The organism is Flavobacterium sp. N1994 (assembly GCF_025947145.1).
Taxonomy (GTDB): domain Bacteria; phylum Bacteroidota; class Bacteroidia; order Flavobacteriales; family Flavobacteriaceae; genus Flavobacterium.
The window spans coordinates 1-115,343 of the sequence record NZ_CP109999.1 but is presented as its reverse complement, the minus strand read 5'-3'; the positions used below and the strand labels follow the sequence as shown (position 1 = coordinate 115,343).

General features: G+C 34.7%; 93 protein-coding genes, 2 other RNA genes and 1 pseudogene (1 of these 96 running past the window's edge). 49 read left to right on the top strand and 47 right to left on the bottom strand.

Annotated elements, in window-relative coordinates; all coding sequences use genetic code 11:
• The 12 genes from OLM53_RS00480 to ssrA all read left to right on the top strand — a co-directional run.
• Positions 1-726: the final stretch of a bifunctional salicylyl-CoA 5-hydroxylase/oxidoreductase gene (locus OLM53_RS00480; RefSeq protein WP_264521092.1), read on the top strand. Its footprint begins 1,548 nt before the window's first position; only the last 726 of its 2,274 coding nucleotides appear in the window; the start codon falls outside the window, past its left edge; its stop codon occupies positions 724-726.
• 14 nt (positions 727-740) lie between these two features.
• Positions 741-2,327: an AMP-binding protein gene (locus OLM53_RS00475; RefSeq protein WP_264521091.1), complete on the top strand. Its 1,587-nt coding sequence runs from the start codon at positions 741-743 to the stop codon at positions 2,325-2,327.
• The gene (locus OLM53_RS00470; RefSeq protein ID WP_264521090.1) at positions 2,324-3,904 is read left to right on the top strand and encodes an FMN-binding glutamate synthase family protein; all 1,581 of its coding nucleotides are present in this window, start codon (positions 2,324-2,326) and stop codon (positions 3,902-3,904) included. The genes OLM53_RS00475 and OLM53_RS00470 overlap by 4 nt, the downstream gene beginning before the upstream one ends.
• A 10-nt stretch (positions 3,905-3,914) precedes the next feature.
• Positions 3,915-5,435 carry a T9SS type A sorting domain-containing protein gene (locus tag OLM53_RS00465; protein ID WP_264521089.1) on the top strand — a complete coding sequence of 507 codons (1,521 nt, stop codon included), beginning with the start codon at positions 3,915-3,917 and terminating at the stop codon, positions 5,433-5,435.
• 1 nt (position 5,436) lies between these two features.
• Positions 5,437-5,868, top strand: coding sequence for an acyl-CoA thioesterase (locus tag OLM53_RS00460; protein WP_264521088.1), 432 nt, complete (start codon positions 5,437-5,439; stop codon positions 5,866-5,868).
• 6 nt (positions 5,869-5,874) lie between these two features.
• On the top strand, positions 5,875-6,855 hold the full coding sequence (locus OLM53_RS00455; RefSeq protein WP_264521087.1) for a carbon-nitrogen hydrolase family protein: 981 nt from the start codon (positions 5,875-5,877) through the stop codon (positions 6,853-6,855).
• A 1-nt stretch (position 6,856) separates the two neighbouring features.
• A complete protein-coding gene (locus OLM53_RS00450) occupies positions 6,857-7,966 on the top strand; it encodes a cupin domain-containing protein (RefSeq protein WP_264521086.1) in 1,110 nt (369 codons plus the stop codon).
• A 5-nt stretch (positions 7,967-7,971) separates the two neighbouring features.
• Positions 7,972-8,151: a hypothetical protein gene (locus OLM53_RS00445; protein ID WP_264521085.1), complete on the top strand. Its 180-nt coding sequence runs from the start codon at positions 7,972-7,974 to the stop codon at positions 8,149-8,151.
• On the top strand, positions 8,148-9,062 hold the full coding sequence (locus tag OLM53_RS00440) for a fumarylacetoacetate hydrolase family protein (protein WP_264521084.1): 915 nt from the start codon (positions 8,148-8,150) through the stop codon (positions 9,060-9,062). The genes OLM53_RS00445 and OLM53_RS00440 overlap by 4 nt, the downstream gene beginning before the upstream one ends.
• Positions 9,063-9,064: 2 nt before the next feature.
• The gene (locus OLM53_RS00435) at positions 9,065-9,691 is read left to right on the top strand and encodes a class I SAM-dependent DNA methyltransferase (RefSeq protein ID WP_264521083.1); all 627 of its coding nucleotides are present in this window, start codon (positions 9,065-9,067) and stop codon (positions 9,689-9,691) included.
• 37 nt (positions 9,692-9,728) lie between these two features.
• On the top strand, positions 9,729-10,478 hold the full coding sequence (locus OLM53_RS00430; protein WP_319799853.1) for an Asp/Glu racemase: 750 nt from the start codon (positions 9,729-9,731) through the stop codon (positions 10,476-10,478).
• 266 nt (positions 10,479-10,744) lie between these two features.
• Positions 10,745-11,142, top strand: a transfer-messenger RNA (tmRNA) gene (gene ssrA / locus OLM53_RS00425).
• A 387-nt stretch (positions 11,143-11,529) separates the two neighbouring features.
• Here ssrA and OLM53_RS00420 read toward each other — a convergent pair.
• From OLM53_RS00420 to OLM53_RS00315, 22 genes are all read right to left on the bottom strand, one after another.
• Entirely contained in the window at positions 11,530-11,676 is a 147-nt protein-coding gene (locus OLM53_RS00420) for a hypothetical protein (RefSeq protein ID WP_264521082.1), read from the bottom strand.
• A gap of 234 nt (positions 11,677-11,910) precedes the next feature.
• The gene (locus OLM53_RS00415; protein ID WP_264521081.1) at positions 11,911-12,927 is read right to left on the bottom strand and encodes a LacI family DNA-binding transcriptional regulator; all 1,017 of its coding nucleotides are present in this window, start codon (positions 12,925-12,927) and stop codon (positions 11,911-11,913) included.
• 24 nt (positions 12,928-12,951) lie between these two features.
• A complete protein-coding gene (locus OLM53_RS00410) occupies positions 12,952-13,527 on the bottom strand; it encodes a malonyl-CoA decarboxylase domain-containing protein (RefSeq protein ID WP_264521080.1) in 576 nt (191 codons plus the stop codon).
• A 19-nt stretch (positions 13,528-13,546) separates the two neighbouring features.
• Positions 13,547-14,989, bottom strand: a complete 1,443-nt coding sequence (locus OLM53_RS00405) for a class I adenylate-forming enzyme family protein (protein ID WP_264521079.1) — start codon at positions 14,987-14,989, stop codon at positions 13,547-13,549.
• A gap of 21 nt (positions 14,990-15,010) precedes the next feature.
• Positions 15,011-16,201: an MFS transporter gene (locus OLM53_RS00400; RefSeq protein ID WP_264521078.1), complete on the bottom strand. Its 1,191-nt coding sequence runs from the start codon at positions 16,199-16,201 to the stop codon at positions 15,011-15,013.
• A 13-nt stretch (positions 16,202-16,214) separates the two neighbouring features.
• Positions 16,215-18,923 carry a glycoside hydrolase family 2 TIM barrel-domain containing protein gene (locus OLM53_RS00395; protein WP_264521077.1) on the bottom strand — a complete coding sequence of 903 codons (2,709 nt, stop codon included), beginning with the start codon at positions 18,921-18,923 and terminating at the stop codon, positions 16,215-16,217.
• Positions 18,924-18,928: 5 nt separating this feature from the next.
• Positions 18,929-20,416 (bottom strand): sialate O-acetylesterase, encoded by a 1,488-nt coding sequence (locus OLM53_RS00390; protein WP_264521076.1) that lies wholly within the window; start codon positions 20,414-20,416, stop codon positions 18,929-18,931.
• A gap of 29 nt (positions 20,417-20,445) precedes the next feature.
• Positions 20,446-22,611, bottom strand: coding sequence for a sialate O-acetylesterase (locus OLM53_RS00385; protein ID WP_264521075.1), 2,166 nt, complete (start codon positions 22,609-22,611; stop codon positions 20,446-20,448).
• Positions 22,612-22,625: 14 nt separating this feature from the next.
• Positions 22,626-24,560: a RagB/SusD family nutrient uptake outer membrane protein gene (locus tag OLM53_RS00380; RefSeq protein ID WP_264521074.1), complete on the bottom strand. Its 1,935-nt coding sequence runs from the start codon at positions 24,558-24,560 to the stop codon at positions 22,626-22,628.
• A 15-nt stretch (positions 24,561-24,575) separates the two neighbouring features.
• Positions 24,576-27,602, bottom strand: coding sequence for a SusC/RagA family TonB-linked outer membrane protein (locus OLM53_RS00375; protein WP_264521073.1), 3,027 nt, complete (start codon positions 27,600-27,602; stop codon positions 24,576-24,578).
• 20 nt (positions 27,603-27,622) lie between these two features.
• The gene (locus OLM53_RS00370; RefSeq protein ID WP_264521072.1) at positions 27,623-28,975 is read right to left on the bottom strand and encodes an MFS transporter; all 1,353 of its coding nucleotides are present in this window, start codon (positions 28,973-28,975) and stop codon (positions 27,623-27,625) included.
• Complete coding sequence (uxaC, locus tag OLM53_RS00365) at positions 28,959-30,386, bottom strand: glucuronate isomerase (RefSeq protein WP_264521071.1); 1,428 nt, start codon at positions 30,384-30,386, stop codon at positions 28,959-28,961. The genes OLM53_RS00370 and uxaC overlap by 17 nt, the downstream gene beginning before the upstream one ends.
• Positions 30,387-30,396: 10 nt before the next feature.
• Positions 30,397-31,557 (bottom strand): mannonate dehydratase, encoded by a 1,161-nt coding sequence (gene uxuA, locus OLM53_RS00360; RefSeq protein WP_264521070.1) that lies wholly within the window; start codon positions 31,555-31,557, stop codon positions 30,397-30,399.
• Positions 31,558-31,589: 32 nt separating this feature from the next.
• Complete coding sequence (locus tag OLM53_RS00355; RefSeq protein WP_264521069.1) at positions 31,590-32,414, bottom strand: SDR family oxidoreductase; 825 nt, start codon at positions 32,412-32,414, stop codon at positions 31,590-31,592.
• On the bottom strand, positions 32,415-33,080 hold the full coding sequence (locus OLM53_RS00350; protein WP_264521068.1) for a bifunctional 4-hydroxy-2-oxoglutarate aldolase/2-dehydro-3-deoxy-phosphogluconate aldolase: 666 nt from the start codon (positions 33,078-33,080) through the stop codon (positions 32,415-32,417).
• A gap of 4 nt (positions 33,081-33,084) precedes the next feature.
• A complete protein-coding gene (locus tag OLM53_RS00345) occupies positions 33,085-33,534 on the bottom strand; it encodes a YhcH/YjgK/YiaL family protein (RefSeq protein WP_264521067.1) in 450 nt (149 codons plus the stop codon).
• Between the two features lie 12 nt (positions 33,535-33,546).
• Entirely contained in the window at positions 33,547-34,572 is a 1,026-nt protein-coding gene (locus OLM53_RS00340; RefSeq protein WP_264521066.1) for a sugar kinase, read from the bottom strand.
• A gap of 99 nt (positions 34,573-34,671) precedes the next feature.
• Positions 34,672-41,802, bottom strand: a complete 7,131-nt coding sequence (locus tag OLM53_RS00335) for an MBG domain-containing protein (RefSeq protein WP_264521065.1) — start codon at positions 41,800-41,802, stop codon at positions 34,672-34,674.
• 255 nt (positions 41,803-42,057) lie between these two features.
• The gene (locus OLM53_RS00330) at positions 42,058-45,993 is read right to left on the bottom strand and encodes a beta strand repeat-containing protein (RefSeq protein ID WP_264521064.1); all 3,936 of its coding nucleotides are present in this window, start codon (positions 45,991-45,993) and stop codon (positions 42,058-42,060) included.
• Positions 45,994-46,070: 77 nt separating this feature from the next.
• Entirely contained in the window at positions 46,071-48,062 is a 1,992-nt protein-coding gene (locus OLM53_RS00325) for a T9SS type A sorting domain-containing protein (RefSeq protein WP_264521063.1), read from the bottom strand.
• A gap of 183 nt (positions 48,063-48,245) precedes the next feature.
• Entirely contained in the window at positions 48,246-50,444 is a 2,199-nt protein-coding gene (locus OLM53_RS00320; RefSeq protein WP_264521062.1) for a T9SS type A sorting domain-containing protein, read from the bottom strand.
• Between the two features lie 95 nt (positions 50,445-50,539).
• On the bottom strand, positions 50,540-52,912 hold the full coding sequence (locus OLM53_RS00315) for a T9SS type A sorting domain-containing protein (RefSeq protein ID WP_264521061.1): 2,373 nt from the start codon (positions 52,910-52,912) through the stop codon (positions 50,540-50,542).
• 427 nt (positions 52,913-53,339) lie between these two features.
• Here OLM53_RS00315 and OLM53_RS00310 point away from each other — a divergent pair, with 427 nt between their 5' ends.
• Complete coding sequence (locus tag OLM53_RS00310) at positions 53,340-53,495, top strand: hypothetical protein (RefSeq protein WP_264521060.1); 156 nt, start codon at positions 53,340-53,342, stop codon at positions 53,493-53,495.
• A gap of 196 nt (positions 53,496-53,691) precedes the next feature.
• Here OLM53_RS00310 and OLM53_RS00305 read toward each other — a convergent pair whose 3' ends face one another.
• From OLM53_RS00305 to OLM53_RS00255, 11 genes are all read right to left on the bottom strand, one after another.
• Positions 53,692-54,705 carry a substrate-binding domain-containing protein gene (locus OLM53_RS00305; protein ID WP_264521059.1) on the bottom strand — a complete coding sequence of 338 codons (1,014 nt, stop codon included), beginning with the start codon at positions 54,703-54,705 and terminating at the stop codon, positions 53,692-53,694.
• A 696-nt stretch (positions 54,706-55,401) separates the two neighbouring features.
• Positions 55,402-63,999, bottom strand: a complete 8,598-nt coding sequence (locus tag OLM53_RS00300) for a T9SS type B sorting domain-containing protein (RefSeq protein ID WP_264521058.1) — start codon at positions 63,997-63,999, stop codon at positions 55,402-55,404.
• 140 nt (positions 64,000-64,139) lie between these two features.
• Positions 64,140-65,309, bottom strand: a complete 1,170-nt coding sequence (locus OLM53_RS00295; RefSeq protein WP_264521057.1) for a proline dehydrogenase family protein — start codon at positions 65,307-65,309, stop codon at positions 64,140-64,142.
• A 123-nt stretch (positions 65,310-65,432) separates the two neighbouring features.
• Positions 65,433-66,734, bottom strand: coding sequence for a DASH family cryptochrome (locus tag OLM53_RS00290; protein ID WP_264521056.1), 1,302 nt, complete (start codon positions 66,732-66,734; stop codon positions 65,433-65,435).
• Entirely contained in the window at positions 66,731-68,272 is a 1,542-nt protein-coding gene (locus tag OLM53_RS00285; RefSeq protein ID WP_264521055.1) for a cryptochrome/photolyase family protein, read from the bottom strand. The genes OLM53_RS00290 and OLM53_RS00285 overlap by 4 nt, the downstream gene beginning before the upstream one ends.
• Positions 68,262-68,408: a DUF2256 domain-containing protein gene (locus OLM53_RS00280; protein WP_264521054.1), complete on the bottom strand. Its 147-nt coding sequence runs from the start codon at positions 68,406-68,408 to the stop codon at positions 68,262-68,264. The genes OLM53_RS00285 and OLM53_RS00280 overlap by 11 nt, the downstream gene beginning before the upstream one ends.
• Positions 68,401-69,129 (bottom strand): YqjF family protein, encoded by a 729-nt coding sequence (locus OLM53_RS00275; protein ID WP_264521053.1) that lies wholly within the window; start codon positions 69,127-69,129, stop codon positions 68,401-68,403. The genes OLM53_RS00280 and OLM53_RS00275 overlap by 8 nt, the downstream gene beginning before the upstream one ends.
• Entirely contained in the window at positions 69,126-70,619 is a 1,494-nt protein-coding gene (locus OLM53_RS00270) for a cryptochrome/deoxyribodipyrimidine photo-lyase family protein (RefSeq protein WP_264521052.1), read from the bottom strand. Before OLM53_RS00270 ends, OLM53_RS00275 begins: the two co-directional genes overlap by 4 nt.
• On the bottom strand, positions 70,612-71,265 hold the full coding sequence (locus tag OLM53_RS00265; protein WP_264521051.1) for a flavin reductase family protein: 654 nt from the start codon (positions 71,263-71,265) through the stop codon (positions 70,612-70,614). Before OLM53_RS00265 ends, OLM53_RS00270 begins: the two co-directional genes overlap by 8 nt.
• Before the next feature lie 13 nt (positions 71,266-71,278).
• Positions 71,279-71,698 (bottom strand): DUF2452 domain-containing protein, encoded by a 420-nt coding sequence (locus OLM53_RS00260; protein WP_264521050.1) that lies wholly within the window; start codon positions 71,696-71,698, stop codon positions 71,279-71,281.
• A 1-nt stretch (position 71,699) separates the two neighbouring features.
• A complete protein-coding gene (locus OLM53_RS00255) occupies positions 71,700-71,999 on the bottom strand; it encodes a TIGR03643 family protein (RefSeq protein ID WP_264521049.1) in 300 nt (99 codons plus the stop codon).
• Positions 72,000-72,125: 126 nt separating this feature from the next.
• On the opposite strand from OLM53_RS00255, the gene aroB reads away from it, so the two are divergent.
• The 4 genes from aroB to OLM53_RS00235 all read left to right on the top strand — a co-directional run bounded on the left by aroB (position 72,126) and on the right by OLM53_RS00235 (position 76,404).
• On the top strand, positions 72,126-73,193 hold the full coding sequence (aroB, locus tag OLM53_RS00250) for a 3-dehydroquinate synthase (protein ID WP_264522401.1): 1,068 nt from the start codon (positions 72,126-72,128) through the stop codon (positions 73,191-73,193).
• A gap of 294 nt (positions 73,194-73,487) precedes the next feature.
• Positions 73,488-74,888 carry an arginine decarboxylase gene (locus OLM53_RS00245; protein WP_264521048.1) on the top strand — a complete coding sequence of 467 codons (1,401 nt, stop codon included), beginning with the start codon at positions 73,488-73,490 and terminating at the stop codon, positions 74,886-74,888.
• A 110-nt stretch (positions 74,889-74,998) separates the two neighbouring features.
• Entirely contained in the window at positions 74,999-75,973 is a 975-nt protein-coding gene (locus tag OLM53_RS00240) for a deoxyhypusine synthase family protein (RefSeq protein ID WP_264521047.1), read from the top strand.
• A gap of 11 nt (positions 75,974-75,984) precedes the next feature.
• Positions 75,985-76,404 carry a DNA primase gene (locus OLM53_RS00235; protein WP_264521046.1) on the top strand — a complete coding sequence of 140 codons (420 nt, stop codon included), beginning with the start codon at positions 75,985-75,987 and terminating at the stop codon, positions 76,402-76,404.
• A gap of 142 nt (positions 76,405-76,546) precedes the next feature.
• Here OLM53_RS00235 and OLM53_RS00230 read toward each other — a convergent pair whose 3' ends face one another.
• The 5 genes from OLM53_RS00230 to OLM53_RS00210 form a co-directional block, all read right to left on the bottom strand.
• Positions 76,547-77,065 (bottom strand): DinB family protein, encoded by a 519-nt coding sequence (locus OLM53_RS00230; protein ID WP_264521045.1) that lies wholly within the window; start codon positions 77,063-77,065, stop codon positions 76,547-76,549.
• Between the two features lie 35 nt (positions 77,066-77,100).
• On the bottom strand, positions 77,101-79,686 hold the full coding sequence (locus tag OLM53_RS00225) for a phosphoenolpyruvate carboxylase (RefSeq protein WP_264521044.1): 2,586 nt from the start codon (positions 79,684-79,686) through the stop codon (positions 77,101-77,103).
• Positions 79,687-79,764: 78 nt separating this feature from the next.
• Positions 79,765-80,247, bottom strand: coding sequence for an Lrp/AsnC family transcriptional regulator (locus OLM53_RS00220; protein ID WP_264521043.1), 483 nt, complete (start codon positions 80,245-80,247; stop codon positions 79,765-79,767).
• A gap of 54 nt (positions 80,248-80,301) precedes the next feature.
• Positions 80,302-81,441: a M14 metallopeptidase family protein gene (locus OLM53_RS00215; RefSeq protein WP_264521042.1), complete on the bottom strand. Its 1,140-nt coding sequence runs from the start codon at positions 81,439-81,441 to the stop codon at positions 80,302-80,304.
• Between the two features lie 9 nt (positions 81,442-81,450).
• Positions 81,451-82,002 carry a 1-acyl-sn-glycerol-3-phosphate acyltransferase gene (locus OLM53_RS00210; RefSeq protein WP_264521041.1) on the bottom strand — a complete coding sequence of 184 codons (552 nt, stop codon included), beginning with the start codon at positions 82,000-82,002 and terminating at the stop codon, positions 81,451-81,453.
• A 151-nt stretch (positions 82,003-82,153) separates the two neighbouring features.
• Between OLM53_RS00210 and OLM53_RS00205 the strand changes: the two genes are divergently transcribed.
• Together OLM53_RS00205 and OLM53_RS00200 are read left to right on the top strand one after the other, a co-directional pair.
• Positions 82,154-82,816, top strand: coding sequence for a spermidine synthase (locus OLM53_RS00205; protein ID WP_264521040.1), 663 nt, complete (start codon positions 82,154-82,156; stop codon positions 82,814-82,816).
• Complete coding sequence (locus tag OLM53_RS00200; RefSeq protein ID WP_264521039.1) at positions 82,816-83,526, top strand: potassium channel family protein; 711 nt, start codon at positions 82,816-82,818, stop codon at positions 83,524-83,526. The genes OLM53_RS00205 and OLM53_RS00200 overlap by 1 nt, the downstream gene beginning before the upstream one ends.
• Here the strand turns inward: OLM53_RS00200 and kdsB are convergent.
• Positions 83,523-84,248: a 3-deoxy-manno-octulosonate cytidylyltransferase gene (kdsB, locus tag OLM53_RS00195; protein ID WP_264521038.1), complete on the bottom strand. Its 726-nt coding sequence runs from the start codon at positions 84,246-84,248 to the stop codon at positions 83,523-83,525. The two genes, OLM53_RS00200 and kdsB, sit on opposite strands and share 4 nt — an antisense overlap.
• Positions 84,249-84,372: 124 nt before the next feature.
• Between kdsB and OLM53_RS00190 the strand changes: the two genes are divergently transcribed.
• Entirely contained in the window at positions 84,373-85,005 is a 633-nt protein-coding gene (locus tag OLM53_RS00190) for a hypothetical protein (protein ID WP_264521037.1), read from the top strand.
• Positions 85,006-85,010: 5 nt separating this feature from the next.
• Here the strand turns inward: OLM53_RS00190 and OLM53_RS00185 are convergent, their stop codons facing one another.
• On the bottom strand, positions 85,011-85,433 hold the full coding sequence (locus tag OLM53_RS00185; protein WP_264521036.1) for an EamA family transporter: 423 nt from the start codon (positions 85,431-85,433) through the stop codon (positions 85,011-85,013).
• Positions 85,434-85,485: 52 nt separating this feature from the next.
• Positions 85,486-86,907: an ATP-dependent DNA helicase gene (locus tag OLM53_RS00180; RefSeq protein ID WP_264521035.1), complete on the bottom strand. Its 1,422-nt coding sequence runs from the start codon at positions 86,905-86,907 to the stop codon at positions 85,486-85,488.
• Positions 86,908-87,070: 163 nt separating this feature from the next.
• Here OLM53_RS00180 and OLM53_RS00175 point away from each other — a divergent pair, with 163 nt between their 5' ends.
• Positions 87,071-87,853 carry a DUF3822 family protein gene (locus OLM53_RS00175; protein ID WP_264521034.1) on the top strand — a complete coding sequence of 261 codons (783 nt, stop codon included), beginning with the start codon at positions 87,071-87,073 and terminating at the stop codon, positions 87,851-87,853.
• Entirely contained in the window at positions 87,850-88,437 is a 588-nt protein-coding gene (locus tag OLM53_RS00170; protein ID WP_264521033.1) for an RsmD family RNA methyltransferase, read from the top strand. The genes OLM53_RS00175 and OLM53_RS00170 overlap by 4 nt, the downstream gene beginning before the upstream one ends.
• 1 nt (position 88,438) lies before the next feature.
• Here OLM53_RS00170 and OLM53_RS00165 read toward each other — a convergent pair whose 3' ends face one another.
• The gene (locus OLM53_RS00165; protein ID WP_264521032.1) at positions 88,439-90,571 is read right to left on the bottom strand and encodes an outer membrane beta-barrel protein; all 2,133 of its coding nucleotides are present in this window, start codon (positions 90,569-90,571) and stop codon (positions 88,439-88,441) included.
• A gap of 131 nt (positions 90,572-90,702) precedes the next feature.
• Between OLM53_RS00165 and OLM53_RS00160 the strand changes: the two genes are divergently transcribed.
• Both OLM53_RS00160 and OLM53_RS00155 read left to right on the top strand, forming a co-directional pair.
• On the top strand, positions 90,703-92,061 hold the full coding sequence (locus OLM53_RS00160; protein ID WP_264521031.1) for a sensor histidine kinase: 1,359 nt from the start codon (positions 90,703-90,705) through the stop codon (positions 92,059-92,061).
• Positions 92,062-92,065: 4 nt separating this feature from the next.
• Complete coding sequence (locus OLM53_RS00155; protein ID WP_264521030.1) at positions 92,066-92,752, top strand: response regulator transcription factor; 687 nt, start codon at positions 92,066-92,068, stop codon at positions 92,750-92,752.
• Here the strand turns inward: OLM53_RS00155 and rnpB are convergent.
• Positions 92,751-93,060: RNase P RNA component class A (gene rnpB, locus OLM53_RS00150), an RNA gene on the bottom strand. The genes OLM53_RS00155 and rnpB overlap by 2 nt on opposite strands.
• Positions 93,061-93,185: 125 nt before the next feature.
• Here rnpB and dnaX point away from each other — a divergent pair.
• Positions 93,186-94,268, top strand: coding sequence for a DNA polymerase III subunit gamma/tau (gene dnaX, locus OLM53_RS00145; protein WP_264521029.1), 1,083 nt, complete (start codon positions 93,186-93,188; stop codon positions 94,266-94,268).
• Between the two features lie 215 nt (positions 94,269-94,483).
• On the top strand, positions 94,484-94,927 hold the full coding sequence (locus OLM53_RS00140; protein ID WP_264521028.1) for a DNA polymerase III subunit gamma/tau: 444 nt from the start codon (positions 94,484-94,486) through the stop codon (positions 94,925-94,927).
• A 1-nt stretch (position 94,928) separates the two neighbouring features.
• Here OLM53_RS00140 and OLM53_RS00135 read toward each other — a convergent pair whose 3' ends face one another.
• The 4 genes from OLM53_RS00135 to OLM53_RS00120 are packed head-to-tail and all read right to left on the bottom strand — an operon-like array spanning position 94,929 to position 98,651.
• Positions 94,929-95,114 carry a hypothetical protein gene (locus OLM53_RS00135; RefSeq protein ID WP_264521027.1) on the bottom strand — a complete coding sequence of 62 codons (186 nt, stop codon included), beginning with the start codon at positions 95,112-95,114 and terminating at the stop codon, positions 94,929-94,931.
• A gap of 2 nt (positions 95,115-95,116) precedes the next feature.
• Positions 95,117-96,007 carry an exopolyphosphatase gene (locus OLM53_RS00130; RefSeq protein ID WP_264521026.1) on the bottom strand — a complete coding sequence of 297 codons (891 nt, stop codon included), beginning with the start codon at positions 96,005-96,007 and terminating at the stop codon, positions 95,117-95,119.
• 32 nt (positions 96,008-96,039) lie between these two features.
• The gene (ppk1, locus tag OLM53_RS00125) at positions 96,040-98,163 is read right to left on the bottom strand and encodes a polyphosphate kinase 1 (RefSeq protein ID WP_264521025.1); all 2,124 of its coding nucleotides are present in this window, start codon (positions 98,161-98,163) and stop codon (positions 96,040-96,042) included.
• A 2-nt stretch (positions 98,164-98,165) separates the two neighbouring features.
• Positions 98,166-98,651: a SixA phosphatase family protein gene (locus tag OLM53_RS00120; RefSeq protein WP_264521004.1), complete on the bottom strand. Its 486-nt coding sequence runs from the start codon at positions 98,649-98,651 to the stop codon at positions 98,166-98,168.
• A 641-nt stretch (positions 98,652-99,292) separates the two neighbouring features.
• On the opposite strand from OLM53_RS00120, the gene OLM53_RS00115 reads away from it, so the two are divergent.
• The 23 genes and pseudogenes from OLM53_RS00115 to OLM53_RS00010 all read left to right on the top strand — a co-directional run bounded on the left by OLM53_RS00115 (position 99,293) and on the right by OLM53_RS00010 (position 115,343).
• Positions 99,293-99,910, top strand: a complete 618-nt coding sequence (locus OLM53_RS00115) for a hypothetical protein (RefSeq protein WP_264521003.1) — start codon at positions 99,293-99,295, stop codon at positions 99,908-99,910.
• Between the two features lie 22 nt (positions 99,911-99,932).
• On the top strand, positions 99,933-105,566 hold the full coding sequence (locus OLM53_RS00110; RefSeq protein ID WP_264521024.1) for a beta strand repeat-containing protein: 5,634 nt from the start codon (positions 99,933-99,935) through the stop codon (positions 105,564-105,566).
• A 76-nt stretch (positions 105,567-105,642) separates the two neighbouring features.
• On the top strand, positions 105,643-105,819 hold the full coding sequence (locus OLM53_RS00105; RefSeq protein ID WP_264521023.1) for a hypothetical protein: 177 nt from the start codon (positions 105,643-105,645) through the stop codon (positions 105,817-105,819).
• A gap of 71 nt (positions 105,820-105,890) precedes the next feature.
• On the top strand, positions 105,891-106,136 hold the full coding sequence (locus OLM53_RS00100) for a hypothetical protein (protein ID WP_264521022.1): 246 nt from the start codon (positions 105,891-105,893) through the stop codon (positions 106,134-106,136).
• A gap of 159 nt (positions 106,137-106,295) precedes the next feature.
• Positions 106,296-106,484, top strand: a complete 189-nt coding sequence (locus OLM53_RS00095) for a hypothetical protein (protein WP_264521021.1) — start codon at positions 106,296-106,298, stop codon at positions 106,482-106,484.
• A 189-nt stretch (positions 106,485-106,673) separates the two neighbouring features.
• The gene (locus OLM53_RS00090) at positions 106,674-108,080 is read left to right on the top strand and encodes a hypothetical protein (RefSeq protein WP_264521020.1); all 1,407 of its coding nucleotides are present in this window, start codon (positions 106,674-106,676) and stop codon (positions 108,078-108,080) included.
• Positions 108,029-108,685 carry a hypothetical protein gene (locus OLM53_RS00085; RefSeq protein ID WP_264521019.1) on the top strand — a complete coding sequence of 219 codons (657 nt, stop codon included), beginning with the start codon at positions 108,029-108,031 and terminating at the stop codon, positions 108,683-108,685. The genes OLM53_RS00090 and OLM53_RS00085 overlap by 52 nt, the downstream gene beginning before the upstream one ends.
• A gap of 21 nt (positions 108,686-108,706) precedes the next feature.
• The gene (locus OLM53_RS00080; protein ID WP_264521018.1) at positions 108,707-108,946 is read left to right on the top strand and encodes a hypothetical protein; all 240 of its coding nucleotides are present in this window, start codon (positions 108,707-108,709) and stop codon (positions 108,944-108,946) included.
• Positions 108,947-109,181: 235 nt separating this feature from the next.
• Positions 109,182-109,307, top strand: a complete 126-nt coding sequence (locus tag OLM53_RS00075; protein ID WP_264521017.1) for a hypothetical protein — start codon at positions 109,182-109,184, stop codon at positions 109,305-109,307.
• Entirely contained in the window at positions 109,289-109,420 is a 132-nt protein-coding gene (locus OLM53_RS00070) for a hypothetical protein (RefSeq protein ID WP_264521016.1), read from the top strand. Before OLM53_RS00075 ends, OLM53_RS00070 begins: the two co-directional genes overlap by 19 nt.
• A gap of 365 nt (positions 109,421-109,785) precedes the next feature.
• Positions 109,786-109,947 (top strand): hypothetical protein, encoded by a 162-nt coding sequence (locus OLM53_RS00065; protein WP_264521015.1) that lies wholly within the window; start codon positions 109,786-109,788, stop codon positions 109,945-109,947.
• A 94-nt stretch (positions 109,948-110,041) separates the two neighbouring features.
• Positions 110,042-110,560 (top strand): hypothetical protein, encoded by a 519-nt coding sequence (locus OLM53_RS00060; RefSeq protein WP_264521014.1) that lies wholly within the window; start codon positions 110,042-110,044, stop codon positions 110,558-110,560.
• Positions 110,557-110,931, top strand: a complete 375-nt coding sequence (locus OLM53_RS00055) for a hypothetical protein (RefSeq protein ID WP_264521013.1) — start codon at positions 110,557-110,559, stop codon at positions 110,929-110,931. Before OLM53_RS00060 ends, OLM53_RS00055 begins: the two co-directional genes overlap by 4 nt.
• On the top strand, positions 110,888-111,373 hold the full coding sequence (locus OLM53_RS00050; RefSeq protein ID WP_264521012.1) for a hypothetical protein: 486 nt from the start codon (positions 110,888-110,890) through the stop codon (positions 111,371-111,373). Before OLM53_RS00055 ends, OLM53_RS00050 begins: the two co-directional genes overlap by 44 nt.
• Positions 111,340-111,783, top strand: a complete 444-nt coding sequence (locus OLM53_RS00045; RefSeq protein WP_264521011.1) for a hypothetical protein — start codon at positions 111,340-111,342, stop codon at positions 111,781-111,783. Before OLM53_RS00050 ends, OLM53_RS00045 begins: the two co-directional genes overlap by 34 nt.
• Before the next feature lie 25 nt (positions 111,784-111,808).
• A complete protein-coding gene (locus OLM53_RS00040; RefSeq protein ID WP_264521010.1) occupies positions 111,809-112,015 on the top strand; it encodes a hypothetical protein in 207 nt (68 codons plus the stop codon).
• A 76-nt stretch (positions 112,016-112,091) separates the two neighbouring features.
• Positions 112,092-112,250, top strand: coding sequence for a hypothetical protein (locus tag OLM53_RS00035; RefSeq protein WP_264521009.1), 159 nt, complete (start codon positions 112,092-112,094; stop codon positions 112,248-112,250).
• A gap of 154 nt (positions 112,251-112,404) precedes the next feature.
• Positions 112,405-112,569: a gliding motility-associated C-terminal domain-containing protein gene (locus OLM53_RS14835; protein WP_413614264.1), complete on the top strand. Its 165-nt coding sequence runs from the start codon at positions 112,405-112,407 to the stop codon at positions 112,567-112,569.
• A gap of 4 nt (positions 112,570-112,573) precedes the next feature.
• A complete protein-coding gene (locus OLM53_RS00030) occupies positions 112,574-112,732 on the top strand; it encodes a hypothetical protein (RefSeq protein ID WP_264521008.1) in 159 nt (52 codons plus the stop codon).
• A 115-nt stretch (positions 112,733-112,847) separates the two neighbouring features.
• Positions 112,848-113,740: pseudogene (locus tag OLM53_RS00025) on the top strand (type IX secretion system membrane protein PorP/SprF).
• A gap of 330 nt (positions 113,741-114,070) precedes the next feature.
• Complete coding sequence (locus OLM53_RS00020) at positions 114,071-114,244, top strand: hypothetical protein (RefSeq protein WP_264521007.1); 174 nt, start codon at positions 114,071-114,073, stop codon at positions 114,242-114,244.
• Between the two features lie 88 nt (positions 114,245-114,332).
• Positions 114,333-114,614, top strand: a complete 282-nt coding sequence (locus OLM53_RS00015) for a hypothetical protein (protein ID WP_264521006.1) — start codon at positions 114,333-114,335, stop codon at positions 114,612-114,614.
• A gap of 558 nt (positions 114,615-115,172) precedes the next feature.
• Positions 115,173-115,343, top strand: a complete 171-nt coding sequence (locus OLM53_RS00010) for a hypothetical protein (protein ID WP_264521005.1) — start codon at positions 115,173-115,175, stop codon at positions 115,341-115,343.

Sequence of the window (115,343 nt, the reverse complement as noted above, 5' to 3'; positions counted from 1 at the left end):
ACACCAAAAGAAATGACTCTAGCTGATATGGATTTGGTCACTACTCAATTTGTTCAGGCTACCAAAAATGCAGACGAAGCCGGATTTGACTTAATCGAATTGCAAGCGCATCACGGATTCCTATTAGCCTCTTTCCTATCGCCATTGACGAACATCAGAACAGATGAATTTGGCGGAAGCATTGAAAACCGATTGAAATTTCCTCTGAGGGTTTTTACAGAAATGCGAAATGTATTCCCAAAACAAAAACCAATGTCTGTCAGAATCTCAGCAACCGACTGGGCTGATAACGGAATTTCAGAAGAAGATGTTCTAACCATTGCAACCGCATTCAAAAATGCAGGAGCCGATATCATCAACGTTTCTACCGGAAATACTGTGGCGAATCAAAATCCCCAAACGGGAAGAATGTGGCAAACGCCGTTTTCAGACTTGCTTCGGAACACTGTTCATATTCCAACTATTACTGCAGGTTACATCCAAGACATAGACCAAATCAACACTATCATTTTAAACGGAAGAGCCGATTTAGTAGCTTTGGGAAGACCTTTATTAGCCGATGCTAACTTTGTTAGAAATGCTCAAGCTTACGAACAGTTTGAAACGAATGAGATTCCAAATCCCTACAAAGCGGGAAGTTCTCATTTGTATCCGTTGAAAGGAACTGAAAGAAAGCAAATAGAAGGCATGAAAAAGGCATTAAAACCAAAAAGCAATAAGAAATAATTCGAAATTTTAGGATGAAACATTACGCTGACAATTTCTCCCACGAACATTTACCTGGTTTAGACTTGCAGCCGGATTATATTTTTACTGATTTACTTCAGTTCCAACATCCGGAAATGTTGAATTGTGTGGACAAATTATTAGACCATCATATCAAAGAGGGTCGAGGAAATAATCCTTGTATCCGAACTTTTGAAACTACTTGGACTTACCAGGATTTATTCGAAAAAGCCAATCAAATTGCGCATGTTTTAGTGGATGAATTAGGATTAGAATCGGGAAATCGTGTGTTGATTCGCTCCTCCAATAACCCAATGATGGTGGCGTGTTGGTTTGCGATTATAAAAGCGGGGGGAATTGTTGTTGCCACAATGCCATTGCTTCGTGCTAAAGAATTAACTACCATTATAGATTGTGCCGAAATCTCACATGCTTTATGTGAAAAGAGTTTACATGACGAAATGAATTTGGTCAAATCGAATTTTCTCAAGAGAACTTGTTTCTACGATGAGTTAGAAATAATGATGTCATCCAAACCTAAAACATTTACCAATTATCATTCAAAATCAGATGCAATAGCCCTTATCGGATTCACCTCAGGAACTACTGGTCTTCCCAAAATGACATCGCATTATCACAAAGATATTCTCAATATTTGCGAAGCGTTTCCAAACTATTCACTGCAACCCACCATCAACGATATTTTTACTGGTAGCCCGCCACTAGGATTCACCTTTGGTTTAGGCGGATTGGTTTTGTTCCCATTGTATTTTGGTGCATCAACATTTTTGATAGAAAAACCAACACCCGATATGCTGTTACAAGCTATTCAGGAACATAAAATAACCATTTGCTTCACAGCTCCCACAGCTTGGCGAGTCATCACTTCTAAAGTAAAGGAGTTTGATGTTTCCAGCTTACGCAAATGTGTTTCAGCTGGAGAAACCCTTCCGTTAAAAGTTTGGCAAGATTGGTATGATGCTACTGGATTGAAAATCATAGACGGAATTGGCTCTACTGAAATGCTGCATATTTTTATTTCCTCAAATGAAGAGAATATGAAACCTGGCGCGACTGGTGTTGCCATTACAGGTTACGAAGCCAAAATCATTGACAAAAACGGAAATAAAGTTGATACCAACGAACCCGGAAGATTAGCAGTTCGAGGCATCACAGGCTGTAAATATTTAAATAGAATCGATAAACAAAAAGAATACGTAGAAAATGGTTGGAATATCACCGGAGATATTTTCCGCCAAGAGGAAGACGGTTATTTTTGGTTTGTGGCTCGAGGCGATGATATGATTATATCTTCAGGGTATAACATTGCTGCCATTGAAGTGGAAAGTGTACTTCTGACGCACGAGGATATCTTAGAATGCGCCGTAGTGGGTTTGCAAGATGAAGAACGTGGTATGCTAGTTTGTGCCCACATTGTTTTAAAAGAAAAACACAAAGCTACCGACAACATGAAAAACCATATTCAACGCTGGTTCAAAGAAGTAGCAGCGCCTTATAAGTATCCAAGAGTAATTTATTTTACCGAAGCTTTACCCAAAACTGAAACTGGAAAAATCCAACGATTTAAATTAAAATCATGAGAAAAGTATTTATACTATTTGCTATAACATCGCTATCCATAATTGGTCTATTGACTTATATCAATTGGAAATTCAGTTTCTTATTATTGATATTTATCCCGCTTATTTTAATGGGATTATACGATATGTACCAATCCATTCATACCATTCGCCGTAACTTTCCGCTACTAGGAAGAATGCGTTATTTGTTAGAATCACTTGGACCTGAAATGCGTCAATATTTCATAGAAACAGATTTGGAAGGAAAACCATTCAACCGTTTACAACGAAATTTAGTATACGAACGTAGCAAAAAAGCTATCGATTCACAACCATTTGGAACCCAACTCAATGTTTATGACGAAGGCTACGAATGGATAAATCACAGCATTAGAGCCATTTCATTTTCAAATGTAAACGAAAATCCTCGTGTCAGAATTGGGTCAACTCAATGTGAAAGACCATATGAAGCGAGTTTGTTTAATATTAGTGCAATGAGTTTTGGAGCATTAAGTAAAAATGCCATTTTAGCCTTAAATAATGGTGCCAAACAAGGTGGTTTTTATCACAATACAGGTGAAGGTGGCTTGTCTCCTTATCATTTACAAGGTGGTGATGTCGTTTGGAACATAGGAACCGGATATTTCAGTTGTCGAACTGATGATGGCAAGTTCTCTTATGATGAATATGTAAAAAGAGCAACATTGAGCAGTGTCAAAATGATTGAAATCAAATTTTCACAAGGAGCCAAACCCGGTCATGGTGGAATTCTTCCCAAAGAAAAAGTTACCGATGAAATTGCCAATATCCGTCTAGTTTCAAAAGGTCACGACATTGTTTCTCCACCAACTCATTCCGCTTTCACTACTCCATTGGAATTAATGGATTTCATCCAATTATTGCGAAAAGGCTCAGGCGGAAAACCTATCGGAATGAAAATTTGTATCGGAAACAAATCAGAATTCCTATCTATTTGCAAAGCGATGGTTGAAACTCAAACCTATCTTGATTTCATTACAGTAGACGGTGGCGAAGGAGGAACTGGCGCGGCTCCACAAGAATATTCAGATCATGTTGGAATGCCTTTACGTGAAGCACTCGCTTTTGTTTACGATGCCTTAAATGGTTTCGGAATCAAAGATCAAATCAAAATTATCTGTAGCGGAAAAGTAATTACTGGTTTTGACATCATAAAAAATCTTTCGATTGGTGCCGATTTATGTAACTCTGCTCGCGGAATGATGTTCGCTTTAGGTTGCATACAAGCCCTAGAATGTCACGCCAATACTTGCCCAACGGGAGTAGCCACACAAGATGAAAAACTAATGAAAGGATTAGTTCCCGAAGAAAAAAGTATTCGAGTAGCCCGTTTCCAAAAAGAAACTGTGAAAAGCGCTATGGATTTAATGGCCTCAGCAGGAATAGAACATCCCGACGATGTAGACAGAACCGTGGTCAGCACGCGAATCGATAGAACGCAAGTAAAAACGTTCTACGAAATATATCCAGAATTAGACAATGGATGTTTGTTAAATGAAGGAACAGTTCCTTTGGATTTTTTGTACTTTTGGAGGAATGCCTCTGCAGAGAAATTTTAATAATCGATTTATGAAAAAACTAATATTCTTATTTTTTGCAATAAATTGCTTTTCTCAAGCTCCTACTATTCAATGGCAAAAAACCTATGGTGGCAGTGAATATGACATGGCCTATACAATTAAGCCAACTTTTGACGGGGGCTACATTGCCGCAGGAGTCACCTCTTCAATTGATGGTGATGTTGTCAGTTTGCACGGAAATGGTGAAGGTTGGATTGTAAAGGTAAATAATGTCGGTGCAATCGAATGGCAAAAAGCCATTGGAGGAACAAACATGGATGAAGTTAATAGTATTTGGCAAACCACAGACGGTGGTTATATTGCCACGGGATATAGCTCTTCAAACAATGGTGACATTACACTTAATCAGGGATATGAAGATCTTTTTGTAGCTCGGCTTTCTGCAACCGGAAGTTTACTTTGGATGAAAACCTATGGTGGTTCGGGTTGGGATGAAGGTACCGGCATTCAACAATGTACCGACGGAGGATTTATAGTCTGCGGCACAACCACCTCTTCTAATGGAAATGTTTCTTTTAATCATGGCTCTGATGACTTTTGGTTGCTAAAATTAAATACGGACGGAAACATTCAATGGGAAAAAACCTATGGAGGCACAAACAGTGATAATGCCTTTAGTCTCGTACAAACCAAAGACGGTGGTTATGCCATTACCGGCTATACCTATTCAATGAATGGCGATGTAACAGGAAATCTTAATTGTGCTTTCTGGATTGTAAAAACAAACGGGGCTGGCACTTTACAATGGCAAAAAGCAGTAGGAAGCTACAGCAGTATTTCATCATATTGTATCAAACAAACTATAGATGACGGATTTATTATTGCAGGTGATTCTTCCGGTGTTGGTGGTGCTGTCACGGTAAGTTATGGCAATGATGACTATTGGGTTGTAAAACTTTCAGCAGCTGGAACTTTACAATGGCAAAAATCGCTTGGTGGCACCTACAGGGATATTGCCTACGGTATTGATCAAACTTCCGATGGTGGCTATATAGTCTCTGGGCGTTCAGAATCAACTGATTATGATGTGTTAGGAAATCACGGTTACGATGATTATTGGATAGTAAAACTAAATCCAACAGGTGCTATCTTGTGGCAAAAATCGTTGGGCGGCACTTCTAATGATGAAGGACGTGAAATACATCAAACCCTAGATGGTGGTTTTATCATCGCAGGACGAACATCAACAGCAACCGGCGATGTAACCAGCGTAAATGGAGGAGGTGATTTTTGGATTGTGAAACTAAATCCTGATCCACTAAACACAATAAATTTCGAAAAAAGAAACTTGACAGTATATCCAAACCCTACTTCAAGCCATATTCAATTACAGTTACCAGAGGAGGTAGAAATTATTAAAATAAGCGTTACCGACGTTTTAGGAAAGAAAGTCTTAGAACAATTTGGAAATATGACAAATCTCAACATTGACAGTCTATCTTCGGGAACCTATATCATTCAAGTATTTTCAAGCGAAACAACATACCATTGTAAATTCATAAAAGAATAATATGAACCAACCTTTCACAAAACAAGAAAAAATCCGTTTTAAACATATTGATTACGCTGGTATAGTGTTCTATCCGCGTTTTCTGGAAATGCTAAACGATTTGGTCGAAGATTGGTTTGAAGAAGCCTTAGACAGACCTTTCTCAAAAATCCATGAAACCAACGGAATTCCAACAGTAGATTTGAAAGTGCAATTCAAAAAAGCAGCGCGTTTAGGAGAAGTTTTAACCAAAAAACTTTGGGTTATCACTCTTGGCGGAGCTTCTGTAACTTGTGGTTTTCGCTTTGAAGATGAACAAGGAAAAACCTGTTTAGAAGGGGAAGTAACCTTGGTTAACGTTGCTATTGCTGAAGACAGAAATACTATTAAATCTCAAGCTTTCAATGAGGATATGAAAGAAAAAATAGCAAAATTCGTAATTCATAATTCATAATTATTTATGGAATTCAAAAAATTCAAAGCTGCGGCAGTCCAAACTTCTCCTGTTTTTCTAAATGTAGAAAAGACAATAGAAAAAGCCATTTCTTTTGTAAAAGAAGCCACTGCTAACGGAGCCCGTTTAGTAGCTTTTCCAGAAGTATTTGTAGCAGGTTATCCTTATTGGAACTGGATTATGACGCCAGTTCAAGGAAGTAAATGGTATGAGCAATTATACAAATCATCCGTAAAAGTAGATGACGAAGTGATGCAACCTCTTTTTCAGGCAGCGAAGAACTACAATTGCCATATTGTTATCGGAATCAACGAACGCGGTGATAGTTATGGCGAAATTTACAACACTAATCTAATCATTGACAATAACGGAAAACTAATCGGCAAACACCGAAAATTGGTGCCAACTTGGGCTGAAAAACTCACATGGACTTCAGGTGATGGTTCTTCGTTAAAAGTGTACAACACAGAAATTGGTCCAATCGGAACTTTAGCTTGTGGCGAAAACACTAATACTTTAGCTCGTTTTACATTATTATCTCAAGGCGAATTAATTCATATTGCCAATTATATTTCGTTACCTGTCGCTCCACCAGATTATGATATGGCCGAAGCAATAAAAATCAGAGCAGCCGCACATTCCTTTGAAGGAAAACTGTTTACCATCGTTTCGTGCTCAACAATATCCAAAGAAATAATGGAAGCTTTAAAACCAGATGTTCCTAATGTAGAAGAATTGCTTACTCGAAAAAACTCTGCTTTCTCTGGAATTATTGGCCCTAATGGTGCTGTAGTGGGTAAACCCCTAATTGACGACGAAGGAATTGTTTATGCTGATATCGATTTAGAAAAATGCATCCAACCCAAACAAATGCACGACATCCTTGGACATTACAACCGTTTTGATATTTTTGATTTGAGAGTAAATACTGCTCCAACTAGAAAGATTACTTTTATAGACAATCACGAAGAATTTAATAAAAAATAAAATGAACGAAAATCATTCTGACGACCAAATTGGAAGAGCAAGAGTTCAGGACACACCGGAACTAGAGGCATATTATAAAGAACTAGAAGTACTTGGTGCTGGTGCATTATGGACAGTAGCCAATGACATCGAACCATGGGAACCCAGAAGTAATTCTGTTCCGATGTTATGGAAATATGATGACTTGCGTAAATTGGTCTTAAAATCATCCGAATTAGTAACACCAGAACAAGCCGGAAGAAGAGTAGTGTATTTGGTAAACGATAAACGAAAAGACGTTTCTGCGGCTGTGGGTTGGTTATATACCGGAATTCAAGTTACACGTCCTGGAGAAAGCACTTCTGCCCACCGTCATAGAGCTTCGGCATTACGTTTCATCATGGAAGGAGACAAAGGTTATACTGTTGTAGACGGTAATAAAATTATGCTCGAAGTCAATGACTTTGTAATCACTCCAAATTCTACTTGGCACGAACACGGTGTAGAAGAAGGCGGAAAAAACTGTATTTGGCAAGACGGATTAGACATTCCCTTGGTCAATGCTTTAGAAGCCAATGATTATGCGGTTTATGATGGCAAGCAACCTCTTATCGCTCCAATCAATCATTTACCTTTATCCTTTGACGGAAACGGTTTAGTTCCAGCCGATATAGTTTGGGATAAACCGTATTCTCCTTTATTTAAATACTCGTGGAAAAAAGTCTATCCTGCTTTGTTAGAGTCGGCCAAAGTCAATCAACCTAACCCATTTGACGGAATTTTGATGAAGTACACCAACCCAATGACTGGAGGCCACGTAATGCAAACCATGGGCGCCTCAATACAATTACTACCAGCCGGATTCAAAGGAAAAGCGCATAAACACACTGGTTCTTTTGTGTATCAATGTGCCAAAGGAAAAGGCTATTCTATAATCAACGGAAAACGTTTTGATTGGAAAGAACGTGATATTTTCTGCGTTCCATCTTGGGCTTGGCACGAACATCACAATGCTTCTGAAACAGAAGATGCTTGCTTATTTAACTTCAATGACTTGCCAGTAATTGAAGGTTTAGGCTTATTTCAAGGAAGAGAATATACAGAGAATAACGGACACCAAACTATCGGTTAAAAGGAATGAAGGACAAATTAAATCTCTTTGCTGCTTTTGTAACTCCAATAAGTTTAATTCTTCTCGGATTCAACTTAATCAAAAAAGAAGACAAAATTGCTACCATAATAGGTTTTGCCAATATTTTCTTTTGGTCGGCATTACTCCTATTTACAATTTATAAAAAAGTAATAAAAAAACAATGAAACTACTTACCTATACTTTAAAGGAAAACTTCGAACCACGTCTAGGGTTTATCCATAATAATCAGGTCATTGACATGGAAGATTTTGGCGAGATATCCAACTTCCCATTACCTTCATCGATGCTGGAATTAATCGATATGGGGTTTGAATTAGTGGAAGAATTAAATGATATGGTGGCCGATACGGAACAAGTTTATTTTGATGAAATTGGATATCAAATGGATGAAATTACCTTCCTTGCTCCTATTCCAAAACCAAGAAAAAATATCATAGGCATTGGATTAAATTACACAGAACATGTTTCAGAAAGTGCCCGTACATTAGATACAACTGGGAAACTGCCTCAAAAACCCATTATCTTTTCAAAACCACCAACAACCGTTACAGCTACAAACACTGATATCATTAAAAATACCAAACTAACGTCACAATTAGATTGGGAAGTAGAATTAGCAGTAGTTATTGGCAAAAAAGGAAAATATGTTCCCAAAGCCGATGCTATGGAATATGTTTTTGGTTATACCGTAATCAATGATGTTTCAGCAAGAGATTGCCGTCGTGAAGGCCAATGGATAGTGTCTAAAGGTCAGGATACTTTTGCTCCCATGGGACCCATTTTGGTTACCAAAGACGAAATCGAAAATCCACACAACCTAAACTTATCGCTAAAAGTAAATGGAGTTGAAAAGCAAAACTCCAATACCAAATTTCTATTGTTCAATATTAATGAGTTAATCGAGGATTTGAGTATCGTTTTTACTTTGGAACCTGGCGATATCATAGCAACTGGAACTCCAGCTGGTGTTGGTGCGGGTAGAGATCCTCAAGAATGGCTTTACGATGGCGATGTTATTGAAGCCACTGTAGAAGGAATTGGAACCATTGTAAATACTGTTAAAGATTTAAAATAAGAATGGATCAAACCAAAATTGCAGTAGAAGTATTCAATAAACTTGCCAATGCCTATCAAGACAAGTTTATGGATGTATCATTATATCATGATTCATTTGATATCTTTTGCAATAACATTGTAGGTGAAAAAGCTACTGTTTTAGAATTGGCTTGTGGACCAGGAAATATTACCAAATATCTACTAGAAAAACGCCCCGATATTAAAATCCTTGGAACAGATTTAGCTCCAAATATGATTAGCTTAGCGAAAAAAAATAATCCAAGTGCCAATTTTGAGTTGCTCGATGTCAAGAAAATAAAAAATCTAAATAAAAAATTTGATGCCATAATGTGCGGATTCGGATTACCCTATCTTTCAAAAAAGGAAGCCATTCAATTTATCACTGATTCCAGTCAAGTTTTAAATGCAAACGGAGTGCTTTACATTAGTACTATGGAAGATGACAATAGTAAGTCCGGTTTTAAAAAAGGAAGTTCAGGCGATGAAATTTTTATGAATTACCACCAAGAAGATTACCTAACAGAAGCACTAGAAAATACCGGTTTTAAAATTATCGAATTGCAGCGTAAAAACTATTTACACAACCAACAAGACACCACTGATTTAATTATAATTGCAACCAAATGAAACCGCAAGGTTCACGAACACTAAAAAATATAAGATTGTGAGTAAATACAGAATAGGCCAAATCGTCCCTTCCTCAAACGTTACCATGGAAACCGAAATTCCTGCTATTTTCAGAGCAAGAGAAAGTATATTACCAGAACGCTTTACTTTTCACAGCAGCCGTATGCGTATGAAAAAAGTAACCAAAGAAGAACTAGAAGCGATGGATGCCATGAGTTTAAAATGCGCTCAAGAATTATCCGATGCTCATGTAGATGTAATGGGATACGCTTGCCTAGTAGCCATCATGAGTATGGGAAGAGGCTATCACTGTGTTTCCGAAGTCAATTTACATCAAGAAACTATTGCCAATGATTTCCCAACGCCTATTGTAACTTCAGCTGGTGCTTTGATAAATGGCTTAAAAGTCTTAGGAGCTAAGCAAGTTTCCATTATAACCCCTTACATGCGACCGTTAACTGATATGGTGGTGGATTATATCGAAAATCAAGGCATCAAAGTAAAAGAAAGTATCGCACTCGAAATCCCTGATAACTTAGAAGTTGCCGCGCAAAACCCAATGAACTTATTGGAAATCTACAAACAATTAGACTTAACCGATGTAGATGTTTTAGTAGTATCAGCTTGTGTCCAAATGCCTTCCTTAGAAGCCATCGATTTAATTCAGGCTGAATGTGGTATTCCAGTAACATCAGCAGCTGTCTGTACAACCTATGAAATGATGAAGAAATTAGGCATAAAACCTATGTCCATCATCGGCGGAGAGTTACTAAATGGGAAGTATTAAATCTAGCAATTATATAATATTATAAAAAGATTTCATAAAATAAATAATAATAGTTTTTAGAATTTTGTAACTACATTAACCCTAAAACTTCATTAGTATGAACGGAATCTTTAAAACGCTAATAGCTGGAATTACTGCCAAAAAACTTGGCGGTGGTTGCCTATCAACCATTATAATTTTTATAATTATTTATTGGTTACTTGGTAAATTTTAATCTAATAGACTACTTTTGCGGTACAATTTTTGATAACTCAAAAAACAAATTTGGGGTCGACTGGTTTTGACAGCAAGTCGAATTGAATTGTAAGCACGTCGAGCATTGTGTTTTTTGCTCGTAAATCCAAATTCACAAAAACATAAACGGCGAAGGAAACTACGCTCTTGCTGCATAATCTGAATTAAAGTAAGATTAGCCTCGTCCTACAAGGTAGGAAAGCAGGATTCACCTCGATAGCTTTGGTTTGTGGCGGTCGGCACAGGTGAATCGTAAAAATAAACCTAAGAACAGTGAAGCTTCGGGGCTGTTACGAAAAACAAAGAAGATAAGTATCGTGTGGCTGTTCCTGGCCTATCACGATATCGAAAATTCAATCAGGAAATAAGCGTGTAGAAAACTCTTTAGTTGCTTGTTTGGACCCGAGTTCGATTCTCGGCGACTCCACTAAAGTGGACAACTCGATTTTTTTCGATAATTGTCCACTTTTTTTTATTGGAAACTACTATGGGTATCTTTTTAAAACTACAAGAAAAACTAAACCTTTTCTAGGCAAACATTGAAAAAGCTATAGTTGAAAGTTTCTATATCCAATTTATCTCTCTAAAGAAGCTCAGAAAATCTCAGACCATAATCTGATATGTGGATAATTGTGATTAAGTAGTTAAATCATAACAATAAACTAATTATAAAAAAAGGCACTTTAAAGAAAGTGCCCTCTGAAATGTCATTTTACTTTTGTGTAAACTAACGTACCTTCAACTTCCCATATTAATTCACACATTAATATTTTTTTGTCAATAGCTGTATAAACAATTTAGAAGCATAATTTGTAGGTTAAAAAGTTCTCATGAAAATTGAATCGTTATCTATTCTAAAGGCTGTAATGTCTGATGATTTTCCTGATGTGCTTGACACTTCATGCAACAGTAATTTACCATTTACATCATTCCAGAAGAATAATTTTCTAGCTTCTTCATCCAAACATCTCCAATAACCAATAAAATCATTGGTATTTATAGCTTGACAAAAACCAGCATTATGAGTACCGAATGGAATAATAAGTTGGACGCAATAATCACCTTTTTAAAACTGATTTTCTTTCTTGAGTTCTGTTACATCATCATTTGTAACTTCTCTTGTATTTTCTGCTGATATTCTTAATTTAAAAAGCTTTTGAAAACTCTTTAATTACTATTATTTATATTCAAAACAAAATCATTTTTTTGTTGTTTCTCGTTTTCTTAATTCGGTATTGATTACAATAGTTTTGAATAATTTTTCTTCTTTGGATTCTAATTTTTCAATTAATAATTGTGCCACAACTTGTCCCATTTCTTCTCCATGTTGGCTCATTGTTGATAAACTTGGATTCATACGGTTAGACCAAATACCATCTGCAAAACCAATAATTTCTATATCTAAGGGAATATTATACCCTTTTTTCAATGATAATTTTAAAGCCTTAAAGGAAGAGTATTCATCTATTGCTACTATACCATCCACTTTATTCGTTTTGAAAAACTTCTCGATATTGAGGTCAAATTCTGTTTTACTATCATTTAAAACTACTAACTCCTCTTTAAAAATAATTCCATTATTGTTTAGTGCTTCAATATACCCTTTCAATCTTAATTTACCCACGCTTAAATTATTAATGGTAGAGAATAATGCTATTTCTTTTCGTCCAGCATCTATGAGATTTTGCACCGCAAAAATTACAGACTCCATATCGTCAACAATTACTTTGTCACAAGCTACTTCATTGGCCACTCTATCATACATTACCAATGGTATTCCTTGCTCTACGACATCACTAATATGATTAAACTCATTTTGTTTTTGAGCTTCTGCTGATATTGATAAAATAATTCCATCTACAATTCCATTGCTTAGCATATGCAATATCTGCTTTTCTTTAGTTAATGATTCATTGGATATACAAGTAATAATGCTATATCCTTTTTCATCTGCTATTTTTTCAATACCGCTAAATACTTTAACAAAAAAAGAGTTTTTTACACTCGGTATTATTAATCCAATTGTTTTTGTGCTTTTGGTTTTAAGATTTAACCCAAAAAAGTTTGGTTTATAATTAATGCTTTTAGCATATTCTTGGACTCTTATTCTAGTGCTACCACTTATTTCGGGACTGTTATTTAGTGATTTTGAAACTGTAGCTACAGAAACGTCTAATGCTTTAGCAATTTGCTTCAATGTAAATTGTGCTTTCATTTCTATAGTTTTATTTTAAACTGTTTATAAAAAATTATAGTCGTAATTAACCATAATTCCCCAACTTTCATTTAATCGAATCTCGCTAGAATCAGCATTAAAATTGACACTTTGAATTTTGGCTCCATTACTTAAATGAAATTTTGAAACGGGTCCTTCAAATGATTCTAAATAGGCTCTTATCTGAGATTCGTTTGGGATTTCTTTGAAAGAATTTTTCAAAGAGGGTATCGGACTTAACGTAAAGAAACGGTTTACCTCTTTTTTTCTACATATTTCTAATATTTCTGTAATAGCCATTTTGCCTGCCCCCTTTAGGGTAGCATTTGGCAATCTGAAAATGGAATAAAAAATAGCATAAGTGACATCAAATTTACTTGAATATCCATCATCAGATAATACGTCTTTCATGTTATGGGTTAACTTATTTCCTATTCTAGCACAAACCATAAATTGTGGGATATTGTTATCAGTAAAAACGAAAATAGTCCTATTTCCAGTAATTCTCTTTTCAAAAGGAATTAAAGGGTGTACGGGATCATACTTTACAAGTTCTAACCAATGGTTGTCAAAACCTTCCTGCCCATGCTGAAGTATCATTTTTTATATTATTAAGAAGTTAAGATTTAAGTAATAAATGTTTTTGTATTTTTCCCAAAGCAGTTCTTGGTAGATGATCAACTAAGATGAAGTCTCTAGGAATCTTGAAAGAAGCAAATGTTTTTTTACAAATTTCTTCTATGTATTTTGCATCATAATTTTCATTTGCAACGATATAAGCTACAGGCATTTCCCCCCTAGTTTCGTGGGGAATTCCAATTACAGCCACTTCAACTATTCCGGGTTGTTCTAATAGAAACTCCTCAATTTCTCTAGGATAGATATTAAACCCACCGCTAATAATTAAATCACTTTTACGTCCTTTAAGCGTAATGTAACCATCAACAGATGAAATACCCATATCACCTGTTTTGAAATAGCCATCTACAAATGAATCTATCGTTGCCTGTTCTCTTTTCCAATAACCGGCACATACATTGGGTCCTTTAATATAAACTTCACCTTCTTCATCAATACCTGCCGGTGTCCCGTCGGGCAACATGATTTTTACTGAAATTCCGGGTAAAGCAAAACCAATGGTCCCTGGTCTTCGTTCTCCTATGTATGGATTACTAATATTCATTAAAGTTTCGGTCATACCATATCGTTCTAAAATATCGTGACCAAATTTTTCTTTAAAATCCGTCATGGTTTGAGATGATAAAGGTGCAGATCCACAAACAAAAAGGCGCATAAATTGACCTATTTTATAGGCTGAATCTGAAGGTAAATCAAGTAATCTAATATACATTGTTGGTACTCCAAAAAATAAGGACGGTTGGAATGTCATAAACTCATTTTCTGCTTTTTGATGTTCAAATCGTGTTAGCAATTTCATAGTGCAACCGCTTATTAACCAACAATTAATGCCGTTGGCTAAAGCATGAACATGAAATAATGGTAGTGATAATAAAAAACGATCCTCTTCCGTAATTTTCCAGCAAGTAACCAAATTAATTCCATTAGAAATAAAGTTATTATGTGTTAATATAGCCCCTTTGGACAAACCTGTTGTACCACTGGTATAAACCAAAGCAGCTGGAGTATCTCCATTGGTTAAGACCGGAACAAAATCGGTAGTAAAAGAACTCACTTGAGCAATTAAATCAGTTAATTTGATAGAATCGAAACCACCAGGTAATTCTCCGTCACTAATCACTAATTTTGGTTCTGCATCAGCTATGATATGGGAAACCTCTCTTTCTTTATATAAAATATTAATTGGAATAAAAATGACTCCTGTTTTGGCTGCTGCTAAAAACAAATCTATCATTTCGACACAATTTTCGAGATAAACACAGATACGATCACCAACTTCTAGTTCCTTACTAACTAGAAAATTTGCCATTTGATTACTACGACAATCAATATCGCCAAAAGTGAAAGTTTTGCTATTAAATTCTATAGCTACTTTGTCTTTTCTTCCTTTTAAAGACAAATCGAATAGATTAATTAAATTCATTTAAATAAGATTTTGTTTTTTTTAATATTCGTTTTTAATTCTAACTGAAATTAGACAAGCTACAAAAGCAAATAAACCTAGCGTTAGAAAAGCAGCAGAAAAACTTCCGCTCAAATCAGCTATTTTACCTACTAATGGCGCGCCAATTAAAATAAAAATTATTCCTAACATATTTACCAATCCCATAGCAGCTCCTGCTCTTCCCGGAAACATAGCAGCGGCTCTGTTAAATAAACCGGCATAAGGCAATCCACAGCCAACCCCTAACATTAAAATAGCAATGCAATCTAATGCTAATACTTTGCTGAAATAAGCAAGGATAAAACAGGCAGTCGCATTTAATATTAAGCTAAAAAGCAAAAGTTTTCTAACGCCTATTTTCAAGACTAACTTCCCTCCCATAGGTCTTGTGAAAATGCCCAAAAGAAGTATCAATGATGCTATAAAAGGGATTACCAATTTATTTTCAAATTCAAAGTTTTCCTTTAACATTTCGGTTATCCATGAGCCAATAACAATTACCAAACCAAAAGATGCCATTTGAACAATTCCTAATAAATACAATTGACTATTAGAAAGCATTTTCAGTAATGAACTATGGGGATGTTCTTTAACAAATGGTGTTGGTGCTATAAATAAAACTACCATAAAAGCAATGTATGCAATAATAGCAGTAGATATAAAAGCCTGAGACCAACCATTGAATAAATTTGCAATTTGAGGAACTGCAAAAATTACAAAACCAGAACCCAACAAAACACTTGCACCATAATAACCTTGATATAGTGCTAATTTTTCAGTTGAAGCAGTTTGGTAGATATAACGCGCTCCTGAAACAAAACTAGAGCCTGTTCCAAATCCGATTAAAAATTTCCATAACAATAATTGATCGTAACTAGTGGCAAAGGACATTCCTAAATTACCTATAGATACTATACTCAAAGCAAAAAACAACACCTTTTTGGGTCCAAATTTATCTGCAAAATGACCAGCCGGAATTTGCATAAAAGCATGGGTTAAAAAAATTGCTGTAGTTAAAAATCCAAACATTGCTTTGGTGAATGGCAGTTCGGGGGTATCGAAGCTTTTCATTAGCCAATCTTTAAGTGGTGCATGATTGGTATAGTTTGCCGAAAATGAAAAGCCTACTAAACAAGCACAATAAAGTGCCAGCTTTTGTTCTTTACTTGTCAATGATTGATTGTTTTCCATAATTATAATTTGTTTAATTTACCTTTTCAATTCGTATTGCATTTAAAATAGATTTATTCTCTCCTTTTGTATTAAAACTCACTGTAAGTCCTTTGCCTTCTGAAATACTTACAATGCTTTTCTTAATTACTGAACGTTCGCTTCCAATTTGATTTAAAATGTCAAAATCTTTAATCCAGAGTTGCCCATTTATAAGAATATCAAAAACAAAATTTTGACTGTTTTGTGCGACTTTAACGTTATCTAAATTATTGGCTAAAGTTTGTTTTTCATTTATTGGAAAAAGATGGGTAAAATATAAATACACATAATAATTGCCATCGGGCAAATCGGCTTTAAATTCTTTGATATTTATTCGTTGTGTTTGAAAAATCGGATCATTTTCTGTGTTTAAAATGTTTAAATCAGAAGCAGGAACAGTACCGTTTTTAGTTTTAACTTTTAAGGCTTCTCCACCAACATAACCCCAGCTTCCTGCTTTGGTATATTCTTGTTCCGGAATCCAACAAACAGCAGCATCTTTGTCTTCAAAATAACGGTTAGAACCCAACATAATATTGAGATCAGTAACATTCTTATCTGTATAATATGCCGGAACAACTTGACAGTCGAAGCTGTAAAAATCCTGAGTTTGATTATTATTTTTGTCAAAAGCCCATAGTTTATTTTCACCTGATTTACAAAAAACATTCGTTCGAACTATGCCGTTTTCTGCAGTAAAATCTCCAAGTTCTTTTCCGTTACAAGTCAAAGTTATTTTTGGCAAATTAGTATACACAGTTATTGGCTGTTTGAGTAAAGTATCATTGGAAACACCGGCTCTGATTATCCATGATTTTGATCCAAAAGCTATAAATGGTGACTTCAGCAAATGTGCTTGATACAGTAAATAAGTATCTTTTAATTCTCTTGTTTGGCTGACAATCCCTTTTTTGTTGACGTGCGGAACAGCTGCACCTCGGTATTCAGAGTGAAAATCATTTAAATTCCATAGCGTTGCACCGGAAATAAAATCTCTGTCCAGTATGGTTTTCAAATAATGTTCCTGATAGACAGCACCATATTCAACGGTATAATCAAAGCGTTCCGGAGTATAGGAATGTAATCTTTCGTCTACATCTGCCCCATATTCGGTAATTAAAAAAGGCGTTTTTGGATATTCTTTATGGAAATCATCTACAAATTCTTCAAAGCCTTCCAATTTTGGGCTATACCAACCCTGGTACAAATTCCAGCCAATGATTTTTGGTATTCCTAACAATCCAGCCTCTTTATACAATTTAAGAGCTCCATGACACGGAATAATGGTATAACGTTTTGGGTCTAATTCTCTTAGTCTTTTTTCTATTACAGTTGCCTGACGATTAACTTCTTTACAATAGGCTATATTTTTTTCAGGAATATCTTTGAATGGCAATCTTAGCAATACTTCATTCATATATCCCCAACAAACTACGGAAGGATGATTATAGTTTTGGTAAACCATCTCATCTATCATTTTTAATGAATTGTTTAAAAAGGCATCCGATGTTGTGATGGCATTTACAATTGGTATTTCTACCATAGTAACTATTCCTAATTTGTCGCAAAGAGAGAGAACCAAAGGGTCTTGAGGATAATGAGAAACTCTTAAAAAATTAGCTCCCATATTTTTAATTAACATTATATCTCGTACATGTATTTCATCAGGCAAAGCATTGCCAATGCCTTTATAACATTGGTGTCTGTTGGTTCCAATTAATTTAAGCGGTTTACCATTTAGAAAAAAACCTTTATCTGCCGTAAATTCATACCAGCGAACCCCAAATGACGTGTCTTTTTGGTCAAGAATTATCTTTGTTTTAGCATCAGACAAAGTTGTTTTAACGCTGTACAAAAAAGGAGCATCAGGAGACCACAATTTTGGTTTTTCGATCTTAAATGGGCTGGTTACAATGATAGTATTCGCATTTGCAACAATCTCAATACTTTTTGAAACCACAGACAAAATAATGCCATCTGGTGAAATTAGCTCGTGCTTAATTATATATTTTCTCTTTTCGGCAGAAAAATTATTTACATTAGTTTTTACTTCAACCGATGCTTCTTTATCTGAAACTATAGGTGTTGAAATTAAAACTCCAGATGAAGCAAATTCAGTGTAGGAGATGCAACTCTTATTGGAAATTAGTAATGATATTCCTCTGTAAATTCCCCCAAAAAAAGTAAAATCTGCTGATAATGGTGGTATTGAAGGATTGATGGAATTATCGACTCTAATGGCAATAGTGTTTTTACTACCCGAAATAACTAATGAAGTTATATCAAATTCAAATGCACTATAGCCTCCATTATGTTTACCTACATAATTTTCGTTAACATAAAGTTCGGTAACCTGATTAGCACCATCAAAATGTAGTACAACACGTTTATTTAGGGATTCATTTCCGATAAACAAATCTTTTCGATACCAACATGGCCCTTGAAAAAAACCAGGAACATCGTCAATGGCATCTTTCGCGTTCCAAGTGTGAGGCATTGAAACTTCAGACCATGCTTTTGTATCGATATTGTTTTTACTGTTGTCTTTTGAATCTACTTGTGAAAATTTCCAAGATTCATTGATAGTGTAATTTATAGTGGCTTCTTGTTTACTATTTTGAGAATATAAAGTACTACTTTTAGCGATACCAAAAAGTAAAGCGCAAACAAAAAAGAAATACTTTATTACTCTTTTCTTCATGATTATTATTCAATAATTATATTTTCCCAAGAATCCGTTCTAAATGGTGATGCAGGTAAATTGGCTTCATTCAGTAGATTTGCTTCTCTTGTATTATTCCATGCGTAGCGAACGGCAACGGGTTCTCTAACATCCGGTGAAAAAACAATCAGCTTGTTATTTTCTATTGAGGCTACTGCTTTAACAAATTTTTTATCCTTACCCGCTATAAAAATATCATTTAGCTTTTCTCCTGTGAAATGTAAATTTTTATTGAACGAAAAAGTGATTTCAATTTTATCCCCTTTTATCTGAAATTGTTGAAACAAAGGGCCGCAAAAATCAATTTTCTTGTGATAGGAATTAGCTAAAGCGATATTGGCTAATCTAACTCCGTAAGGTAATTTATAAGTAACATGCAATTCATTTAAATCGCCAATGTCCATGGTTGGACACATAGCAGTATTAGGAACTTCGAGTGTTTTTAATTGATTTTCTCTTATGATTGCTGCCAAATTACTATCGCTGTATTTATAGGCAGTTAATTGCAAAAAATAGAATGGAAAATCGCCTACTTTCCAATTTTCTCTCCAACCATAAATTAAGGCTTTCATTTGCTCTAAATATTCATTTGCCCATTCCCGATTGGAAGTTCCTTGATACCAAATAACTCCTTTTATGGTGAAGGGCATAAGCGGTGCTACCATAGCGTTATACAAAACAGCTGGTCTCCTGTGTTGTCTTTTAGTCATATAAACGGAACGTGGTTCTTCTTGTTTAGGGTTAAGCCCTTTGACTTCAACAAATGCAATACTATCTTTGACTTTGTCTATTTCCCATTGATTCCAACGGGAATATATGTTTTTCAAAACCGGATTGCCTTTCATTTTTTCGGAAGGTGTCCAACACTCTGCACCTGTTCCTCCCCAATTGGCTGTAATAATCCCTATGGGAACATCTAGTTCCTGTTGCATTTTTCGAGCAAAATAGTAACTCATAGCTGAAAATTCTTTGACACTTTGAGGCGAACATGGCTCCCATTTTGATCCTTCAGGAATATCAGTTTGAGGGTCATCAGCCTTTTTTTTCTTAACATTAAAGAGCCGAATATTGGGATAATCCGCTTCCTTCATTTCTTGATCAGCATCTTTTACTTTACGCATAACCAATTCCATATTGGATTGCCCACATGAAAACCAAACTTCACCTAACAAAACGTTATGAAGTACAATTTCGTTAGTGCCTTTAATTGAAATGGTATGTTCTTTAAAACTAGCCTTGGTCGTTACAATTGAAATTTGCCAATTTCCTTGACTATCAGCATTGGTCGTATACTCGTTTTTTTGCCAATCAACGTTGATCCTGATTTTTTCATTAGATAATGCCTTTCCCCAAAAATTGACTTTTGAATTTTGCTGCAATACCATATTGTCTGAAAAAAGCAAAGGCAATTGAACTGCACCATAGATGTAATTACAGAGCAGAAAAAAAACTATTTTGAATAGAATTTTCAATTAAAATGATTGTTTAAAAAGGTTGCGATTTATTTTTTATTTTGCAAAAATCCTAAAACCTTCAAGGCATATCTTTCTCCTAAAATAGTAGCACTTTTGGCATCAAAATGAATATTATCTTCTAATAATTTAGTTCCTTCTGCAGTAACAAAATCACTATTTGGAATGTAATCTTTAACCGTCCGAACAACTTTAGTATTAAAATCGATGAAGTCAACTCGTTCTGAAAGTTCACCAACAATGAAAGGCAAATTAGGTTCGTTTAAATCTTTTCTCAAATTTTGAACCATTTCTTTTAAATTAGCTTTATACGTTTCAAAATTGTCACCTTGAGCTTCTTTATTGTCTGTAGAACCTTGATTCCAAATAATTGCAACTAATTTCCCATGCTTTTGAGCCTCTTTTGCTCTAATAAGCGAAGAGTCATAATTTGGTTTCCCGGGTTTAAACCAAAGTTTTATAGAAGATCCTCCTTGAGAATTCATTACCAAACCAAGTGGTTTTTTTAGTGTTTTCTGCAAATTAAGCATACAAGAGTAGGAAGGACTTACACCTTGTAATTTCAATTCTTTAATTGCCATTTCAATATCGGAATATTTATTTAAAGGTTGTGCCGCAGGTTCAAAATTTCCGTCTTTATTCAATAGAAAAACATCAGTCATTTTACTAGAATCTTCAACAGGAATTTCTCCTCTTCCTGACATATTTGATTGGCCTATTGCGAGAATGATGTCCATTGGTTCTTTAGCCTTTACCGTGGGTGATTCGGTTTCTAAATATTGAATTAAGTTGTATTTATTTTCGTTGAACTCTTTCATTAATGTTACAAATGATTTGTAATATTGAAATGAATTATTGACTAAACCTTTATTTGAATCCGTATTAGAAGGATCTACATTTTTAGCCGTTGGATCGTTATCTTGGTATTTAAAATAATGCCAACCAACACAAGATTTACTATTTAACAAATTCAAACAAAAATGTTGGTATGCATATCCTTTGTCTGTTTGTGTATGTACTGTAAAACCTGCACCTGTAGTGTTTGCTAATCCAGCGTCCATTGCTTTGGTGTAAAACTCTGTAACTATAAATGGTTTTTTTGCAGAACGATCCCAGATATCTATTAATGTCGGATCTGGTGACCAATCACCATAATAGTTGATAGATAAAATATCACAATATTTGCCAGCAGCAACAATAATTGACTCTGTTTTTTTTGCGTTACCGTGTAATCTACTGCCTAAATACAAATGATTTGGATCGTACTTTTTTATAGCTTTTGAAACTATAGAATAATATTTATCAGCAACAAATCCAGCAAACTCTTCACGAAGTTTATCTGTAATCTTTTCAGTAGAAACACCTTTATTTTCAAGCCATTTAGTAGCTGCTATATAACCAGCATCGGATTTGTTTTCGAGTTTTAAATAACCTTCTAAATTTTCAATTCCTAATGGTAATTCGTTATCAGAAAAATAGCCAAAAAGGTTAGGGTCATTGCTATTTTGGACTAATTCTTTTGCACGTTCATCACAAAATTGTTCAAACTCTGGGTCGAAAACAAAAATACATTGGTTGGGATATCCTGTATTTCCAGCCAATTGATAAGTTCCTCCGTGCTTTTTCCCATAAGAACTCATAAAGTTCAAATTTGGGGAATAAGTAAATGGGGTTTTTGAATCTTTATTATATTGTTTGACTAATTCATCTTCACTCCAAGAACCAGCACCATATATGCCAATATCATTTAAAGAATCTATAGTAGCTTTTAACCATTTTTTGGGTTCACCAAATTGTTTTTTTAATTCTTCATTATTTTTTTCAGACTTTCCTGGTCTCAGAGAATTGACAGCAACTTGTAGGTTTCTGTAACCAAAAGGGTCAATAATCCACCATCTTTTTCCTTGTTTTTCAACACGAAAAAAACCAGTTGATTTAAATTTTGATGAGGTATCACTACCGTAAACCGTTTTATTATTTTTAGTTTTTATTTTAAATCCCTCTAGGTTTTTAACTATACAGGTTTCATAGCTTGCCCATGGTAAATCTTTCCCTTTTTCCCATGGTTTTGATTCTATTATAAGTGATTTATAATAAATTCCAGCTAACCCATTAAGTTTTATTTTTGAGTTAGCTTGTGATTGACTATTAATTAATTGAGAAAATATAATTATACCGAAAAATAGATTTTTCATCCTTGTTTTATATATTAATTGTATCCAGTGTTTTGTGGGAAATTACCTCCCATGGCGTTAATCTGGCTTTGAGGAATTGGCCATCTAACATTTCTTGACTTGTCGAAATTTGTTCGTACTGTTGAGTAATTGGTAGCCGTTGAGATATTAGTTGTAATATCGGTTCTCCCAGTTAATGGATTATAATTTATCCTATTTAAATAACTGTTAAAATCGCTATCATTTGTGTATATATAATCGTTGATATTGGTTTTATATTGACATCCTGAGTTAGCTTTTATTTGTGCTTCCATCGTTGTTGGACCAAATCTTTTTAACGTGTACCATCTATGTCCATAAGCTTCTTGTCCAAACTCCCTAGCGTCCTCATCTAAAATATCTTGTAGAGTTAGCCCACCAGTCTTTGCAGTATTCCCTGCTCTTGTATATGTTTTATTAAAAAATTCTAATGCTTTACCAACATTTCCATTTCGTAAATAAGCTTCTGCCCCAAGTAAACAAGTTTCTGCATAACGATATATTGTAATATCTTTAAACGAAGGGTTTTGAGTAATATCTCTTGTCCATTTGTCAAGATATTTAGTTGACGAAGGGCGTAAAAGGAAAGCATAGTTTGTAACCATAAACTTTGGTACTTTATCTCCATTAACAAAATTAAAAGTAAGCGTTTTATTTAAAGCATTAACGGGTCCAAAACCTTGTAATACTGAAATAATATTTGCAGGTAGTCCTAAATTTTGATTAGGTTGTCCGTTGATAAAAAGATACTTAATATCCTGCGCTTGAATAATTAATTTTCTAACAAGTGGCGTTGAAGAAGGTATATTATTAAATGTAAAAAAGTGTCTGTAATATTGGTTATAGCGTTTATCATTAACTTTATCGTATAAACTTAACAAGTAATCATTTGGATAAACTCTTCCCCAACTGACTCCTCCTTGTTCCATATCAGTAGTTAGTGCAGGACTTGTTGCTCCATTTAAAACTGTTGATTTATCATATCTTGTAAGTGTTGCTGCAGCAAAACGATGCCCTGATAAAGTTCCTTGAAAGTTTAATCCTGCTCCTCCAATTGCATTGCTCCATTGATGAACAAAAATAGATTCGCTATTGTTTATTTTTGCACTAGTCCCAGAAAAAGAAGTGGGTGCAAATACATCTTTTGGTTCTGGCATTAAAGCATAGGTTCCTGAATTTGTTATAGCTTCTATCTGAACAATAGCATCATTTAAATCCATTGATGAACTATCCCCATTTATTGGCCACATATCTGATAATGCTTTAACGTGTCTTGCAAAACCTTTTGTAAATCTTCCTATTTGTTGCGTTGTCCAAGAAAGATTATTGATAGCAAAGTCTAAATCCTGTTTTATTTGAGCCATAACTACAGCTTGGTCTGCTACTTGATAATCAATAGGATCATTTACATTATAGGGAGTTATTGCTGTTGTAGTAAAATAAATATTGTCATATCTTCTTAATAAATTAAAATAAGCATGGGCTCTAAAGCAATATAATTCAGACAATGCTTGAATTACTAATGGATTAGATTGATCCAACTGTAAAGCATAATATATAATCTCATTAGCTTTTCCAATTATTTTGTAATTATAATTCCAAAAACCTTCAATATCTTTATTTGCTGAATTAAGTTTTGTTTGATCATACCACGCTGGTCCTTGCCATTCACCTGAACTTTCACCTGCTCTAGTAAATGTAATATCGTCTCCTCCTAGAAGTGATGAGGCTGGTAAACTCTGTTCAGAATTTCCATAATTTGCTAAATCTCTTTCTATACTATAAAGAGCAGTAACTGCAAAGCCAATACCTTCTGGAGTTTTATAAATAAAATCAGTGTTTAAATCAGTTTCATTTTTTTCGTCTAAAAAGTTTGTGCAACCAAAAAATAAAAAGGTTACCAATGTTCCTATAAATAAATTTACTTTCATCTTCATATTTTTTAATTAAAATGACATATTAATACCCATGTTTATAATTTTAGCTTCTGGATAACTTGACGGGCTAGTTTCAGGTCCAAATGATTTATATTTTGTCCATGTAAAATAATTTGTCGCTGATACATATATATTAAGCCTAGAAATATTTGCTTTTTCTAACCATTCCGCTTTTTGGAAAGTATATCCCAAAGAAATAGTTCTAAGCCTAAAATAAGAGGCGTCTTGTAAACCAAGTGATTTTAAATAAGTGTCTGCTGTTCCACTTGGCAATGGTGCTTCTTGTCCTAAACCAGTTGGAGTCCAATAATCGACTTTTATACCATTATTTCTTCCATAATTGGACCCTCCATTATTATAATCGTATAAATAGGAGTTGTTTTTAATAACACCTTGCACTGTATAGAAATCTAAAAACAATTCAAATCCTTTATAATTGAATGTTGTACTTAAAGAGCCTATCCATTTTGGTGCAGCATCAATTACTTGTTTATCATCAACGGTTATAACACCATCTCCATTAAGATCTTTAACTCTAATAGAACCAATGGTTGCTGATGGTTGAGCTGAATTTGCAATTTCATCAGCGGTGTTAAATATTCCATCAAATACATATTGATAATAGGCATTAATTGAGTGTCCAATAAACCAGCCATTATTAGGCTGATCTATAGGATTTCCGTTAGCATCTGTCTGTCCATCAATTTTTAAAATCCTGTTTTTGTTTTGACTATATGTTAAATTCATGCTCCACGAGAAGTTTTTCTTTTTTATAATCAAAGCATTGGTTTGAAATTCTATACCAGTATTTTGAACTTCCCCAATATTTGTTAATTGATTGCTATATCCTGAATTTGATGGTAGTTTTTTATAAATTAATAAATCTGTAGTTCGAGTGTCATACCATTCAAAACTTCCTGTTATTCTATCCTTTAAAATCCCAAAATCTAACCCTACATTGGTTGAAGCTGTTTGCTCCCATTTTAAATAAGGATTTGGCAAAGAGTTTCCAGGTAATAGACCAACTGAATAAGAACTAGTTCCTCCAAAAAGCATATCATATTCATTTACAGTTGAAGAAGATTGATAAGGACTAATACCTTGATTACCGACAACACCATAACTTAACCTGAGTTTAAGATTTGAAATTGCATTAACATTTCTCAAGAAAGATTCTTCTTTTATTCTCCAAGCAAAAGAGGCCGAAGGAAATAATCCCCATTTATTGTTTTCTCCAAAAACAGATGAACCATCTCTGCGTAATGAAGCTGAAAAAATATATCTATCATAAAGTGTATATCTTAACCTTCCTAGATAAGACATTAAATGTCTGTTGATAATATTTCTTGATGGCTTGTTTAAATTGGTTGCATTACTTATCCCATTTACACCAAAATAATCGCTCAAAAAGCCTGTAGCCGATTGTGAATATGATTCGTCTCTTATTTCATTTGCACTTTGAACTAATGTAACATCAAATCGGTTATGGTCATTTATTTCTTTGTCATAGGTTAAAATATTTTCAACTAACCATTCTTTATTATTCTTAAAACTCAATTCACCCCAACCATTTGTAGCGGCTCCATATTCGTGAAGCCTAGTTTGGTACGTTTCCTGATTTTCATTTCTAGTATCATATTTACTATTAAATCGATATTTTAACCCTTTTACTATTTCAATATCCAAAAATAAATTGACTAAAAACCGATTAGTTTTAGTTATATTAGAATATTCAGCACTGTTCCATAAAGGGTTATATTTCAAATCTGATGTAACATATCTATTAAGATTACCATTGTCATCATATGGAGATGAGTATGGAGAAAATGTTATTGCTTTTTGAAACATATCATTAGAAGTAGTAGAGTTATTCGTTCCATCTTCGCTATTAGTTGTCGAGTTGGTGTAAGAAATATTGGTTCCAAATTTTACAGTTCTTGAAATCTTTTGATCAAGATTTACTCTACCTGTAACCCTGACAAAATCAGAATTTGTTATCATCCCTTCTTGATTAAAATAGCTAAAACTTGAGCCTATTTTTGTGGTTTCATTACCTCCTCGCATGCTAATACTAGTCGTATTTATAACTGATGGTTTGATTAACGTTTTCAACCAATTGGTTGATTTACCATTTTGATAGTTTGCAATTAGTGCGTTATCTCCAACTGCATTAAGAATTTTAGCTTGATCAACAGGATCTGGTGAGTTTTCTAATTCACTAACAGGTCTAAATTCATTGGTTTGTGCCAACAGTTTTTGTATCCAATCTGCACCATTCATTAATTCGAAATTTTGCTTTAATGTTTGCACAGACGTACTACTACTAAAATCAATTTGAAGTTTAGCCGAAGTTCCTCTTTTGGTGGTAACTAAAATAACTCCAGCAGAAGCTCTAGCCCCATATATTGCCTGAGAAGATGCATCTTTCAATACTTCAATACTTTTTATATCATTTGCATTTAAGTCATTAATATCCGACACAGGTGATCCATCAACTACATACAAAGGGGAATTATCTCCTGATAATGATCTTTGACCACGTATTAAAATTGATGAAGTTCCACCGGGTCTTGATGAATTAACTGACACGCTAACACCTGCTATTCTTCCTCTTAACATTTCATTTACATTAGTAGTTGGAACGGTAAGCATTTCTTTTGTATTAACAGAGGAAATTGCCCCAGTTACATCTTTTTTCCTTTGAGATCCATATCCAACTACTACAACTTCATCGAGCTGTTGCTTATCCTCTAGTAGCGTAATATTAAAAATTGTTTCTGAACCAACGATTTTAGTTTGATTAACATATCCTACATAACTGAAAGTTAGTGAAGATTTTGAATTAGAAACTTCTATTGAAAATTTACCATCAATATCAGTTAAAACCATATTTTTTTTATCCGAACTCACTGTAACTCCCACTAATAGTTCTCCTTTTGATCCAGAGACTATTCCAGAAATTTTAATTTTTCCTGTTTGAGAATATAACAATGACGTTGATAATAAGATTAGAAAAAAAAGTATTCCCTTTTTCATTTTTTTAAATTTATAATTAATTATAGGTCTTCTATTAATTTATATTTAGGTACTAAGTATTTAATTACCGACCAAGCAACTAAATAAGCTAAAGAACAAATCACAAACATAATTGTATATCCTGTTTCTATGTGTCCTAAACTTTCATAATAATCAAATAATGCACCACCAATTTTTGTTACTAATACACCCCCAATTCCACCTGCCATTCCACCAATACCAATAATGGAACCAATCGCTTTTTTTGGAAACATGTCTGAAACTGTTGTAAAAATATTGGCTGACCATGCTTGATGAGCAGAAGCACCAAGTCCTATTAATATAACTGGAAGCCAAAAACTAATATGTCCTAGTGGTTGTGCCAACAGCACTACTAATGGAATTATTGCAATAAAAAACATAGCTTTAATTCTTGCCTCATAGGAATTATATCCTTTTTTTATAAAATAAATTGGAAACCATCCACCACAAATACTACCCACCATTGTCATGCTGTAAAGTACTGCCAAAGGCAAAACAATATCAGTGCTTTTCATGTTAAATTGTGATTCTAAATATTTTGGCAACCAAAATAAAAAAAACCACCATATACCATCTGTCATGAATTTACCAAATGCGAAAGCCCAAGTCTGTTTGTATTTTAATAATTTTGTCCAAGAAAAACTTTCATTACTAATATTCTCGGTTAGCTCATCTTCACTTGTTATATGGTCTAATTCTGCTTTTGTTAATCGCTTTTGATTACTTGGTTTATCATAAAATAGTAACCAAAAAAACATCCAAATAAAACCAATAGCTCCTACTAAAATAAAAGCAACTTCCCAGCCCCATTTTAAGGCTATAATTGGCACTGTTAATGGAGCTAGAATGGCACCTACGTTTGACCCTGAATTGAATATCCCTGTAGCAAAAGCTCTTTCTTTTTTTGGAAAGTATTCTGCAGTGGCTTTAATTGCCGAAGGAAAATTTCCAGCTTCACCAAAGCCTAATACAGCTCGAGAAAGCATGAAACCTGCAATTGAGACTGGTACAGCTCCTATTCCTATCCATGCCAAGGTATTTGAAAAAACAGTTCCAACAGTAATTGAATAAGCATGCATTATTGCTCCTAAAGACCAAACAAAAATAGATAAAGCATATCCTATTTTTGTTCCTAATTTATCAATTATCCTCCCAGCAAAAAGCATCGAAAGCGCATATACAAATTGAAATACAGCCGTTATATTAGCATAATCACTATTTGACCAATGAAACTCTTCTGACAGGCTTGGTGCTAATAAACTTAGTACTTGTCGGTCTAAATAATTTACAGTAGTTGCAAAAAATAATAATCCACAAATTGTCCAACGATAATTATTATATTTTATTGACATAATTTGGTAGAGTAAAATAAGTTAATGCATTCTTATAACATATATTAGATATAGTATTTCCGATAAAATTTATATCATTTGGGAGTTCTCCTTTTTCCATTTCTTCTCCTAAAATATTACACAAAATCCTTCTGAAATAATCATGTCTAGGAAAAGATAAAAAGCTTCTTGAGTCAGTTAACATTCCAATAAAAAGCGGTAATAAACCAAAATTAGATAAGACATCTAATTGCTTTTGGATACCATCTTTTTGATCTAAAAACCACCAAGCTGCACCATATTGCATTTTGCCTTTAATGGGGCCTTCATTGAAATTGGCAATCATTGCTGCAAACATTTCATTATCACTTGGATTTAAATTGTAAACAATAGTTTTAGTTAATCCGTTACAAGAATTTAGTTTGTCAAAAAACTTTGACATTTTTTCAGCATTATTTAAATCTCCTATAGAATCATAACCTTGGTCAGTCCCTATTTTTTCAAGCATTTTAGAATTATTATTTCTAATTGCTCCTACATGAAATTGTTGTGTCCATCCTTTTTCGTTATCCATTAACGCTAATTCAAATAATAAAGCCGATTTAAATTTGGCTATTTCTGGTAATAATAAATCAATATTATTTCTGGTTTTATTAAAAATAGCAACAATTTCTTCATCTGAATATTCCTCAGCATAAAAAGTCTCCATTCCATGATCTGAAATTCGGCAACCCATTTCATGAAAAAAATCATGCCTTTTTTTTACTGCATTTATAAAATCATGATAATCATTAATTTTAATTTTAGATGCTTTTTCTAAATCTACAACCCAACTATTAAATTCTTTCTTTTTTTCGATATTTACAGCTTTATCAGGCCTAAAAGAAGGCAAAACAAGTATGTCAAATTCTTGATTTTGAATTTCTCTATGATAGTCCAAATCATCGATAGGATCGTCAGTAGTACCTATCATTTGAACATTCATTTTTCGGAGCAAATTCTTTACGCTAAATTCTGGTTTTTGGAGTAACGCAGATGCTTCAATATAAATTTCTTCAGCTGTATCTGGATTTAATAATTTATCGATTCCAAAATAATTTTTAAGCTCTAAATGAGTCCAATGATACAAAGGATTTCTTAAAGCATTTGGTACAGTTTCCGCCCATTTTTGAAATTTTTCATAATCAGAAGCATTTCCTGTAATATATTTTTCTTCAATACCATAAGCTCTCATAGCTCTCCATTTATAATGATCACCTTCAATCCAAATTTGAGTTATGTTTTCAAACTGTCTATCTTCGGCAATATCTTTTGGAGATAAATGACAGTGATAATCAATAATTGGTTGGTATTTTGCATAATCATTATACAACTGTTTAGCCGTTGGACTATACAATAAAAAATCATCTGTCAAAAATGTTTTATTAGACATAATTTTAGTATTAAAATAGACTTTTTTCTATTCCCATTTCTAATCCTCTCAGCTCGGCCAATCCTCTTAATCTACCAATAGCAGAATATCCTGGATTAGTTTTTTTATGTAAATCATCTAACATTTGGTGACCATGATCCGGACGCATAGGAATTATTCTTTTTGTTTCTTTTTGTTTCTTTAATATCGATTTTACGACTTCATACATATCAACATCACCTTCAAGATGGTTGGCTTCATAGAAATTTCCTTCTTCGTCTCTTTGAGTACTTCTCAAATGGATAAAATTCATTTTATCTCCATGACGATCTACAATGCCCGGTAAATCATTTCCTGCTATAACACCATAAGATCCCGTACACATTGTAAATCCGTTAGACGGAGAATCAATAGCGGTTAGTAATTGAATCAAATCGGCTTCAGTACTTACCACTCTTGGTAATCCTAAAATAGGGTAAGGTGGATCGTCAGGATGAATTGCCATTAAAACGCCAACACTTTCGGCAACTGGTATTATTTCTCTTAAAAAATAATATAGATTTTCTTTTAATCTAGCAGCATTTATTCCATCATAGGCTTGAAGGACTTTTAAGAAATCTTCAACTGTATAAGATTCTTCTGCTCCCGGCAAACCGGCAATAATATTTTGTTGTAATTTAATTTTATCATCAACAGTTAGCTTTTCAAAAGTTGCTTTTGCTTTAACTTTTTGTACTTCAGTATATGTATTTTCTGCACCTGGTCTTTTTAAAATATACAATTCAAAAGCTGCAAATTCATTAATATCAAATCGTAAAGCTTTGGAACCATCGGGCATTTCATATGACAAATCGGTTCTGGACCAATCTAAAACTGGCATAAAATTGTAGCAAACAATATTGATTCCACAAGCCGCTAAATTTCTTATGCTTTGCTTATAATTTTCAATATACTTTAAATAATCTCCGGATTGTTTTTTGATATCTTCGTGTACAGGGATACTTTCTACTACAGAAAATGTTAGTCCAGCAGCCTCTACTTCATTTTTCCTTTTCATGATTTCGTCTACTTCCCATACTTCACCATTTTTAATATGATGTAATGCCGTTACAATTCCTGTTGCGCCGGCTTGTCTTGCATCTGATAATTTTACTGGATCATTTGGTCCATACCATCTCCATGTTTGTTCCATAACTTGTAATCTATATTTTTAAATACTTTATTTTAAACTCCGCTAAACGCACTAAAACCGCCATCAATAGGAATAACTATACCTGTTACAAAAGAAGATGCATCATCGCATAAATAAAGGGTGGTGCTAATTAAATCATCAGGCTCTCCAAATCTTCCCATTGGAGTTTGCCCAATAATAGTATTCCCTCTTGGAGTCAATTCACCGTTTTCAGTTGTTAATAAAGTACGGTTTTGATTAGTCAAGAAAAATCCTGGAGCAATGGCGTTGACACGAATTCCTACTTTTGAAAAATGTACCGCCAACCATTGCGTAAAATTAGATACTGCGGCTTTTGCACCACTATATGCTGGTATTTTAGTTAAAGGTGTATAAGCATTCATTGATGAAATATTCAAAATGCTACAGCCTTTTTTACCTATCATGTCTTTTGAAAAAACTTGCGTTGGCAATAAAGTCCCAATAAAATTTAAATTAAAAACAAACTTTATTCCTTCGGCATCCAAATCAAAAAAAGTTTTAAAACCTTCGGTTGTATTTAGCAAGTCCTCCTCCAACAGATATGGATTTGATGTGGTTCCCAATGGATGATTTCCTCCTGCGCCATTTATCAAAATATCACAGCTTCCCAATTTTTCATTTACTTCTTTTTTGGCAGCTTCTAATGATTCTTTTTCCAATACATTTGCTGCAACTCCAATTGCTTTTCCTCCAGCTTCATTAATTTGGTTAGCAATTTGATCTGCAGCTTCTTTTTTTTTGTCTAAAACTGCTATTTGGTATCCCTGTTTACCCAATGCTTTTGCTAATGAACTACACAAAACTCCTCCTGCTCCGGTTATAACTACTGTTTTCATCTAATTATTTTTTACAGCTTGTATTAATTCTAAAACTTTTTTTGTGTCAGTTTTTATTGCATCATAATCTTTTAACTCCATGGCCTTTTTACTGATTAATTTACTTCCCATTCCGACAGCAGAAACGCCAGCATTAAACCAACTTTGAATACTTTCTTTAGTAGTATCAACTCCCCCAGTTGGCATAAACTTTAACTTTGGAAAAACATCTTTAATTGTTGACATAAATTCAACTCCAAGAATATTTCCAGGGAATAATTTTATGAAACGAACACCTGCATTTTCTGCGGCAATTATATCTGTAGGCGTCATGCAACCAGGAGCATAAAAAATATCATTATTTACTGCATAATCTGCTATTTCTTTAACAAAACCAGGGCTTACCAAAAAATCAGCTCCAATATTTATAAAATCCAAAGATTGTTCTAAATTCTTAACTGTTCCAATACCTATAAGCAATCCGGGCATTTCATTGTTACGGATTTCAATTAATTTTTTGAAATTATGTAATGCGGCTTCACCCCTATTAGTGTATTCAACGGCTTTAATACCTGCGGCATAAATAGACTTGAGTATTTCGACACTTACCTCTTCGTCCTGATTGAAATACAGAGGTAAAACACCTTGCTTTATTATTGCTTCTGACACATATTGTGCTTTGCTCATTTTTTTAAATTTTAATTTTAACTACCATTTTTTTTATTTCTTTATTTCCTATCATTGGTGCGTGTACATCTTCAGGGAAAAAAACTGCAAATTGGTTTTGTGTGAGTTGAAAATACATATCTGGTTGATCGGCAAAAAAGCGAACATCTTTTTCAGGATTATAAGCTCCTTTTTGAGTAAGGCATTTATTCCTTGGTTTCCAACCAAAAGTTTCTTCCCCTTTTATGCATAATTGAATATCGATATATTCATCATGACATTCAAATTTTTCTAAACTAGTTTCTTTGGTCTTTCCTATTCCAGTGGTTAGAAAAGCTCTTGTGGAGGATGGCATATTGACTGTTCCATCATCCATCTGACTTAAGTTATTTTCTGCTAAATATTTAAAAACCTCAGCAAATGATGGGTGAATATTGTAATACTTAGTTGCGTTTTCTATACTATCGATTATCATTTTATCTATAATTTATCTTTGTACTCTTCCGCTTCCATCTCCCATCATTAGGTCTTTTACCTCTGATAATGATGCGTGATTTAAATCTCCGGGTATAGTGTGCTTTAATGCGCTTGCCGCAACACCAAACTCAGCTGCTTCGTTCATTGGCATTCCAGTAACCAAACCATAAATCAAGCCACTGGCAAATGAATCTCCACTTCCTACACGATCTACAATTCTGACGTTATATTTTTTTGTATGATAAAAATCGATACCGTCATAAACCAAAGCACTCCATCCATTATCACTGGCACTGTAACTTTCACGTAAAGAAGAAGCTATGAATTTAAATCCAAATTTTGCTTTCATTTGTTGAAATACATCTTTAAAACCATTCAAGTTTAATTCACCTTTAGTTACATCTGTATCGGTAGCTTTAAAACCTAAACATAAATCAGCATCTTCCTCATTTCCGATACAAACATCAACGAAATGACATAATTCAGTCATTACTTCACGAGCTTTTTCTTTAGTCCATAATTTTTTACGGAAATTCAAATCAATACTTGTAGTAACACCTCTTTCTTTTGCCGCTTTCAAAGCTGCTAAAGTTAAAGCTGCGGCTTGATCACTTAATGCAGGGGTTATTCCTGTGGTATGGAACCATACCGCATCTTTAAAAATAGCATCAAAATCTAATTCATTAGCATCCAACTCCGCAATTGAAGCACCTGCCCTATCATAAATAACTTGCGATGCACGCATGGAAGCACCTGTTTCCAAAAAATAAATACCTAAGCGATCTCCACCTCGTACCATAAATTGCGTATCTACGCCATACCTTCTTAAATGATTGATTGCCGACTGACCAATTGGATTATTTGGTACTTTTGAAACAAAAGTCCCGTTTAATCCATAATTACACAGAGCGGCTGCAACATTAGCTTCCCCTCCACCATAAGTAATATCAAATGTGTCAGTTTGAACAAATCTTTTAAAATCTGGAGTTGATAATCTCAACATTATTTCACCAAGAGTGATAACTTTTTTACTCATTTTTATTTGTTTATATTAATATTATTAATTTTTATCAAGTTTTTACATATATAAAATCATAAAAGGTTAAATCCTAAAATAACTCATAAATTAAACTTGTTAACGCTTCACAACCCTAACGATTTCCACACTACCCTCTTGCGATACAACTACGTTGTAAACACCTGAAGGATATCTGTCTCCGATGGTGGTGTTCTCCATATCAGATACATTAACCTCACGCTGCTCTATCAATCTTCCAACCATATCATACACTTTTACGCCTACAACTGATTTACTTGAAGTGGTAACATCTAACATAAAGTTATTAGCAAATGGATTTGGATAGGCCGAAGCTTTAAATGGTAATTCAACCGTTCTTGATGGAGCAGCTGTGAATAAATCACATGCTGTTGAATAATCTCCAAACACACCATTTAATTTAATAGCTACCGACACGTTATAGTTCTTACCTAACTGTGCAATCGAGAATTGATTCAATCTAAAATTAGAATAAGAAATTACAATCTCTTGTGAGTTGGTAATCGACTCTCCACTAATTTCATCTAACTTAACTTTATAGTTAGGGAAACCTGGGTAAGGTGTAATATTCAACTGTTGTGTTAACGACGTTGGAGTGGCCAATCCACATTGTGATGGTACTAACGATGTAGTTGGGAAGAATGGTGTTTGAACGATACATTCTGAACCAAATCCTGACCATTGCGTTACACTGTTAGTCAAAATACTATACTCTACCGCGATAGAATATTGCGTATTGTAGGCTAACGTAATGCCTTGGAATGCTACTAAAGATGAGAATCTACTAGCATTTGGTAAGGAATAGTAATACGTTGGCGTTGGCCCATTATCAGTAGTCATTCGAATACGGAAACGATATCCTGTAGCATAAGCTGCTGGACTCGCTGTAATACCTGCATTTATTGTAGCTACTTGTGAACCACAAGTTGGTGCCGCCAAACCAATCAGTGGAATCGATGGCGTTGAAACTGTACATTCAGCTCCATAAGGCGCTTCTACTGGCAAACTAGTTACTGGATCATTGTAAGTATATTTTACAGCTACTTTATAACTTGTGTTATACTGTAATGGGAAACCAGCAAATGTGTTAGCTCCCACAAAACGAGTGGCTGATGAAGAGTAACCATACGTTGGTGTTGGTCCACTATCACTTGTCAATCGGATACGGAAAGTATAACCAGTAGCATTCAATCCGTCATTAGCTGAAATCGTTGAAGACAAACTAGCTAAAGTAGCGCCACAACTTGCCGAACTCAAAGTAATCAATTGAACTGTTGGTCCAGTTACTGTTATAGTATTTCCGTAGAACGGAACAACTTCATCATTAATCACTGCAGATACTTTAATAGTATAGGTAGCACCATATACATGAAGTGATGCTGGAATAGTTACATAGCGTGATGTTTGAATAATATCGGCTGAAGTAACATTAGTTGTTACATTAGTGATAGAAAAACGATATTTAATATTTGAAGTTCCTGAATAAGAATACCCTACCGCTGGAATGGCTATAGATAAGGATACCAAAGTAGTATTGTTGTACGATGGGGTCATATTAACAACCACTGGCGCACATCCTTCTGATAAAGTTCCATTACAGTTGTCATCAATATTGTTATAACAAATCTCTGTTACTCCTGGATTAATAGTGGCCACAGCATCATTACAATCGCCTCCTCCTGTTACGCTAGTAGTGTATCCAGTTCCTGGTGAAGTACATGACGCTATTGGAACTCCTGTATAATAACCATCACCATCAGCATCTAAATACCATTGAGGTTGAGATGTAACAGTTACAGTTGTAGCTGCTGAGGCAGCACTTAGACATCCAAAAGAATTGGTGACTTGTACCGTAAAACTTCCTGATGTAGATACTGTAATACTTTGTGTAGTTGCTCCATTTGACCATAAATAACTGTTACCAGTACTTGAAGTTAATACAACGCTTCCTCCTGAACAGAAAGTGGTTGAACCTCCTGCTGAAATCGTTGAAGTTGGTGAAGGATTCACAGTTAAAACTCCAGTAGTTGCATAAGTAATAGTATAATTACTAGCCGTAAAAGTTCCACCTATAGCAGCAGATGGTATAATACTGTATGATCCAGCTAATGCTCCCGAAGAAGACCCAGAACTAGTCAATGTTACAGATCCAACTGTTTCGCCATTAGGCAAAGTAGAAGGAGTAATAGTGAACATAGTTGCTCCATCGAAAATAAAAGTTTGACCTTGACATTTACTTTGATTAGTAGCTGTAATAGTTAATAATGCAGGTGTAATAGCAAAAGCAGTACTACCTCCAAGAACTAACGAATAATTACTACCTGCGCTAAGATCACCTAAAGAATAGGCATATGTATTCACATTCTCTCCAGCTACTCTTCCCAATGCTCCAGTAATGGAAACATCCGGTGTAGGACTGGCTGTATAAGTGTAAGAAGGATCATTAGCACCATAAGTTTTGCTTTGAGCTGAAGTTGGTGTAATAGTTAATAATGCAGAAGTAATAGAAAAAGTATTACTACCTCCAAGAACTAATGAATAGTTACTACCAGCACTAAGATCTCCTAAAGTATAAGCATACGCATTTACATTTTCTCCGGCTACTCTACCCAATGCTCCTGTAATGGAAACATCCGGTGTAGGGCTGGCTGTATAAGTATAAGTAGGATCAGCCGCACCATAAGTTTTGCTTTGACCTGATGTTGGTGTAATAGTTACAGTGGCTTGCGTAATCGCAAAAGTAGCGCTACCTCCAAGAACTAATGCATAGTTACTACCTGCACTAAGATCACCTAAAGAATAGGCATATGTATTCACATTCTCTCCAACTACTCTTCCCAATGCTCCTGTAATGGAAACATCCGGTATAGGACTGGCTGCATAACCATAAGTTGGATTTGCTGCTCCGTAAGTTTTGCTTTGTCCTGAAATTGGTGTAATAGTTACAGTGGCTCGATTTACTGTATATGTTAATGTAGCACTACTTCCTGTTCCATCTGCATTAGTAGCAGAAATAATAATAGTATAGGAATTTGCCGCAGTTGAGGCAGCTACTGAAATTAATCCAGTTGCAGTATCAACAGTAAATCCTGTTGGTAAGGCTCCACCTCCTATAGCAGTAGCATTGTAACTTGTTGGCGAATTGGTTGCCGAAATTTGAAAAGAACCAGCCGAACCATAAGTAGAACTTGCACTTAAAGTACTATTATTGATTACCGGTGGAATTAGATCACCTCCCAAAGAAAAAGTACCTCCAGATATTAGACCTGTACTAGTAGTTGCTGAAGGAGAAGCGCTACTTCCTGTAGGATTAGTCCATGAACCACTAGTTAACTTACCTACTTTTAAAGACGTTAACAAAGGTGTTCCAGCTATATCACTAGAATTAATATAAGTAAAAGTTGCTGAATATTTTGGTGTAGCACTAAAAGATAGTGTCCAGTTGCGTTTAATATAATTGTATTGACTGATTGTAGATACCACTGCTGGTGCACTAGCAGATATTGCTGTACTGACAGTAACATTACCTGCAGAATTACCTGATTCAAAAGCAAGTGATACTGGAGTATAATTACTAGCATCTCCTATTGGAAAAGCAACAGTAGAAATATCTGCAGCAACTGCACGTTGTAAATTACCCACTACATGACCACTGGTTCTTACTACAGAACCACTACTGCTTATTATAACTTTATTAGTTCCTGTAACAATATTACCTGAAGTGAAAGTTAAAACTCCATCAATAGTAATATCTCTGTCAGGAGTTCCACTAGTATTTATTGGAGCAACTGTTGTTGGTAAAATAACACCATTTGGATTATTAACCGTTAAGTTATTAATACTTGTAATTTCAGTTCCAAATGAGCTACCCATATTTGAAGCTAAAAAGGTAGTCGCATCATTTTTGGTAAAATTATAATTAATTCCCGCCGCAAATGTACGTGTTCCTGTAAGTCTAATGTTACCTGTAAGTCCATCACTTGTAATACCATTTGAATTAGTTAATACAAATGTACTACCTGAATTTGCAGAAAATGCTCCAGTACCACTAACGTAATATACAGTATTAGCTCCGTTTCCAAAAACGACATTTCCATTATTAGTAACAGCAAATGTTCCGGGAGAATTTACTGCCTTATTAGCAGTAAAAGTTACACCAGCAGCATTAGCAATAGTTATATTACCCGTTACTGTTCCCGGAAGAGAAGCCGTTGTTTGTGCAACTGTCCCATTATAAATATAATTTGCACCAGCATCAAATGTTTTTGTTGTTGTTGTAACTGCTGTTCCTAACGATACGTTATCTCCTAATTTAACCGTAGCACCTGATGCCAAAGAGAAACTACCTAATCCAGAAACTACTTTTCCAGCAGCATTCAAAATACCATTAACCGTTAGTGTTTTTCCTGTTCCAACAGTAATATCAGCCGTTAATGCCACTTCGTTTGGTGACACTATGGTTATATTATTAGCACTCGTTGGTGGCACAGAAGCAGAGGACCATGCAACATTATCAAAGTACTCCCAAGTACTTGCATCTGAAAAATTACCAGTGGCTTTAGATCTATAATCGGCAACGGTTTCATCTGCTCTTGTAGTCACTGCAATTAAATTAGAATTAACAGAAGTGGAAGACGCGTTAGTAGCTCTAACTCTATAAAAATAATCAGATAAAGGACTCAATCCGGAAACTGATTTTGAATTGGTAGGAACGGAAAGATTGTTATATCCTGTGAGTGGCGTTATTCCTTTCACCAAAATATTATCGATTCTACTGGTACCACCAGAAGTGATTGCAGTACCACCTGTATTTGTTGTAGAAGTTGTGATCCAACGGATGTATACTGAAGCTTGATTGTCACATGCTGATGGCAGCGCTAAATTAGTGACAAGTCCACTAAGATAATCATTGGCAACCGTTATAGCACCACTTGGTACATCAGTATAAGTACCTCCTACGCCAATTTTGTATTGTAATTTAAAATCACGAGGCCCTGAACCAGAAGAATTTTGTACTGATGAAATGGTCAAATTATAAGAGCCTGTAGTATTTACTGAAATTTCCCAATATTTCCCTAAGGTTGTCCAAGCGGTTCCACTTGCAGCACGTGTAGTTAGTCCGGTAACATCAGTTACTGTTCCACTACTCAATGTTAAAGCACTTGCCGTGTTATTTGCATTAGAAGTATTATCTGCAGTAAGCGTGGTCCCAGATGCAGGGAAAGTCCATTCAGCAATTTTTTCTGATTTTAAAACATCAAAAAGGTAACTGCTTGCTGCCGAAACGGTGCCCCAATTAGCCACAAAACTATTCGAAGTAATACTAGTTGCTGCAGTTGCTACTGGAGCATCAATATTGAGTGTCGTAAAACTTGATTGTGAAGCAGCATAAATAGTTCCTGTTCCATCAATTACATAAGATTTATAGTAATAGGTTGTGTTTGCTGACAAGCTTGTTAAACTTGAAGAAAAAGATGCGCTCCCTGTTCCTGGAACTTTTGTACCTGTTCCATTTGTAAAACCATTTGTTGTACTATATTCAATTCCAACAACTGTCACCGAACTACATCCTGCCGTAGAGGTTCCTGCAACTGTTGCAGAGGCAGAGGTGATAGCACTTGCACTACCATTTGCTGTGGTTGCCGCTGTATTGATACCAGAACCTGTTGCAGCTACTGAAACAGCTGATGCTGTTCCTCCGCCACCTACTGAAATATTTCCATTATAAGAACTGGCTGCTGTTGGGGTAAATTGCACCGATATGGTGGTAGGTCCATAAGTTCCTCCAGATTGCGTTAGGGATAATGAACTAGAAAAATTAGTCCCATCGGTTGAAAAAGTAAAGCCCGATAAAGGTCCAACGGTAATTGGATCCGTTGTTAAATTGGTTCCAGAAATGGTAAATGTATTGCTTGATGATGTTGTATTAATACATCTATTCGCAAAAGCTGCTAAACTACCTGTTACTATGTTTGGTGTCAGTGGGCTTACAGAACCTGAACACGCAACACTTGTTGCTGATGTTGAACCTGAAACCACTGTTAGGGATTCACTATAGGAGTTAACAGCTAAACCAGCTTTTAATCTTACAAAAACAGAAACTGCTGAAATCGTTCCTGAAGAAGGAGTAATACTAACTGTGTTTGTGTACGTTCCTCCTGAAGTCAAACAAACTTCGTAGTTATTGGTTGGCGCTGTTATAACGGCATTACCGCTCAAATTTGCCCCCGAAACTGTAAATGATTGAAAAGTGGATGGACCACTACCAAGCAAATAATTGAACGACGACAAACTTGATGACGAAGTTGTTAAACTAGGAGCATCTATCTTAATACTGAAATTGTCAAATAAAGCAGTATTCGATGTTGGTGTACCAATAGTTGAATGATTAAAATAAAAACCAAAGATACTTGACGCTGTGCCAGTATAAGTGTTGTCAGAAACGGTAGAACCAGCTTGCGTAGTTACGCCCGACAAAGGAGAAACTGGCGCCGTAGTATCATCTCTTAAAAACAACTGCCAATTGTTATTGCTAGGTGTATAAACTACTCTAACACTAGCCCAAGAAGCATTCGCTGCTAAAAAATCACTTGCAGGAGCGACAATTACAGTCTGTGTTCCCCCTAACCCGTTTGTGTATTTTATTAACTTAAGTGTATTCGTTGTGGTCCCTTTAACTTCAATTACTGCATATCCATTCCCAACAGTGTGTAAGGTAGAACTAGTGGCAGCTAATACAACCGCAGACCCATATGAACCAGCAGCAAAACCCGATAAAGCCGTACTACGATTGGTTTTCATATTAAATGTCCATGTAATAGGTCCAGAATTACTACTAAGAGTAGCGTTAAATGGACTTGAATAAGTTGACAAAGAACCCGTTACATAGGTTTGTCCAGCCGTTTGCGCAGTGGGTGTTGCACTAGAATTTCCAGGAAGAATTTGCAAAGCATAATCTGTTCCAGTATTCAAATTCGTTCTTGAAGTGGCTCCTGAAGCAGAAGCCGAACCTGTAGCTGTTGTTGCCGTTGTATAAGTCATGCTAGGGGTGCCTCCATTTGTTAATGGCTGAACTACAGAACCTCTATCAAAACTCTCACTAAAAACAGTTGTTGTTTGAGACCAACCAAAGTTAATCCCAAATAACAGAAAACATAAGCAATAAAAAATCTCCGAGTATTTTTTACAGAAAGGTAAAATTGAATTCATAATTTATTTGATTAAAAATGTATTAAAAAGTATTTTGTTGAATAAAATAAAAATGCGTGTACGAACACGAATAAACAAAAATATAAAAAAAGCAATACCAATTCTAAAAATTGTAAAAAAAAATATTTTTTTATAAAAATTTGATAAAAAAAATATGCAGACTCCAAAAAAAAGGTAGTATTATTAAGAAATTTATAGTTTGGACGTAAAAAAAGCTGTCAAAAATGACAGCTTTAACTCTAACTTAATATAAAACTAAAAAAAAACTTTCTTTACAACGGTTACTCCAGAAGCTAAAGTTATCTCAACAAAAACCACCCCTTTTTTATTATAAATAGTCATAACTTTAGTTGTATTGTCTATATGTTCTTCATTGACAATAACCCTTCCCAAAACATCAATAATCTTTACTTTCGAAATGTTATCTAATAATGATTTTATGAATAGTTCATTATTATTAGAATAGACCAAAACAGTGTTTGTAATTGCATTTGATGGAACTAACAAATTTGGTAAAACATATTGTATAGTAAAGCGATCATTAAAATTTCCTGTAATGGATGAAAACTGATAGGATTGTAGTTGCAGATTTGTATATAATCCAAGATAATTGTCTACTAAATAAATATCTTGATTTATAAATAATCCATCAAAATGATCCAATGAAATAGTGAAATTCCCCGCTATATTTGTGCTAAAACCTAATGTAACACTATCTTGATTAACAAAAGGACTAACTCTAGATTGAATAGCACATTTATCATTTGTAGAAGATAGGCTATAGAATTGTACAAATTCATTTGACTGTAAATCTTTTGCGTCATATAAATCATCAAATCCATTAGTGGCTCCTACAACATAACAAATAAGTTGTTGTTTAAACAAACCTAAATCATTGGTTAAATTTAACCAAAACTTATCACTTTCTTCATTGTTTGTTGCTGAATTTGAAGAAGTATTTTGCTGTTTATAAAAAGCATTATTAAAGCCAGATATTCTGTGAGTGTTTTTAAAGACGAGATTTCCACTGCCTAATCCTTCTACAAAAAAACCTTGCTCAGCATCTATATATCGATCTGGCGCAACACCTCCTGAAAATGAAGGTGAACCTGTTCCTATTCCAGCTGGTATGGCAGCATTGTAAATAGCATAATCATTAGTAGAATAATTATTAGCGGTTAAAGCTGTTTTGTGTGTCCAAAAATAAAAATTTGGCTTTATAGCTGTGTTGTTATCTTGATATAAAGCTACTGCATCTATAGCACTTGGATACGGATTCCCTAACAAATTAAAAATTCCTGAAGCACCATCTATAGCTATAGTGGTATTACCATTATTAGGAATACCATTAAAAGTTGCAGTATATTGAGAAGGAGTAACAGCATCAAAAGTATCTGGACCTCTAATAATATATCCTTTCCCTAATACCATGGTATTTGTTGAACTTTCGTTTGCCCAATTATTTGACGACGCATTAAAAGAAAAAAACTTGTCTAAAGAACTTAAAGGAGAAACATTAATCAATTGTTGATTATTTACGGGTGAAGACCAGTAAGTGAAATCATATTTTCTAATTAATGCTGTTTTACGTAAAAATGAGACCTTAGTAGGGTCATAACAAGTATTAGTGGCTACACTATTAGTTTGTATGAGACTTGCTGTATCATTAAAAACTATTGAGCCACCATTTACATAAAGTGCATCTGTCAAATTTAGGGAGTTTCCTGAACTTATTATCACGTTACCACTTGTTACAGTACAACTACATCCAGTTATATTACTACTTGAGGTAAAGTCTCCTTGAAATTCTATTGAGTCAGCAGCTATCGGAGGGTTGTTACCACTCCACGAACCAGACGACCATAGATTATTATTAATCGTTATAGTTACCACATTACTAGATCCTGTAGAACAAGTAGAATTAGTCACATTTGCTCTATAAAAAGTTGTTGAAGATAAATTTGAACTGCTGTAACTGCTTGATGTAGCTGAAGAAATATTTGCCCAGCTACTATTATCAGATGATTGTTGCCATTGAAGAGTTCCAGTTGAACTAGCCAAAGTTATTGTTGCATTTCTTCCTTTACAGATTATTGAGCTAACAGAAGAAGCTGTACCTACTACATTGGAAGTAGTAACTCCAGTTGTATTTGTAACTCCAGTTAAATTTACTCCAGAAATTAAAGTTGAATTGGATTCTAAAGTTACTAACTGACCACCAAAATTAACTGTTGAACTATTTGAGTTCGAAAGTGTAGCATTTAAACCAAAAGTTAAAGTTCCTGTTGTAATATTAAATGTATTGGCAACACTTCCTGTAAAACTCAATAGCCCATTGATTCTTGCTGTTCCAGCTAAATTGACAGTCGTTGATGTTGATGCTGCATTATTGGTAATCGTTAAATTAGCATAATTTAATGGAGATAAAGTTTGAGCAGAAGCACTTCCTCTATTATAAATAACAGTTGAACTACAACCTAGAGTCAATGTCGCGCTGGTGTCTGTACTAAAAACTGTTCCCTTTGTAGCAGAAGTAGGGTCTATTGTAAAAATACCTTGGCTTCTTGATCCTGATATAGAGCCATTAATTACAGCATTACCTCCAAGAGATAAAGTAATAAAATTCGAAGATGTCGCTGATAATGAAGAACCTGAGTCTATAATTAAATATTTAACTACTGGCGTTTGTGTTCCTGTTAAAGCTACCGAAGTATTATTTGTTATTTTTAATTGATTATAGGTTGATGCTGAAACACTAACACCTGTCTGACCATTAGCATAAGTTAAATTAGTAGATGGATCTGGTGAATTTACAGTAGGAATATTACTGTCTTGAAATATTAATTCATTACTTCCAGATAAAGGTGCTAAAACATTAAATTTCGAATTTGACAATACCTTTAATGGATTTGAAGCAGTCATAGTAAATGTAATGGAAGGTGAAGTTCCATTACCAACAATTAATCTATTCGAGGTCGAGATTGAATTACTTCCGATATTCCATGGAGCTGTAGTAGAAACATTTGTGGTATTAACAATATAAAAGGCTTGCGCATAAGTAGCAGCACCAAAATCGGGAGGATTAGCACCAGTTCCATTTGTGTTTGTCCCCCAGCTTGTTAAAGAATCTAATGCCCCTACTCCATTATAATAATAATTGGTATAAGAAGCTCCAGTAAGAGCTATTGTTTGAGTGGGTGCATTAGTATTTGTAATTGTAACATTTCCGTTATAAACACCCGTTGGTTGGCCAGTTTTTAATCTAATATTTAATGGTGTGCTTGCCAAAGTTCCGCTAGAAGGCGTTAAAGTTATACTTGAATAATAATTACCGTCTATAGCTGGATTATTAATTTCATAACCCGAAGGTGAAGTAACAGTGACATTTCCTGATAAAGTTGAACCGCTAACACTAAATGATTGTGAAGAAGAAGCAGCAGTAGGCAACGCATTAAAATTAGATAATGATGTTGGGGTAGCTACTAAACTACCTGTGCAAGAAAAACCAGAAAGGTTTAAACTACTTATTGTTATTGGATTTGCAGCAGTAGAACTTGCGTTATTTCTCCAATAAATTACACGAACTATAAAATCTGTATTTGTAGCTAAAGTGAATGTTGAAGAAGATGATATGGTAAAAGTAGTAGCATTAGAAGTTGAAAAAAGTGAGCCAACCAATAATGAGTTAGCCGTAGCTCCAGTTGAAGCAGTTGTAAGAGTTAATGCCGTAAATGTTGTCCCTCCATCAATAGAATAACCTGCGTTTATTGACATTCCTGTTGAAAGGGCAGCAGATGAACTTGCTGTAAATGAAAATGGCGCAATAGTCAAATAATTTCCAATCGAAGGGGAAACCTTAAATTCTATAAATGGGTTTATAGGAGTTCCTCCAACACTGTTGAATGCGGCAGAACAAGAAGATGCTGCTTTACCGCCTGTGCCAGTACCTAATAGACCCGATCCTGAAAAAGAAGTGCTTGTAGAAAAAAGTGGACTACTAATTACTGCCGTTACTGGGGTAACAGCGCCAGTAGATGTGGCAGTCAAATTTGTACTCAATGGCCATGAAGCTGTAAAGGCTTGTCCAAAAGCTCCAGAAATACCAAAAAGAAATAGAAAGCTAACAAAACAACTTTTTCTGTTAACCCCTTTTATTCTTCTTGTTACCGATAAATAGGAATTCTTACTCATTACTTTAAATACTCTCGTGTTCGCACACGAATAAGCAAATATAAATTTTTTTACTATATAAAATAAAAAAAAGATAATTATTTAGATGTTATTTTAAAAGTATAATATTTGTTTTGACTTCTTAAAGTAACTATGTACATTCCTTTTTCTAGAATAACATCAGGCTTAACAATTATTGTGTTTTCAACAACATTGTCGACTTCTTTATATAATAATTGTCCTAACATATTAAAAATTTCAATTTCAAGTTTTCCAATTAAGTCATCATTTATTGCTATATTAAATTGATTGTTATAGAATGGATTAGGATAAATACTCATGGTATTCTGACTCCAAGCCTCGTTATCTAAAACACCTGTACCTTCATAAACACCTCTATTAGGCACTGCTGATGTGGATATAGTTGCACCATAAAAATCGAATCCTCCATTAGTCGTTATAAGTCTCCCACTTGAAATCGCTGGAGAATTTGGATTGAGTTTATAACCATCAAGTGCAGCGTTTATACCAATTCCTCCAGCACCAGGATTTAAAAATAATGGATCTGATATTAACTTTGCACTATCTTGTGGTTCTCCAGAAGGGTGGTTACCATAAAATATATTGTTTTTAAAATTTCGAACCTGTCCAGTTGTTCCAAAATCATAAGATGCTCCAGAACCCGTGCTGCTCATATTATAAATAATGTTATTAAAAAAATTATAAGTATGATTGTTTCCAGAATTTTCCTTAATAATTGATGGACTAATGCCTGACTTTATATAAAAAACATTATTATATATTTCATTTCCTGCAGAGGCGTAATTAAAATATACAATGGAACCACGATCATTTTGACTAATACAATATCTTAAAGTACAACCAACATCTTCTGGATCCGGGATTCCAGTATTATTATTATTAGATCCTCTTGCATTACATCCCCAATAAATTCCATGAGAATTATCATGGCTATAGCTATACTGGAAAATAATACCCACACTTCCAAAATCAGGGTCATACATACTTCCATCTATATTACCAGGATCTACTTGTTGCGTTTTTGCTCTATTATAATATCCTTCATTATATTGAAAAACAGTACCTTTTGCTCTAGCTGTGAACATAGTATTACCCGTTGTGCCTAATGCAGTTTCATAACAAACATTGCGCTCAACTAAACCTGTTTCATCCGTGCAACGAATTATCATGGCATTTTTTCCAATATGGTGAATAGAATTATTACTAACTTTAATATTGGTAAATTTTCTAGAGGTCCATTGAGCCAATTCGGTACCTCCTGGATAATAGACATTATCTTCATTGTCAAATGCTAATCCTATATTTTCGCTATAAGCCACTTCACATCCATCAATTAGCACATCATTAAATCTTGAATTACTCGCAGAATTCTCATTGAGCACTGCAAAATAAATTCCACCTGTTCTTTTAGGAATAGCTCCATTTACAGCAACTTCGCCATTACCTAGTTGTCCTTTTATATTATGAATATAAAGATTTTTTAAATAAATATGGCTGCAAACAGCAGTGTTTGATGTAGTTAACACCTTGTCTTTTATAGCAATCATAACCCCTCTCCTATCGGCTCCTAATGGATTATTATTTACTGTAACTCCATTATTATTTACTCCTGAAATTCCTATAAAAAAAATACTATTAGGATTAGCTGTTGATTCAGTAGTTAAAGGATAATTTGTGATTTCTAAATTGTTAATTTCAATATAATCCTGATTATATAAATAAACAACCCCTTGGTCAGCAGTGGTTATTCCATTAGTCCTAGTAGGACCACTACCATTTAATATAGGTTTAGCTCCTGTTCCATATTGATCAATTACAATAGGAAAAGTAGCAAGTCCTGAACCTGAAAATTTTAATTGTTGACCATACCAAACACTTCCACATTTTAAATAAACTTTATCATTTGGCTGTAAAGTCATGGTGTTTAGTTTGGTTATGTTTTTCCATGGAGTTGATATTGAAGTCCCATTATTAGAATCAATTCCTGCTACGGAATCTAAATAATAAGTAGCAGCACTAGCACTAGAATCAATAAATAAAAATAACAACAAAAAAAGTAAAGAAAAATTAACTTTCCTTATATTATAATCTATCCCCAAAAATTGCTTAATCAACATGATAAGTATGTACTTTATTACTATTATTAAAAAGTTTAGTTTTAAGTCCACATTTAATGAATTGTAGAGACTCAAGACTTTAGTTACTAAAAATATTTATTTTTAAATGATAAATTATTTCTTAATAATTTTAACTATTTCTTTTTTTCCTTCGGAAATTATTTGAACTAAATAAGTTGATCTTTCAAGTTTAGACATATCTATCTGTAAACTTTCATCGCTAGTCTTATTTTCATAAACGATTTGCCCCATTACATTGTATATAACAATATCAGAAACAGCGTTTATATTAGAAATTGTCAATATGCCTTCAACCGGATTTGGATAACAAATAACTTTAATTGCATCATCAACCGGATTAGGATTAACTATAGTATTACTACTTTCTCTTTTTATAACACCTGTTCCTTCATAAGCACCTCTATTTGGAGGCAAAGAATTGGATACAGTATAACCATAAAAATCAAAACCTCCATTAGTTGAAATTACCTTACCATTAGAAATTACTGGTGAAGTGGACTTCAATTTATAACCATTTAAAGATGTTAAACCATTGGTACCGGTTCCTGCACTTACAAATAATGGATTAGAAGTAATCTTAAAAGTATCAATTGCTGAAGAAGGTTCGCTAGAAGGATGATTACCATAATAAACATTGTTTAATATTGACCTCGTTTGACCAACTGTTGCAAAATTATAGCTCCCAGAACCTGAATTATATATAATATTATTATTATAATTATAAGTGTGATTATTTCCAGAATTCTCAGATATTATAGTAGGTGATAAACCAGATTTAATATAGAAAACATTGTTATAAATTTCATTTCCAGCAGACGAATAGTTAAAAAACACCAACTTTCCTTTATCATTTTGACTAATACTATAACGCAATGTACAACCTACATCTCCTGGATCAGGAATTCCTGTAGTGTTATTATCAGACCCTCTTGTATTACAGCCCCAATATATACCTTGAGAATTATCATGACTATAGCTGTATTGGAAAATAATACCAACACTACCAAAATCAGCATCATACATACTTCCATCTATTGATCCTGGATCAACACTTTGAGTAGTGGCTCTGTTATAATATCCTTCGTTATACTGAAAAATAGTTCCTTTTGCTCGCGCTGTGAACATGGTGTTCCCTGTTGTTCCTAAAGCAGTTTCATAACAAACATTATGATCAACTAAACCGGTTTCATCAGTACATCTTAGTATTAAAGCATTTTTTCCAATATGATGAATCGCATTATTACTAATATGTACATTACTAAAACGTCTTGCATACCAATTATTATATTCGGTAACATCCGCAGTAATTGAAGAGTTTTGGCCACCAGGATAATAAACATTGTCTTCATTATCAAAAGCAATTCCTATATTCTCACTGTAAGAAATACTACAATTGTTAATCAAAACATCATCAAATCTGGAATTACTGGTTGAACTTTCATTTAATACTGTAAAATATATTCCTCCTGTGCGTTTTGGAATAGCTCCATTAATAGTTGATGAACCACTTCCTAATTGTCCTTTTACATGATGTATATTGAGATTTTTTAAATAAACATGGCTACAAAGTCCTTTGTCTTTTACAGCTACCATTACTCCTCTTCTATCAGCTCCTAATGGATTATTATTTAAGGTTCCATCTGAAATTCCGGTAAAGAAAAGATTATTGGGATAAGATGAACTGGTTAGTTTACAATAAAAAGTAAACGTTACGCCTCCACTTGTAGTTGACCCTGAAGTAACTTTTGGATAGCCTCCAGTTGTTGCACTGGTTCCAGCTACAGTAACAAGGTAAGCATTAGTACCGTAGTAAACAATTTGATTTAAACTATAGGCCGTTTTGATAGCATATGCCAAAAGCGTTGGATAATTTGTAATTTCAATATTATTAATCTCAATATAATCTTGGTTGTATAAATAAACAACCCCTTGATTGACAGTTGTCAAACCGTTTCCATTTATAACTGGTTTAGCTCCTGTTCCATATTGATCTATAATAATTGGAGAAAGACTGTTTCCAGAACCTAAGAATTTTAATTGTTGCCCATTCCAAACACTATTACATTTTAATAAAATCTGGGAACCTGAAATCAAAGTAAGTGTATTTACTTTACTAATATTTTTCCATGGCGTTGTTATGGAAGTACCATTATTATTGTCATTTCCATTTACTGAATCTATGTAATAATTCAAAGCACTGACACTGTTAGTATTAAATAAAAATAACAATATAAAAAAACCATAAAAGATTTTTCTATTACAATATCCTGTCTGAAAAATAGCATTATTCATAATATGAAATTTTATTAATATTTTTCGAGTTTAGTTTTAAACCCCTATTTTTTATGATAGAAATTCAAAACTAAACTCGAAAAAAATGGTTTAAATTAATTTTTTACAACCTTAACAGTGGCTTTCTTACCTTCTGAAACCACTTGAACAAAATAAGTTGAAGCATTTAAAGTAGATAAATCTATTTGCAAACTTGTACTATTAGGTGATGTTTCATAAACTTTTTGTCCAATACTATTGAAAATAGTCACTTCTGAAATTTCTTTTGAATTTGACAATGTAATTTTATCTGCTACAGGGTTTGGATAATATTTAAAATCAACAAGTTCTTGATTTTTAATTCCTAAAGATGCTGGAACAACTTCTCCTGTTGATAACATTAAAGCTCCTGAATATCCTTCAAATGTTATTTGACTTAATTGTGTAGCAGTTAATCCATTTGCATCTAAACCAACAAAAAGTTTTCCATTAGTCCCAGAACCACCTGGTGTTCCTGTCCATCCTTTAACAGTTAATGTCTTACCTGCAATCCAAAAATCAGCAGGACCAGGATTACTAGTACTACTATTTGTAAAAACCAAGGCATGTGGAGTAGCTCCCAAAGTCAAAATAGAGTTATCTAACAAAGATATAGTTCCAAAATTTTCATCGTAATCTGCGTTCAAGTTACCTGAAAGTTCTAAATTAGTAATGTCTGGTATAACTTCTGAAGCTGATAAAGAAACTCCTGCTGTACTAGTATTTGCAATAATCAATGCTGTAGCTGGAGGAAAATTAGCCTCTAAAGATTGTGCTCCCGTTCCATTAAACGTTATTCTATTTAAAGCTGTCATGACACCAGCACCTGGAACAAATGCTCCTGAAATAGTAATATCATTAGGAAAATTACGAGGTCCACCAGTAGTATCTAAGTTAACAAATGATCCTTGAGAAATGGTTTGTGTAGTATTAGTACTAGTATAGTTGTAATAAACAGAATAAGGCCAAGTAATACCTGATGGTAATGCTGTTGAGAAAGCATACTTAGTTTTTAAAATTCCTGTTCCTGATAAAGTGTTTATAGATCCTAGTTTGTAGGTATCCATTAATAAAATAGAATTAGCATCAATATTTAAATTTCCAGCAACAGAGATATTACCAGCTGCTTTGGCACCCAATAGGCCTTGTGTCAAAATAGATAAATTTCCATATACACTTGCTGGCACACTCTGAGCATCAACGCCATCAAATATTACAGTTGAAGATGGGTCAACTCCACCGCTTTCGAAAGTTGGAAAAACAGTCAAGTGACTAATTCTTAATGTAGCATTTGCATTCAATTTAACTGTACCAGACAAAAATGCTGTAGCTGAAACAACTAAAGAATTTGAAACTGTTCCATCGCCCAATACTACTTTACTTCCTCCTCCACTAACTGTCCAATCTGAACCTATAGTAGTTCCCGTGTTGAAGATATTAAAAATCTGACCATCAGTTGTAAAATTAGCTGGATGTGTTCCAGTTGCACCATCAGGATTTGACCACCAATTATTTTTGTCAGAACAATCCGATCCAGATGCAACATAAAAATTAGTAGTACCTAACTGTCCTAACGTAACTTTATAATTATCAAAATAAAAATTCACAGCAGTGGTGCTATGATTAAAAATCGTACCAAAATAAGGAAGAGAAACACCTACAAATCCAGCAACATCTGTTACTTCACCTATACCTGTTACTCCACTTCCTGGAGCGCTCAACCCATAAGGATTTGGAAATGGAGCTGCTGTTGTCGCTGCAGTCTCATCACGTTGAAACATATTCCACTTATTAGTTGTTTTATTATAGGTAACGTTAACCGAAACAACTTCTCTTATACTCACCAAAGTTATACCTTGTATAATAGTTGTCAAATTGGCTGTAGCCCCCATTCCGTTTTGAAAACTAACCAAGTCATAAGTGTTTTTAGTCCCTACACCACCCATAACTACTGCATAACCTTTTGCAGCAGGATCTAAGGGACTCAATTTATCACAAGCCAAAATAGCTCCAACTCCATATTGGTATGCAGGAGTGGTATCAAAACCAGACATTGTTGTAGTTGATCTATTATGTTTTATATTAAAAGACCACGTTAATAATTGAGAATTAGATTGCAAAACGGCATTATAACCACTAACACCCGTCATAGTTCCCATTACCAATTCTGTTCCAGCTGTAGTACCACCAGAAATTTTTACTCTATAATCTGGATTGCCTGCAAAATCATTTACCCCTTGAGATGTTGTTGCAATAACTCCTGTTGCAGAAGGTGTAAGAGTATAAGTCATGGATGGTGTACCACCTGGACTCACTACTGCTCTATTAAAATCATCGCTAAATACAGTGGTGACTTGTGCATTGATCAAATTACTTACAAATAGTAATCCAAATAATAACATTAAAGCAAAGGGTTTAATGTTTAAAAAAAAATGTATTTTTTTTTTCATAATAAAAGGTTATTGTTTTTTGTTTATAAAAAAGGTTTTATTTTTAATTTCGTGTTCGCACACGTTGAAAGTCCAAATTTAAATAAAATTTTAATAAGCAACTATTTAAATTAAATAATTTTATAATTATAATGGTAAATAATTTCATTCTGTGGAATTAATCAATATTTAAATTGCACATTTAACAAAAAAATTGTTTTTTATTTATAAATAAAAAACAATTGTATTAAAAAAACTTTTAATTTCTAACTAAAAAGTGAAGTGGTTGACTAAATTCATATAAAGAATTACAAGCACTGTCAAATTAATTTGGAGAACAAATTACGTTTTTTCTGAAATTATGAAGTAAAAAAATGATTAAATATTATTTAAGATAATGAAATTAAGCACCTAGAATTCAAGACAGATATTGGTATAAAACAAAAAAATGTATAATTATGTATTACTTGGAGATAAAGGCTATTTGCATGAAAGTATACTATTAGATTTGTTTAAAAAGGTAAAAGTCAAATTAGAAAAACCAAAAAAGATGAATGAAAAAACTATAAACCATCACATTAAATATAGAGATAAAGAAGGATAATTCTTTCTATTATGTGACCTTTTTCTAATTTAGAAGTAGTTATGGAAAATCATTTCAAGGCCTTAAAACAAGAATTTTATCAAAAAAACATCCAAAAATTTTCAGCAATTCATCAATAAATTTATTTTTGAGAAACCAATAAATAATAGCAATACAAAACTAATTTAATTATACATAATGGGGTATATATTTAGTACTATTCTATCCAATTTTCTTTTGTAATAATCTCAATTGGCATGTATATATTCTTATTACTTTCTTCTTTTAAAACTAATTTTTTATATAGTTTAGTAATACCTATGTAACCCTGCTCTTCAGGTTTTTGATTTATTAAAAAATCAATATATCCTAATTTTAAATATTCAATGTTTTGTTGCAATAAGTCATATCCTATAATTCTAATATTTGGTAAATTATTATTTTTAATAAACTTAGCAACAATATAGGATCTTGAATTAGGAATATAGACAGCATCTATATCATTAAACATTTCTTTTGTCAAATAAACTTTACCGTTCTTAATAATATTAATTTCTTTAAAATTAATATTTAATTCATTCTTGTTTTCAAAATAGGAATAAAACCCTTTAACTCTTTGATTAAAAATAGAAGTGATATCATTTTCTTTTGCAATTTTTGCAATAAGTATAGAACTGTTTTTTTTGATACCATAACTAATCAGTTTTGCAGATAGAAGCCCTGTTTGATAAGCATCTTGTCCAATATAATATTGATTGTAATTTTCTACAATATTGGAATCAATCATTATAATTGGAACATTTTTTTTTGTATACTCGTTAAGAAAACTGAGGGATTCATTATGAAATATTGGAGCGAAAAGCAAGCCGTCATAGTCTAACTTTAACAATTTTTCGGCATTTTTTTTAAAAGAATTAGAGTCATATTTATAATAATAATAATCAATAAAAAAACCAAAGTTGCCATATTCTTTTTCCGCTTTTTCTATACCGTAAATAGGTAATTTCCAATATTCTAGTTCATTGTGTTTTGGAAGAAATACAGCAATTCTAAATTTTTTATTAAATGCTAAATTACTAGCAAATATATTTCGTTTGTAACCGTGTTTTTCTATTAAGGCATTAACGATATCAATATTTTCTTGTGTTACTTGGCCTCTGTTATGAATTATTCTATCGACTGTTCCTGGAGATACATTTGCTAGTTCAGCAATCTTTTTTATGGTAATCATATTTAATATTATTAGTAAGAATATACAAAACTAAACTTACCTCTTTTGGGTTATTGTATGCAGTGTAGTATATTTAAATCGTGTTTTTTAAGATACTAATATTCAGGGTTTTGGATTTTTAAAACAAAAATAATAATTGCAAATTTAATAAAAAAACTATTGATTGATTATAGAAATTATTAAATCAATTAATAGTTTTTTGTTTACAAATATTCCGAAGTTCGCGCTAGTGTCATTCCTGTAAAGCATTTACTAAGCAGCATTTTATTTAAAAGCTGTAAATCCGATTGAAAAAAGTTCGAGATAACTCCCTCTTTTCCACAGAAATCCTGCCATCGGCGGGATTTTTTATTTTAGTAGCATAGCTCCCCTTTATCTTTAAACTCCCCCTCCCGCTGTCTGCACTACACGGTAGTTTGCTCCCATCGGGGCTATAAACTACTACAGTAATTCTTAAACTATGTTACTATTCGTGTTGTTATTTATAAAGTGGTCAACGTAATTTATAAAACTCCACTTGTAATTTATAAAAGTCCAGTTGTAATTTATAAAACTCCTCTTGTAATTTATAAAACTTCACTTGTAATTTATAAAGTAGCTATTGTAATTTATAAAACCCCAATTTCCAATTCACAATTCATAATTCACAATTCACAATTAAAAAAAATCCCCTTCATCTCTGAAGGGGATTTTTGTTTATCGTTTAAGCGTAAAGTGCGCTTTAAATTGTTTAGCTGTGGCGTTTTCTATATAATCTACACTAAACCAGTAATCGTCTGAAGGTAAGAGATGTCCGTTAAACGTTCCATCCCAACCATCGCCTGTAGAACTAATTTGTTTCAACAGTTTGCCATAACGGTCAAAGATGTAAATCCTTGCATCAGGCTGTCCACCTAATCCAACAATATTCCAGGTATCATGTATGCCATCGCCATTCGGGGTGAAGTAATGTGGGTAATCAATGATTTGTACATCTTCTATTATAAGCTCCTCACAACTATAAGCGATGCCGCCTTCAGTGTCCCAAACATGGATCACATGGGTTCCTAACGAAACACTGTCAAAAATAGTGCTCGCCTGTCTTGGTCCATCATCTAAACTGTATTCATACGTTCCATATCCTTGAATAAGTACCGTAATAATTTGTTGCTCAGTAAAGGCATTAGTTACTGTATACCCAATAGTTCCAGTCGGAATAGAAGCTTGCCCTGATTGTATCACTGCAAACGAAGCCGAGGTACTATCACAAGCCAATGCACTATTACTAGTAACATGCACCGTATAGTTTCTAGTAGCTCCCGTTGCCGATGAAGTGTTCACCGTATACGTTGGTCCTGTTGCCCCTGCTATCGGAGTAGTGGCTGCATCCTCAAACCATTCAAAAGTATAATTCCCGGGATTAGCAATACCACTATCTAGTGTTAATGGTCTTACTACTGCGTTGGTATCAAAGTTAACACAAATCGTATTCACACCATTATTCGTTACGATAATAGGATTAGGATAACGCTCCACGGTGATATCAATAGTGGTAATAGCATAACATAACGGTGTAATGGTATTACTGCTGTTCTCTACCTTAACCCATATTGTATCGGTATCTGGATCGGTTTGATAGGCTTGAGCTTGGGCTAGTGTTAAGGCATTTGTCCCTGCTGTAGCGTCTGCCAAACTAGTATAATAACTTACTAAGAATACCGTTGGGCTTTGTCCATTAAGGATAGCCGTAGCATATTGAGTCAAGTCAATTTGGTGGATACCATCATAAGGGTCATTATAATTATCACATTCTGCAAAAGTTTGTGGCCCTGTAGCGGTAGCATATTGTTCTACGGCTAAAGTAAGTACTCCTGTATTAGTACATCCTGTGGTATTGTTTACTACTCTAATGTAGATGTTTTGTGAATTGGCAGTAACATTAGTATACGGAGATACTAGCGGTAGTTGTCCTGTATTAGTCAGTGGATTAGCGCCTGCTGCTGTTAAGTAGTAGCTTATCGTAAAGTCTGTAGTAGCTTGTGCTGCTCCTAGTATCTGTGGGGCTAACAATGGGTTAGTCAAATCAAATGGGGCTAATCCATCGGTATCATTATCACATACTCTATAAGGAGCTAATGGTTGTACTACCGTTGGCAGTGGATTCACTTTCAAAGCTTGTTCAACCAGTACATAACAGTGATTCCCTTGATAGTCCACTCTGGTGTTCTCTACTCGTATCCAAACATTAGTCCCCACTAAAGCGTTGGTTGGGGTTAGTATTTCGTTGGCTACAATATTATTTTCTGCATCTGCTTGTGTTGGGAAGTAATGGAAACTTAAGTTCGGGTCATTATTTCTAATGTAGCTTTCATTAACCGTTAAATCAAAATACTCCAACATATCTCCTGGATTGTTATCATCACATTTTGGTGCCAAAGCTGGTGGATTGGTATTTGGAGTTGGAATTGGTAAGACTCTAATATCCAAGGTCGTGATACTTTCACAATTCGCCGGTGCTGGACTACTCACTACTACTCCCAAGGTTTGTACCGCTGGATGTAATAGGTCGTTTTGATACGCTGTTGGTGTAGTAATTGGATTAGTATGGGTTTGTGCTTCTAGTAAACTTGGATAATACGTTACGGTATATCCTAATAATCCTTGGGTGATTTGCGCATTTTTTACCGTTAAATCAAAAGTATGGTATTGATTGTTTGGATTCGCATCATCATCACACAAACTAAGCGGAGTGGGTGTAGTAAGCAACAGTGGAGTGTTAATATGCAACAAGAAGGTGCCTATATTATAACAATGGGTCACATTGTTCTCTACTCTAACCCATATTGTCTGACCATTACTGCCAACATAGTTCGTGTCTGGTATAATCGGTGCGGTTCCTACTTGGGCTAAAGCTAAGCTGGTGTAATACGTTACACTATAGGCTGTAGCTGGCAAAGGTTGTTGTGATAGAACACTAGCGGTTAATTGGGTTAAATCAACTCTTGTACTTGCATCTTGTGGATTGTTATCCGTATCACATACTGTAATATCAACTAAAGATACTGGCGGTTTTGGACTCGGATTAACATCCAACTCTATGGGAATAACACTAACGCAGTGGGTTAAATTATCTTCCGCTCTGGCATAAATAATCTGTACAAACGGATTAATGTTAATATACTGTGCCGGATTAGGAATCGTAGTACCATTACTAGCGGCATCTTGTGGCGTTTCATGGAAACTTACCGTATAAGTGGTAATCGAGTTTAACAATCCTGGTAACAAACTCGTTAAATCAAAAGTAGTAAAGCCATCTTGATCATCATCACAAAGTGTGTAAGGTTGTGTAGGTGGAATTAAACTTGGTAAAGGCTCTACTCTAATATCCATCGTAGAGATAACAGAACATCCTGTGGCATTATTGGTAATGCTTATCCCTAAGGTTTGAACATACTGTATCTGGTTTTGGTATAATAAGTTGGTGATTTCATTAGTCCCATTCTGAGCATCCCCTAAACTGATATAAAACCTAACCGTCATTCCCGTTTGTCCCAATAAAATATCATTGATCTTACTACCTAAATCAAAGGTCTCAAAGCCGATATTACTTTGGTCAACATCACAAAGAGAATACTGTGGGTAGTTCGGCTGAAGTGAATTCGGTATCGGATTCACTACTAATTGCAAGGTTACTACATCATAGCATCCCGTAGCGATTGTCTCCACTCGAACATAAAGCGTTTGGGTGTTTGGACTAGCATTCACATAACTAGAAATACTAGTGATAGCATTGGTTCCTGCATCTGCATCCGATTGACTTGTGTAGAAACTTACGCTTGTTAATGCTGGGTTGATACTGCCCAATATCTCATTAATTTTTGTGGTTAAATCAAAAGTCTCAAATCCAACTGCTCCTGTGTAATCACATAAAGCATAAGGAGTTGGTTGGGTCGCAACTGGAGTCTTGTTGACTATTAATTGGAAAGGAATAATTTGATAACATGATGAACTACTAGAGTTTACTCTAATATAAATGGTTTGTAAAAAAGGATAAATATTATCATAATTTGAAGGAGTTGGTATAGTTGTACCATTAACAAAGGCATCATCTACTGTTTCATGAAAACTAACGGTATAAATTGGATTTCCACCAGTAATACTATTGATAACCTGTGTTAAATCAAAAGTTACAAAACCATCATTATTAGGATCACAATCCTGTAATGGAAGAGGTGTATTTACCGTAAAATTAGCATTAATACTTACAGTAACTGGTTTGATATCAAAACAACTTCCAACAGTACTCTTAATATAATAAATTCCACTGATAGCGATAGCAGTCGGATTTGGTAGTGGTATTGTAGCTGCTGCATCAATCCAATAGCTCAATATACCACCACCTGTACTACCTACAGTAACAGCTGGCAAAGTAATATTTACAGTACCTGGCAAACATACTGTAGCTGGATTTGTAATTTGTAAATTAGGATTACTTATTGTAACTGTAACCGGTTTAATATCAAAACAACTTCCAACGGTACTCTTAATATAATACGTCCCGCTTACTGAAACTGTTGTTGGATTCAATAATGCAGTTGTAGCAGTAGCATCAGCCCAATAAGTTAATGTTCCTCCTACTGTACTTCCTACAGTAACGGCAGGTAAAGTAATATCTACCGTATTAGGCGAACAAACTGTTGCTGGATTAGTAATGATTAATACAGGTGTTGTGTTTATAGTAACTGTAACTGGTTTAATATCAAAACAACTTCCAACGGTACTCTTAATATAATAAGTCCCGCTTGCACTAACGGATGTTGGATTAGTTAATGAAGTTGTAGCTGTAGCATTGGTCCAATAAGTTAATGTACCTACACCCGTACTTCCGGCTGTAACGGCTGGTAAAGTAATATCAACCGTATTAGGTAAGCAAACTGCTGCTGGATTATTAATACTTAATACAGGTGTAGTTGTAATAGTAACTACAACTGGTTTAATATCAAAACAAGAACCCAATGTACTCTTAATATAATAAGTGCCACTTGTAACTGAAGTTGGATTGGCTAAAGCAGTTGTTGCAGTAGCATTAGTCCAATAAGTTAATGTTCCTCCTCCTGTACTTCCTGCTGTAACGGCAGGTAAAGTAATATCAACCGTATTAGGTGAACAAACCGTTGATGGATTTGTAATGGTTAGTACTGGAGTAGTACTTATTGTAACCGTTACTGGTTTAATATCAAAACAACTTCCAACGGTACTCTTAATATAATAAGTCCCGCTTGAACTAACGGATGTTGGATTGGCTAATGAAGTTGTAGCTGTTACATTGGTCCAATAAGTTAATGTACCTCCCCCCGTACTTCCTGTTGTAACGGCTGGTAAAGTAATATCAACCGTGTTGGGTGAACAAACTGCTGCTGGATTATGAATACTTAATACAGGTGTAGTTGTAATAGTAACTACAACTGGTTTAATATCAAAACAAGAACCCAATGTACTCTTAATATAATAAGTGCCACTTGTAACTGAAGTTGGATTGGCTAAAGCAGTTGTTGCAGTAGCATTAGTCCAATAAGTTAATGTTCCTCCTCCTGTACTTCCGGCTGTAACGGCTGGTAAAGTAATATCAATCGTATTTGGTGAACAAACTGTTACTGGATTTGTAATAGTTAGTACTGGAGTAGTACTTATTGTAACTGTAACCGGTTTAATATCAAAACAACTTCCAACGGTACTCTTAATATAATAAGTCCCGCTTGCACTAACGGATGTTGGATTGGCAAATGAAGTTGTAGCTGTTACATTGGTCCAATAAGTTAATGTACCTGCACCTGTACTTCCTGCTGTAACGGCTGGTAAAGTAATATCAACTGTATTAGGTGAACAAACTGCAGCTGGATTAGTAATAGTTAATGATGGTGATGGGTTAATCGTAACGACAACTGGTTTAATATCATAACAACCACCAAGAGCACTTTTTATATAATAAGTACCACTAGTTGTTATTGCCGATGGATTTGTTAGTGCTGTTGTAGCTGTTGCATCAGTCCAATAACTAATTCCACCACCTCCTGTACTTCCTGCTGTAACAGCTGGTAAAGTGATATCAACAGTATTGGGTGAACAAACTGCTGCAGGATTGTGGATACTTAATACTGGTGTAATAGCACAAGTAGAATAACAAGTATTTGTTTGGCTTGGGGTACATACACCATTCCAAGTCAAAGTAAAAGCAACCCCTTGTCCTGGTCCTGTAACTGGAACATTAAAATGTGAAGGTGCTGTTTGTGTACCTGTAACAGGAGGACCTCCATTAATGGAATAACTATAACTAAAACTAGTTTGTCCAACATTATTAAAATCAAAAGCTACCTGTGTAGTTGTTGTATTAGCAGCATCACAAAACAAAAATGGTGTTGCAGTTGGAGCATTATTACCAATTGTAACAGCAATATCAGCTCTTGGACTTTCACATCCTCCTATGGTTTGGCTTACAAAATAATGAACAACTGATCCAAGAGCTCCTGTTGTTAAAGGGGTTGGAGCAGTTGCAGAAGCAACACCACCAGTAGCATTGGTACCATACCAATTTAATGTTCCCCCAGCACTTGGAGTAGCTGTTAAAGCGGCCGCAGTAGCGTTTTGACAATAAGTAATTGGACTAACAGTAGGTGCAGGAAGTGCAGGAAGTGCATTTAAAGTTATTGGAATTGGATTTGAAATACAACCCGAAACTAAATCTTTGATTTGTGCATTATAATTACCTGGAGTCAAACCTGTAAATGAAGTTCCCACTTGATAAGTTGTTCCTCCATTAACACTATATTGATAATTAGCTGTTTGATATATAAATGTCCCAATGTTAGTATAATCTTGTGGATCTAAAGCTGTCCAATCAGCAGGATTCCAAGTTAAGCTAGGATGTGGAACTGTAACTAATCTTCTAAACGAATAACCAGCTGAATTTGCTGGAGTAAAAGCAATACCATCAGTCCTTCCCCATAAATCAATTTCGACATTTCCACTAGTAGTTAATCTAATATTATCATCCGTATTTACACCTCCACAACCAGCAAAAACTAAATTGGGAAGAACGCCACCCTGATTTGTAGCACTTCCTATAGCAACAACTGCAACAGCATTACTAGCCAAAGAACCCGAAAGCAACAAATCACATGATGCAGTACCGCTTCCATTATTGTATACTTTTAATCTATAATTAGCTAAGTTCTTAGTGGTTCCTGTCCCGTTAAAGATTTCTACATAAGTTAAAGATCCTACGTCTTCATCAGAAACTTCAGAAATAAATAAATCTGTTGGAGCTGGTAAAGGTGCTGGGTTAATAGGACCTGTAAAAACAATACTTCCTGTAGAAACTAAACATGTAGGTTGTGTTACCGTTACTGTTGGAACTGGACAAGGTAAAGAAGCTATACAAGTAGCATTACCAACAGCAAAACATCCTCCTACACCTGTTGGCGTTACCGATATGGCAACTGAATCATTAGGATTTAAACCAGTAACTGGGTAAGATGTATTAGTTGTACTTCCACCACTAACAGAACTACCACCATTGATAGTATAAGAAATAGTATATCCCGTGGCACCTGATACTGCTCCCCAATTAAAAACAACTGAATTAGAGGTTGAAGTTCCACATGAAATTGAAGGAGATGCTGGTTGATTTACTGTTACTGTAACAGAATTTGATAGATTACAAGTTATAGCTCCAGTAAAAGAGATATCATCTAAAGCAAAATCATTCCCAGAAGCAGTTATCACTCTATCATAAAGACAAATTTGTGCAGTTGTACTTGCTCCAGAATTCCATACATAAGTTCTTTGAACCCAACCACAAGTTGCAGCAGGAGCAATGGCTGAACCAATTGAAATACCATTAATTAGGACATCAATATTTGCTGAATTTGGAGTAGCAACTGTTTGAATCCAATAACTAAAATTATAATTTTGTCCAGGAACAACAGGAACAGTCTGACACCAAACTCTATCATTTCCTGCATTCAAATTTGAACCATCTATTGCCATCATATTTCCCGCTCCTCCATGAGCAGTACATGAAGAAAATCCTGCAAACCATGCGTTTGAATTAGTAACAATTCCATATGTCTTTTGAGTACCGGACGGAACAGTTACCGTTAAATACTGATAATCCGTTGTAAATCCAGTATTCCCTTGAGTAAAGTCTCCGTTAAAAATCAGTTCTGCTGTTGAATTTGATGCTGAAGTTACGGTGTAAGTTGTTGTTTGTGTTGGACTAACATTTTGAGAACTTCCAGTGGCAGATAAACTGGCATCAACTGGTAACGATGTCCAATTATAAGTACCTGTACTTCCGCTTGCAGACAAACTTGTTGAACTACCAGAACACATGGTTGTTGGCGAAGCGCTAACATTTAAATTGGCGGGTTCAGTAATAATAATATTGGATAAAGAAGCGGTAACAGGAGGGATATTACTATCGGTTACAGAAATTGAATAAGTACCAGGTCCAAGCCCTGTAAAAATACCGGTGGTATTGGTTTGTGAAGCAGTTCCTGAGATAGAATAGGAAACATAAGGTGTTATTCCATGAACTCCATTAATAACAATTGATCCATTATTAGCATTTGGACATGTTGAATTTGTTGATGAGTAGGTAATAGCTAATGGTTGTGGTGCTGCTGTTACTGACATATCATCAATGGCAAAATCATTTCCAACCGCATTAGTATTATTGTTGAATAATTTTATATTGACACAGGCACTTGTAGGGACAAAAGTATATACCACTTGTTGCCACCCATTTGCTGTTGGTGGAGCCGTTGGATTTCCTGAGACTAAAGTTACTGAACTAGCATTTAAAATATTAACTCCAATATCTGCAGGAGTTGGACTACCAGCCACTGGACCATAAACTGATCTGATCCAATAACTAAAGGTATATGTGGCACCAATTGTCAATGAACAAACACCTCCACCTCCATTACCAGCTTCCCAAAAATTTTGTTGACCACCAGTTGTATTTCCATCAAAGACTAACATATAGCCTGTTCCAGTAGTGTGATCTACACAACTTATAAACGAAGCGGTATTCATAGTTTGAGGGTCTGTAGTAAAAGCCCAATTACCAGAAGTAGTTGTCCCTGAAAATGGAGGATTAATCCTTACGTAACCAGCTCCATTTGAAAAGAAACCAACCACGCTCCCAGTTTCAAAATTACCATTCACAAGTAGGTTTTGAGAGAAACTTTGAAACGAAATTAGTAACAATAAAAGCGTTATTATTTTTTTATATAAAAAAGTAATATGTTTCATTTAAAATATTTTTATAGTAGATATTTAACTTAATTGTTGGAGTTTTGAAAAAAAAGCAAGTCCCAAAGATACCGATTTTAATATAACTCCAAAAACAAAGCTGTATATAAAACCTCAACAAAAGAGGTTTTTACCATCATTTAACAATTTTTTCTTCTCTCTCTTTCTGTCTTCAATAAATTCAACTCTCTACTAGTTTGTCCGGCTACAGATGTATTTTCTTCAGCCCTTCTGATTAAGTAGGGCATCACATCTCTAACGGGTCCAAAAGGTAAATATTTGGCAACATTGTAACCATGTTCTGCTAAATTATAACTAATGTTATCACTCATGCCATATAATTGCCCAAACCAAATTCGGTTATCATTTTTAGCGATACCTTTTTCTGTCATCAGTTCGATTACCTTGTAAGAACTTAATTCATTGTGAGTTCCGGCAAAAATCGACATCATATCCAAATTATCCATCATGTATGCCATAGTGGTATCGTAATTAGCATCAGTAGCTTCTTTGCTTTCGCAGATTGGTGTCGGATATCCTTTCTCTTCAGCCCGATTGTTCTCTTTTTCCATATAGGCACCACGAACTAACTTCATACCGATGAAAAAACCTTCAGATTTGGCTTGCTCGTGTAATTTTTTCAGATAATCTAAACGGTCCCAACGGTATAGTTGCAACGTATTAAAAACAATAGCTTTTTCCTTGTTGTATTTGCGCATCATTTCGGTGACAATATCGTCAGCGGCATCCTGCATCCAACTTTCTTCTCCATCAATTAAAAGTGCAACATCTTTCTCGTAAGCGGTTTTACAAATCAAGTCAAATCTTGAAACCACTCGGTTCCATTCTTTTTGTTCTTCTATAGTTAAGGGTTGTTTTTCTCCAATTTTTTCATAAAGATAAAATCGACCTAATCCAGTAGGTTTAAAAACGGCAAACGGAATTGCTTTTCTTTCTTTGGCAAATTCAACAGTCTTTAAAGTCATTGCTAAAGCGGCATCAAACTGTGCTTCTTCTTCTTTTCCTTCTACTGAATAATCTAATACTGATGAAACACCTTTGGTAAACATTTTGTCTACAACAGACAGACAATCCTCTTCTGTTGTTCCGCCACAAAAATGATCGAAAACAGTGGCTCTGATTAAGCCTTCAACAGGTAAATGAGCTTTGAGTGCAAAGTTTGTAACCGCAGTTCCTATTCGAACTAACGGTTCATTATCAATCATTTTGAATAAAAAGTAGGCTCTATCTAATTCGGTGTCGGTTTTTAGCGCAAAGGCAATTTGGGTATTGTTGAAAATCTTTTCCATTTTGTTGTTATAATGCAACAAATATAAAAAGAGTTTTAGGATTTATTCTATTTAAAAACTAGTTTGAAGTAAGCATTTGTTATTCTATTACAAATAAAAAAGAGAATTGCATTTAGTGTTAGGTTATTTTAAAAAATCTGTCAGCCAAAGCTTTCTGTACTCCGCATTTTTATCATAATCCTGCGCTTGCTTTTCAATATTAAAATAACGATTTCCTCTAGGGTCATTCCCTACTCCAGCCAAATACGCCCAATTCCCCCAATTGCTGCAAACATCATAATCGATTAATTGCTGTTCAAAATAGGCCGCGCCATATCGCCAATCGAGTTTTAAATCGTTGCACAAATAACTGGCCACATTTTGTCTGCCTCTGTTACTCATGAATCCGGTTAATTTAAGTTCTAGCATATTGGCATCCACAAAATCGACTCCTGTTTTCCCATCTATCCAATTTTGGAGTTGCCTACTATTGTGCTTGTTGGTCTCAATGGCTTTGTTTTGGATTCCGTTCTGTTGAAAAAATTTAGTGTGGTATTTCTTCATCATAAACCTAAAATAATCGCGCCATAACAATTCGAAAACCAACCAATAAGTCGATTCATTGGCTCCGTATTGCGCTTCGTATTTTTTGAGTTCATAATAAATTTCTCTTGGCGACAAACAACCTAATGCTAACCATGCTGAGAATTTCGAAGAATACTCCGCACCAATCATTCCGTTGCGAGTATCTTTGTATTTTGATATTGATTTTGTGTCAAAAAAATAATGATTCATTCGATGTAAAGCCTCTGTTTCTCCACCTTTAAACTGAAGTACGGCTCTGGAATCGATGGTGCTTTTTTCTAATCCTAATTCTTCTAAAGTAGGTAAAACAATTTCTGGAATTTCAGGAGATTTAATGGACAAAGGCATTTCAAAAACGCTTCTGATTTTGGCATCTTTTTCAGTTTTCTTCCTGAAATTAGTAAACACATCCGGAATATCTTTGATAGAAAAAGGTAAATCTTCGGCGTGGTATAAAGTGCTGGTGCTATAGGTTTCAAATTCGCATCGAAGCTTAAACAGTTCTGATTTTACTAAGTTTTCAGTTTCGTTTTCTTCATAAGTAACTTCTCGTTTGGCAAAGACTTTATAAGCTTTGTATTCCTGAACCATTTTCGGGATTTCGATTTCGGGCTTTCCTTTTACAACAATCAATCCAGAACCTAATGCTCTTAGATTCTTATCCAAATCGGCAACAGATTCTAGTAAAAATTGTGCTCTAAAACTTCCTGTCTTTTGAAAACCAAACTCCGTTTCTTTGAACTGAGCTTCATCAAAACAATACACCGGAATAATTTCGTCACTCTTGGCAATGGCTTTTACCAAAGTTTCATTATCGTGCAAACGCAAATCGGTTTTAAACCAAACTACAACTCTTTTCATAGGTTATTTATATTTTTCAAATAATAATCGGCTTGCTCTAACAAACTGATTTTGTCTTCGGAATTCATTTTTCTCCAAACATTATACATCATTCCGATGCGAGGATTTTTGGCGAGTTTTGCTTCGTTTTTATCATAAAAATTCCAATACAAACTATTGAAAGGACAAGCTCTTTCACCCGTTTTTTTCTTCTTGTCATAATAACACGAACCACAATAATGACTCATTTTATCAATGTAGGTTGCTGAACTCACATAAGGTTTTGTTCCCACGATTCCCCCATCGGCAAACTGACTCATACCACGGGTGTTGGTGATTTCAACCCATTCAATCGCATCGATATAAATTCCGAGATACCAAGCATCGACTTCATCTGGATGCACTCCGGCCAACAAAGCAAAGTTGCCAGTAATCATCAACCGTTGGATGTGATGGGCATAAGCATACTTTAAGGATTGCGAAATCGCATCTTTGAGGCAATTCATTTTAGTGTTGCCTGTCCAAAACCAGTCGGGTAATTTTTCAGTGTTCTCGAAGAAATTCAGAGACGCGTAATCTGGCATTTTCATCCAATAGATACCTCGCATGTATTCGCGCCAGCCAATAATTTGCCTAACAAAACCTTCTAGTTGGTTATACTCTATTTCCTGCTGACGGTCTTCCCATTCCTGAATGGCTCTATCAATAACTTCTTTGGGAGAAATCATTTTCAGGTTCATTGAAAAAGAAAGACGTGAGTGATACAACGACCATTCATTCGGCGTCATCGCATCTTGATAGGAACCAAACAATGGCAAACATTCTACAACAAAAAAATCGAGTAACGCTAACGATTGAGTTCTATTAATAGGCCAAACAAAATGCTTCTCCTCAATACTTCCGATGGTCGAAACATCTGTAACTTTTAACTCCGATACAATTTGCGAAACATCATTGTCAAATACTAACGGCGGAGTTGGTTTATGCTCTTTTGGAAGCTTTTTGCGGTTATCACTATCATAGTTCCATTGGCCTGTTTTGGGGTTATCGCCATCCATTAAAACGTTGTGTTTCTTTCGCATAGCGCGATAAAAACTTTCCATCAACAACATCTTTTTCCCTTCGAAAAAAGTGCTTAATTCCTCTCTTGTGCTAAAAAAATGTTCGGTATCCACAACCGAATGTTCGATTGAAAGTTGGTTACAATAGTTTTTCAACAACACATCCAATCGGTATTCATCGGGCAATTGGTATTCGAAATGCGTGAAATTATTTTGATTTATTAAAGTATTCAAATTCATTTCAAAAGACTGCAAATTGGCGCTATCATTCAAATGTATGTATATAACCTTATGCTTTTCGGATTGCAAATCGACTGCAAACGTTCGCATCGCACTGAAAAAACCCACTACTTTTTGAATATGATGTTGAGCATAATCGGTTTCGGTTCGGACTTCCATCAGCACATAGGTAACCGAATCATCAATGGATTTGAACCAAGAGTGATTGCTATTGAGTTGGTCTCCCAAAATTAACCGAAGTGTTTTTTTATTTTTCATTTTTATTGGCTCTGCATTTATCGCTACAATATTTTACTTCCTCCCAAACTTTCTCCCATTTTTTGCGCCAGGTAAAAGGTCTGTTACAAACGATGCAAACTTTACTAGGCAGGTTTTGTTTTTTTACGTTATGCATTTTCAAAATCCAGTTTAGTCCGTTTCCATTCAATCGCTACAGAAGAACCTTTGGCTATAAAAACAGCAGATGGTTTTGTATCATTTAACACTGAAAAAGACTCGCCATACATCGCTTTAAAATCACAATCGACTTTATAATCAACTACCTCATGAATTTCCCAACTGGGGTGATGCAACCGATATTCCTCTGTTTTACCATTACTAACTTTGGTGTAGCCATAATAGTGTTCGTAGATGAATTTTTCGAGTGTATCTTGTTGCATTGGTTGTGATGGCAACCTATTTTCTACATAAATGCTATTCCATTTTTTATTCAACTGCCAATCGAATTGTATTTTTTGATTGACATCATCTTTAGAAATACTATGTTTTGTTGGAACAACTGTGTAATGTTCTTTATACAATGTATTGGCCATCCATGCTACAATTTTATATGGAATAGTTTCATTGACAAACACTACACCTCGCTTAGTTACACCTTCCTCCTTTCGTTTGACATAAAAGCGTAAATTGATTTCTTCAAAAGTCCCTAATCTTGGAATGGTTATGTTGAATAATTTGGTGTCCTTAAACATAAATCCAACCAAACTGACATAAGCTTTACCTTCATATAAATCGAGTTCCACACCTTGCGGCAAATAAGGGAATAAAATTTCAGGATCTATTTCGTAATTGACCATGATGATGTTTTCCCAATTGGCTTTTAAAAAGATGCTCATTTTTTTGTGTTTGTTTTTGAATTTCTTCGTGGATTACTAACGTGCTTTTTCAGAATTCTTTTTCCTTCTTCTTTGACTTCATCGGTTTTGCGGAAACTCCAGATCACATCGCTGGCAAATTTTCGTGTGGCTTCAATATCTACAATTGGTGCTGGGTAGTCATTGCCGATTTCACACTGATATAATTGTTGTTCGATTAAGCTAAGTTTCCAAGGTTCGTGAATCAAACTGGAAGGAACATTAGCTAATTCCGGAATCCATTTTTTAATAAAAACACCATCACTATCGTGTTCTTCAGAATTCTTAATCGGATTGTAAATTCGGACCGTATTGATTCCGGTTACACCTGATTGCATTTGCAACTGTGGATAATGAATTCCGGGTTCGTAATCTAAAAACTGTCGAGCCAAAAAATGCAATTCGCGCCAATCCTGCCACAGATTAAACACAAAAAATGAAACCACCATAGCTCGCATTCTGAAATTAAGATACCCAGTGGCGACAACACATCGCATACAAGCATCAACAATAGGCACTCCAGTTTTTCCTTCTTGCCACGCCTTGATGTAAATATCATTTTTAGGTTTAATTACAATATCAAAAGCGCTGTTGATATTGTGGAATTCCATTCGGCATTCGTCTTCAAATTTTTGTATAAAATGGCAATGCCAATGCAAACGAGAAATGAAATTAGACAGAGCTCTTTTATTAGCTGACGTTGGATAATGCTGCATCGTATACTGATACACCATCCGCATACTGATGTTTCCGTAAGTCAGATAAGGTGATAAACGGCTGCATCCCTTTCGGCTCAAACTAGGTTTAGAAATGTGTTTGCTGTAATTCACATAGCGCTCTTTGACAAAACTATCTAAATATCTCCAAGCCCAATATTCACCTCCATGTTGGAAATTATTGTTGGATGTTGTGATTGCTTTATCAAGACTTTCTCCCTTCAATTCATTGTAAAAATCAGAATCCAAATTTTCAATTAACAACGAATTTAAGTCTATTATTTTGGGCGTTTGTTGCATGACGTGTTCCCAACGTTTGTCCCACTCTTTTCTCGATTTTAATTTCCGAATCACGCCATGCATTTGGAATTCTTTCCAATGGATGTTATTTTTAGAAAAGAAGTGTTGCATTTGAATGTCTCTATCGAATGTAATTTTGTTCCCAATTTCTTGATGAGAGAACACATTTTTGATCTCGTAGTTTTTTAAAATTTCAGTAATAACAGTTTCGACTTCGTTATGAAAATAATAAAGTTGGGCTTCAATTGCATCTAATTGCGTTTGCAATCCTTGAATAGATTGATAGACAAAACGCGAATGACGAACATCGGAATCATCATAATGCATTACCGAAGGTTCGAAGAAATAAAGCAATAAAATAGGTAAACCGGATTGTTGTGCCTCAAAAAGCGGTTCATGATCTGTGAGTCGCAAATCTCTTTTGAACCAAACAATATTGATAGCTTTTTTACTCAAAGTAATCTGAAATTATACTAGTGATTTCTTTATCAGGTTTGGCATAACTCAATCGGTCTAATTTCTTAGTTATATGATAACTATCAAGACCGGAACAAGTAATAGTATTGGCTTTTTCAATATCTAAAAATCCATCTTTACTAAGACAGTTTTCTGGAAAATGCACTTGAACGATTTCACCAATCACCATAATAGTATTATTGATGTTAATATCGATTTTCTCTCTGAATGCCAATCCGATTTGCACAGCGCTTTCCTTTACAAAGGGGGCTTGAAAATCATTTTTATAAATAGGTGTCAAACCCGTTGCTACAAATTCTGAAACTTCCTTTTCATAACGAGCTGAAGTTTGATGTGCTTTTTTATAAATGGTTTCGTTAATATGATTAATAGTATAAAAGCCTGTTTCCAATAAATTATTTAAAGTATTGCGTTCTGGCGGACTTGGTCTAAAGATTAAAGCCATTAATGGCGGATGGGCTCCTATGTGAATTAACGAACTGAAAACAGCCAAATTCGTATTTCCATCGCTATCAGCTGTCCCAACAAGTGTAACGCTCTTAAATCCCCCAATACTATTAATAAAATGTACTCGGGTCTGTTTTTCCATAGCTACTATGTCTTCGGAAGAAATATACTTTTGCATGCTTTGTTTGGTTTTATGAAAAATAATCATCCCTTTGGTTAAGAACTACCCACTTCTTATCGCTGTTGAGTTTGAAGGTACCGATGTGTTCTTTGTTCCATTCATAAGGTCCAATAAGTGAAAGAAAATTTACGCCATCATCTCCACGATACATATGATAAATTTCTCCAATAACTGGCTCAAACGAGAACTTAGCGTTGTATACTAATTCGTTCCATTCGTATTCCATCATTAATTTTTGGTATTGCAATTTGAGTTCGTTGAATTTGTTTTCAAACTCTTTGTTAACGTTGCTAATCCCTCTACTTTTCCAGGAGACTAAATCATCTATTTTAATGGCAGGAGCTCCTACATTTGTGGCATAAGGCAATATACTCGCGTGATATCCTTTTTCATCCGAGTATACTATATTGTCTGGTTTATCTTTTTCCATGTTATCTTTTAGAAATTTTATTGTTTGAAATAGCACGTTGGAGATTACATTTGAATCTATCTATTCCCTCTACTCTTTTTGCTGCATGTTTGGTTTTACAGTTTTCAACACGCTCACGCCAAAGTTTGTAACTACTAAACTTGAGTTCTCTTTTCATTAAAGCTTTGACATCGGCTTCTACCAAACCAAACTGAAATTTGATGGCATCAAACGGAGTTCTGTCTTCCCAAGCCATCTCTATGATTCTATCAATGGCAATATCATCTAAATTGGGATTTACGGCAATTGGTTTTTTGTTCATTCTTTTAAATAAAACTTTAAACAAAAGTAAACTTTATTTCTGATACAAAAACAAATGGCTATTAATAAATCTTATTGCGTTATTAGAAAAAAAATCCCTTATTTTGCTGAATACATTTTACTCATGATGCAACCTATAGCGGCCAATGGTTACCCAATAGTATTCAGCGAAAACGGATATGACTTTCTCAATACCTTTATTCAAGAAAGCAAGTATTCCAATATCTTCATTTTAGCAGATACCAATTCTAATGAATACTGCTTAACCCGCTTGTTACCTTTCTTAGCAACGGATAAAACCATTGAAATCATTGAAATTGAAGCTGGAGAAAGCGAAAAAAACATCACTACTTGTGTTGAGATTTGGAATATCCTAACGGAACTTGGAGCCGATAGAAAAACAGTACTTATAAATGTAGGCGGCGGAGTTATTACCGATATTGGTGGATTTGTAGCTTCTACTTTTAAAAGAGGTATTGATTTTATTCATATCCCTACTACTCTTTTAGCCATGGTTGATGCTTCTGTTGGAGGCAAAAACGGAGTAGACTTAGGAAATTTAAAAAACCAAATTGGTGTTATCAATGTTCCGAAAATGGTCCTTATTGATACCGAATATTTGACCACTTTACCGCAAGATCAAATGCGTTCGGGTTTAGCAGAAATGCTAAAGCATGGTTTGATTGCCGATGCTTCTTATTGGTCCCAATTCAAGAATTTAACCCAAATTGACTTTGCTGATTCTGATGCTTTAATACATCGTTCTATTGCCATCAAAAATGATATTGTAATGCAAGATCCAACTGAAAACGGGATTCGGAAAGCGTTGAATTTTGGTCACACTTTAGGGCATGCTATCGAAAGTTATTTTCTAGAAAATGACAACAAGAAAACCTTGTTACATGGTGAAGCTATTGCTGTGGGAATGATTTTAGAAAGTTATATCTCCTGGCAAATGAAACTCCTTTCAGCGGCAGAATATCTGGAAATTAAAAATACCATTAATGCCATATTTGACACCATCGTTTTTGAAGAAGAAGATATCCAACCTATTCTAGATTTATTGATTCATGATAAGAAAAATGAATACGGGAAAATACAATTCGCTTTACTGGAGGGTATTGGCACCATTAAAATTAATCAAGAGGTTGAAAACAAGCTAATTATAAAATCTTTTGACGATTATAAGTATTAACATTTTTTTCATACAAATAGTTGCATTTCGAATATATTATTTTTTACATTTGCCCTAATGAAAAAAAGTGCCAACACTACTATTCACAGTAACTATAGTCAAGAAAACTATCTTACTTTTTTTGCTTTGTCTAATCGTTTTTTTAGTTTAAAAAGTGATTTTATAGCTATGTGTTCTCCAATTACCTTTTTATTTCAGGAAAAACTACCTATTATATACGCTAATATTAGAGTTTGAATTATAGCTTTTACTTTGTTTTTATAAACTAAATTAAACTATAATTCTAAATCCTCAATGAACACTAAATATTACGATTTAATAAACCAAACTTTTTACTTTCCACAAGAAGAATTTACTTTAAACAAAGACCATTTACAGTTTCACAATATTGATTTGATGAAATTGGTAGAACAATATGGTACGCCTTTAAAATTTACTTATTTACCGCAGATTTCTAATAACATCAACAAAGCCAAAGGTTGGTTTAGAAAAGCTATGGAAAAAAATAAGTACGAAGCCAAATACTACTATTGCTATTGTACTAAGAGTTCTCATTTTAGCTTCATCATGAATGAAGTATTCAAGAACAATGTTCATATCGAAACCTCATCGGCTTATGATATTAATATTGTAGAGAATTTAATCGCACAAGGCAAAATCAATAAAAGCACCTACATCATTTGCAACGGATTCAAAAGAGAACAATACATTGAAAACATTGCTCGTTTGATTAATGGTGGTTACACTAAAACAGTGCCTATCATTGATAACTACGAAGAGTTAGATTTGTTACAAGAATCTATTAACGGTAAGTTTAAAATCGGAATTCGTATTGCTGCAGAGGAAGAGCCTAAATTTGAGTTTTATACTTCACGTTTAGGTATTGGATACAAAGACATCGTTCCGTTTTACAGAAAACAAATTCAGGAAAATAAACAAGTGGAATTAAAAATGCTTCACTTCTTTATCAATACAGGTATTATGGATACCGCATATTATTGGAATGAATTAGTGAAATGTATTAAAGTATATGTAGCTCTTAAAAAGGAATGCCCAACTTTAGATAGTTTGAACATTGGTGGGGGATTCCCGATTAAAAACTCCTTAGGATTTGAGTACGATTACCAATACATGATTGATGAAATCTTAAACCAAATTAAAATCTCTTGTGACGAAGCCGAAATTGATGTACCACACATCTACACCGAGTTTGGTTCGTTTACCGTTGGTGAATCTGGAGGGGCAATTTATCAAGTGTTGTATCAAAAGAAACAAAATGACAGAGAGAACTGGAACATGATTGATAGTTCATTCATTACTACTTTGCCTGATACTTGGGCGATTAACAAACGTTTTGTAATGTTAGCTGTGAATCGTTGGAATGATACTTATGAAAGAGTTTTATTAGGTGGATTGACTTGCGATAGTGATGATTATTACAATTCGGAGCAACATATGAATGCGGTGTATTTGCCTAAATACAATAAAGAGAAACCTTTATATATAGGCTTCTTTAATACGGGTGCTTACCAAGAAACGATTGGTGGCTTTGGAGGATTGCATCACTGTTTGATTCCACAACCGAAACATATTTTGATTGATCGTGATGAAAACGGCATCCTAGCTACCGAAGTGTTCTCTGAACAACAAAGTGCTGATGATGTATTGAAAATATTGGGTTACGACAAAATATAATACTTAAAAACAATTATTTTTAACAGAATTAAAATTTAAAAACTGTTTGTAGTTTTAGAAAAAAAGTTTTTCTTTGAACCACCAACTACAAGCATAAAATGCAAACCAAAATGAGCAAAGGACCAATAAGTCAATTTATAGAAAAACACTATCTTCATTTCAATGCGGCAGCACTAGTTGACGCAGCTAAAGGCTATGAAGAACATTTGCTTGACAATGGTAAAATGTTGATTTCCCTTGCCGGTGCTATGAGTACGGCAGAATTAGGAAAATCATTGGCGGAAATGATTCGTCAGGATAAAGTACATATCATTTCTTGTACTGGAGCCAATTTAGAAGAAGACATCATGAACTTGGTAGCGCACAATTCGTATAAAAGAGTGCCTAACTATCGTGATTTAAGTCCACAAGAAGAATGGGATTTACTAGAAAACCATTACAACCGAGTTACCGATACTTGTATTCCTGAAGAGGAAGCTTTTAGAAGATTACAATCGCACCTATATGATATTTGGAATAACGCTAACGCTAAAGGAGAACGTTACTTTCCGCATGAATTTATGTACCAGATGCTTAACTCTGGTGTGTTAGAACAATATTATGAGATTGACCCAAAAGATTCTTGGATGATTGCTGCCGCGGAGAAAAACTTACCGATTGTAGTACCAGGATGGGAAGACAGTACCATGGGAAATATCTTTGCTTCGTATTGTATTAAAGGAGAATTCAGTCCACAAACGATGAAAAGTGGTATTGAATACATGATGTGGTTAGCGGATTGGTTTCCAAAAAACTCTGGCGGAAGAGGCGTTGGTTTCTTTCAGATTGGAGGAGGTATTGCTGGGGACTTCCCTATTTGTGTAGTGCCGATGTTATACCAAGATATGGAAATGCATGACATTCCGTTTTGGAGTTACTTTTGCCAAATTTCAGATTCAACGACAAGTTATGGTTCCTATTCAGGAGCTGTCCCTAATGAGAAAATCACATGGGGCAAACTTGACATACATACACCCAAATTTATTGTAGAATCGGATGCAACAATTGTTGTACCTTTAATATTTGCTTACTTACTAGATTTATAAAAAGTTTTTTTATGAGAAGAATTATCGTAGACTATGCTAAACTAACTGGAGACATACTAAATTTATTAGTAGAGAAATTTCCTGAAGGTTATGACGACTCTGACATCATTCGTTTTAGAAATGCTCAAAACGAGCTAATTGAAGCCGTTGAGGTAAGAACGGAAGACACTATTTACTTGGTCAAAGTGAGTACTAAACTCGCCAGCCGTATGGAGAAATTTGATGAAGAAGAAGACATCGACTCTGTAGTAGAACCAATCGAACCAATCAAAGGTTTAGATGACGATGATGATATCCCATCTGATGCCGATGAAGATGAAGAAGAAGATTTATTGAAAGATAAAGGAGGTTCTGATGATGGTGACGACGACGATGACGATGATGATTTTGAAGTTTCAGACAACTTTGATGATGACGATGATGAAGAGTAGTTAATTACGAATTAGAAATTACGAATTACGATTTGAATTTTTGTTTATAAATATAGAATCCCAAATACTAAATAGTGTTTGGGATTTTTTTTGCTTCTCGATACATTTTGAGCATAGCTCAAAACACTCGAAGTGACGGTTACTATAGATAGCGTTCTTCAAAAACTCTTTGATGGTGGTTTTGATGGCCTATGATTACGAAACCTAAGGCTCTTACTGACATTGGGTTGTTTGAAGCAGTTCCAATTCTTAGTAGTTGTTCTTCGTTGAAGGATTTGAATAACGCTAATGTAGCTTGTCTAACTACTAAAAGTTCTGATAATAGATCTTGGATGCTTCTTTGGTTGGCATGAGCTTCCTCAACGTACATATTTTCATCAAAGCTAGCTAAAGCGGTTTTGTCATTACGGGCAAAGCGTAAAGCTCTGTAGGCAAAGATTCTCTCGGCATCTATAAGATGGAGAATAATGTCTTTGATGGTCCATTTGCCTTCGGCGTAGCGGTAATCGAATTTGTCTAAGGGGATATTTTGTACAAATTTGACTAGGCGATGTACTGATATTTCGAGTTCTTCGGTTAAAGAATACTCATCAGATACTTGGTTAACGTAGTTTGCGTAATAGGAGGCGTATTCATTGGGTTGTACTTGTGCTACTTTCATGATGGATGATTGTTTATTAAGTTTAAAAATATCTACTACGCCGAATTCCTACTAGCATTCGTATTTCCAAACAGTGAACGGATTACTAACTTTTCATAAACGCTAACTAGCTTTTCATCCATGATATTATTCTTTTTCATCGCATTGATTTGGGAGGAAGCGTATTGTTGGATGGCTAATAAAGGCATTACGATTTGTTCTCTCATGGCGATAGAGGCTTTCCCGTCGGGATAGTTTTCCATGAGTTCTTTGTGTCCTGCTATTTTTAGTAATAGTCTTTTGGTTTCTAAGAATTCATCGTAAATGATTTGCCAGAAGGCGCCAAACTCTTCATCGTCTTTCATGTAAGCTGTGAGTGGGAAGAAGCATTTGGCTAATGACATCGCAGTATTCTCTAATAAGGTTCGGAAGAATAAAGAATCGTCATATAAGCTTTGAACTTTATCCCATTGATTAGTATCTTCAAAATGTTTCAAAGCGGTTCCTACTCCGAAAAACCCAGGAACGTTTTGTTTTAGTTGACTCCATGATCCCACAAAAGGAATGGCACGCAGGTCGGCGAAGTTTAATTTATCTGTGGCATTTCTTTTAGAAGGTCGGCTACCGATATTGGTTTTTGCGTAGTATTTAAGCGTGCTGATCTGCTCTAAATACGGAATGAATTTAGGATGGTTTTTAAAGCTTAAGTATTTTTCATAGCCTAATTCGGCCAAAGTATCAATGATGATTTTATCACTTTCCGATAAATTGTTTTCTTCTTTGTTAAAGATTTGATTCGCGACTCCGGCACTCAATAAGTTTTCGAGATTATAACGACAAGAATCAAGCGTTCCAAAGTTGGAGCTGATGGTTTGTCCCTGCACGGTAACTTGAATTTCTTGATTTTCAATAGTAGAACCTAAGGAAGCATAAAACTTATGGGTTTTTCCGCCGCCACGAGCTGGAGGTCCACCTCGACCGTCAAAGAAGATTACTTTGATGCCGTACTCGCGAGAGATTTTGGTTATCATTTCTTTGGCTTTGAAAATACCCCAGTTGGCCATTAAGTAACCGCCATCTTTAGTACCGTCTGAGAAGCCTAGCATTACAGTTTGCTTGTCTTTTCGTTGTTGTAAATGAAAACGATAGGCTTCATTTTTATACAACTGCTCCATAATTTCATGGGCATTTTGCAAATCATCAACGGATTCGAAAAGCGGTACAATATCTACCGTTGGATTTTCCCAACCCACTAAGCGGAATAAGGCAAAAGTTTCAATGACATTCAGCGCGCTTTCATTATTACTGATGATGTACCGATTGCAACTGGTTTCTCCATTCTTACTTTGAATTTCTCTCATCAATTTGATGGTATCCAAAGTGGAACGTGTCATTTCATTTTCAAAAGTATGGTGTGTTACATTGTAATGGAGGTTTGAGATGACTTCTATCTTCTCCTCTTCCGAAAGCGTGTTGTAGTCTTCGTTGAAATACACGGCTTTCTCTCTTTTCAAAAAGGCAATGATATCGTCAAAAACCTGATTGTGTATCTTACTATTTTGTCTAATATCTAAGGAGGCAAAGTGAAACCCAAACTGATTGATCTTTTGCAACAACAAATTGATTTCATCTAAGTACAACGATTGGTGATTATCGATGATGATTTGTTTGACAATATTTAAATCGTTGATTAGTTCCTGCAATGATATTAATACTTCGCCTTGCGAATAAAAAACAGAGCGGTATAATTTGTATTCAATGCTAGCGATAATAGTATCGACTTCGTTGAAGGTTAGTTTTCTTTTCAGATTTCTGATATCAAAGTAATAGCATTTGAGAATGGAAGTTCGGAGTCTGTCAGCTACTTTTTCGGTAATCTCTGGAGTTACAAAAGGGTTTCCATCTCTATCGCCACCGGGCCAAAAGCCCAAATTGATCACTGGATTTTCGATACTATTACCCTCAAAGAAGTTCTTCTGTAAATACTGCATCATCTCCCCTATGGTTTGGTAAAACACATTTTCAAGATACCAAATTAGACTTACCGCTTCATCGAAAGGCGTTGGTTTTACTTTTTTAATGAATGGCGTTTTTCCTAATTGTGCCAATAATTGTTTAATGGCTATCAAATCATTTTTCCGAATGGCTTCAGTCAAATCGGTTATGATTCCTAAAACAGACCCAGGATAAAATTGTGTTGGATGGGCTGTGAGAACAGTTCGTACATTGAAGTTTTCGAGGAAGTTCTTTAGTTCCTCACGTTTATCTTTAGCGTCTGACTTTTCTTTTACATCACGCAACGAACCTCTTCCTTCTAGATTGTTTACTATTGGGAAAGCAGCATCTTCTATAGCATCAAAGAGTACAATTTGACGTTCGACATATTGGATAAAGCGGAATAGTAAATCGATTTTATGCTCTTCAGACATATTGTCTAAATACTTCTCGGAAAAGAAATCGACGATTTGTTTGGGTGACCAATTCTTTTTAAACCCCGCATCACACACTTCACTAAATAAAGGCAATAAAACGCCAGTATTATCAATAGCGTCAAAAGGAAGTGTTATGAAAACACTGTTATAGATATTGTATTTCGATCGGACATTTTGGTTGAAACGTTCAATTTTAGGTAAAGTGTACATGGTAGTGAAATTGAATTTTAAAAGTACAAAAAAACCTCAAGGTTTTGCTTGAGGTTTTACATATATTTTTTGATTTGACTAGTCTAATTCTTGAAAGATCGTGTGCATTAAACGTTTTTTGTCGTTAATGCTTTCTTCTAATGAAATCATAGTTTCTGTTCTGTAAACCCCTTCGATATCATCAATCATGAAGATTACGTCTTTGGCGTGTTTCGTATCTTTAGCTCTGATTTTGCAGAAGATATTAAATTTACCAGTAGTTACATGAGCAACGGTTACATATGGAATTTCGTTGATTCTTTCTAATACAAATTTGGTTTGAGAAGTATTGTTCAAAAACACACCTACATAGGCGATGAAAGAATACCCTAATTTTTCATAATCTAAAGATAATGAAGAACCCATGATGATTCCTTGATCTTCCATTTTCTTTACTCTGACGTGAACCGTTCCAGCAGAGATAAGCAATTTTTTTGCAATATCCGTAAATGGAATTCTGGTGTTATCAATCAACATGTCTAAGATTTGGTGGTCTACTTCGTCTAGTTTAAACTTGCTCATACAACTTTGTTTTGTTAAAATCAATCTTCAAATTTCAAGTTCAAAAAAAGTTAACTATTCAATGTTTCCGTTAACTACTCTAATTTGTTTTCCTAAACTAAAAGTAGCTTTTGAGTTGATTGTTGGACTATTATTTTCAGTATCATGATAAATTTCGCCTTTAGCGTCAAACTCGACATGACCAAAATAATTTTCTAAAGAATCAATTTGAGCAATTACTGCTTCAAAAGTTATTTTCTTATTATTTAGAACTTCTTTGAACTTAGCTGCAAAATTGATAATTTTTTCGTTATCATCATAATTTATTTTAACATTTTTATAAACAAAATCATAAAAAACGACTTTATTTTGCGGAATTTTCACGTAATCCTCATTTTTGTTGAGAACTATATCGTTTTCGCGGAAATAGCTTAGACCAGAAATCAAGGCTATAAAAATATATTTTCTTGTTATTTCTCTTTCATAATCGTTAGGAAAATGACCTGCTTCAAAAAGAATAGTGGGAACATTTAAATACTGAAAGGTATCACCCACACAATTCAAATTAAACGAATCATCAAAGCGACCCACTTGGTTGGGAATGAATTGTTGCAGTGTTTCATTCATGGCAACAATGATATTCATAGCTTTTGTTCGCACTTCATTGATATCTCGATTTTCATTATAAGCTGGTGCTAAAAAAGAAACGGTTGCTGGATTTCCCGTTGTGCCAGCTCCGAAAATGGTTCTTTGATCGTGAAGATTGTAGCAATAATTAGGTTGAAATGCTTCAAATGTTTTTCGTAAAATGATACTTTCGGGTTGGGACAAGTTTTGTGCATCACGATTTAAGTCGATTGTGTTTGCATTTTCACGGGTGTATAATTCGGCTCCGTCTGGATTAAGCATTGGAAGCATGCAAAAAGTGAATTCGCTTAACAACTTGTTACTTAATTCGGATTTAGTGTGCAATAGCTTTAAAAAATCAAACAAGGCTTTGGTAGTGGTACTTTCATTGCCATGCATTTGCGACCACAGTAGAATTCGAGTGTTACCCGTTCCAAGCTCTATTTTATATATAGGCTTTCCTAAAACCGATTGACCAACAATTTCTGTAGAATATTTTTCCAATAAGGGTTCAATATGCTCTAAGGTGATATATCTTCCAAAGAGTGATTCTTCTTTATTATCTTGATGTAATTGTAAATAATTCATAGTTTGTTTTTAAACTTGAAAACTTCTTTCTGGAATTTTCCCGATGGCGTCTTTAAAATGAGGCAAAATGAATTTCATATCTTCTTCATAATTTCCTGTAACGGTAAAAGGATTTCCAACTCTGACCTCTTTTTTACCATAATCAAAAGCTACTGGAATTATGGGCACATTGGCTTTGAGAGCGATGTAATAAAAACCTGTTCGGAGCTCGGTTACTTTTTTTCTGGTGCCTTCGGGTGATAATGCTAATCGGAATGTTTCGTGTTTGTTAAATACTTCCGCAGTGGCATCCACATTGTTTTTGCCTCCACTTCTATCCAATGGCGCACCACCAACGCTTCTAAAATAATAGCCAAATGGAAAAGCAAACAGCTCTTTTTTGCCAACAAAATTAATTTCGACTTTCATAATTCCGCGAACCAATAAGGCAATGAAAAAATCAACATTCGCAGTATGTGGGATAACAATGACAACACACTTTTTGATGGAATCATCCATAGTACCAATCAATTTCCAGCCGAGTAATCGATAGAAAATAAATTTGTAAAGTCGTTTTTTCATCTGTCGTTATTATTATTTTTCAATTGTCACATGCAATCGCCTTTCTTTGAGTGGAGTTTGCTTTGCAAACTTGTATTTTTTTGGCGATGTCATGTGTATTAATTTGCGTAAATTTAGTATTTCTGTGTTACTTTTGAGAAAATATTTATTGATGATTCGAAAACTGTTCAGCTATTTTATTCCAATTACTATTTACAAGAAAAATTCTTCTGTAAGCAAATCGCTTGAAGTAACTTGGAATAACGGTGAATTGGTTTTAGATAGTAAAAGTACTAATTACTCCTATGGAAGTTTACAACGCATTCTTCGAAAAGGATTGAAATATATAGGTTTTGACCGCATACGGAATTTTGAAAGTATTTTGGTTCTTGGAGTTGCTGGTGGCAGTGTCATTAAAACCTTGGTAGACGAAGTAAAATTTAAAGGAAAAATTACTGGTGTTGAAATTGACGAAACTGTGATTGCTATAGCTAATCAGTATTTTGAATTGGATAAAATTCCAAATTTGGAAATTGTGATTGATGATGCATTTGAATACGTTTTGAAAACTAAGAAAACGTATGACTTAATCATTATTGATATTTTTGAAGATAGTACCATGCCCAACTTTTTGTTTCAGGATTTTTTTATCAATAGAATTAATTCGCTTTTAAATCTTAATGGATTTATCTTGTTCAATACGATGGTAATTAACCAAAAACAGGAAGAGCGCAACGCCCATTACAAATCAAAATTTAATGGTAATTATTCTTTACGGATGTATCCTAAAGTAGAAACGCACAACGAATTGTTTACCATAAAAAAACTAAGCTGATGGGATTTTTCAAAAAATTATTGATTGGTAAAGTAAATGAAAACTATAAACCAAAATACAATCCAATAGAGAGGAGAATTTTAAACATCCGTTCTATTTGGAATAACGACCATCAAGATGATAATGGTATTGAAAAAATATTTCGTTTGTTCCTGTCTGTTTCTCAATTATTATTTCCTGGTATTTATGTAAAAACTATAGCCTCTAAAATAAATTATGCTTACAAGGATTTGGCAATGGATTGTTATATAGTAATGAAAACATTGTTTCCATTCTTGATACTTGTGAATCATTGGCAAGAATACAAAGTTTTAATTTGGCTGTTGGTTTATCTAATTTTAGAAACCATTCTTTATATTCCAACACTGATTTTTGCTTCCGATTTATTTTCGCGTCCGCGTTCCTATAAGCGTTCGATGTTGTTGTTATTTTTTAACTATTTAGAAATCGTAATATCGTTTGGAGTCTTTTATACATTGGGTAACAATACCAATATTCCTTTTGCTCATTGGTCAGATGCCATCTATTTTAGTTTAATGACTACAAACACCATTGGTTACGGAGATTATTATCCGATAACCACCTATGGGAAATTTTTAGCTTGCATTCAGGCGATGTTCTTCTTGTCGTTTGTGATTTTGTTTTTGAATTTCTTTTCTACAAAAGTAAAATCAAAAGGCTATTTTGACAATGAGAATAATGATCTTTAAATTAGCTTCCTAGCTTGTTCTAAATCTTCTGGTGTATCTATTCCAATACTTCCTTGATTGGTTTCGACCATTCTAATTCTTTTTCCAAATTCTAAGTAGCGGAGTTGTTCTAGTTTCTCAGAAGCTTCGAGTGATTTCATTGGTAAACGATAAAAATCTAGCAAGGCTTTTTTACGGAAGGCATAAATTCCGATGTGTTTCATATAACGAACTCCAGCATCAGGGTCACGAGGATACGGAATTACAGAACGAGAAAAGTATAATGCAAAACCATTTTGGTCGGTTACCACTTTTACATTATTTGGGTTTTCAATTTCCAATTTGTCTTTGATTTCAAACATCAACGAAGCTAAATCGATTTTATGTTCAAAATCATTTCGAAAAACATCCAAAACTTTTGCTAAAGGTTCTTTGTTGATAAAGGGTTCATCTCCTTGTACATTCACTACAATATCTACCTCTAACTTTTCGACAGCTTCAGCAATTCGGTCACTACCACTTTCATGTTCTTTGATACTCATGATAGCTTTGCCTCCATTATTGATGATTTCATCGTAAATCAAAATACTATCGGTAACCACAAAAACATCACTAAATAAATGGGTATTGACTGCAGCTTCATAAGTTCGTTGAATTACAGTCTTTCCGCCTAAATCTTGCATGAGTTTGGCAGGAAAACGGGTTGAGGCATAACGGGCTGGAATGACGGCGATGATTTTCATAAACTAAACTTGTGAGTGGCTAAGGTACAAAGTAGTTTTTATTTTAGGAACTAATTAAAATTTGCTTACCATAATTTTAAATATATTAGCATTAAAAATAAGAAAAAATTTTTAGTCTTTATACATGAAACATTTTTTTATCCTTTTGTTACTAATTGCCTTTAATGGAAATTCCCAAATAATTAAAGATAGCCTTTTGGTAAAAACTGATGTAGTAAAAGATACTATCATTGATGTAAAAAGTTCGTGGTATGGAAGATCAATGTTCCTATCATTAACTACAGGAAGTGATACTAAAGGAGAAACATTGTCTCAGCGAATTTGTCAAAACGCTGAATTTGGACGATCGTTTGGTTCAGTAGATGTTGGCATTGCTTTAGGACAATTTAGGAGGATGGTTGCTGACAGTAGTAGTGTTGGTTTTTCTGAACTAAGAGTAACTATGGATGCCTGTCAATTTGGTATTTTTAGTAATGAAATATCGGTTGGGGCGGGCTGTCTTTTTAATTCAAAAACACCCGTAATGATGGAAATATCTTCCACTCTTTTTGCGCAATTGGAAGAACATTGGGGATTGGGATTTGTTTTTGGTAATATTGATTTTGTGGGAGACCATAACGATGCCAATAAAAGTTTTTTTGGCCTTTATTTTCGATATGGGCTTATGCGAAACGAAGGAGGAATATTAACCAATAAACTACGAGTCATTGAAAATAGCAGAAAGCACAGTAATAGAAGGAAGAAAACTATTTTTTAATCCAATTATTTAAGGGTTAATATCAAAAGACCAACGATTATAAAACCTCCTCCAACAGCAATCTTCCATGAAAATTGTTCGTTTAATACTATAAAAGATAATAATAGCGTAATTAAAATACTTCCTTTGTCTATTAATGCCACTTGTGAAACGTTACCTATTTTAATGGCTTTATAGTAAAATATCCATGAAAGTGAAGTTGTTACACCTGAAATAGCGAGAAACACTATATCCATTTTGGTGAGATTTCTAAAATCTTTGACCGATTGAAATACAAATACATTAAGCCAAACTATCAAGAAAACGACTATCGTTCTCACTGCCAATCCAGTATCAGAGCTTACATTTCGCAAGCCCATTTTGGCAATGACCGAAGTCAATCCAGCAAAGAACATTGAGATTAAAGAATATACTATCCAGTTTTTCATTTTTAAAGTGACTTAGTTTTTGAGTAGCTAAGTTACTTAGTATTTTTAAATATTACTCTTCAAAACTCTCATCCTTAAAACCAATCAAATACAATTTATCTTTAGCACGAGTGACTGCAGTATAAAGCCAACGCACGTAATCTACATCGATACCATTTGGCAAATAGGGTTGTTCTATAAATACTGTATTCCATTGTCCACCTTGTGATTTGTGACATGTGATGGCGTAGGAGAATTTTACCTGCAAGGCATTGAAGTATTCGTTGTTTTTAACTTTGAGAAACTTTCTATATTGAGGTTCCCCTTCATAATCTTTCATTACTTCTTGATACAATCGATTGCTTTCATCAAAAGTTAATGAGGGAGATTCACTCGTAATGGTGTCCAATAATAATATAGTCTCAAAAGGTTTTTGATTGGGATAATCAACCATTCTTACTTTGACTTTAGCAAATTTGAATCCGTATAATTCTTTGAAACTAAATATCTCTAACACTTCTACAATATCACCATTGGCAATAAAGCCTGCTTCATCGGTTTCTTTTAACCAAAAATAATTGTTCTTGACTACCATTAAATAATCGCCAACAGACAAGTCACTTTCTTTGTCAAGAATCCTTGTTCGAATTTGTTGGTTGTATTGATTGGCTCGTTTGTTAGAGCGGACTATAAAACAAGTATCTTCAATACTATAATTACTATAGGCACTTTGTATAGCATCTTGAATATCGAAGCCGTCGGTCAATCGGACAATGTCTTTGTAGCCTTTTAAGACAAATTGAAAGGTATCAACAAAACTGCTTTTGAGCAATTCTCTTAATTGAGTAGCATTATATAAAATTCCCGATTTTTCTTCCTGACGCATGACTTCATCTAATTCAATGGAGAAGATTTCTTTGTTATAATTCATGGCCAATTTATCGGTATCCAATGCTGGACTGACATCCAATTGTACCGGTGGCAACTGAGCCGTATCGCCCAATAGAATCATTTTGCAATTATCGCCATTGTAGACATAAGAAATCAAATCATCCAGCAAGGAACCATTTTCATAAAGTTTGGCTTCCGTATTGACATCCGATATCATCGAAGATTCATCTACAATAAATATGGTATTCTTAAATTTATTGGTTTGCATCGTAAACGAAACACCTCCCGTTTTTCCTTTTTTAGGAAAGTAGATTTTCTTGTGAATCGTAAACGCCGGTTTGTTGGAATAATTAGCAATTACTTTGGCAGCTCTTCCTGTTGGTGCTAGCAAAACATACTTTTTATTGATGTCTATCAGATTATTTACTATGGTTGAAATCACCGTAGTTTTTCCGGTTCCCGCATAACCTTTTAAAACAAAAATTTCATTGGAGTTGGAATTCGTCAAAAAATCAGCAATCATTTGAAAAAAAATATCCTGCTTTACGGTCGGTTGAAACGGAAATTGTTTTTGTAACACGCTGTAAAACTGGCTGGAAGTCATTTGAAATTATACTGAATAATTGGAATTCAAAGATAAGTGTTAGTGTAACATATATTGCAACTAATTATCAATATATGCTATAAGTTTTGCACAAATTCGTAAGTTTGCCGTTCCTAATATAGAAGGAAATACTATGTGGCAAAATAACAATGTTATTGAAAAAATGTATAAAAAATTAGCTATTCAAGTTTCTTTGAATGGTTTGTCTTTTGTTGTTTTTGATACGTTGATGAATAAGCCTTTAGTGTTAGAAAATATTCCAATTGGGAAAGTAAATGTCACTGCCAAAATTGAAGATTTATTTGCTGAAGCTTTTCAAAATCATCCTGAACTCCAAGCAGATTATGATGAAGTGGTGATTATTCACAGTAATAATCTTTCTACGTTTGTGCCTACGGCTTTGTTTGACGAAGACTATTTGGGGAGCTATTTACAGTTCAACACGAAAGTTTTTGAAACCGACTTTTTTGCTTTTGATCTCTTAGAAAAATATGAAATGAATAATGTTTATATTCCATATGTGAACATGAACAATTATTTCATTGATCAATTTGGCACTTTTGATTACAAACATGCTAATAGTATTCTGATTGAAAAATTATTAGACCTTTCTAAAAACAATGAAGAACGTAAAATGTTTGTTCACATAAGCGACACCCATTTTGAAATTGTGGTGATTCAAAATCAGAAACTAGAACTTTACAATTCTTTTGAATACAAAACACCCGAAGACTTCATTTACTATATTTTATTTACTGCAGAACAATTGCATCTGAATCCCGAAAGTTTCAAATTAGAACTTTTAGGAAAGATTGATATTGAAAGTCCGCTTTACACCATAGCCTACAAATATGTTAGAAATGTTGCTTTAATGGATTTTACTTCGGTTTTTAATTCTTTTACAGATGCCCAAAACAGAGAACACTTTATTCTCCTAAACTCATGAGAATAATATCAGGTAAATATAAAGGCCGAAGAATTGCTCCTCCCAAAAACCTTCCCGTTCGTCCTACGACTGACATGAGTAAGGAAGCCTTATTTAATGTATTGAACAATCATTTCAATTTTTCGGAGTTAAAAGTGCTAGAGCTTTTTGCAGGAACTGGAAGTATCAGTTATGAATTTGCCTCAAGAGGATGTACTCCTATTTTATGTATAGATGGCGATATCGGATGTGTGAACTTCATTAAAAAAACAGCGAAAGAATTTGACTTTGATATTACTGCGATTAAAAGTGATGTGTTCAAATTTCTCGAAAAACATACGGGCAACTATGACATCATCTTTGCTGATCCTCCTTATGGTTTAGCCCAAAAAGAATTCGAAAAAATTATCGAAATGATATTCGAAAGCGAATTACTTGATGAAGAAGGCATGCTAGTAGTAGAACATTCCAAATACACCAAGTTGGACCACATGGCCAATTATTCGTTCCAAAAAAACTATGGTGGTTCGGTCTTCACTTTCTTTGAATTTGAAAATAATGAAGAAGAAGCCGAAGATATGGAAGATGAGGAAAACGAAGATTAAATTATTTAATCCGTTTTGAATTTTCATCAATATCTTTCTCTTTGTATTCCGACTTTTTGATTTCTCCAAAAAAGTATTTTACAGAAAACGAAATGGAGTGCGAATCAGTATAATACTTTCCTTGCGCAGTTACAGAATTAATGGTAAAGTCTTCTCTAATATTCATTTTTCTGAGAATGTCATTCCAACTTATCGAACAGCTCAAGTGCTTGAAGAAAGTTTTAGAAATTGCTGCGTTCATGGTAAAAAGAGCATTTCTTTCAAAAACACCCATTTGCTGTTTTGTCAGTCCCCATCCAGTGATATAGAGTTCGTATTTTTTAGGTAGCGTAAAGATATGATTCGAATAATAGTATAAATTAGGTTTAGCCTCTTTCACTAAAGCTTGTTCATCTGATACTTTATTTTGACTCAAACTCAATATGTTCAAAGTGTTCCAAAATTTATATTTGAAAGGTAATGTCAACTCAATAGTTAAATTGGTTTCTTTATCAAAGTTCATCGTAGTAAAGGTTAACAACTTTTCGGCATCGTTATAATTGGCACCATAATAAATTGGATTAGATGTTTTACTATACGAAACTCTTATCACCTTGTCTTTATATTGATAGCTCAATGCTATTTCGTCAGTTAGCGTTGGATTCAAATTGATATTATTGGCCCAAACAAAATAAGGATTAATGTAAGTTGATGTCTGACTTGTAGAAGAATAATCAGGTCTTGAAATACTCTTGGCATAATCCATACTTAAAGTATTAGTACTATCAATTACCATTTCGAGTTGCGCCTTTGGAAAAAGATTAATGAAGTTTTTATCTACATTCCAAGTGCTCTGAGTGTCGTACTTTCCTTTTACATTGGTGTTTTCAGCTCTTAGTCCTAAGCTATAGTTCCATTTCTTGTAGCTTCCCGAAAATTGAGTATAAGTAGCAATATTCTTTTCTTTATACTGATAAAGCGTTTGATTTTCAGTTGCTGGATTTAGAGTTGCCACTTCAAAATTAGTTTTAGCATCCGCTTGAAGATAGAGTCCTCCGAGCTCAATTTTCATTTTATTTTTAAACTTTTTTTCTAAATCAATTCTACCCGAACCTACATCTATTCCGAACATCTGATTACGATATTGTGCTAATTCAAAACCATTATCATTATAATTATTAGAGATTTCGCTTGCCATTTTTTGATTAAAAGTCGAGTACTGAAAACCCGAAAAAAGCTCAATACCTAGTCTCTTACTTTTATGATTGTAGTTTAAAAAACCACTGGTAAAATCTCTTTTCTCTTCGTTGACATTTAAAGTGTTAATATCATTTATTACATTTTGATCTTGGTTAAAAGTAGTAGTGATGATATTAAAAACATCTTTTTGAGTTCTTCTATTAACATTTAACGATAGATAATCATCTTCATTGATTTTGTAAAAAACACCACCTCCATAAATAAATTGGGGTCTATTTGTCACAGCCGTAACCAAATAATTAGATTGTATTTGATAATTAGGAATCGTAAAATCATTACCGTTGCTTTCCCATACTTTCATCTGATTGTAATTGAAATTGATTTTGAATTCGAGTGCACCTGTTTTGAAACTAGCATTAACAGATGAATAATTATTGAAGTATTTTTTAAACATCGCATTTTCAGCAAAAGCAACTTTATACCCTTCTCTTTTACTAAACTTTCGGGTAATCAGAATTACCGCTCTTCCCTCCGCTTCATATTTCGCTGATGGATTGTTGATGATTTCAATAGTTTTGATATCTTCTACAGATAAAGAATTTAAATCATTCATATCAGCCTTTTGATTATCGATATATAACAGCGGGCTTCCTTTTCCAACTATTGAGATGCCTTGCTTGTCAGGAGTTACTTGTACTTTTGGCAATTTTTCTAACAAGTCAATAACATTAGGAATAGTGTTGTAAATAGAATTGGCTACATCTACTTTAATGGTGCCGTTTTTATTAGTAAAGGTTTTTGTTTCATTTTTAACCACTACTTCTTTTAACTCTTTTGGCTTTTCCTGTTCTTTACCTTGCTCTTGATCTTTGGGTTGTTCTTGATTTTTAGGCTGTTCCTGAGCTAATCCTAATTGAGACACTAGTAATGCTACTACCAAAAGTGTTTTGTACATTTTTATCGATTTATATTTGGTACAAAAATGTTCCTATTTTCTGGGTCCGAAAGTTAATCGAAGGTTAATGCAGGGTTAAAAGATTTAGTTTGCTAGAATTCGCTTATTTTTGAAAAGTCATTTCACACTTTATGAAACAACGAATAAATTTTCTAATAGGGTTTTCTACTGTCATATTGCTTTTGCTTTGTGCCATCCAAGTGTATCTTGTGAAAACGACCTATGATTATAAAGTAGAGCAATTTCATACCGAAGTCAAAGATAAAATTGGCAATATAACTAGTAATTTTACCGAACTTGATTCGAGTATTTTCTTTAGAAAAGAAATCCTTTATAAAAGATTAGCAGAAAAATTCATTGCCGATAAAAACTACAGAAATCAAGTCAAAGCAGATTTGATTGCCAATGAATACCGCGATGTTTTAACTAGACGACTCAGAAAAAAATTAAATCGCGCCTTTCCAGAAGAAGAAATTAGTTTTGCTGTTGTAGCCAACAAGTTTGTAGTATTTAATAATGCCACTAAAACTGATACTCTTTTTTCTGAAAAACCTGTTATAGGAAATGCCATTTATGGTGACTTGGCTTCTTTAAATGATGCTTTTCTAGTTAGAAATTATGTTGGAACCACGAATGGTTTTATCAATGATAACTATAAATTATTGACTGAAGACAGTTTGTTTGTTTCAGTAAAAAACTGGGAACAAATTATTTTGAGACGAATGACCACTATATTGATTTTGTCTATCCTTTCAATGCTGGTTTTGGTTACTCTTTTCGTCATTACCATTAAAGCCTTAATCAAACAAAAAAAAGTAAGTGATGTCAAAACTGATTTTATCAATAACATCACTCATGAATTGAAAACGCCATTAACGACTTTGAGTGTTTCAACCAAAATGTTAGCGCGTCAAGAAGTGAAAGACAATGAGGCAGTTTTTAATACCGTATTGAATACTGTTAACCGACAAAACGTTCGATTACAAAACATCATCGATCAGGTCATGAGTAATTCTTTGGGCTTTGAAGAAATTGCACTTCAGAAAGAAAAGCTAAAAATGAATGCATTTTTACAAACGATAATTGCTGATTTCAATCTGGCCTATCCCAATGTGAAAATTTTATATGATTGTAAAGCAACAGAAACTAGCTTATCCCTAGACAAATTTCATTTGACAACAGCCATCAACAACGTACTTGAAAATGCCGTAAAATATGGTTGTCAAAATATTACGCTAAAAACATTGCTTGAAAATGAAATGTTTCACATTAGTATTCAAGATGATGGAATTGGAATAGCCAAAACTAAACAACCATTGCTTTTTGAAAAATTCTACAGGGTTGAAGCAGGAAATATTCATAATACCAAAGGACTCGGGCTAGGTCTTTATTATGTTGACCAAATCATTAAAGCACACAAAGGAACTGTAAATGTTGTCAGTGAACTTGGAAAAGGAGCTTCATTTACCATAAGTATTCCGTCTCTTTAAACTCATGAAAAAAATATTATTAGCCGAAGACGATATCGATTTTGCCAATGTTTTGAAACAGTATTTAGAGCTTCATCACTTTGAAGTTCATTGGGCAAAAGATGGCGACGAAGCTTGGAAAGTGTTTCAAAAAGTAACCTTCCATATCTGTATTTTTGATGTGATGATGCCCAAAATGGATGGATTTACTTTAGCTGAACTGTGTATCAATAGCAATCCAGAAATTCCATTTTTGTTTCTAACGGCTAGAAATCAAAACGAAGACAAAATAAAAGGACTAAAACTTGGAGCCGATGATTATATTGTAAAACCTTTTGAAGCCGATGAATTGGTTTTGAGAATTACCAATATTTTAAAACGAACTACCAAAACTCCAGCTATTGCAACTAATAGCAACGAAATTCCTATCGGGAAGTACCTTTTTCACACTTATAGATTGGAATTAAAACTGGGAACTCAAATCCAACAACTTACAGAAAGAGAAGCCGCATTGATTACTTTTCTTTTTACAAATAAAAATCAATTACTGAAACGGGATCAAATTTTAAAAGCCGTCTGGAAGAACGATGATTATTTTTCTGGAAGAAGTATGGATGTCTTCATCAGTAAACTAAGAAAATATTTTTCTGAAGACTCCTCCATTTCTATTGAAAGTGTTCGAAATATTGGATTGGAATTTAAAGTAAAATAAAAAAAGCAGACCTATAAGCCGGATTCTGTATTCACCGGTGTGGTGAACCCTTATCATTTATCTAGACCAACAATTGCTCATTGGTTCAAGCTTCCTACCCTTCGACAACGGACGAGTAATCCTTAAATGCCGATATACTTGGAATTTCACCGCATAGAGTTTACCTGGTTTCACTACAGCCGAACTGTACTTGCTTTCTGTTGCACTTGTCCTCGCCTCTCGACGGACGGGTGTTACCCGCTATGCTACTCTTTGGTGTCCGGACTTTCCTCCCCCGATAAATCGGCGACGATAAGGCGGTCTGCAGCGCAAAGATAGGAAATTAGGAGCTGGAAAACCTATTAATAAATTGTGGAAAAGTTTTCTTCAAATTCTCGAATTACCAAATTACTAAACCAACAAAAATTCTATATTTGTAATCCAGTAAAATTCTATGGAACAATTTGTAGTATCAGCTCGTAAGTATCGTCCGCAAACGTTTAAAGACGTTGTGGGACAGCAAGCTATTACTAATACTTTGCTCAATGCCATAGAAAGTAACCACTTGGCTTCTGCCCTATTATTTACTGGACCAAGAGGTGTAGGAAAAACAACTTGTGCTCGAATTTTGGCTCGTAAAATTAATCAGCCTGGTTATGACGATCCGTTTGAGGATTTTGCTTTCAATGTATTTGAACTGGATGCTGCTTCAAACAATTCGGTTGACGATATTCGAAGTTTGATTGACCAAGTTAGAATCCCACCACAAACAGGACAATACAAAGTGTATATCATTGACGAGGTACACATGTTGTCTTCGGCTGCTTTTAATGCTTTCTTGAAAACATTAGAAGAACCGCCAAAGCACGCCATATTCATATTGGCTACGACCGAAAAACACAAAATCATTCCAACCATATTATCTCGTTGTCAAATTTTTGACTTTAAACGAATTACGGTTAAAGATGCTAAAGAACATTTGGCTGAAGTGGCTAAAAGTCAAGGAGTCGAATTTGAAGATGATGCTTTACATATCATTGCTCAAAAAGCGGATGGTGCTATGCGTGATGCTTTATCTATATTTGATAGAGTCGTTTCTTATTGTGGCAACAACTTAACAAGACAAGCGGTAACTGAGAATTTGAACTTGCTAGATTATGAGACGTATATTACTATAACCGACTTGATTTTGGAGAATAAGATTCCGGAACTATTGTTGGCTTACAATGATATTTTATCTAAAGGTTTTGACGGACATCACTTCATTGCTGGATTGGCATCGCATTTTAGAGACTTATTAGTAGCTAAAAACCCAGCGACACTTTCCTTATTAGAAATGGGAGAAGCAGCCATAAAACTCTACGGACAACAAGCTCAAAAAACCAATCAGGACTTTTTATTAAAAGGGATAGAGATTGCAAATGAATGCGATTTAAAATATAAGGTTTCTCAAAACCAGCGTCTTTTAGTTGAACTTGCTTTGATGCAATTGGCCTCCATCACCTTTGATGGAGAAAAAAAAAAGCTGACTTCATAATTCCAGCTACTTATTATCGTAACAATAGCTATTCTATAAAAGAAGTACCCAATACGAAGTTAGCAGTACAAAGTGATGCTCCAGAAGATATAAAGCCGGAGGAAACAGTTGCTGTAAAAGTTGTAGAACCACCAACAGTAACTAAAGAGCAGACAACAGAAAACGTACAACCCACAACCCACAACCCACAACCTCCAGCCCCTAAAGTATCAGCGATGTCTTTGGCTAGTATTCGTGCTAAAAAAGAGATGGCTGAAAATTTTAAAGCTACGGTTAAAGAAGATATTCATTTACCCAACGAGCCTTTTACAGAAACCGAAATGCTAGAGCAATGGCTCAAGTATGCACAGCGAATGGAAGATAAAGGGTATCGCATTATTGCCTCCTTATTAACCATTAATGATCCAACACTTGAAGGAACCACTATCATTCATGAGTTACCTAATGAGAGTTCGAAAATAGATTTTGAAAAAGAAAGACCGGAACTACTGGGCTATCTTCGTGGAAAACTGCATAATCACGAAATCACTATCCATGTTAAAGTGAATGAAACTTTAGTAGTTAAAAAAGCTTTTACTAATCAAGACAAATACAACCGATTGGTAGAAATCAATCCAAACTTGGAACTCTTGAAAAAAATGTTTGATTTGGATGTTTAGTTTATTCTTTTTTCCTTTCCTTAATTATTTGCGTCAAGAAAAGAAATCCTATCATAGTCATCGAGGCAATTCCAAGGTAATGATTCTTGTTCTCTGAGGAACTTAAATTGTTATAATCGATTTCATAAAAATGTATTCCAATAAGGGCGATACTGGCAATAAAGCAAATGATTCTGAATGTTTTCATAATTAAATTGTTCCCTGATATAAAGCTTTCACGATACCGTCGGCTAGCCCTATTTTGGGCACAAACAATTGTCGGGCACCACTCCATTTCATAGCATTTAGGTATACTCTGGTAGCTGGAATGATAACGTCGGCACGGTCAGTGTTTAAGGCTAATTCGGCGATACGTTGCTCGTAGGTTAGTGAGTTTAAATATTGGTATTGTGAGTTTAAATATAAATAAGATAGCGGTTTGTCTTGCAATTTACCCGAGAGTTTGAATAACTTATTGATGTTCCCTCCTGAGCCGATAAGTATCACTTCGTCAAATTCTTCGGTGTGGGTTTTTATCCATTTTTCTATTTCTTCCCAAACGATATCGCTTACCATATTGTTCAGCAAACGAACCGTTCCTATTTTGAAGGATTTGGAAGCTATCATGTGACCATCGGTAAATAAGGAGAACTCAGTGCTACCACCGCCTACATCCACATACAAATAAGTTTTGTCGGTTTTCAAGAAATCGTGTAAATCGGAAGAAGCAATGATTGTAGCTTCAATTTTTCCGTCGATGATATCAATATCAATATCACATTTTTCGCAGATGATTTTGGCGACTTCCTTACCATTGTAGGCCTCACGCATCGCAGATGTAGCACAGGCTTTGTACTTTTCTACTTTATACACTTTCATTAATAACTTGAAAGCTTTCATGGCATCAATCATTCTATCAATATTGTCATTAGAGATTTCACCAACAGTAAAAGCATCTTGCCCTAAACGAATAGGCACCCGAATCAAGGCACTTTTATTGAATTGTGCTGGAGCATCTTTTTGTTCAACAATATTGGTAATGAGCAATCGCATGGCATTGGAACCAATATCAATTGCTGCATATTTTTTAATAGAAATCATATCTTGAGGCAAATAAATTTAGGTAACCGTAATTAATGTAATATATCGTCTTGCAACACTTCTAGACGATCCCGATAGTAATTATACATTTCATGTTGGGCTCGGAAAACAGGCTCATTTTCGGCACGAACTCGGTATTTATTCTCGAATTTCTCCGAATGAAAACGGGCTTTTACATTTCCTTTCCAACCGATGTTGAAAGTATCTATAATTTGTTTTTTTATTTCTTCATCATAAATTGGACAGGTCACTTCTACTCTACCATCCAAATTTCTAGTCATAAAATCGGCTGAGGAAATGTACACCTCAGGGTCGTCATTATTGCAAAAAATATAGGAACGGGTGTGCTCTAAAAAGTAGTCAACAATACTAACCGCTTCAATATTTTCGCTCATTCCTTTAACACCCGGAATTAAAGAACAAATCCCTCTAATTTGCAATTTAATCTTGACACCTGCATTGCTCGCTTCGTATAATTTATCAATCATTGGATAATCCGAAAGGCTATTCATTTTTAAATTAATGTAGGCTGGGCGTCCAATAGTGGCGTTGTTAATTTCTCTATCGATAAGTTTATAGAATCTAGATCGAGTGTAATGCGGAGAAACTATTAGATGTTTAAAACGATGAATTCTATAGTTAACATCGAAGAAATCAAAGACTTTACCAATGTCTTTTAATATTTGTTGATGGCTGGTAAATAAGGTTAAATCTGTGTATATTTTGGCGGTACTTTCATTGAAATTCCCAGTAGAAATAAAACCATATCGCTTAACTTTTCCTTGTTCTATTCTATCAATCAAGCATATTTTACTGTGCACTTTTAGGCCTTTGATACCGAAAATAAGTTCAATTCCTTCTTGTTGCATTTGCTCTGCATAGGAAATATTACTCGCTTCATCAAAGCGGGCTTGGAGTTCGATTTGCACAGTAACTTTCTTTCCGTTTTTGGCAGCATTGATAAGCGAACTAACTATTTGAGAGTTTTTGGCTAAACGATATAACGTAATTTTTATTGAAGTTACTGTTGGGTCTAAAGCCGCTTCTCTCAAGAATTTTATTAGATAAGAAAATGACTGAAATGGAGCATTAACTAAGTAATCTTTTTGAGCAATCCGATTTAAAATACTACCATCTAGAGATAAGCCTTCGACAGGCAATGGTACTCTTGGTGGATACAACAAATCATATCTTCCTAGGTTAGGAAAGTTCATATAATCACGACGATTATGGTAACGTCCTCCAGGAATAACACCATCTGAAGCATCGATTCCCATTTTGGAAAGGAAAAATTTTAACGTGTCTTTATCAATAGATTGATCGTAAACAAAACGCACAGGCTCTCCAATTCTTCTATCTTTTACAGAAGTAGCAATTTTTTCCAGCATGCTTTTACTCATGTCACTATCAATATCTAGCTGGGCATCACGAGTAATTTTTATCATATGCGCCGAAATACTTTCGTAATCAAAAATATTAAAAATGCTACTTAGATTGTATCGAATAACATCGTCTAACAACATTAAATATTGTTTCCCATCTTTAGCTGGAAGCTCCACTACTCTATTGGTGTTTTTTGGGATTTCGATAATGGCATAACGTACTTCAGATTTGGTTTTAACCAAGCCTAACATCTTAGGTTTTTGCTCAGTTCTCATTACTAACTTAATGGCCAAATATCCTGAAGTGTCTTTAAGTAATGGGAATTCGGCTAAATCATTAAGAATGATGGTAACTAATTCTGGGCTGATTTTTTGGATGAAGAAATTTTTAATAAAATGCTCATGTTCCGTTGAGACTTCCTTTTCGTTTATGATAATGATATTTTGTTTAACCAACTCTTTTTCAATCTTATTGAGTACTTGCAAACTTTCTGATTGTTGCTTAATCACAATTTCAGTAATATCTTTAACCAATTGTTGCGCAGAAATTCCACCAAGTATTTTCTCTCCGGAAACCCCTGTCAAACTCAAACGGCGAATAGCGGCAAATCTAACCCTAAAAAATTCATCCAAATTATTTGAAAAAATACCTATGAAACGAAGTCTCTCTAGTAATGGAACTGTCTCATCGGCAGCCTCTTGTAATACTCTATCATTAAATGCTAACCAACTTTTTTCTCTATCTATATATCGAAAACCTATTTCTGTATTCATACTTATTTTAAATCTCTTGGAAAAATAATTTTTTTGGTAATTCCGTTACTAATTTCTTTCCATCTATCCTGCTCAAATATAATGTTTACAAACCCAGAAGTTGAAACATTATCAGTAAAAATATTTCCAAATTTATTGACAAAATTGGTAATCGCTTCGTTATGACCAAAAACGATTAAATGATCGTATTCATCAGAACATGATTTGATAATTTGCTCCAATTTTCTTTCATCGAAAGTATATAAGTCTTCTTTAAATTGTATGCTTTCAACAGGAAAGGATATGTTTTGGGCAAAAATTATTGCCGTTTCTGAGGCTCTTTTTGAAGCACTACTCCAAACTAAAAAAGTTTTTGGTACAAGATTACTAACGTGCGAAGAAACCAAATGAGCATCTTGAATACCATTACTGGTTAACGGTCTATCATAATCGCGAAGCGACGTTTCCCAACTTGATTTGGCATGACGAACCAGTATTAATTGTTTCATGAATAAGACTCCTTAGTTTTGAGTGTATAAATTTAAGGTATTAATGTTTATTATGAAATAATATCGATAAGATAAGTTTAGGTTTTTGATTCATTCTATACTTAATCGCAAAACAAGAAAGTAATTAGCTTATCAAAAATCTTACATTAACAAAAATAATGAATAATGATTTTTCTATAAAAAAAGTTAAAAAATCAAAAATGTTATAAACACAATGTTGTTAATTATTTTTGTAGTCTTTTTCTATTTAAATATGTTAAAAAATGCACTTTATCTATAAAATAACGCATTTTATCGATGTTTTTTTTGGTGATTAAAATAAAACTATCTACTTTCGAACTGTAAAACAATATAAAATTATAAAATAGAACCCTTAAAACCCCAAATGAAATGTCAAAAATCAAAGAAAAAACAAGAGTAAACCTAGAACTGAGGCTTTAAAAACAAAGAAAAATGTCTTTTAAACGAGTTTTTGTGTTGTTTGTAGAAAAATTTGGGTGCATTGATAGTTTAGTATATAATTTAGCACACGAATAGTATGACCCAAAATAACTATTAACCTTTATGCCTACTTCTAAACAACTTCACGCCCGAAATTATTTCGTAATTTTTTTGTAAAATTATTTTCAAAAACTAATTGTATGAAAACAAATAGCCCAAATGTATTATTTAACCATCAAACAAATCTACCGTTTGAAAAAACAAGTCAAGTCATGAAACAAAAACTATTATTACTGTTAATGTTAGTTTCATTTTGTTCTGGAGTCTTTGCCCAACAGGGTTTGAGAGCTAGTCAAGATGGAACCGTCGTTGTAACAGAGTTGAATTCATTACTAGCATCAGCAAGAACTTCGGGTACAGCTCGTATTGCAAGTTCTGGTACTAGTGCCGTTAATATTCAGCGTCTGAACGATCTGGTAACTCAAGTTCAATCCTCTACCTATTTTTATCAAGGTGTTGTGAAGACTTATGGAGATGCTCCTACTAATCTCTACACGGATGCAAGTTCGTTAGGTCAAGTAAACAATTCAATTACTGAAAAACAGAATATTGAAATTGTAACTATTTTAATCAATACCACAAGTGAATTAAATTCAGTTATTGATTTAGCTGCCTTTTCAAATTTTCCTAATTTGAAATACATCTATTTTATATCAAACATCAATACTACTAGTAATGTTATTTCTAGTCATATTGGAAATTATGATAGTAGATTTAGTATATTTTATAAAGTAGATAAAGGTGATAGAAATCAATAAGAAATTGATAAAAAGAGAATATATGAAAAATTTATACTTCAACTCAATCGTAAAAAAACTTAAGCAATTAGTTGTATTGTTTGCTATCCTTTTTGGGTTTTCAACAACAATTAATGCTCAAGCTAAAAAAGTATTTACCCAAAGAACCTCACAGTTTAGTCCAACTAAAAAGATTTACAATGTGAAAGGTGATTTCACCATGTTTGGGAATACTTGTTTGACTCCACAGAATTACTCTGCAACTCAAAACAATAATAACCAATCTATGGTTTATGTTGACACAGATGGTGACTCTAGCACTTTTAATTCATCATCTTCAACATTAGAAATTGCTTCTGAAAATGGATCTGTTCCCTCATGTTCAACCATAGTGTTTGCAGGGTTATATTGGACCGGAGCTGGTTCTCCAAACCAAACTTTTAATGTAACTAAAAATAGTGTAACTAAAACTTTTAATAAAAGAGTAGTTAAACTTAAAGGGCCAACTGCTAGTTCATACACTGACATTACAGCTGCTGCTGGTGATATTTATTATCCTTCAGGGACTGAAGATAATATTTACGCTGCCTATGCAGAAGTTACTGATTATGTAAGACAGAATGGTATAGGTAAATATACTGTTGCTGATATGGCTCTTTTAGAAGGAGGTCAAACTAGTGGAACTGGTTTCTCTGGTGGATGGGGAATGATAGTTATTTATCAAAACTCAAAAATGAAATGGAGAGATGTAACTATTTTTGATGGTTATTATTATGTTGATGCTGGAAACTCATCTGCAGGTTTAGAGTTACCTGTTTCAGGTTTTAATACTGTACAATCTGGTAACGTAGGTATGAAAATTGGATTTATGGCCAGTGAAGGTGATGTTGGGTATACAGGAGATTACTTCAAAATACAAAAACTTGCTAGCAACACTTACACCACATTAAGTAGAAATGCAAATGGTGTGGTACCAAGTCCAGATAATTTTTTCAATTCATCTATAACTGCCCCAGGCACGAGAAATCCTAACTTGGTAAATAATACAGGTATTGATATTGGTATTGTTAATATACCTAATACAAACAATAGTATTATTGGGAATAGTCAAACGGCAACAAAATTCTTGTATGGTACAAATGGGGATACCTATTCTATTTATACAATTGCAATGTCTGTTGATGCCTATATCCCAGAAGTTGAAGGTGTAATCACTGCCACAACTATCAATGGTTCACCAGCGGTTCAACCTTACACAATATTACCAGGTCAAGAAGCTGGTTATAGTGTAGATATAAAAAACATTGGTACAGAGGCAATAAATAATTATAAATTAATTATTCCTATTCCGTTTAATGCAACTTATGTTGCAGGAAGTGCTGCAGGTACAATATTTAGTCCACAAACAACTCCAACACCAAATAATATTTCATTTAATCCTAGTTTAGGAGCAACTGGATCCATTGTTTGGGATTTTGGAACTTTAGTTTTACCAGCAAATCCTAGCTCTTTATTAGCTAGATTAACATTCAAATTAAAATCTACAACAGATTGTGCTATTTTAAGCAACGCTACTTGTGGAAGTAATATGGGTGTTGTTGGAAATTCTACAGGTATTGGTAATACTACAAATGTAGCTTTGAATAATTCCAATTTGATTCAAGGGTATACTGTAAATGGTAGTTGTGCTGGCGAACCAATTGCAACTCCAATTAATACAGCTATTAATGGTACAAGTTATGTACAACAAAACTGTCCAAATACTGATTATACAAGACATTTTTCATACTGTAGTACTAGTACTAGTGTAGGAACTTCTGAAATTGCTTCAAATTTTCCAGTAGGATCATTATTTTATAATTCTTTCCCAGTAACTGTAAATTCTATTCAATATACAGATGCTAATCCTATTCCACTGGTAGCTGGTTCAACTGTTACTTATTATGCAGTTCCTTCTGGTGGCGGAAATGGATGTAACTTCCCTTTTACTATTACTAAATGTCCAGTAATTGTTGCACAAAACGATACTATTGCTGGTGGTAATGGAACTACAGGAAATCCAAATGCTGGAAACGTTTTAAACAATAACGGTAATGGTTCAGATACCTTGAATGGTGTTCAAGCAACTATTTCACAAGTTAATATTACAGTTACCACTCCTGCAACTCCAATTGGCGGAAATCCAGTTCCTGTTATTGATACAAATACAGGTCAAATTTCTGTACCTCCTGGAACTCCTGCTGGAACTTATACTATAGTATATAACTTATGTGAAAAATTAAATCCAACTACAAATTGTGACCCTGCTACTGTAACAATAACAGTAACTAAACCTATTATTGATGCAGTGAATGATGCTGGTGCTCCTATTGTTGGTGCTTCAGGTGGTCAATCATTAGCTAATGTATTAGTTAACGATACCCTTAATGGTGCTCCTGCTAGTTTAGCTTCTGTAAATTTAACACAAGTTTCAACTACAAATGCTGGTGTTACTCTTAACCCTGCTAACGGTTCGGTGAATGTGGCTCCTGGTACTCCATCTGGTTCATACACAGTTACATATCAAATATGTGAAAAAATAAATCCAACTAATTGTGATACGGCAACGGTTACCGTTTCTGTTACAAATGCTGTAATTGATGCTGTAAATGATGCTGGTACTTCTATCGTTGGTGCTTCAGGTGGTCAATCATTATCTAATGTATTAGTTAACGATACCCTTAATGGCGCACCTGCTACTTTAGCTTTAGTGAACTTAACACAAGTTTCAACTACAAATAGTGGCGTTACCCTTAACACTGCTAACGGCTCAGTAAATGTAGCTCCAGGAACTCCTTCTGGTTCGTATATTCTTACTTATCAAATTTGTGAAAAATTAAATACAACCAATTGTGATACAGCTACTGTTACTGTTTCTGTTACTAACGCTGTAATTGATGCTGTAAATGATATAGGTACTTCTATTGTTGGTGCTACTGGTGGTCAATCATTTCCATATGTATTGGTTAATGACACTCTAAATGGTGGTCCTGCTAATCTAGGTAATATCAATCTTACTCAGGTTGCAACAACTAATCCTGGAGTAACCCTTAATCCTGCTATTGGTTCAGTAAACGTAGCTCCAGGAACTCCTTCTGGTTCTTATATCCTTACTTATCAAATTTGTGAAAAATTAAATCCAACGAATTGTGATACAGCTACTGTAACTGTTTTAGTAACTAATGCTGTAATAGATGCTGTGAATGACAATGGTTCACCAATAAATGGTTTAACTGGTGGTCAGTCTTTAGCTAATGTATTAGTTAATGATACTCTTAATGGTAACCCTGCAACTTTAGCAACTATTAACTTAACTCAAGTTTCTACAACTAACTCTGGTGTTACTCTTAATCCAGTAAATGGTTCTGTGAATGTAACTCCCGGAACTCCAGCTGGTTCATACACAGTTACCTATCAAATTTGTGAAAAATTAAATCCAACGAATTGTGATACAGCTACTGTTTCTGTTTCTGTTTCAGCTGCTCAAATCATCGCTAATGATGATGCGGGTACTCCTGTAAATGGTTTAACTGGTGGTACGGCTTTCACTAACGTGTTGGTTAACGATACTCTTAACGGTGTGCCGGTTTTAGCTTCGCAAGTAAATACTACTTTCGTATCTTCTACTAATCCTGGAATTACGCTTTCAGGTACTAACGTACTTGTAGCTCCTGGAACACCTGCTGGTTCTTATACTTTGGTTTACCAAATCTGTGAAATCTTAAATCCAACGAATTGTGATACAGCTACTGTTTCTGTTTCTGTTTCAGCTGCTCAAATCATCGCTAATGATGATGCGGGTACTCCTATAAATGGTTTAACTGGTGGTACGGCTTTCACTAACGTGTTGGTTAACGATACTCTTAACGGTGTGCCGGTTTTAGCTTCGCAAGTAAATACTACTTTCGTGTCTTCTACTAATCCTGGAATTACGCTTTCTGGTACTAACGTGCTAGTTGCGCTTGGAACACCTGCTGGTTCTTATACTTTAGTTTACCAAATCTGTGAAATCTTAAATCCAACGAATTGTGATACGGCTACTGTTTCTGTTTCTGTTTCAGCTGCTCAAATCATCGCTAATGATGATGCGGGTACTCCTGTAAATGGTTTAACTGGTGGTACTGCTTTCACTAACGTATTGGTTAACGATACTCTTAACGGTGTGCCTGTTTTAGCTTCGCAAGTAAATACTACTTTCGTGTCTTCTACTAATCCTGGAATTACGCTTTCTGGTACTAACGTGCTAGTTGCGCCTGGAACACCTGCTGGTTCTTATACTTTAGTTTACCAAATCTGTGAAATCTTAAATCCAACGAATTGTGATACGGCTACTGTTTCTGTTTCTGTTTCAGCTGCTCAAATCATCGCTAATGATGATGCGGGTACTCCTGTAAATGGTTTAACTGGTGGTACTGCTTTCACTAACGTGTTGGTTAACGATGCTCTTAACGGTGTGCCGGTTTTAGCTTCGCAAGTAAATACTACTTTCGTATCTTCTACTAATCCTGGAATTACGCTTTCTGGTACTGATGTACTTGTAGCTCCTGGAACACCTGCTGGTTCTTATACTTTGGTTTACCAAATCTGTGAAATCTTAAATCCAACGAATTGTGATACAGCTACAGTTACTGTTACGGTAACACATGCTCAAATCATCGCTAATGATGATGCGGGTACTCCTGTAAATGGTTTAACTGGTGGTACGGCTTTCACTAACGTGTTGGTTAACGATACTCTTAACGGTGTGCCGGTTTTAGCTTCGCAAGTAAATACTACTTTCGTGTCTTCTACTAATCCTGGAATTACGCTTTCTGGTACTGATGTACTAGTAGCTCCTGGAACACCTGCTGGTTCTTATACTTTGGTTTACCAAATCTGTGAAATCTTAAATCCAACGAATTGTGATACAGCTACAGTTACTGTTACGGTAACACATGCTCAAATCATCGCTAATGATGATGCGGGTACTCCTGTAAATGGTTTAACTGGTGGTACGGCTTTCACTAACGTGTTGGTTAACGATACTCTTAACGGTGTGCCGGTTTTAGCTTCGCAAGTAAATACTACTTTCGTGTCTTCTACTAATCCTGGAATTACGCTTTCTGGTACTGATGTACTAGTAGCTCCTGGAACACCTGCTGGTTCTTATACTTTGGTTTACCAAATCTGTGAAATCTTAAATCCAACGAATTGTGATACAGCTACTGTTTCTGTTTCTGTTTCAGCTGCTCAAATCATCGCTAATGATGATGCGGGTACTCCTGTAAATGGTTTAACTGGTGGTACGGCTTTCACTAACGTGTTGGTTAACGATACTCTTAACGGTGTGCCGGTTTTAGCTTCGCAAGTAAATACTACTTTCGTATCTTCTACTAATCCTGGAATTACGCTTTCTGGTACTGATGTACTTGTAGCTCCTGGAACACTGCTGGTTTCTTATACTTTGGTTTACCAAATCTGTGAAATCTTAAATCCAACGAATTGTGATACAGCTACTGTTTCTGTTGCTGTTGGTGCTGCTGCAATTGAAGCTATAGATGACAACTATCTAACTGTTCAATGTTCTAGCGTTGGTTTAATTGGAAATATCTTAACAAATGATACTTTTAAACAGTACTGTTGGTTTATCAACCAATGAAGTAAATCTGACTGTACTAAGTGGAAGTTACAATAATTTGAATATTGATACTATGGAAATGTAAATTTAACTAGTATTGGGAAGTTGTGGATCGTATACTTTTACTTATAGAATATGTGAGATCTTAAATCCAAATAATTGTGATGAAGCTACTGTAACTGTTGTTATTCAAGATTTAATTGCTCCTACTTTCACTGCCCCTGCGAATATGAAATATTCACAACAGCTGATTGTACTTTCGATGCATCGGTAGCTCTAACTGGTGATGTAACTAATGAGGCTGACAACTGTTCGTCTGATTTACAAGCTACATTTACTGATAGTGTGGCTAACGGTCAATGTGCTGGTTCTAAAATAATTACTCGTACTTGGACTCTTGTGGATGCTTGTGGTAATGCTGCGGCTCCTCAAACTCAAACGATCACAGTAACAGATAACATTGCTCCTACTTTCACTACTGCAGCTACAAATATAGTTGTACAATGTAATGGTTCTGGTAATACAGATGAGCTACAAGCATGGTTGAATTCAAATGGTGGAGCTATTGCATCTGATAATTGTTCAATGTAATTTAATTGGACTAATAATTTCAATGCTATCTCCAACAATTGTTCAGCCGCTGTAACAGTAATATTTACTGCTACTGATGCTTGCAACAATTCATCTACATCTTCAGCTACATTTACAATACATGATACTGTAGCACCTACTTTCACTGCCCCTGCGAATATGAATGAAATATTCACAACGGCTGATTGTACTTTCGATGCGTCTGTAGCTCTAACTGGTGATGTAACTAATGAGGCTGACAACTGTTCGTCTGATTTACAAGCTATATTTACTGATAGTGTGACTAACGGTCAATGTGTGGTTCAAAATAATTACTCGTACTTGGACTCTTGTGGATGCTTGTGGTAATGCTGCGGCTCCTCAAACTCAAACGATCACAGTAACAGATAACATTGCTCCTACTTTCACTGCCCTGCGAATACTGAAATTTTACAACGGCTGATTGTACTTTCGATGCATCGGTAGCTCTTAACTGGTAATGTAACTAATGAGGCTGACAACTGTTCGTCTGATTTACAAGCTACATTTACTGATAGTGTGGCTAACGGTCAATGTGCTGGTTCTAAAATAATTACTCGTACTTGGACTCTTGTGGATGCTTGTGGTAATGCTGCGGCTCCTCAAACTCAAACGATCACAGTAACAGATAACATTGCACCTACTTTCACTGCCCCTGCGAATACTGAAATATTCACAACGGCTGATTGTACTTTCGATGCATCGGTAGCTCTAACTGGTGATGTAACTAATGAGGCTGACAACTGTTCGTCTGATTTACAAGCTACATTTACTGATAGTGTGGCTAACGGTCAATGTGCTGGTTCGAAAATAATTACTCGTACTTGGACTCTTGTGGATGCTTGTGGTAATGCTGCGGCTCCTCAAACTCAAACGATCACAGTAACAGATAACATTGCTCCTACTTTCACTGCCCCTGCGAATACTGAAATATTCACAACGGCTGATTGTACTTTCGATGCATCGGTAGCTCTAACTGGTGATGTAACTAATGAGGCGACAAACTGTTCGTCTGATTTACAAGCTACATTTACTGATAGTGTGGCTAACGGTCAATGTGCTGGTTCTAAAATAATTACTCGTACTTGGACTCTTGTGGATGCTTGTGGTAATGCTGCGGCTCCTCAAACTCAAACGATCACGGTAACAGATAACATTGCTCCTACTTTCACTGCCCCTGCGAATACTGAAATATTCACAACAGCTGATTGTACTTTCGATGCATCGGTAGCTCTAACTGGTGATGTAACTAATGAGGCTGACAACTGTTCGTCTGATTTACAAGCTACATTTACTGATAGTGTGGCTAACGGTCAATGTGCTGGTTCTAAAATTTACTCGTACTTGGACTCTTGTGGATGCGTGTGGTATGCTGCGGCTCCTCAAACTCAAACGATCACAGTAACAGATAACATTGCTCCTACTTTCACTGCGCCAGCGAATACTGAAATATTCACAACGGCTGATTGTACTTTCGATGCTTCGGTAGCTCTAACTGGTGATGTAACTAATGAGGCTGACAACTGTTCGTCTGATTTACAAGCTACATTTACTGATAGTGTGGCTAACGGTCAATGTGCTGGTTCAAAAATAATTACTCGTACTTGGACTCTTGTGGATGCTTGTGGTAATGCTGCGGCTCCTCAAACTCAAACGATCACAGTAACAGATAACATTGCTCCTACTTTCACTGCCCCTGCGAATACTGAAATATTCACAACGGCTGATTGTACTTTCGATGCATCGGTAGCTCTAACTGGTGATGTAACTAATGAGGCCGACAACTGTTCGTCTGATTTACAAGCTACATTTACTGATAGTGTGGCTAACGGTCAATGTGCTGGTTCTAAAATAATTACTCGTATTGGACTCTTGTGGATGCTTGTGGTAATGCTGCGGCTCCTCAAACTCAAACGATCACAGTAACAGATAACATTGCTCCTACTTTCACTAATGCTGCAGCTACAAATATAGTTGTACAATGTAATGGTTCTGGTAATACAGATGAGCTACAAGCATGGTTGAATTCAAATGGTGGAGCTATTGCATCTGATAATTGTTCAAATGTAACTTGGACTAATAATTTCAATGCTATCTCCAACAATTGTTCAGCCGCTGTAACAGTAATATTTACTGCTACTGATGCTTGCAACAATTCATCTACATCTTCAGCTACATTTACAATACATGATACTGTAGCACCTACTTTCACTGCCCCTGCGAATACTGAAATATTCACAACGGCTGATTGTACTTTCGATGCGTCTGTAGCTCTAACTGGTGATGTAACTAATGAGGCTGACAACTGTTCGTCTGATTTACAAGCTATATTTACTGATAGTGTGACTAACGGTCAATGTGCTGGTTCAAAAATAATTACTCGTACTTGGACTCTTGTGGATGCTTGTGGTAATGCTGCGGCTCCTCAAACTCAAACGATCACAGTAACAGATAACATTGCTCCTACTTTCACTGCCCTGCGAATACTGAAATATTCACAACGGCTGATTGTACTTTCGATGCATCGGTAGCTCTAACTGGTGATGTAACTAATGAGGCTGACAATCTGTTCGTCTGATTTACAAGCTACATTTACTGATAGTGTGGCTAACGGTCAATGTGCTGGTTCTAAAATAATTACTCGTACTTGGACTCTTGTGGATGCTTGTGGTAATGCTGCGGCTCCTCAAACTCAAACGATCACAGTAACAGATAACATTGCACCTACTTTCACTGCCCCTGCGAATATGAAATATTCACAACGGCTGATTGTACTTTCGATGCATCGGTAGCTCTAACTGGTGATGTAACTAATGAGGCTGACAACTGTTCGTCTGATTTACAAGCTACATTTACTGATAGTGTGGCTAACGGTCAATGTGCTGGTTCTAAAATAATTACTCGTACTTGGATCTTGTGGATGCTTGTGGTAATGCTGCGGTCCTCTAAACTCAAACGATCACAGTAACAGATAACATTGCACCTACTTTCACTGCCCCTGCGAATACTGAAATATTCAACGGCTGATTGTACTTTCGATGCGTCTGTAGCTCTAATGGTGATGTAACTAATGAGGCTGACAACTGTTCGTCTGATTTACAAGCTACATTTACTGATAGTGTGACTAACGGTCAATGTGCTGGTTCGAAATAATTACTCGTACTTGGACTCTTGTGGATGCGTGTGGTAATGCTGCGGCTCCTCAAACTCAAACCATCACGGTAACCGATAACATTGCTCTACTTTCACTGCCCTGCGAATACTGAAATATTCACAACAGCTGATTGTACTTTCGATGCATCGGTAGCTCTAACTGGTGATGTAATAATGAGGCTGAAACTGTTCGTCTGATTTACAAGCTATTTTATGATAGTGTGGCTAACGGTCATGTGCTGGTTCTAAAATAATTACTGTACTTGGACTCTTGTGGATGCGTGTGGTAATGCTGCGGCTCCTCAAACTCAAACGATCACAGTAACCGATAACATTGCTCTACTTTCACTGCGCCAGCGAATACTGAAATATTCACAACGGTGATTGTACTTTCGATGCTTCGGTAGCTCTAACTGGTGATGTAACTAATGAGGCTGACAACTGTTCGTCTGATTTACAAGCTACATTTACTGATAGTGTGGCTAACGGTCAATGTGCTGGTTCAAAAATAATTACTCGTACTTGGACTCTTGTGGATGCTTGTGGTAATGCTGCGGCTCCTCAAACTCAAACGATCACAGTACAGATAACATTGCTCCTACTTTCACTGCCCCTGCGAATAAATATTCACAACGGCTGATTGTACTTTCGATGCATCGGTAGCTCTAACTGGTGATGTAACTAATGAGGCCGACAACTGTTCGTCTGATTTACAAGCTACATTTACTGATAGTGTGGCTAACGGTCAATGTGCTGGTTCTAAAATAATTACTCGTACTTGGACTCTTGTGGATGCTTGTGGTAATGCTGCGGCTCCTCAAACTCAAACGATCACAGTAACAGATAACATTGCTCCTACTTTCACTACTGCAGCTACAAATATAGTTGTACAATGTAATGGTTCTGGTAATACAGATGAGCTACAAGCATGGTTGAATTCAAATGGTGGAGCTATTGCATCTGATAATTGTTCAAATGTAACTTGGACTAATAATTTCAATGCTATCTCCAACAATTGTTCAGCCGCTGTAACAGTAATATTTACTGCTACTGATGCTTGCAACAATTCATCTACATCTTCAGCTACATTTACAATACATGATACTGTAGCACCTACTTTCACTGCCCTGCGAATACTGAAATATTCAAACGGTGATTGTACTTTCGATGCGTCTGTAGCTCTAAATGGTGATGTAATAATGAGGCTGACAACTGTTCGTCTGATTTACAAGCTATATTTACTGATAGTGTGACTAACGGTCAATGTGCTGGTTCAAAAATAATTACTCGTACTTGGACTCTTGTGGATGCTTGTGGTAATGCTGCGGCTCCTCAAACTCAAACGATCACAGTAACAGATAACATTGCTCCTACTTTCACTGCCCCTGCGAATACTGAAATATTCACAACGGCTGATTGTACTTTCGATGCATCGGTAGCTCTAACTGGTGATGTAACTAATGAGGCCGACAACTGTTCGTCTGATTTACAAGCTACATTTACTGATAGTGTGGCTAACGGTCAATGTGCTGGTTCTAAAATAATTACTCGTACTTGGACTCTTGTGGATGCGTGTGGTAATGCTGCGGGCTCCTCAAACTCAAACGATCACGGTAACAGATAACATTGCTCCTACTTTCACTGCCCCTGCGAATACTGAAATATTCACAACGGCTGATTGTACTTTCGATGCATCGGTAGCTCTAACTGGTGATGTAACTAATGAGGCCGACAACTGTTCGTCTGATTTACAAGCTACATTTAATGATAGTGTGGCTAACGGTCAATGTGCTGGTTCTAAAATAATTACTCGTACTTGGACTCTTGTGGATGCTTGTGGTAATGCTGCGGCTCCTCAAACTCAAACGATCACGGTAACAGATAACATTGCTCCTACTTTCACTGCCCCTGCGAATACTGAAATATTCACAACAGCTGATTGTACTTTCGATGCATCGGTAGCTCTAAATGGTGATGTAACTAATGAGGCTGACAACTGTTCGTCTGATTTACAAGCTACATTTATGATAGTGTGGCTAACGGTCAATGTGCTGGTTCTAAAATAATTACTCGTACTTGGACTCTTGTGGATGCGTGTGGTAATGCTGCGGCTCCTCAAACTCAAACGATCACAGTAACAGATAACATTGCGCCTGTAGCTCCTGCAGCTCCAGCTCCAATATTTGCAACTTGTAGTGGTGAAGTTCCTGCTATGATATCACTTACAGCTATGGATAATTGTACTGGTGCTATAACTGTACTAGGAGTTGATACTACTGTTCCTGGACTTTGTCCAAATTCATTCACTGTAACTAGAAAATGGACTTTTGTTGATGCTTGTGGTAACACATCTTCAACATCACAAACGATTAGTGTTAATGATACTATTCCTCCAACGTTCGATCAAAGTGCTCCAGCAAATGTAGCTGCATCTTGTGATAACATTCCAGCTCCTGCAGTTATACACAGCGTGTGATAATTGTGGAACGGCAACTGTGAATATGATTCAAACTGTATTACAAGGAAGTTGTCCATCTAATTATAAAATAATAAGAACTTGGGTAGCTACCGATGCTTGTGGAAATGAGAATCCAATTCGTTTAACTCAAGAAATTGATGTAACTGACAAAACTGGTCCGCAATTGATACCTGTAATTCCTGTTAAATTACCTGCAACTTGTAATAATATCCAAGTGCTCCAGTATTAACTGCTTCAGACTTTACAGATAATTGTTCAGCAGGTTGAACAACCAACGTTCACTCAAACACAATCTCAACCAATAAATGGTGTTTACTATTACATGGACATGGATAGTGCGTGATGCTTGTGGAAACGAAACTCAAATTATTAGATTTGTTACCGTAACACAAGTAGCTGATGTAACGAATATTAAAGTAACTAATGAGATTGTAATGACCAAATTGGAGTTACAACTGATTTAGCCACTTATTTACTACTGGAACTCCAACAACTGGAACATGGGTAAACGAGAATAATGTTGGTAGTTTTAAACGGTTCAGTTCTTAATGCAGAAGGTGTAGCTGTTGGTACTTATACATTCTCATATAATATTCAAACAGGTACTGTCCTCAAAAAATAAATATAGTTGTACCGATTAAAGAATGTGGTGTTGTTTTACCTTGTGAAAACATAAAAATACATAATGCAATTACACCAAATGGTGATGGACTGAATGAGTTCTTTGATATTGAACATATTGAAGATTTCGGGTGTTATCCAACCAATAAGGTTGAAATTTAACAAGTTGGGAGTATTAGTATATGAAGCAGACAACTATGATAACAGTTCTAAGAAATTCATTGGTATCTCTGAAGGAAGAGCAACTGTAAGCAAATCTCAAGAATTGCCAACTGGACGTATTTCTATATTGTACAGTGGACAACATCGGATGGACAAATGTTAATAAAGACGGATACTTATACCTTACTAGATAAAAAATAACTAATTATCCTGAGGGTTGAAAAAACCCTCAGGATAAAAATAGAAAATTTGAGAACAAAAATTTTAATTTCGCTTTGATGTTAACGTGTTACACTGGTTTTGCTCAACAAGATGCCAGTTTACCCAATACATGTATAACACCATAAATATTAATCCCGCCTATGCAGGATCGAGAGGAGTAATGAGTATTTTTGGATTGCATCGTACCCAATGGGTAGGTTTAGATGGTGCACCAGTTTCAATGCTTTCTCTCTAAACACCAATCAACAATAGTAATTTAGGTATGGACTTTCATTAGTTAACGATAGAATCGGACCAACAACTGACAACACTATTTCGGATGATGTATCGTATTACCATTCCAATGTCTGAAGATTACAAATTTCGTTTGGTTATAAAAGCTTCTGGAAATATGTTTACTTTGGATGCAGATAAATTAGATCCACAACACCTAAATGATCAAATCTTCAAAATTATAATAGTAAACTTAAACAAACTTTGGTGCTGGTCTTTATTTACACTCTGAAAAATTGTATTTTGGACTTTCTGTTCCTAACTTTTTACAAGAAACCAAATACAACGACAATGATGTAGCTGTTTTTCAAGAAAGAATGAACTTCTATGCTATTGGAGGTTATGTATTTGATTTATCTGAATCAATAAAGTTCAAACCCGCTTTCTTGACTAAGGTAGTAACTGGTGCGCCATTACAAGTAGATGTTTCAGGTAACTTCTTATTCTTTGATAAATTGATGCTTGGAGTGCTTATCGTTGGGATGCAGCAGTAAGTGGATTAGCAGGTTTTCAAGTAACTGATGGTTTATTTATTGGTTTATAGCTATGATACAGAAACAACCATTTGAGAAATTATAACTCTGGTTCACATGAGATATTTTTAAGATTTGAGTTGTTCAATAAAGTAAGTAAATTGGTATCACCTAGTTTATCTCTAATAACAAGACGATTATGAAAATAAAATTATATACTTAGTACTATAACTTTAACTTGTGTTAATAGTTATTCACAAACTAGTAAAAAGAAGTAGTAAAAGGAAATAAGGAGTATGACAAACTTGCTTTTATAGATGCTATTAAAACCTATGAGCGTATCTACAGTAAAGGATATAAATCTCCTGACATGTTACTTAAATAGGTAATGCGTATTATTTCAATGCTGAATTAGAAAAAGCTAACAAATGGTATGACGAACTTTATGCAACTGCTCCAGATCAAGAAGCGGAATTCTTTTATCGTTTTTCTAAACATTAAAAGCAACCAAAGATTATACCAAGTCTGATGCCATGATGGCAAAGTTTGGTGAAAAAAGCGGTAATGATACTAGAGCAAAATTATTCTCAAATAACAGAGATTATTTAGCCGAAATCAAAAACATTTCTGGTCGTTACAAAATTGAAAACGCTGGAATAAATACTAATATTCTGATTATGGGACTGCCTACATGGGCACTAAAGTAATTTTCTCTTCGGCCCGTGATACTGGAAACTTCTCGAAAAGGTCCATACTTGGACAGGACAGTATTTTACCAATCTTTACGGTTCAACTATGTCAGAAGATGGTTCATTAGGAGCTGTTGAGCGATTTGGCAAAAAGATTAATACCAAGTTTCACGAAGATACTCCAGCCTTTACAAAAGATGGAAAACAGTTTACTTTACAAGAAACAATTACCTTGACGAAAGAGGTTGATTTGATGCTAGCAATAGTAACCCTTTTGAAAATCTATTCTGCTAAAGTAGACAAAGATGGTAATTGGAATAATATAACTGCACTTCCTTTTAACAGTGATAGTTATCAAACAGCGCATCCAGCATTATCTTCCAGATGAAAAAACTTTATATTTTGCATCTGATATGCGGGAACTCATGGTTTATCCGATTTATACAGAGTAAAATTAAATGAGGATGGTAGTTTTGGTACCAAGAAAATCTTGGCGATGCCATAAATACTGCGGGTAGAGAAACTTATCTTTTGTAAATGACGATAAACGAATTATACTTTGCTTCTGATGGTCAACCTGGACTTGGTGGTTTGGATATTTTTATCACAGACTTCCTAAAGATGGTAGCCTTAATTTCAAACAAGTATTAAACGTAGGTGAAGAAGCCAATAGTCCAAAAGATGATTTTGCTTTAATTATCAATTCAAATTCTAAAAAAGGATTCCTAAGTTCTAATAGAGATGGTGGTCAAGGAAATGATGATATCTATAAGTTTTTAGAAACAAGACCAATTTGGTGTGAACAACTTCTATTTGGAGTGGTTACAGATGCTAAACTAAAGTGATTCTTCCAAATGCTAAGTTGATTTTATTTGATGAAAAATTCAAACAACTTAAAGAGGACTACTTCTGATAAAGATGGAAAATACCAATTCACTGAAGTGGAATGTGGTACAAAATTTTATGTAAGAACTCACTTGAAACTTATACTACTAAAGAATCTCCAGTAATTATAGGTAAAACGGATGGTAAAACTGAGTTGAATATTGAAATTGAAAAAACTCAAAAAGAAGTTAAACCAGGTGATGATTTAGCAGATGTATTTGGTATCAACTAA

Coding starts and splice junctions, on each gene's coding strand:
- OLM53_RS00435 (WP_264521083.1), top strand. CDS start 9,065: ATGGATCAAACCAAAATTGCAGTAGAAGTATTCAATAAACTTGCCAAT.
- OLM53_RS00170 (WP_264521033.1), top strand. CDS start 87,850: ATGAGAATAATATCAGGTAAATATAAAGGCCGAAGAATTGCTCCTCCC.
- OLM53_RS00315 (WP_264521061.1), bottom strand. CDS start 52,912: ATGAAAAAAAAAATACATTTTTTTTTAAACATTAAACCCTTTGCTTTA.
- OLM53_RS00410 (WP_264521080.1), bottom strand. CDS start 13,527: ATGATACTTCAGCATGGGCAGGAAGGTTTTGACAACCATTGGTTAGAA.
- OLM53_RS00460 (WP_264521088.1), top strand. CDS start 5,437: ATGAACCAACCTTTCACAAAACAAGAAAAAATCCGTTTTAAACATATT.
- aroB (WP_264522401.1), top strand. CDS start 72,126: ATGCAACCTATAGCGGCCAATGGTTACCCAATAGTATTCAGCGAAAAC.
- OLM53_RS00340 (WP_264521066.1), bottom strand. CDS start 34,572: ATGAGTAAAAAAGTTATCACTCTTGGTGAAATAATGTTGAGATTATCA.
- OLM53_RS00175 (WP_264521034.1), top strand. CDS start 87,071: ATGTATAAAAAATTAGCTATTCAAGTTTCTTTGAATGGTTTGTCTTTT.
- OLM53_RS00225 (WP_264521044.1), bottom strand. CDS start 79,686: ATGTACACTTTACCTAAAATTGAACGTTTCAACCAAAATGTCCGATCG.
- OLM53_RS00020 (WP_264521007.1), top strand. CDS start 114,071: ATGATGGCAAAGTTTGGTGAAAAAAGCGGTAATGATACTAGAGCAAAA.
- OLM53_RS00190 (WP_264521037.1), top strand. CDS start 84,373: ATGAAACATTTTTTTATCCTTTTGTTACTAATTGCCTTTAATGGAAAT.
- OLM53_RS00475 (WP_264521091.1), top strand. CDS start 741: ATGAAACATTACGCTGACAATTTCTCCCACGAACATTTACCTGGTTTA.
- OLM53_RS00095 (WP_264521021.1), top strand. CDS start 106,296: ATGAATGAAATATTCACAACGGCTGATTGTACTTTCGATGCGTCTGTA.
- OLM53_RS00040 (WP_264521010.1), top strand. CDS start 111,809: ATGATTCAAACTGTATTACAAGGAAGTTGTCCATCTAATTATAAAATA.
- OLM53_RS00335 (WP_264521065.1), bottom strand. CDS start 41,802: ATGAATTCAATTTTACCTTTCTGTAAAAAATACTCGGAGATTTTTTAT.
- OLM53_RS00155 (WP_264521030.1), top strand. CDS start 92,066: ATGAAAAAAATATTATTAGCCGAAGACGATATCGATTTTGCCAATGTT.
- OLM53_RS00380 (WP_264521074.1), bottom strand. CDS start 24,560: ATGAAAGTAAATTTATTTATAGGAACATTGGTAACCTTTTTATTTTTT.
- OLM53_RS00385 (WP_264521075.1), bottom strand. CDS start 22,611: ATGAAAAATCTATTTTTCGGTATAATTATATTTTCTCAATTAATTAAT.
- OLM53_RS00375 (WP_264521073.1), bottom strand. CDS start 27,602: ATGAAAAAGGGAATACTTTTTTTTCTAATCTTATTATCAACGTCATTG.
- OLM53_RS00180 (WP_264521035.1), bottom strand. CDS start 86,907: ATGACTTCCAGCCAGTTTTACAGCGTGTTACAAAAACAATTTCCGTTT.
- OLM53_RS00260 (WP_264521050.1), bottom strand. CDS start 71,698: ATGGAAAAAGATAAACCAGACAATATAGTATACTCGGATGAAAAAGGA.
- OLM53_RS00370 (WP_264521072.1), bottom strand. CDS start 28,975: ATGTCAATAAAATATAATAATTATCGTTGGACAATTTGTGGATTATTA.
- OLM53_RS00300 (WP_264521058.1), bottom strand. CDS start 63,999: ATGAAACATATTACTTTTTTATATAAAAAAATAATAACGCTTTTATTG.
- OLM53_RS00285 (WP_264521055.1), bottom strand. CDS start 68,272: ATGAAAAATAAAAAAACACTTCGGTTAATTTTGGGAGACCAACTCAAT.
- OLM53_RS00230 (WP_264521045.1), bottom strand. CDS start 77,065: ATGAAAGTAGCACAAGTACAACCCAATGAATACGCCTCCTATTACGCA.
- kdsB (WP_264521038.1), bottom strand. CDS start 84,248: ATGAAAATCATCGCCGTCATTCCAGCCCGTTATGCCTCAACCCGTTTT.
- OLM53_RS00110 (WP_264521024.1), top strand. CDS start 99,933: ATGAAAAATTTATACTTCAACTCAATCGTAAAAAAACTTAAGCAATTA.
- OLM53_RS00275 (WP_264521053.1), bottom strand. CDS start 69,129: ATGAGCATCTTTTTAAAAGCCAATTGGGAAAACATCATCATGGTCAAT.
- OLM53_RS00015 (WP_264521006.1), top strand. CDS start 114,333: ATGTCAGAAGATGGTTCATTAGGAGCTGTTGAGCGATTTGGCAAAAAG.
- OLM53_RS00305 (WP_264521059.1), bottom strand. CDS start 54,705: ATGATTACCATAAAAAAGATTGCTGAACTAGCAAATGTATCTCCAGGA.
- OLM53_RS00450 (WP_264521086.1), top strand. CDS start 6,857: ATGAACGAAAATCATTCTGACGACCAAATTGGAAGAGCAAGAGTTCAG.
- OLM53_RS00320 (WP_264521062.1), bottom strand. CDS start 50,444: ATGAATAATGCTATTTTTCAGACAGGATATTGTAATAGAAAAATCTTT.
- OLM53_RS00400 (WP_264521078.1), bottom strand. CDS start 16,201: ATGGAAAACAATCAATCATTGACAAGTAAAGAACAAAAGCTGGCACTT.
- OLM53_RS00120 (WP_264521004.1), bottom strand. CDS start 98,651: ATGAAACAATTAATACTGGTTCGTCATGCCAAATCAAGTTGGGAAACG.
- OLM53_RS00165 (WP_264521032.1), bottom strand. CDS start 90,571: ATGTACAAAACACTTTTGGTAGTAGCATTACTAGTGTCTCAATTAGGA.
- OLM53_RS00215 (WP_264521042.1), bottom strand. CDS start 81,441: ATGAATTATTTACAATTACATCAAGATAATAAAGAAGAATCACTCTTT.
- OLM53_RS00235 (WP_264521046.1), top strand. CDS start 75,985: ATGAGAAGAATTATCGTAGACTATGCTAAACTAACTGGAGACATACTA.
- OLM53_RS00255 (WP_264521049.1), bottom strand. CDS start 71,999: ATGAACAAAAAACCAATTGCCGTAAATCCCAATTTAGATGATATTGCC.
- uxuA (WP_264521070.1), bottom strand. CDS start 31,557: ATGGAACAAACATGGAGATGGTATGGACCAAATGATCCAGTAAAATTA.
- OLM53_RS00395 (WP_264521077.1), bottom strand. CDS start 18,923: ATGAAGAAAAGAGTAATAAAGTATTTCTTTTTTGTTTGCGCTTTACTT.
- OLM53_RS00310 (WP_264521060.1), top strand. CDS start 53,340: ATGTATAATTATGTATTACTTGGAGATAAAGGCTATTTGCATGAAAGT.
- OLM53_RS00220 (WP_264521043.1), bottom strand. CDS start 80,247: ATGAGCAAGTTTAAACTAGACGAAGTAGACCACCAAATCTTAGACATG.
- OLM53_RS00290 (WP_264521056.1), bottom strand. CDS start 66,734: ATGAAAAGAGTTGTAGTTTGGTTTAAAACCGATTTGCGTTTGCACGAT.
- OLM53_RS00130 (WP_264521026.1), bottom strand. CDS start 96,007: ATGATTTCTATTAAAAAATATGCAGCAATTGATATTGGTTCCAATGCC.
- OLM53_RS00470 (WP_264521090.1), top strand. CDS start 2,324: ATGAGAAAAGTATTTATACTATTTGCTATAACATCGCTATCCATAATT.
- OLM53_RS00070 (WP_264521016.1), top strand. CDS start 109,289: ATGTGCTGGTTCGAAATAATTACTCGTACTTGGACTCTTGTGGATGCG.
- OLM53_RS00415 (WP_264521081.1), bottom strand. CDS start 12,927: ATGAAAGCACAATTTACATTGAAGCAAATTGCTAAAGCATTAGACGTT.
- OLM53_RS00135 (WP_264521027.1), bottom strand. CDS start 95,114: ATGAAAACATTCAGAATCATTTGCTTTATTGCCAGTATCGCCCTTATT.
- ppk1 (WP_264521025.1), bottom strand. CDS start 98,163: ATGAATACAGAAATAGGTTTTCGATATATAGATAGAGAAAAAAGTTGG.
- OLM53_RS00080 (WP_264521018.1), top strand. CDS start 108,707: ATGAGGCTGACAATCTGTTCGTCTGATTTACAAGCTACATTTACTGAT.
- OLM53_RS00200 (WP_264521039.1), top strand. CDS start 82,816: ATGGGATTTTTCAAAAAATTATTGATTGGTAAAGTAAATGAAAACTAT.
- OLM53_RS00140 (WP_264521028.1), top strand. CDS start 94,484: ATGTCTTTGGCTAGTATTCGTGCTAAAAAAGAGATGGCTGAAAATTTT.
- OLM53_RS00455 (WP_264521087.1), top strand. CDS start 5,875: ATGGAATTCAAAAAATTCAAAGCTGCGGCAGTCCAAACTTCTCCTGTT.
- OLM53_RS00405 (WP_264521079.1), bottom strand. CDS start 14,989: ATGAATTTAATTAATCTATTCGATTTGTCTTTAAAAGGAAGAAAAGAC.
- OLM53_RS00295 (WP_264521057.1), bottom strand. CDS start 65,309: ATGGAAAAGATTTTCAACAATACCCAAATTGCCTTTGCGCTAAAAACC.
- OLM53_RS00265 (WP_264521051.1), bottom strand. CDS start 71,265: ATGCAAAAGTATATTTCTTCCGAAGACATAGTAGCTATGGAAAAACAG.
- OLM53_RS00350 (WP_264521068.1), bottom strand. CDS start 33,080: ATGAGCAAAGCACAATATGTGTCAGAAGCAATAATAAAGCAAGGTGTT.
- OLM53_RS00185 (WP_264521036.1), bottom strand. CDS start 85,433: ATGAAAAACTGGATAGTATATTCTTTAATCTCAATGTTCTTTGCTGGA.
- OLM53_RS00160 (WP_264521031.1), top strand. CDS start 90,703: ATGAAACAACGAATAAATTTTCTAATAGGGTTTTCTACTGTCATATTG.
- OLM53_RS00345 (WP_264521067.1), bottom strand. CDS start 33,534: ATGATAATCGATAGTATAGAAAACGCAACTAAGTATTACAATATTCAC.
- OLM53_RS00330 (WP_264521064.1), bottom strand. CDS start 45,993: ATGAGTAAGAATTCCTATTTATCGGTAACAAGAAGAATAAAAGGGGTT.
- uxaC (WP_264521071.1), bottom strand. CDS start 30,386: ATGTCTAATAAAACATTTTTGACAGATGATTTTTTATTGTATAGTCCA.
- dnaX (WP_264521029.1), top strand. CDS start 93,186: ATGGAACAATTTGTAGTATCAGCTCGTAAGTATCGTCCGCAAACGTTT.
- OLM53_RS00050 (WP_264521012.1), top strand. CDS start 110,888: ATGCTGCGGGCTCCTCAAACTCAAACGATCACGGTAACAGATAACATT.
- OLM53_RS00355 (WP_264521069.1), bottom strand. CDS start 32,414: ATGAAAACAGTAGTTATAACCGGAGCAGGAGGAGTTTTGTGTAGTTCA.
- OLM53_RS00010 (WP_264521005.1), top strand. CDS start 115,173: ATGTGGTACAAAATTTTATGTAAGAACTCACTTGAAACTTATACTACT.
- OLM53_RS00445 (WP_264521085.1), top strand. CDS start 7,972: ATGAAGGACAAATTAAATCTCTTTGCTGCTTTTGTAACTCCAATAAGT.
- OLM53_RS00115 (WP_264521003.1), top strand. CDS start 99,293: ATGAAAACAAATAGCCCAAATGTATTATTTAACCATCAAACAAATCTA.
- OLM53_RS00035 (WP_264521009.1), top strand. CDS start 112,092: ATGGTGTTTACTATTACATGGACATGGATAGTGCGTGATGCTTGTGGA.
- OLM53_RS00205 (WP_264521040.1), top strand. CDS start 82,154: ATGATTCGAAAACTGTTCAGCTATTTTATTCCAATTACTATTTACAAG.
- OLM53_RS00280 (WP_264521054.1), bottom strand. CDS start 68,408: ATGCATAACGTAAAAAAACAAAACCTGCCTAGTAAAGTTTGCATCGTT.
- OLM53_RS00240 (WP_264521047.1), top strand. CDS start 74,999: ATGAGCAAAGGACCAATAAGTCAATTTATAGAAAAACACTATCTTCAT.
- OLM53_RS00245 (WP_264521048.1), top strand. CDS start 73,488: ATGAACACTAAATATTACGATTTAATAAACCAAACTTTTTACTTTCCA.
- OLM53_RS00440 (WP_264521084.1), top strand. CDS start 8,148: ATGAAACTACTTACCTATACTTTAAAGGAAAACTTCGAACCACGTCTA.
- OLM53_RS00210 (WP_264521041.1), bottom strand. CDS start 82,002: ATGAAAAAACGACTTTACAAATTTATTTTCTATCGATTACTCGGCTGG.
- OLM53_RS00465 (WP_264521089.1), top strand. CDS start 3,915: ATGAAAAAACTAATATTCTTATTTTTTGCAATAAATTGCTTTTCTCAA.